Source organism: Nonomuraea typhae (assembly GCF_009760925.1).
GTDB lineage: Bacteria > Actinomycetota > Actinomycetes > Streptosporangiales > Streptosporangiaceae > Nonomuraea > Nonomuraea typhae.
Window position 1 is genome coordinate 224,941 of sequence record NZ_VRLV01000008.1, and the last position, 113,172, is coordinate 338,112.

General features: G+C 70.1%; 110 protein-coding genes, 1 other RNA gene and 1 pseudogene (1 of these 112 only partly in view). 44 read left to right on the forward strand and 68 right to left on the reverse strand.

Going from position 1 to position 113,172, the window contains the following annotated elements; all coding sequences use genetic code 11:
• Positions 1-17 precede the first annotated feature (17 nt).
• On the forward strand, positions 18-689 hold the full coding sequence (locus FVE25_RS29750) for a TetR/AcrR family transcriptional regulator (RefSeq protein WP_425489513.1): 672 nt from the start codon (positions 18-20) through the stop codon (positions 687-689).
• A gap of 5 nt (positions 690-694) precedes the next feature.
• Here FVE25_RS29750 and FVE25_RS29755 read toward each other — a convergent pair whose 3' ends face one another.
• Both FVE25_RS29755 and FVE25_RS29760 read right to left on the reverse strand, forming a co-directional pair.
• Positions 695-1,264: a hypothetical protein gene (locus tag FVE25_RS29755; RefSeq protein WP_157250402.1), complete on the reverse strand. Its 570-nt coding sequence runs from the start codon at positions 1,262-1,264 to the stop codon at positions 695-697.
• Between the two features lie 101 nt (positions 1,265-1,365).
• Positions 1,366-2,220: a hypothetical protein gene (locus FVE25_RS29760; protein ID WP_157250403.1), complete on the reverse strand. Its 855-nt coding sequence runs from the start codon at positions 2,218-2,220 to the stop codon at positions 1,366-1,368.
• Between the two features lie 477 nt (positions 2,221-2,697).
• On the opposite strand from FVE25_RS29760, the pseudogene FVE25_RS57100 reads away from it, so the two are divergent.
• Positions 2,698-2,838 (forward strand): annotated as a pseudogene (locus FVE25_RS57100) (DUF6879 family protein); the annotation flags it as partial.
• Positions 2,839-3,278: 440 nt separating this feature from the next.
• Here FVE25_RS57100 and FVE25_RS29765 read toward each other — a convergent pair.
• The 4 genes from FVE25_RS29765 to FVE25_RS29780 form a co-directional block, all read right to left on the reverse strand.
• Positions 3,279-3,524, reverse strand: coding sequence for a hypothetical protein (locus tag FVE25_RS29765; protein WP_157250404.1), 246 nt, complete (start codon positions 3,522-3,524; stop codon positions 3,279-3,281).
• A 98-nt stretch (positions 3,525-3,622) separates the two neighbouring features.
• Positions 3,623-4,657 carry a hypothetical protein gene (locus FVE25_RS29770; protein ID WP_157250405.1) on the reverse strand — a complete coding sequence of 345 codons (1,035 nt, stop codon included), beginning with the start codon at positions 4,655-4,657 and terminating at the stop codon, positions 3,623-3,625.
• 28 nt (positions 4,658-4,685) lie between these two features.
• Positions 4,686-5,009 carry a hypothetical protein gene (locus tag FVE25_RS29775; protein WP_157250406.1) on the reverse strand — a complete coding sequence of 108 codons (324 nt, stop codon included), beginning with the start codon at positions 5,007-5,009 and terminating at the stop codon, positions 4,686-4,688.
• Positions 5,006-5,515, reverse strand: a complete 510-nt coding sequence (locus FVE25_RS29780; RefSeq protein WP_157250407.1) for a hypothetical protein — start codon at positions 5,513-5,515, stop codon at positions 5,006-5,008. The genes FVE25_RS29775 and FVE25_RS29780 overlap by 4 nt, the downstream gene beginning before the upstream one ends.
• 218 nt (positions 5,516-5,733) lie before the next feature.
• Between FVE25_RS29780 and FVE25_RS29785 the strand changes: the two genes are divergently transcribed.
• Positions 5,734-6,087: a hypothetical protein gene (locus tag FVE25_RS29785; RefSeq protein ID WP_157250408.1), complete on the forward strand. Its 354-nt coding sequence runs from the start codon at positions 5,734-5,736 to the stop codon at positions 6,085-6,087.
• Between the two features lie 413 nt (positions 6,088-6,500).
• On the opposite strand, the gene FVE25_RS29790 is transcribed toward FVE25_RS29785, so the two are convergent.
• The 8 genes from FVE25_RS29790 to ftsE all read right to left on the reverse strand — a co-directional run bounded on the left by FVE25_RS29790 (position 6,501) and on the right by ftsE (position 12,917).
• Entirely contained in the window at positions 6,501-6,812 is a 312-nt protein-coding gene (locus tag FVE25_RS29790; protein ID WP_219825703.1) for a PIN domain-containing protein, read from the reverse strand.
• 243 nt (positions 6,813-7,055) lie between these two features.
• On the reverse strand, positions 7,056-7,496 hold the full coding sequence (locus tag FVE25_RS29795) for a PIN domain-containing protein (RefSeq protein ID WP_157250409.1): 441 nt from the start codon (positions 7,494-7,496) through the stop codon (positions 7,056-7,058).
• Complete coding sequence (locus FVE25_RS29800) at positions 7,493-7,732, reverse strand: ribbon-helix-helix protein, CopG family (RefSeq protein ID WP_246267634.1); 240 nt, start codon at positions 7,730-7,732, stop codon at positions 7,493-7,495. Before FVE25_RS29800 ends, FVE25_RS29795 begins: the two co-directional genes overlap by 4 nt.
• 542 nt (positions 7,733-8,274) lie before the next feature.
• Positions 8,275-8,659, reverse strand: a transfer-messenger RNA (tmRNA) gene (gene ssrA, locus FVE25_RS29805).
• Positions 8,660-8,954: 295 nt separating this feature from the next.
• Positions 8,955-10,781 (reverse strand): penicillin-binding transpeptidase domain-containing protein, encoded by a 1,827-nt coding sequence (locus FVE25_RS29810; protein ID WP_246267636.1) that lies wholly within the window; start codon positions 10,779-10,781, stop codon positions 8,955-8,957.
• 29 nt (positions 10,782-10,810) lie between these two features.
• A complete protein-coding gene (smpB, locus tag FVE25_RS29815) occupies positions 10,811-11,278 on the reverse strand; it encodes an SsrA-binding protein SmpB (protein WP_157250411.1) in 468 nt (155 codons plus the stop codon).
• 23 nt (positions 11,279-11,301) lie between these two features.
• The gene (gene ftsX, locus FVE25_RS29820) at positions 11,302-12,207 is read right to left on the reverse strand and encodes a permease-like cell division protein FtsX (RefSeq protein WP_157250412.1); all 906 of its coding nucleotides are present in this window, start codon (positions 12,205-12,207) and stop codon (positions 11,302-11,304) included.
• Positions 12,208-12,227: 20 nt separating this feature from the next.
• Positions 12,228-12,917, reverse strand: coding sequence for a cell division ATP-binding protein FtsE (gene ftsE, locus FVE25_RS29825; RefSeq protein ID WP_020541427.1), 690 nt, complete (start codon positions 12,915-12,917; stop codon positions 12,228-12,230).
• A 202-nt stretch (positions 12,918-13,119) separates the two neighbouring features.
• Here ftsE and FVE25_RS29830 point away from each other — a divergent pair, with 202 nt between their 5' ends.
• A complete protein-coding gene (locus FVE25_RS29830) occupies positions 13,120-13,311 on the forward strand; it encodes a hypothetical protein (RefSeq protein ID WP_157250413.1) in 192 nt (63 codons plus the stop codon).
• On the opposite strand, the gene prfB is transcribed toward FVE25_RS29830, so the two are convergent.
• Positions 13,297-14,412 (reverse strand): peptide chain release factor 2, encoded by a 1,116-nt coding sequence (prfB, locus tag FVE25_RS29835; protein ID WP_157250414.1) that lies wholly within the window; start codon positions 14,410-14,412, stop codon positions 13,297-13,299. The genes FVE25_RS29830 and prfB overlap by 15 nt on opposite strands.
• 47 nt (positions 14,413-14,459) lie before the next feature.
• Between prfB and FVE25_RS29840 the strand changes: the two genes are divergently transcribed.
• Positions 14,460-15,509, forward strand: a complete 1,050-nt coding sequence (locus FVE25_RS29840) for a DUF8094 domain-containing protein (protein WP_157250415.1) — start codon at positions 14,460-14,462, stop codon at positions 15,507-15,509.
• Between the two features lie 57 nt (positions 15,510-15,566).
• On the opposite strand, the gene FVE25_RS29845 is transcribed toward FVE25_RS29840, so the two are convergent.
• From FVE25_RS29845 to FVE25_RS29860, 4 genes are read right to left on the reverse strand one after another with little or no spacing between them, the layout of a single operon-like run.
• Positions 15,567-20,438 (reverse strand): NAD-glutamate dehydrogenase, encoded by a 4,872-nt coding sequence (locus FVE25_RS29845; protein WP_157250416.1) that lies wholly within the window; start codon positions 20,436-20,438, stop codon positions 15,567-15,569.
• A 47-nt stretch (positions 20,439-20,485) separates the two neighbouring features.
• A complete protein-coding gene (locus tag FVE25_RS29850) occupies positions 20,486-21,280 on the reverse strand; it encodes a tryptophan 2,3-dioxygenase (RefSeq protein ID WP_157250417.1) in 795 nt (264 codons plus the stop codon).
• Positions 21,281-21,333: 53 nt separating this feature from the next.
• On the reverse strand, positions 21,334-21,513 hold the full coding sequence (locus FVE25_RS29855; protein ID WP_157250418.1) for a zf-HC2 domain-containing protein: 180 nt from the start codon (positions 21,511-21,513) through the stop codon (positions 21,334-21,336).
• Positions 21,513-22,055, reverse strand: a complete 543-nt coding sequence (locus FVE25_RS29860; RefSeq protein WP_157250419.1) for a sigma-70 family RNA polymerase sigma factor — start codon at positions 22,053-22,055, stop codon at positions 21,513-21,515. The genes FVE25_RS29855 and FVE25_RS29860 overlap by 1 nt, the downstream gene beginning before the upstream one ends.
• A 151-nt stretch (positions 22,056-22,206) precedes the next feature.
• Here FVE25_RS29860 and FVE25_RS29865 point away from each other — a divergent pair, with 151 nt between their 5' ends.
• The 5 genes from FVE25_RS29865 (at position 22,207) to FVE25_RS29885 (ending at position 27,107) form a co-directional block, all read left to right on the forward strand.
• Positions 22,207-22,776, forward strand: a complete 570-nt coding sequence (locus tag FVE25_RS29865; protein WP_246267638.1) for a DUF4142 domain-containing protein — start codon at positions 22,207-22,209, stop codon at positions 22,774-22,776.
• A gap of 19 nt (positions 22,777-22,795) precedes the next feature.
• On the forward strand, positions 22,796-24,205 hold the full coding sequence (locus FVE25_RS29870) for a DUF1996 domain-containing protein (protein WP_157250421.1): 1,410 nt from the start codon (positions 22,796-22,798) through the stop codon (positions 24,203-24,205).
• Between the two features lie 60 nt (positions 24,206-24,265).
• Positions 24,266-24,985: a ferric reductase-like transmembrane domain-containing protein gene (locus FVE25_RS29875; protein ID WP_157250422.1), complete on the forward strand. Its 720-nt coding sequence runs from the start codon at positions 24,266-24,268 to the stop codon at positions 24,983-24,985.
• 16 nt (positions 24,986-25,001) lie between these two features.
• Positions 25,002-26,474 carry an NADH-quinone oxidoreductase subunit NuoF family protein gene (locus FVE25_RS29880; protein ID WP_157250423.1) on the forward strand — a complete coding sequence of 491 codons (1,473 nt, stop codon included), beginning with the start codon at positions 25,002-25,004 and terminating at the stop codon, positions 26,472-26,474.
• 153 nt (positions 26,475-26,627) lie between these two features.
• Positions 26,628-27,107, forward strand: coding sequence for a hypothetical protein (locus tag FVE25_RS29885; protein WP_157250424.1), 480 nt, complete (start codon positions 26,628-26,630; stop codon positions 27,105-27,107).
• Here the strand turns inward: FVE25_RS29885 and FVE25_RS29890 are convergent.
• The 5 genes from FVE25_RS29890 to FVE25_RS29910 are packed head-to-tail and all read right to left on the reverse strand — an operon-like array spanning position 27,091 to position 31,973.
• On the reverse strand, positions 27,091-28,098 hold the full coding sequence (locus FVE25_RS29890) for an ABC transporter permease (protein WP_157250425.1): 1,008 nt from the start codon (positions 28,096-28,098) through the stop codon (positions 27,091-27,093). The genes FVE25_RS29885 and FVE25_RS29890 overlap by 17 nt on opposite strands.
• A complete protein-coding gene (locus FVE25_RS29895) occupies positions 28,095-29,582 on the reverse strand; it encodes a sugar ABC transporter ATP-binding protein (protein WP_157250426.1) in 1,488 nt (495 codons plus the stop codon). Before FVE25_RS29895 ends, FVE25_RS29890 begins: the two co-directional genes overlap by 4 nt.
• The gene (locus tag FVE25_RS29900; protein WP_157250427.1) at positions 29,579-30,547 is read right to left on the reverse strand and encodes a sugar ABC transporter substrate-binding protein; all 969 of its coding nucleotides are present in this window, start codon (positions 30,545-30,547) and stop codon (positions 29,579-29,581) included. Before FVE25_RS29900 ends, FVE25_RS29895 begins: the two co-directional genes overlap by 4 nt.
• Positions 30,548-30,559: 12 nt before the next feature.
• Positions 30,560-30,931, reverse strand: coding sequence for a D-ribose pyranase (gene rbsD / locus FVE25_RS29905; protein WP_157250428.1), 372 nt, complete (start codon positions 30,929-30,931; stop codon positions 30,560-30,562).
• Complete coding sequence (locus tag FVE25_RS29910) at positions 30,921-31,973, reverse strand: LacI family DNA-binding transcriptional regulator (RefSeq protein WP_219825704.1); 1,053 nt, start codon at positions 31,971-31,973, stop codon at positions 30,921-30,923. The genes rbsD and FVE25_RS29910 overlap by 11 nt, the downstream gene beginning before the upstream one ends.
• 259 nt (positions 31,974-32,232) lie before the next feature.
• Here FVE25_RS29910 and FVE25_RS29915 point away from each other — a divergent pair, with 259 nt between their 5' ends.
• Both FVE25_RS29915 and FVE25_RS29920 read left to right on the forward strand, forming a co-directional pair.
• Positions 32,233-33,555, forward strand: coding sequence for an FAD-binding oxidoreductase (locus FVE25_RS29915; protein WP_181019752.1), 1,323 nt, complete (start codon positions 32,233-32,235; stop codon positions 33,553-33,555).
• A gap of 18 nt (positions 33,556-33,573) precedes the next feature.
• Positions 33,574-34,206, forward strand: a complete 633-nt coding sequence (locus tag FVE25_RS29920) for a GNAT family N-acetyltransferase (protein ID WP_157250431.1) — start codon at positions 33,574-33,576, stop codon at positions 34,204-34,206.
• Here FVE25_RS29920 and FVE25_RS29925 read toward each other — a convergent pair.
• Positions 34,163-35,140, reverse strand: a complete 978-nt coding sequence (locus FVE25_RS29925; protein WP_157250432.1) for an AraC family transcriptional regulator — start codon at positions 35,138-35,140, stop codon at positions 34,163-34,165. The genes FVE25_RS29920 and FVE25_RS29925 overlap by 44 nt on opposite strands.
• 77 nt (positions 35,141-35,217) lie before the next feature.
• Between FVE25_RS29925 and FVE25_RS29930 the strand changes: the two genes are divergently transcribed.
• The gene (locus FVE25_RS29930; protein WP_157250433.1) at positions 35,218-35,775 is read left to right on the forward strand and encodes an NADPH-dependent FMN reductase; all 558 of its coding nucleotides are present in this window, start codon (positions 35,218-35,220) and stop codon (positions 35,773-35,775) included.
• Here the strand turns inward: FVE25_RS29930 and FVE25_RS29935 are convergent.
• The 3 genes from FVE25_RS29935 to FVE25_RS29945 are packed head-to-tail and all read right to left on the reverse strand — an operon-like array spanning position 35,765 to position 39,540.
• On the reverse strand, positions 35,765-37,711 hold the full coding sequence (locus FVE25_RS29935) for an acetoacetate--CoA ligase (protein WP_157250434.1): 1,947 nt from the start codon (positions 37,709-37,711) through the stop codon (positions 35,765-35,767). The genes FVE25_RS29930 and FVE25_RS29935 overlap by 11 nt on opposite strands.
• 57 nt (positions 37,712-37,768) lie before the next feature.
• Entirely contained in the window at positions 37,769-38,626 is an 858-nt protein-coding gene (locus FVE25_RS29940) for a serine hydrolase (protein WP_157250435.1), read from the reverse strand.
• Positions 38,623-39,540, reverse strand: coding sequence for a LysR family transcriptional regulator (locus FVE25_RS29945; protein ID WP_157250436.1), 918 nt, complete (start codon positions 39,538-39,540; stop codon positions 38,623-38,625). The genes FVE25_RS29940 and FVE25_RS29945 overlap by 4 nt, the downstream gene beginning before the upstream one ends.
• A gap of 87 nt (positions 39,541-39,627) precedes the next feature.
• On the opposite strand from FVE25_RS29945, the gene FVE25_RS29950 reads away from it, so the two are divergent.
• A complete protein-coding gene (locus FVE25_RS29950) occupies positions 39,628-41,253 on the forward strand; it encodes a penicillin-binding transpeptidase domain-containing protein (RefSeq protein ID WP_246267640.1) in 1,626 nt (541 codons plus the stop codon).
• Here the strand turns inward: FVE25_RS29950 and FVE25_RS29955 are convergent.
• The 8 genes from FVE25_RS29955 to FVE25_RS29990 form a co-directional block, all read right to left on the reverse strand.
• Positions 41,250-41,957: an HAD family hydrolase gene (locus FVE25_RS29955; protein ID WP_157250437.1), complete on the reverse strand. Its 708-nt coding sequence runs from the start codon at positions 41,955-41,957 to the stop codon at positions 41,250-41,252. The genes FVE25_RS29950 and FVE25_RS29955 overlap by 4 nt on opposite strands.
• A 99-nt stretch (positions 41,958-42,056) precedes the next feature.
• A complete protein-coding gene (locus FVE25_RS29960) occupies positions 42,057-43,007 on the reverse strand; it encodes a DNA polymerase domain-containing protein (protein WP_157250438.1) in 951 nt (316 codons plus the stop codon).
• Positions 43,008-43,029: 22 nt separating this feature from the next.
• A complete protein-coding gene (locus tag FVE25_RS29965) occupies positions 43,030-43,656 on the reverse strand; it encodes an HAD family hydrolase (protein WP_157250439.1) in 627 nt (208 codons plus the stop codon).
• 31 nt (positions 43,657-43,687) lie between these two features.
• A complete protein-coding gene (locus tag FVE25_RS29970) occupies positions 43,688-44,137 on the reverse strand; it encodes a DUF2690 domain-containing protein (RefSeq protein ID WP_157250440.1) in 450 nt (149 codons plus the stop codon).
• Positions 44,138-44,236: 99 nt separating this feature from the next.
• Positions 44,237-44,743: a DUF6912 family protein gene (locus FVE25_RS29975; RefSeq protein ID WP_157250441.1), complete on the reverse strand. Its 507-nt coding sequence runs from the start codon at positions 44,741-44,743 to the stop codon at positions 44,237-44,239.
• A gap of 31 nt (positions 44,744-44,774) precedes the next feature.
• On the reverse strand, positions 44,775-45,419 hold the full coding sequence (locus FVE25_RS29980) for an HAD family hydrolase (RefSeq protein ID WP_157250442.1): 645 nt from the start codon (positions 45,417-45,419) through the stop codon (positions 44,775-44,777).
• Between the two features lie 28 nt (positions 45,420-45,447).
• Complete coding sequence (locus FVE25_RS29985; protein ID WP_157250443.1) at positions 45,448-49,563, reverse strand: WD40 repeat domain-containing protein; 4,116 nt, start codon at positions 49,561-49,563, stop codon at positions 45,448-45,450.
• 4 nt (positions 49,564-49,567) lie between these two features.
• Entirely contained in the window at positions 49,568-50,401 is an 834-nt protein-coding gene (locus FVE25_RS29990; RefSeq protein WP_181019753.1) for a hypothetical protein, read from the reverse strand.
• 34 nt (positions 50,402-50,435) lie between these two features.
• Here FVE25_RS29990 and FVE25_RS29995 point away from each other — a divergent pair, with 34 nt between their 5' ends.
• Positions 50,436-51,287 carry a hypothetical protein gene (locus FVE25_RS29995; protein WP_157250444.1) on the forward strand — a complete coding sequence of 284 codons (852 nt, stop codon included), beginning with the start codon at positions 50,436-50,438 and terminating at the stop codon, positions 51,285-51,287.
• Between the two features lie 7 nt (positions 51,288-51,294).
• Here FVE25_RS29995 and nagZ read toward each other — a convergent pair whose 3' ends face one another.
• From nagZ to FVE25_RS30030, 7 genes are read right to left on the reverse strand one after another with little or no spacing between them, the layout of a single operon-like run.
• The gene (gene nagZ / locus FVE25_RS30000) at positions 51,295-52,581 is read right to left on the reverse strand and encodes a beta-N-acetylhexosaminidase (RefSeq protein ID WP_157250445.1); all 1,287 of its coding nucleotides are present in this window, start codon (positions 52,579-52,581) and stop codon (positions 51,295-51,297) included.
• A gap of 36 nt (positions 52,582-52,617) precedes the next feature.
• Positions 52,618-54,291 (reverse strand): phosphoenolpyruvate--protein phosphotransferase, encoded by a 1,674-nt coding sequence (gene ptsP / locus FVE25_RS30005; protein WP_157250446.1) that lies wholly within the window; start codon positions 54,289-54,291, stop codon positions 52,618-52,620.
• Complete coding sequence (locus tag FVE25_RS30010) at positions 54,288-54,545, reverse strand: HPr family phosphocarrier protein (protein WP_157250447.1); 258 nt, start codon at positions 54,543-54,545, stop codon at positions 54,288-54,290. Before FVE25_RS30010 ends, ptsP begins: the two co-directional genes overlap by 4 nt.
• 45 nt (positions 54,546-54,590) lie before the next feature.
• Positions 54,591-55,283: an HAD family hydrolase gene (locus tag FVE25_RS30015; RefSeq protein WP_246267641.1), complete on the reverse strand. Its 693-nt coding sequence runs from the start codon at positions 55,281-55,283 to the stop codon at positions 54,591-54,593.
• Positions 55,274-55,720 carry a PTS sugar transporter subunit IIA gene (locus FVE25_RS30020; RefSeq protein WP_157250448.1) on the reverse strand — a complete coding sequence of 149 codons (447 nt, stop codon included), beginning with the start codon at positions 55,718-55,720 and terminating at the stop codon, positions 55,274-55,276. The genes FVE25_RS30015 and FVE25_RS30020 overlap by 10 nt, the downstream gene beginning before the upstream one ends.
• 12 nt (positions 55,721-55,732) lie before the next feature.
• The gene (locus FVE25_RS30025) at positions 55,733-55,969 is read right to left on the reverse strand and encodes a PTS sugar transporter subunit IIB (RefSeq protein ID WP_157250449.1); all 237 of its coding nucleotides are present in this window, start codon (positions 55,967-55,969) and stop codon (positions 55,733-55,735) included.
• Between the two features lie 51 nt (positions 55,970-56,020).
• Entirely contained in the window at positions 56,021-57,055 is a 1,035-nt protein-coding gene (locus tag FVE25_RS30030) for an SIS domain-containing protein (protein ID WP_157250450.1), read from the reverse strand.
• Positions 57,056-57,159: 104 nt separating this feature from the next.
• On the opposite strand from FVE25_RS30030, the gene FVE25_RS30035 reads away from it, so the two are divergent.
• The 4 genes from FVE25_RS30035 (at position 57,160) to FVE25_RS30050 (ending at position 61,238) form a co-directional block, all read left to right on the forward strand.
• Complete coding sequence (locus FVE25_RS30035) at positions 57,160-57,897, forward strand: GntR family transcriptional regulator (protein WP_157250451.1); 738 nt, start codon at positions 57,160-57,162, stop codon at positions 57,895-57,897.
• 11 nt (positions 57,898-57,908) lie between these two features.
• On the forward strand, positions 57,909-59,243 hold the full coding sequence (locus FVE25_RS30040; RefSeq protein ID WP_157250452.1) for a PTS transporter subunit EIIC: 1,335 nt from the start codon (positions 57,909-57,911) through the stop codon (positions 59,241-59,243).
• A 67-nt stretch (positions 59,244-59,310) separates the two neighbouring features.
• Complete coding sequence (locus FVE25_RS30045) at positions 59,311-60,576, forward strand: PTS transporter subunit EIIC (protein WP_157250453.1); 1,266 nt, start codon at positions 59,311-59,313, stop codon at positions 60,574-60,576.
• Between the two features lie 248 nt (positions 60,577-60,824).
• The gene (locus FVE25_RS30050) at positions 60,825-61,238 is read left to right on the forward strand and encodes an Rv3235 family protein (protein ID WP_157250454.1); all 414 of its coding nucleotides are present in this window, start codon (positions 60,825-60,827) and stop codon (positions 61,236-61,238) included.
• Positions 61,239-61,312: 74 nt separating this feature from the next.
• Here FVE25_RS30050 and secA read toward each other — a convergent pair whose 3' ends face one another.
• Positions 61,313-64,201 (reverse strand): preprotein translocase subunit SecA, encoded by a 2,889-nt coding sequence (gene secA, locus FVE25_RS30055; protein ID WP_157250455.1) that lies wholly within the window; start codon positions 64,199-64,201, stop codon positions 61,313-61,315.
• Between the two features lie 226 nt (positions 64,202-64,427).
• On the opposite strand from secA, the gene FVE25_RS30060 reads away from it, so the two are divergent.
• From FVE25_RS30060 to FVE25_RS30070, 3 genes are all read left to right on the forward strand, one after another.
• The gene (locus tag FVE25_RS30060; RefSeq protein ID WP_157250456.1) at positions 64,428-64,670 is read left to right on the forward strand and encodes an HGxxPAAW family protein; all 243 of its coding nucleotides are present in this window, start codon (positions 64,428-64,430) and stop codon (positions 64,668-64,670) included.
• Between the two features lie 96 nt (positions 64,671-64,766).
• On the forward strand, positions 64,767-65,933 hold the full coding sequence (locus FVE25_RS30065) for a winged helix-turn-helix domain-containing protein (RefSeq protein WP_157250457.1): 1,167 nt from the start codon (positions 64,767-64,769) through the stop codon (positions 65,931-65,933).
• Positions 65,934-65,962: 29 nt separating this feature from the next.
• A complete protein-coding gene (locus FVE25_RS30070; protein WP_157250458.1) occupies positions 65,963-66,571 on the forward strand; it encodes a Uma2 family endonuclease in 609 nt (202 codons plus the stop codon).
• A 631-nt stretch (positions 66,572-67,202) separates the two neighbouring features.
• On the opposite strand, the gene FVE25_RS30075 is transcribed toward FVE25_RS30070, so the two are convergent.
• The 6 genes from FVE25_RS30075 to mtrA form a co-directional block, all read right to left on the reverse strand.
• The gene (locus FVE25_RS30075) at positions 67,203-67,904 is read right to left on the reverse strand and encodes a response regulator (protein ID WP_157250459.1); all 702 of its coding nucleotides are present in this window, start codon (positions 67,902-67,904) and stop codon (positions 67,203-67,205) included.
• A gap of 388 nt (positions 67,905-68,292) precedes the next feature.
• Positions 68,293-68,955, reverse strand: a complete 663-nt coding sequence (hpf, locus tag FVE25_RS30080; RefSeq protein ID WP_157250460.1) for a ribosome hibernation-promoting factor, HPF/YfiA family — start codon at positions 68,953-68,955, stop codon at positions 68,293-68,295.
• Between the two features lie 629 nt (positions 68,956-69,584).
• Positions 69,585-70,382, reverse strand: coding sequence for a ComF family protein (locus tag FVE25_RS30085; RefSeq protein ID WP_157250461.1), 798 nt, complete (start codon positions 70,380-70,382; stop codon positions 69,585-69,587).
• A gap of 186 nt (positions 70,383-70,568) precedes the next feature.
• Complete coding sequence (locus FVE25_RS30090) at positions 70,569-72,239, reverse strand: LpqB family beta-propeller domain-containing protein (protein ID WP_157250462.1); 1,671 nt, start codon at positions 72,237-72,239, stop codon at positions 70,569-70,571.
• Entirely contained in the window at positions 72,223-73,968 is a 1,746-nt protein-coding gene (gene mtrB / locus FVE25_RS30095; RefSeq protein WP_157250463.1) for an MtrAB system histidine kinase MtrB, read from the reverse strand. Before mtrB ends, FVE25_RS30090 begins: the two co-directional genes overlap by 17 nt.
• Before the next feature lie 22 nt (positions 73,969-73,990).
• Entirely contained in the window at positions 73,991-74,668 is a 678-nt protein-coding gene (gene mtrA / locus FVE25_RS30100) for an MtrAB system response regulator MtrA (protein ID WP_043620615.1), read from the reverse strand.
• Between the two features lie 247 nt (positions 74,669-74,915).
• Between mtrA and FVE25_RS30105 the strand changes: the two genes are divergently transcribed.
• The 8 genes from FVE25_RS30105 to FVE25_RS55495 all read left to right on the forward strand — a co-directional run bounded on the left by FVE25_RS30105 (position 74,916) and on the right by FVE25_RS55495 (position 80,978).
• Positions 74,916-76,184 carry a DUF7847 domain-containing protein gene (locus tag FVE25_RS30105; RefSeq protein WP_246267643.1) on the forward strand — a complete coding sequence of 423 codons (1,269 nt, stop codon included), beginning with the start codon at positions 74,916-74,918 and terminating at the stop codon, positions 76,182-76,184.
• Positions 76,181-76,780, forward strand: coding sequence for a DUF4129 domain-containing protein (locus FVE25_RS30110; RefSeq protein WP_157250464.1), 600 nt, complete (start codon positions 76,181-76,183; stop codon positions 76,778-76,780). The genes FVE25_RS30105 and FVE25_RS30110 overlap by 4 nt, the downstream gene beginning before the upstream one ends.
• A complete protein-coding gene (locus FVE25_RS30115; protein ID WP_157250465.1) occupies positions 76,777-77,910 on the forward strand; it encodes a DUF4350 domain-containing protein in 1,134 nt (377 codons plus the stop codon). The genes FVE25_RS30110 and FVE25_RS30115 overlap by 4 nt, the downstream gene beginning before the upstream one ends.
• Positions 77,900-78,880: an AAA family ATPase gene (locus FVE25_RS30120; RefSeq protein WP_157250466.1), complete on the forward strand. Its 981-nt coding sequence runs from the start codon at positions 77,900-77,902 to the stop codon at positions 78,878-78,880. The genes FVE25_RS30115 and FVE25_RS30120 overlap by 11 nt, the downstream gene beginning before the upstream one ends.
• Positions 78,880-80,262 carry a DUF58 domain-containing protein gene (locus FVE25_RS30125; protein WP_157250467.1) on the forward strand — a complete coding sequence of 461 codons (1,383 nt, stop codon included), beginning with the start codon at positions 78,880-78,882 and terminating at the stop codon, positions 80,260-80,262. The genes FVE25_RS30120 and FVE25_RS30125 overlap by 1 nt, the downstream gene beginning before the upstream one ends.
• The gene (locus tag FVE25_RS30130; protein ID WP_425489514.1) at positions 80,259-80,501 is read left to right on the forward strand and encodes a LysR family transcriptional regulator; all 243 of its coding nucleotides are present in this window, start codon (positions 80,259-80,261) and stop codon (positions 80,499-80,501) included. Before FVE25_RS30125 ends, FVE25_RS30130 begins: the two co-directional genes overlap by 4 nt.
• A gap of 64 nt (positions 80,502-80,565) precedes the next feature.
• Positions 80,566-80,805, forward strand: coding sequence for an NAD(P)-dependent oxidoreductase (locus FVE25_RS55490; protein WP_246267645.1), 240 nt, complete (start codon positions 80,566-80,568; stop codon positions 80,803-80,805).
• On the forward strand, positions 80,802-80,978 hold the full coding sequence (locus FVE25_RS55495) for a hypothetical protein (protein WP_246267647.1): 177 nt from the start codon (positions 80,802-80,804) through the stop codon (positions 80,976-80,978). The genes FVE25_RS55490 and FVE25_RS55495 overlap by 4 nt, the downstream gene beginning before the upstream one ends.
• On the opposite strand, the gene FVE25_RS30140 is transcribed toward FVE25_RS55495, so the two are convergent.
• Genes FVE25_RS30140 through FVE25_RS30160 form a run of 5 tightly spaced genes read right to left on the reverse strand, consistent with a single transcriptional unit; the run spans position 80,970 to position 84,279 of the window.
• The gene (locus FVE25_RS30140; RefSeq protein ID WP_157250468.1) at positions 80,970-81,194 is read right to left on the reverse strand and encodes a hypothetical protein; all 225 of its coding nucleotides are present in this window, start codon (positions 81,192-81,194) and stop codon (positions 80,970-80,972) included. The genes FVE25_RS55495 and FVE25_RS30140 overlap by 9 nt on opposite strands.
• Positions 81,191-82,249 (reverse strand): ABC transporter ATP-binding protein, encoded by a 1,059-nt coding sequence (locus tag FVE25_RS30145; protein WP_181019754.1) that lies wholly within the window; start codon positions 82,247-82,249, stop codon positions 81,191-81,193. Before FVE25_RS30145 ends, FVE25_RS30140 begins: the two co-directional genes overlap by 4 nt.
• On the reverse strand, positions 82,231-83,067 hold the full coding sequence (locus FVE25_RS30150) for an ABC transporter permease (protein ID WP_157250470.1): 837 nt from the start codon (positions 83,065-83,067) through the stop codon (positions 82,231-82,233). Before FVE25_RS30150 ends, FVE25_RS30145 begins: the two co-directional genes overlap by 19 nt.
• 6 nt (positions 83,068-83,073) lie before the next feature.
• Complete coding sequence (gene modA, locus FVE25_RS30155) at positions 83,074-83,856, reverse strand: molybdate ABC transporter substrate-binding protein (RefSeq protein ID WP_157250471.1); 783 nt, start codon at positions 83,854-83,856, stop codon at positions 83,074-83,076.
• 9 nt (positions 83,857-83,865) lie between these two features.
• Positions 83,866-84,279 (reverse strand): TOBE domain-containing protein, encoded by a 414-nt coding sequence (locus tag FVE25_RS30160; protein WP_157250472.1) that lies wholly within the window; start codon positions 84,277-84,279, stop codon positions 83,866-83,868.
• Between the two features lie 281 nt (positions 84,280-84,560).
• Here FVE25_RS30160 and FVE25_RS30165 point away from each other — a divergent pair, with 281 nt between their 5' ends.
• The gene (locus FVE25_RS30165) at positions 84,561-85,352 is read left to right on the forward strand and encodes an ArsR/SmtB family transcription factor (protein ID WP_157250473.1); all 792 of its coding nucleotides are present in this window, start codon (positions 84,561-84,563) and stop codon (positions 85,350-85,352) included.
• A 109-nt stretch (positions 85,353-85,461) separates the two neighbouring features.
• Positions 85,462-85,797, forward strand: a complete 336-nt coding sequence (locus FVE25_RS30170; protein ID WP_157250474.1) for a hypothetical protein — start codon at positions 85,462-85,464, stop codon at positions 85,795-85,797.
• Between the two features lie 114 nt (positions 85,798-85,911).
• On the opposite strand, the gene FVE25_RS30175 is transcribed toward FVE25_RS30170, so the two are convergent.
• On the reverse strand, positions 85,912-86,904 hold the full coding sequence (locus FVE25_RS30175) for a stage II sporulation protein M (protein WP_157250475.1): 993 nt from the start codon (positions 86,902-86,904) through the stop codon (positions 85,912-85,914).
• Between the two features lie 30 nt (positions 86,905-86,934).
• On the opposite strand from FVE25_RS30175, the gene FVE25_RS56460 reads away from it, so the two are divergent.
• Positions 86,935-87,981 (forward strand): RDD family protein, encoded by a 1,047-nt coding sequence (locus tag FVE25_RS56460; RefSeq protein WP_157250476.1) that lies wholly within the window; start codon positions 86,935-86,937, stop codon positions 87,979-87,981.
• An 18-nt stretch (positions 87,982-87,999) separates the two neighbouring features.
• Here FVE25_RS56460 and FVE25_RS30185 read toward each other — a convergent pair whose 3' ends face one another.
• Complete coding sequence (locus FVE25_RS30185) at positions 88,000-89,265, reverse strand: LVIVD repeat-containing protein (protein WP_157250477.1); 1,266 nt, start codon at positions 89,263-89,265, stop codon at positions 88,000-88,002.
• Between the two features lie 99 nt (positions 89,266-89,364).
• On the reverse strand, positions 89,365-90,699 hold the full coding sequence (locus tag FVE25_RS30190; protein ID WP_157250612.1) for an LVIVD repeat-containing protein: 1,335 nt from the start codon (positions 90,697-90,699) through the stop codon (positions 89,365-89,367).
• A gap of 221 nt (positions 90,700-90,920) precedes the next feature.
• Here FVE25_RS30190 and FVE25_RS30195 point away from each other — a divergent pair, with 221 nt between their 5' ends.
• Positions 90,921-91,553 carry a DUF305 domain-containing protein gene (locus FVE25_RS30195; protein WP_157250478.1) on the forward strand — a complete coding sequence of 211 codons (633 nt, stop codon included), beginning with the start codon at positions 90,921-90,923 and terminating at the stop codon, positions 91,551-91,553.
• A gap of 55 nt (positions 91,554-91,608) precedes the next feature.
• On the opposite strand, the gene FVE25_RS30200 is transcribed toward FVE25_RS30195, so the two are convergent.
• The 3 genes from FVE25_RS30200 to ahcY all read right to left on the reverse strand — a co-directional run bounded on the left by FVE25_RS30200 (position 91,609) and on the right by ahcY (position 95,890).
• Positions 91,609-92,985 (reverse strand): LVIVD repeat-containing protein, encoded by a 1,377-nt coding sequence (locus FVE25_RS30200; RefSeq protein WP_343046167.1) that lies wholly within the window; start codon positions 92,983-92,985, stop codon positions 91,609-91,611.
• An 85-nt stretch (positions 92,986-93,070) separates the two neighbouring features.
• Positions 93,071-94,297, reverse strand: a complete 1,227-nt coding sequence (locus FVE25_RS30205; RefSeq protein ID WP_157250480.1) for an adenosylhomocysteinase — start codon at positions 94,295-94,297, stop codon at positions 93,071-93,073.
• Between the two features lie 165 nt (positions 94,298-94,462).
• Positions 94,463-95,890 carry an adenosylhomocysteinase gene (gene ahcY / locus FVE25_RS30210; protein ID WP_157250481.1) on the reverse strand — a complete coding sequence of 476 codons (1,428 nt, stop codon included), beginning with the start codon at positions 95,888-95,890 and terminating at the stop codon, positions 94,463-94,465.
• A 101-nt stretch (positions 95,891-95,991) separates the two neighbouring features.
• Between ahcY and FVE25_RS30215 the strand changes: the two genes are divergently transcribed.
• The 5 genes from FVE25_RS30215 to FVE25_RS30235 are packed head-to-tail and all read left to right on the forward strand — an operon-like array spanning position 95,992 to position 101,894.
• Positions 95,992-96,363 (forward strand): MerR family DNA-binding transcriptional regulator, encoded by a 372-nt coding sequence (locus tag FVE25_RS30215; RefSeq protein ID WP_157250482.1) that lies wholly within the window; start codon positions 95,992-95,994, stop codon positions 96,361-96,363.
• Positions 96,364-96,380: 17 nt separating this feature from the next.
• Positions 96,381-98,072, forward strand: a complete 1,692-nt coding sequence (locus tag FVE25_RS30220) for an asparagine synthase-related protein (RefSeq protein WP_157250483.1) — start codon at positions 96,381-96,383, stop codon at positions 98,070-98,072.
• A gap of 5 nt (positions 98,073-98,077) precedes the next feature.
• Complete coding sequence (locus FVE25_RS30225; protein ID WP_157250484.1) at positions 98,078-98,554, forward strand: GerMN domain-containing protein; 477 nt, start codon at positions 98,078-98,080, stop codon at positions 98,552-98,554.
• A gap of 33 nt (positions 98,555-98,587) precedes the next feature.
• Positions 98,588-100,696: a protein kinase domain-containing protein gene (locus FVE25_RS30230; RefSeq protein WP_181019756.1), complete on the forward strand. Its 2,109-nt coding sequence runs from the start codon at positions 98,588-98,590 to the stop codon at positions 100,694-100,696.
• 58 nt (positions 100,697-100,754) lie between these two features.
• Positions 100,755-101,894 carry a sensor histidine kinase gene (locus FVE25_RS30235; RefSeq protein ID WP_157250486.1) on the forward strand — a complete coding sequence of 380 codons (1,140 nt, stop codon included), beginning with the start codon at positions 100,755-100,757 and terminating at the stop codon, positions 101,892-101,894.
• Positions 101,895-102,031: 137 nt separating this feature from the next.
• Here the strand turns inward: FVE25_RS30235 and FVE25_RS30240 are convergent, their stop codons facing one another.
• From FVE25_RS30240 to FVE25_RS30260, 5 genes are read right to left on the reverse strand one after another with little or no spacing between them, the layout of a single operon-like run.
• The gene (locus FVE25_RS30240; protein WP_157250487.1) at positions 102,032-102,949 is read right to left on the reverse strand and encodes a cation diffusion facilitator family transporter; all 918 of its coding nucleotides are present in this window, start codon (positions 102,947-102,949) and stop codon (positions 102,032-102,034) included.
• A gap of 49 nt (positions 102,950-102,998) precedes the next feature.
• On the reverse strand, positions 102,999-104,123 hold the full coding sequence (locus FVE25_RS30245) for a bifunctional phosphoglucose/phosphomannose isomerase (protein ID WP_181019757.1): 1,125 nt from the start codon (positions 104,121-104,123) through the stop codon (positions 102,999-103,001).
• A 36-nt stretch (positions 104,124-104,159) separates the two neighbouring features.
• A complete protein-coding gene (locus FVE25_RS30250) occupies positions 104,160-104,327 on the reverse strand; it encodes a Trm112 family protein (protein WP_157250488.1) in 168 nt (55 codons plus the stop codon).
• Between the two features lie 3 nt (positions 104,328-104,330).
• On the reverse strand, positions 104,331-105,680 hold the full coding sequence (locus FVE25_RS30255) for a phosphomannomutase/phosphoglucomutase (protein WP_157250489.1): 1,350 nt from the start codon (positions 105,678-105,680) through the stop codon (positions 104,331-104,333).
• 30 nt (positions 105,681-105,710) lie between these two features.
• On the reverse strand, positions 105,711-106,079 hold the full coding sequence (locus tag FVE25_RS30260; RefSeq protein ID WP_157250490.1) for a DUF3499 domain-containing protein: 369 nt from the start codon (positions 106,077-106,079) through the stop codon (positions 105,711-105,713).
• Between the two features lie 149 nt (positions 106,080-106,228).
• Here FVE25_RS30260 and FVE25_RS30265 point away from each other — a divergent pair, with 149 nt between their 5' ends.
• Positions 106,229-106,648: a metallopeptidase family protein gene (locus FVE25_RS30265; protein ID WP_157250491.1), complete on the forward strand. Its 420-nt coding sequence runs from the start codon at positions 106,229-106,231 to the stop codon at positions 106,646-106,648.
• A gap of 75 nt (positions 106,649-106,723) precedes the next feature.
• Here FVE25_RS30265 and FVE25_RS30270 read toward each other — a convergent pair whose 3' ends face one another.
• Together FVE25_RS30270 and FVE25_RS56465 are read right to left on the reverse strand one after the other, a co-directional pair.
• Entirely contained in the window at positions 106,724-106,984 is a 261-nt protein-coding gene (locus FVE25_RS30270) for a WhiB family transcriptional regulator (protein ID WP_049564653.1), read from the reverse strand.
• Positions 106,985-107,301: 317 nt separating this feature from the next.
• Positions 107,302-109,713 (reverse strand): hypothetical protein, encoded by a 2,412-nt coding sequence (locus tag FVE25_RS56465; RefSeq protein ID WP_157250492.1) that lies wholly within the window; start codon positions 109,711-109,713, stop codon positions 107,302-107,304.
• 167 nt (positions 109,714-109,880) lie between these two features.
• Between FVE25_RS56465 and cofD the strand changes: the two genes are divergently transcribed.
• The 4 genes from cofD to FVE25_RS30295 form a co-directional block, all read left to right on the forward strand.
• Positions 109,881-110,819 (forward strand): 2-phospho-L-lactate transferase, encoded by a 939-nt coding sequence (gene cofD / locus FVE25_RS30280; RefSeq protein ID WP_157250493.1) that lies wholly within the window; start codon positions 109,881-109,883, stop codon positions 110,817-110,819.
• Positions 110,816-111,997, forward strand: coding sequence for a coenzyme F420-0:L-glutamate ligase (locus tag FVE25_RS30285; protein ID WP_157250494.1), 1,182 nt, complete (start codon positions 110,816-110,818; stop codon positions 111,995-111,997). The genes cofD and FVE25_RS30285 overlap by 4 nt, the downstream gene beginning before the upstream one ends.
• A 96-nt stretch (positions 111,998-112,093) precedes the next feature.
• Positions 112,094-112,837, forward strand: coding sequence for a lytic polysaccharide monooxygenase (locus FVE25_RS30290; protein WP_157250495.1), 744 nt, complete (start codon positions 112,094-112,096; stop codon positions 112,835-112,837).
• Positions 112,838-112,839: 2 nt separating this feature from the next.
• On the forward strand, positions 112,840-113,172 hold the 5' portion of the coding sequence (locus tag FVE25_RS30295) for a DoxX family protein (RefSeq protein ID WP_157250496.1). The gene runs 90 nt beyond the window's last position; the window shows 333 of its 423 coding nt (coding positions 1-333); the start codon lies at positions 112,840-112,842; the stop codon falls past the right edge of the window.

The window sequence follows — 113,172 nt, forward strand, 5'->3', positions numbered from 1 at the left end:
CCCTACAGGAGGTGATCGTGGAGTCTGTGCTGTCCGGATTCATGGCGCCATCGGACTCGGAGTCGCTGCTGGAGCGCGCCTACGTCGAGGCCGTCGAGCGCGTCGACGACAACGACGAGCTACGGACGCGCATCCTTGACGCGGCGTACGAACAGTTCTGCCGCATGGGCATCAGACGCTCAACCATGGAGGACGTCGCCCGGCTGGCGAAGGTGTCCCGGATCACGGTCTACCGGCGCTTCGACACCAAGGACACGCTGGTCGAACACGTGGTGCGCCGGGAGTTCCGCCGCTACTTCGACCAGTTCCTCATCGACATCGAACAGGCCGGCACCGCCGCCGACAGAGTGGTCCTGGGCTTCGTCAGCTCCCTGCGGGCCATCCGCGGCAACCCGCTGATCGGCGGACTCATCTCCGCGGAGCCAGACCTGCTGGTCCCCTCCATGACGGCCGACGGAGGTCAGACCCTCGCCACGGTCCGCCATTTCGTCGCCGGCCAACTCCGCAGCGAGCAACGCGCGGGCAACGTCTCGAGCAGCCTCGACGTCGACGTGGTGGCCGAGATGATGGTGCGGATCTCCACCTCCTTCCTGACGATCCCCAGCGCCGTCATCGACCTGGACGACGACCGGCAACTGGCCGCGGTGGCCCGCCGCTTCCTCGTCCCCATGCTGAATCCACCGGCCTGACGTGATCACAGGCGGCGGCACTGGTCCTCCTTGTTGCCGCCCACCACGTTGCCGCCGCCCCTCGGCGCCGGGTTGTTCTCCTTGCACTGCAGATCGCCCTTGACCGTGTTGCGCTCCACCAGCGCCCGCCCGCGGTTGCCGACGATCTGGATGCTCCCGCCGACCCGGTTGCCGGCCGCCTGGAGCCGGCCGCGGTTGGCGTCGTACTGGAGGTCACCGGTGACCCGCGACGAACGGACCGTCGCCGCCCCGCCCTGCTTGACCTGCACGCTCCCGCCCACCGTGGAACCCCCGGTGACGGTAACGGTCCGCGCGCCTTCGGCCTGGACGTTGCCCGCCACATGCACTCCGCGCGCCACGAGCACCGCGCCCCGCTCCACCGTGACCGTGCCCTTCACCCGCGTACCGGTGAGCGTGCACGTCGCGCCCCGCGGCACCCGGACGTTGTCGAGCTTGCTGGCCCCGATCGCAGCGCGGCACGTCCGCTCCTCCGCCAGCGCGGGCCCGGCCAGCACCCCGGCCCCCAGCCCCAGCCCGAGCACCGACCCCACCAGCACCAGCTTGACCTTGCCCATGTCCGGCCTCCTCATCTCTTCATCGCCGGCCACCAGCCTGGTGGCGGGCGATGAGAGGTAGCTGACATCCCCATGAGAGACCTCTCATAGGGATGCCAGGCTCAGGGGCCGTAGTGCCAGACCACGCCGCTACCGCCGGATGGTGCTGCGCCAACCGCCCAGACGGACCCGGTCCCCAGCTGAACGGCGAGGTCACGAACGGCCGCATTCCGGTTGGACGCCGCCGGAAACATGCCCTGCTCGACCCCGTCCGTGCCGATGTGCAGGAACCCGCTCCCCCCGCCCTTGGCGTCGTAGACGACCCAGGCCCCGCCTCTGCCGTCGGGTTCGGCCTGGGCCCGCGGCTGGATGCCCGGCTCAGCGCGGACCGCGAACGTCCAGCTGCCCGGATATCCGGACAACAGCAGAGTCTCCCCGCAGAAGGAGCGCATACCGGTTCCGCACGGCCAGGCAACCCAGCCGACGGCCATGATCCGGCCGGTCTCACCGTCGACCGCCACATCCGTCAGCTCCGAGATCTGCCCCGGGCGCGCGAACGGAATCCCCGGAAGGGCAACCGCCCGCCACGCCGTACCACTCCAACGAGCCAGAGCCGCCGCGCCCCGCACCGAGCCCGCCGCCCACTTGCCGTCGAGCCCTTTGACCACGATCGGCGTCCGGACCCTGCGCCACACCGACCCGGCCAGGCGCCGCAGCGTGGAGCGCGCCTGCCACCCCGCCTCACCAGCCCGCGGGAAGGCGTTGGAGTCCTCGATGACCCACAGGTTCTCGCCGATGGAGTACGCCCGATCCACCCGGCCGTGCCGCCATGGCCGGACCTGCCAGCGCCTGCCGTCCCAGCGGGCATACCGCGACCCGCCGAACGCCCAGACCCTGGTGTCGGAGGCCGACGCCAGCCGCTTCACCCGGAAGCCCGGCCCGGCGACCCGCTTGAAGGTGGACCGGCCGCCCTTCAACAGCACAGACCGGCCGCGCGTCGATCCGGCAACCCAGACCGCCCCGCCCGGCGTCACCGTCACCGTGTCGTAAGAGTCGCGACGGTCGTTATGGACGACACTCCACTGACCGACCGGCGCCACGGCATGGGCGGCGGCCGGTCCCGTCGCGACCGCAAAGGCGACGAGTGCGGCAGCGCCGCGAAGCAATAAGCCCACAAGGATGAGACGCGCCCTTCGGCGGATAAGTTGCCACGCCAACACCGAATGACGGCCACCTTGCAGTCCACCCGGTACGGCACACGCGCCGTCCTCAGTGCCTTCGCCGTTTCCTCCCAGCTACCGCACTCGGAAAGCGCCCCCTCCAGCCTCTTTCTCGGCTGCTGAGGGCGTTCGCGTAGGCGGTCTTCAGGTCGTCAGCGGTCACATCGACCGCATCCAGATCAGGATTGATCATCGCGCACCCTCGATCGGGCGCGGTGGGGACCGACATGGCGCCAGTTCGTCAACGGGGAAACTCCCACGTGGGACTTCGACACCCCGTGGAGCCGCACCATCCGCGCCAATTCCGCTGATGGTGTGGCCGTTGGCCGAGTCCGCATCCTCGACGACCCGCCCACGCCAGGCCAGCTCAATCTCCTCGCCCACGCGGAGACGGCGCCCTTGGTGAGGACGTGCGGAACATGTGGCGAGGGTGAACCTCTCAGACGCAGACTTCTGGATCTTCGACTCGCACATCGTCGCGCTGTGCCTGCCTCACCGACCCTAGCCAACTGGCCCGGATCAGCACCCCTGGCCTGTGCCACGGCTGGGCCGGCCTGCTGCGCACCTCCCCGCCGCATCGCCGCCACAGCCAACAACCTGGCGTTGATCCGCCGCGTGAACGCCCTCGCCCACGATGCCAACCCGCTACCGCACGTTCGCGAGCCCGGCTTCCTGAACGGGATGGCCGGACTGGCGCTCACGCTGATCAGCACCGCCACCGAACCGACCGCGACGAGTTGGGATGCCTGCCGCCGAGCAACTCGTCCTCACGCACCTGGCACCCACCCAGCTGCACCTCGACACGGCAGGGCTCATCACGTGCGACGGCCCACGACCTGTTCCACGCCGACAGCCGCAACATCTTCCTCCACCGCTCCCACCTCGACGAAGGCCCTGTCAGGCGGCGAGAGCTGTCGGTTCTTTTCTGCATGGCGATGCTGAGAGGTGCCGAACTCGAGAATCGCGGGCTTCGTGCGATCCTGGCTCACCACGCGATCTTCCACTGGAACCGAATCGGGATACCCGCCCCGGTTCAGGCTCACCTGACGCAGGCGGCGCATAGCGTGGTGTTCGCCGACTGAAGCCCCGTCCCTCCCGCCTAAGGCGCCCGGATCGCACGCAAGCGCGATTTCCGCCGTCCCCGCAATCCGCAGTTGGGTCAAGCATCCATGGGGGAGTCGATGATAGGTATGGTGACTTCGGTCCGGTCCGGCTCCGAACTCAGGATCATCTCGGCGGACCACTCCCTCCCCGGGTATTCGGCTCGGGAGTGTCCGAGAGAGATGAGCGTCAGGGCTGTGCTTCCCTGCGGTGGGCAGGGGTAGATGTTCTGCCGCAGATATTGCCGGTGGCTCCTGCTCAGGATCCCTTCCCGGCGAAACTGAGCGACAGGGCCAAGCTGCGTGTCCCTGTCTGCGCGGCCCATCAGGTATCGGAATCCTTGGTCGTCGAATGCCTCGGCGAACCCTCCCCACTTGATGTCGCCTGTGGGCGTGCGCTGGGGAAGGCGGCAGTGCGCCCGTACCTCGATGCCGACGGAGCCAATGAGCAGGCCGGTCACCGTCACGGGATGTCGTGCCGACCTCGCCGTGAGGTGAAGCCGAAGATCCCTTCGCGGGACGCCGATGCTCTTCCAGCCGGCGGGGATGGCGTTCTCCGCGATCAGGTAAAGGACCTCCCCCACCGCAGTCGTGCGGTGATGCGCGAGCACCCACGTCAAGGGAGAGACGGCCGGTTCATCGCCGGCCAGATACTCACTGAGCATGCACATCGGCATCGGGCTCAGAAAACGTCGCAAGGCGGCATGAAGGTCAGGCTGATCCCAGACGGTCCGTAACTGCGCCACCAGGTCGTCGTCACCCGTTTCGATGAGTTCCGGAGTCCAGCCTGCCTGCTCGCCTGCCCGCACCAGATCTACCGATGCGGTGTCGTCAGGGTGCGGCTCACGCCGGAACCTACGGGCAACCTGCTCCCACTCTCGCCGCAGCAGTGCCGAACAGCACGTTGCGGCATGATTCTCGACGGCCCATTCGTCAAGGTCGGCATCACGCGGTAGCTCGCGGAGTTGACCGGCGATGAGTGCCAGCAGCGGGTCGGGCTGCTCCCCGAACCGCATCCCAGGAGGCAGGTGGCGCAACGCCGCGAGATTTCCGAATGTCACACCCGAGAGGATCGGATCTCTTGAGAAGAGCATCACCCCACCTGCCCTTTACTCTTGACGATCAGTTAATTTGCTCCTGGTCGGTCGGGACCCTGAGGACACACTGCACGGTGTTCCAGAGTGTCACGGTTCCGTTCAGACCGGTGATAACGAAGCCGCTGCCGGTCAGGACTTCCTCATGGTTCTCGTACCTGGTCGAAGCCATGAGGGCAACGTCCCCGAACGCGGCGATGCCGCCCGCCGGGTCGCGCCACTTGAGAAGCCCGCCTTTGGGGTAGAGCAGGCCGCCGCCGGCCGGGTTGGTGGCGGGTGGCGTGGCCGCGTTCGGGATGTAGACGACTCCGGCGCCGCCGCCGTAGTTCTTCGTCGCGGTGAGCAGGCTCAAGTTGGGCGCCGTGGCGCGGTCTTCGAGCAGGAGCCCGTGACGCCCTGGGCGGTGTTGCGGATGTGCAGGTCGTCGGTGGAGTCGTTGCGGAGTCCGACCGCCCATCGCTCGCCGGCCTCGGTGGCGAATCCGAGACTGCCGAACTGGGCCGCCCTCCGTGCTGTTGTCGCCTTGGATCGCCCAGCGGCGGTAGGAGTCCTTGCCGCCGATGTTGGTGCCGTCCGTGGACGACAGGTAGATGTGCCGGGCGCGCCTTCGACGATCATGGGGACGCTTCCGGCGATCAGCTTCGCGATAGCTCGGACGTAGACGTCTTGGGCGGCGATGCCGTATCCGTTCGCGACGTTCCATGGCGCGAAGGGGATCTCGAGCGCGCTTTGGAGGGCGCCGGTCTGGTCGGGCACTTCGATGCTGATGCGGTTGTGCCAGGTGGCGCCGGCGGCGCTGGAGAGGAGGTCCAGGCTGCGGCTGGTGGTGCCGTCGCCCACGGTCGCGTTGCCGAGCACCTTGAGGGAGCCAGAACGTCCGTGAGAGCCATGCAGAGGCCCACGGGCAAACGCTCCCGGCCAACGTGCCCTACCGGCTGCCGAAGCGCATCTACCTCTGAGACGCGCCGTGACACCGACTCCAATTCGGCGCGGTCAGCATCGAGCAGGCGTATGAGGTAAGGGCTGAGGGGCATGCGCTTCATGGTGAAGCCTCTATAGCAGGGCATGATGGCCATATGGCCAGGCCACCCGACTCAACCCGGATCTCGCTGCGCCAGCGCCTGATCGCGCGGGCACGCGAGCGCTGGCCTCAGCTCGCCGGCATCACCGTCCGCCACCACGGCGAGTTCGCCTACATCGCCGGCCACCTCCTCGACGGCACCAACCTGCCGCTCTGCCGGCTCCGGTACACCGGATCGGCCACCAGCTGGGGCTTTGCCATCTACCGCGCAAGCCACGACGACTACGAAAAATCTGTCCTGCCCAGCGGCTACCCAACCGGCACACCGCAAGAAGCCCTCGACTGCGCCTGCGGCCTCTACCTCGGTGACACCACAGCCTGGCTCAACCCTCCACCCCCGACGAATTAACGGGCGCGACCACTAGGAAGGACAGCCCGACCGAAAGGAGGCCCTCCAGGGTCGGGGCAACGCCCCGACTGGAGGAACGCGCGGAGCGCCATGCCTGTAAACCCCAGAAAACAGCCTTGCCCCCCACACCCGATGGGCGCAGAGGGCAAGACCATATCTGTGGACCTAATCACCGCCTACTCGAACACCATGTCTCAGGTGATGAAGCTGCGTCAGGCGATCGTCCGTTGAAGCGGACTGGCCACGCTTGACCAATCGGGCCCGGCGAAAGGTCTCTCGGGAAAGCCGTCGGCCAGCCGCTCGTCATGGTCCCCTCTACAAGGCAGACCTCTTGCGCCAGCCTGTCGCTCCGTGAGGTCGCGTCACAGCGATCACGTCCACCAGCCGTTCCAAGCCGGCGAAGTCCTTGAGGTTCACCCTGAACCACGGCAGTTCGTTGCTGGCGGTTGTCGTCCTCGCGCGTACACCACGGCGCAGAACTGCCCGAACATCCGGGCCGCCTCGGCGTCGTACGACACCGGATCGCCGAACGCCGCCTCAGCATGCGGGCGCACCGCGACTCTCCCGGCGCGTTTGACCGCATCATCGGTGGCGTACGGGCAACGCGACAGTTCACCGAGCGTCACAGCCATGATCGCCGACTCCATAGGTAGTCCAGCGGGATCGAAGAACTTGAAGGCGGCCACGATGTTCGTGTCCAGAACACCCCGCTCATGCCGGCCCACAGGCCGGTCCCTCGAACGGATCACACAGCTCATCGTCGATCGCTGCGTCCGGATCAACCCGCACCTCGTACAAGCGCCTTCCCTCACGCAAGCCGCGCGGGACGCTACCGGAGTCGTTGACGAACTGGCGGACGCTCACCTCGGTCGGACGAGATCTCTGAGCATCCATGGTTTGACCAGGAGAATATGCGGTGGGGACACCCACATCCTCGTCCCTGCTGCTTGAGCTCGCCAAGCGTCCCACTACCGATCGAACGGAAGGATCCGGAAGGCCGGGGACCCGGTCAAGGGCTTGATGACGCGGAAGTCTCGCTGGTCGAGAGTGAGGATCGCATCGGTGCGGTAGTCAGCTGCGAGCACCGCGTTCATACAGTCGGCCAGGTCAAGCCGAAGCTGTCCGTACCGGGACCGGATGCCCAGGGCGGCCTCCAGCTTGTCGGCGTCCAGCTCAGGCATTTGGAAGCGCATACGACGCACCTGAGCGACGATGAAGCCGATCAGGACGTCGCGCTCCTTCAGGCCGAACCTCTGCGAGGCAACATGGTCTACCTCGGCCAGCACCAAAGGAGACACGATTACCGTACTGGCCTCCGACAGGACGCGGCGGCAGGCCTCCCGTTCGGAGGAACCCAGCTTGCGATCCACCGAGGCGATCAGTCCGGAAGTGTCGGCGACGACGATCACTTCACGGCCCCATCGACTACGGCCTGGTGAATGACTTCGGAAGTGAGGGGGCTACCGTCGCTGTCGAACTCGGGGAAGTCGAGCGGCTCGTCCCAGACCCTGGTGGACATGGCGGCCAGCTTGATACCACGCCGAATCAGCTCAGCCTCGGAAACACCAAGCCTTTGGGCGTTCTCCTTAATCTGGGCCAGGTCCTCGGGATCGGCATAGACGTTGGTCCGCTGCATCTTCGACATGTACCAAGCATAGTACACATTCATCTGTGCAGGTCACGATCTCACACCAGCGCGGCATGACTCAGCTACCTCGGAGATCTCAAACCATCGAGGACCGTTACAGCCTGCATCGGCTGCCCAGCAGCCGGACTACCACAGTCCCGTCGGACTACGAGGCCCCACCCTGGCCCCCTGGCCGACACACCGGTGGCGTCCGTCAAAGCGGAACAAGCTCACTGCGCCCATGCCTGCCTGAATCCGGATCGACACCGATACTCAGAACCCACGGACACCTAAGCCGCCATTACAGCCCGGCAAACCAGCCACAAGGTCCAAGCGAAGCGAGGCCCACCGATCAAGGGCGGGCTCCAGCGGCGCAACCACCTAGCCGGGCAACGGGTGGGACCCAAGAAGGCAGCCCGACCGAAGGGAGGCCCGATAGGGGTCGGGGCCGCGCCCCGACTGGAGGAACGCGCGGAGCGAAGCGGAGCACAATGCTTGTAAACCCAAGAAAACAGACTTGCCCCCCACGCCCGAAGGGCGCAGAGGGCAAGACCATGCTTTCGTGGAGGTGCCGGGAATCGAACCCGGGTCCTTCAACCCCAAACCAGGACTTCTCCGGGCGCAGCCTGCTTAACGTGTTCTCAGCCCCGGCGCTCACGCAGGCGCGTCGCCGACAGGCTCAGCCACTGTTTGTTTTCCCGCTCTCCCCCGTGGCCGGGTCGAGCGGTGGAGCCCTCTAGCGATGCCAGGTCCTGAGCCGAGGGCGTGCTCAGGCTGACAGAGGTTTCGCTACTTAGGCAGCGAGAGCCAGGGAACCCTGGCTGACCTCGGAGTGCTTCTTATTGGCACTTATTGTTCGCGGTCACAGGATTAACGAGGTTATGTCCGCCGTCCTCGGCCCGCTTCCCCTGCCTTGCAAGGTCAAAGTCGAAACCAGTCACCCCCATGTTCAGTTGTCAACACGCCTCCGCGAGGGAGACGAGCAACAAGCAAGATACATCGATGAACACCACGGACGCCAACTCATATTCCCCCGGACATGCCGAAGCCCCGGGAACGCGGCACAGCGTCACGCGTCCCCGGGGCCGACCGGCAGGGTCAAGCCGGTCCGGACGGCAGGACTTCCCCCGAGATGAAGTCCTGATCATCGCGGCGACTGAGTCCGCAACCCCCCGAGCGGGCCCAATCACTGAGTAAGACGCATCTCACGCCCTTAATGGTTGCTCAGAGTGATAAAAAACTACTGAGGGTTACGAAGGGCCTGGAAGAACCGCCCTGCGGTGGAGGCGGCGTCGGAGTTCTTGGTCAGTACGGCTATCGCCACATCCCCCTGCCAGCCGACGAACCAGCCGAGCTGCTGACCGGGCACGGCGGCGGCGACGCCGTACACCTGGCCGGCGCCCGCCTGGGCGGCGGGTGAGCTGGTGACGCCGGCGCGCATCATCGGGAACAGCGCGCTGCGCACGGCGGGGTCCACGGGGACGGCGGCGGGCGGTTCTGCGGCGGCCTGTTCTGCGGCGGGGTCGGGGCGGTCGGGGCTGGTCACCAGCGACGGCGGGTGCCAGGTGCCGGATTTCACCGCGGCGGCGATCAGGGCCATGGACAGCGGGCTGACCTCGACGCTCTGGCCGGCGATGGCTTTGGCCTTGTCGGCGTCGGTGACGAGGTCGGGCATCTGGCCGTTGAAGGACTTCAGGGGCAGTTGCCAGGTGACGCCGATGCCGTATGCCTGGGCGCTGCGCTTGAGGTCTTCGGGCTTGACGCGGCGGGCCAGCGAGGCCAGGGCGGTGACGCAGCCGTTGGCGAAGTGTTCCTGGAAGGTGGCCACCGGCTGCGTCCGGGTGGCGGTCTGGACGAACCTGGCGCCGCCGACGGTGCGCTCGGATGGGCAGCGGAGCTTCTGAGTCCGCTTCACGCCGGCCTTGAGCAGGGCGTCGGCGGCCACGATCGAGAAGGCGGTGCCCGCCGGGTATGTGCCGCCCAGCGCGTCCTTGACCTGGCTCATGTCCTTGGTGCCGATGGCCAGGATCTCGCCCGTGGACGCCTTGACGGCGACGAGCGTGCCGGCCTGGGTGGGCAGGACGGCGGCGTCGGCGGCCGTCTGGGTGACGGTGTCGATGGTGGTGTGGACGGGGCCGTTGGGGCGGCCAGGCCACTCCTTGAGGACCGCGGCGTCCTCGCCCGTCTTGAGGTCGAGGGTGATCACCTGCGTCTTCGTGGAGCCCGTCAGGTGGTTCTGGTATGCCTTCTGCAGGCCGTTGCGCCCCACGGAGTCGCCGGCGCGCTGCGGGCCGCCGAGCTTGACCTCGGTCTCCGGGGTGAGGGCGCCGACCTTGCCCACGATGTCGCGCGGCGGGGCGGGGTCGACGGGCTGGTCCTGGGGCTCGACCCGGACCCTCGGGCGGATCGCCGCGATCTTGGCCTGGACGTCCAGGTAGCGGTCCTTGCCGAACGTGGCGAGCTGGACGAAGTCGCCCGGCGGAGAGGAGCGGACCCGGCTCAGCAGGCGGTCCTCGGCGAAGCCGGTGATCGTGGCGAGCTGCTTGACCACGCTGGAGGTCTGGTCGCCGAGCTCGGAGGGGGTCACGCCGACGACGTACAGGCGCCCGGGGCGCTGGAGCGCCTCGCCGGTCCGGTCGAGCACCTTCTGCCGCGGCTGGGAGCTGGGTCGTACGGCGAAGCGCTGGCCGTCCTTGAGCTGGGGATGCAGCACCGACTGCGACCAGCGCACCTTCCACAGGCCGTTGACCAGGTGCAGCGGCAGCGTGCTCTCGTACTCCCACAGCGGGCTGTTCTCGCCCAGGTCCACCTCGGCTTTGAACTTGGCCGTGGTGTTGTCGCCCTCGCGCGCGAGCGAGGTGACGCGAAAGCGGAAGGAGGCGGCGTCGAGGTCGAGCTTGGCCGCCTCGAGCGCCTTGCGTACGACGGCGGGGTCGCCGTCGGCGCGGCCGGCGGCCAGCTCGTAGTCCTCCGACTGCCAGCCGACCAGGAAGTCGCGCACGGCGTCGTGCGCCGACGGCTCCGCGAAGCATCCGGTCAGCGTCAGGCTCGCGGCCGTGAGACTCACGGCCGCGGCGAGGGTACGGCGGGCGCGCTTCATCGGTTGCGGTGCCGCAGCGCCCTGGCCATCTCCCGCTTGGCCTGCTGTTCGGCCAGGGACTGGCGTTTGTCCCAGTCCTTCTTGCCGCGGGCGATCCCGATCTCGATCTTGGCCTTGCCGTCCTTGAAGTAGAGCTGCAGCGGCACGATCGTCAGCCCGCCCTCCTTCGTCTTGGCGGCCAGCTTCTCGATCTCCTTGCGGTGCAGGAGCAGCTTGCGCTTGCGGCGGGCGGTGTGGTTGGTCCACGTCCCCTGCGCGTATTCGGGGATGTGGACGTTCATGAGCCACGCTTCGCCGTCGTCGATGCTGGCGTAGCCGTCGACGAGCGAGGCGCGGCCCTCGCGCAGCGACTTCACCTCGGTGCCCTGCAGCACGAGCCCCGCCTCGAAGGTGTCCTCGACGTGGAAGTCGTGCCGGGCACGCTTGTTCTGGGCGATGACCTTCCGCCCGGTCTCACGTGGCATGGTTCGACTGTACCGGCGTTCTCTTACACCCGGAGGTAACGGCGGAGCGTGACGAAGGATGCGAGCACGCAGATGACCACGCCGATGACCATCGTGAGGGAGATGACCGAGGCCACGGAGTCCCAGCCGAGGGCTGCGGGCGAGCCGACGTACTCGGCGAGCTTCTCGAAGATGAAGACCTTGGTCACGATGAGCATGATGGCCGCGAAGACGCCGCCGACCAGGCCGGCGATGACGCCTTCCATGACGAACGGGAGCTGGATGTAGAGGTTCGAGGCGCCGACCAGGCGCATGATGCCGGTTTCCCGCCGTCTGTTGTAGGCCGACAGCCGCACGGTGTTGCCGATCAGCAGGGCGGCGGCCAGGACCAGGACGACCGCGACGACCAGGGCGAAGAACCGCAGCATGTCGAGCATCTCGAAGAACCTGCTGATGAGGTCCTTGTGGTTGATCACCTGGGAGATGCCGGGCTTGCCGCTGAGCGCCTGGATGACCGGCTGGTAGTTGTCGGGGTCGGCCAGCTTCACGCGGAACGACTCGGGCATGTCCTCGACCCGGACCGCCTGGACCAGGACCGGGTTGCCGTTGAAGGCCGCCTTGAAGTTGGCGTAGGCCGCCGCCTGGTTCTCGAAGGCCACGTCCTGGACGCCCGGGATGCCCTTGATCTCGCCCTGGAGCGTCGTGGTCTGCTCGGGCGTCACCGCCTTGCCCTTGCACGAGGGCATCGGGGTGTTCTCGCCGCACAGGAAGACCGAGATCTCGACCTTGTCGTACCAGAAGTTCTTCATCAGGCCGACCTGGTAGTTGATCATCAGGCCGACGCCCAGCATCGCCATGCCGACGGCGACGGTGATGACCACCGCGATGGTCATGGTCAGGTTGCGGCGAAGGCCGATCCAGACCTCGGAGAAGATGAAGTTCGCCCGCATGGTGTGTCTGTAGCTCCCTGTCAGTACGCCTGGCCGTAGACGCCACGCGACTGGTCGCGGACGATCTTGCCGTCCTCAAGTTCCACGACCCGTTTGCGCATGGAGTCCACGATGGCCGCGTCGTGCGTGGCCATGACGACCGTCGTACCGGTCCGGTTGATGCGGTCGAGCACCTTCATGATGCCGATGCTCGTCGCGGGGTCGATGTTGCCCGTCGGCTCATCGGCCAGCAGGATCATGGGCCGGTTGACGAACGCGCGGGCCATGGCGACGCGCTGCTGCTCGCCGCCGGACAGCTCGTCGGGCATGCGGTGCGCCTTGCCTTCGAGACCGACCAGCTCGATGACTTCCGGGACTACCTTGCGGATGAACCGCCGCGGCTTTCCGATGACCTCGAGCGCGAACGCCACGTTCTCGTAGACGTTCTTGTTCGGAAGCAGCCGGAAGTCCTGGAAGACGCAGCCGATACGGCGGCGCAGGTGCGGCACCTTGAAGTTCGACAGCCGGGCCAGATCCTTGCCTGCGACATGGATCGCACCCGAATTGGGCCGCTCTTCCTTGAGGACCAGGCGGAGAAAGGTGGACTTGCCTGATCCCGAGGGACCGACGAGGAACACGAACTCGCCCTTGTCCACGTCGACGGAGACGTGGTCGAGAGCGGGCCGGTTCTGGTTCGCGTAGACCTTGGTGACATTATCGAAATGGATCACGAGAGCATCACGGCATGCCAGTCTAGGGGTCAGGGCGGAAGCAAGGGTGGCACATGCCCACTTCCCGCCGTGGCCGACCGGGGGCGTCCATCTTTACTGATGATCGACGTTCCGATTGGCCAGAGCACAGTCTAGGGGGAAGACTGGCATGGAACGTCCATAACGGAAACAAAACGATTGTGCGGCTACACTTGGGGCTGACATGAGTTGCGAAGACCTCGTCTGCGCGCAGTGCGCCCATCCGGTCATCGAGGGCCGATGCGCGCTGTGCCGTGCCAACCGTGAGCGGATGCACAATCAGGGCTTCGGCGGCCTTTCACCCGCCGTCGTCGTCTTTGTGCTGCTCCTCCTGCTCTTTTTCGCCCTGGCGGCCCGGCACCTAGTCGGTGCCTGACTCCTGGCGGCGCATCCAGCGGATCTCCGACTCGATGAACTCGTCGAGGTCGCCGTCCAGGACGGCTGTCGGGTTGCCCGCCTCGGTGCCGGTGCGCAGGTCCTTCACGATCTGGTACGGGTGCAGGACGTAGTTGCGGATCTGCGTGCCCCATGACGTGGTGGTGGCGCCGCGCAGCTCCGACATCTTCTCCGCCTCCTCCTGCCGCTTGCGCTCGAGCAGCTTGGCCTGGAGGACGGCCATGGCGGTGGCGCGGTTCTGCAGCTGGGAGCGCTCGTTCTGGCAGGAGACCACGATGCCGGACGGCAGGTGGGTGATGCGGACGGCCGAGTCGGTGGTGTTGACGCCCTGGCCGCCGGGTCCGCTGGAGCGGTAGACGTCGACGCGGATCTCGTCCTCGATGATGTCGATGTGGTCGGTCTGCTCCACGACCGGGACGATGTCCACGCCGGCGAAGGAGGTCTGGCGGCGGCCCTGGTTGTCGAAGGGGCTGATGCGCACCAGGCGATGGGTGCCGTGCTCGCCACGCAGCGTGCCGTACGCGTAGGGGGCCTTGACGGTGAAGGTGGCCGACTTGATCCCGGCCTCTTCCGCGTAGGAGGTCTCGTAGACCTCGGTGGAGTAGTTCTTGCGCTCGGCCCAGCGCAGGTACATGCGCAGCAGCATCTCCGCCCAGTCGGCCGCGTCGACGCCGCCGGCCTGGGAGTTGATCGTGATCAGCGCCTCGCGGGCGTCGTACTCGCCCGACAGCAGGGTGCGGACCTCCATGGCGCCGATGTCGGAGCGCAGCGTGACAAGTTCCTTGTCGGCTTCGGCGCGGGTGTCGTCGTCGCCTTCCTCGGCGGCCAGTTCGTAGAGGACCGTGAGGTCGTCCAGCCGCCTGGCCAGGCCCTCGACCCGGTTGAGTTCGCCCTGCAGATGGGAGAGCTTGCTCGTGACCTTCTGCGCCTTCTCGGGGTCGTCCCAGAGGTCCGGCGCGGCGACCTGCTCCTCGAGCTCCGCGATCTGCTTGCGCATAGCGTCGAGGTCGAGCACGTCCTGGATGTTGCGGAGCGTGTTCGCGAGCTCGCTGATCTCTTCTGCCGGATCCTTGTCTGCCACGTCTCCCAAGGGTACGCGACCCTCGCCCGCCCCAATAACATGGCGAGGTGCGTGCATATGGTCGGCGGAAGGTGCTGGCGCTCGCCGTCGGCCTGCTGGCCGGGGCGGTCGCCTGTTCTGGCACGCCATCCGGGACGCCGACGCCCCAGGCCGCGGGCGTCACCCGCGCGCCGGTCAGCGCCTCGCCCACCCCTTCTCCCTCGCCCACGGCGCCGCCGATCACGCCGGAGGAGGCGCGCGAGGTCTTCACCGCTTTCACCGCCTCCGACAACGTGCTGCGCGCCGCGGCCGCCCGCGGCTACAGCACGCTGAAGCTGGAGGGCGACCTCACCCGCGACGGTCAGAAGGAGCTCACCGCGGCCGCTTTCACCGCCAGCGGCAACCGTCCGCCGCAGCGGGTGTGGGGCGAGCCCGAGCTGCTGGTCCCGCGCTTCCGGCCGGAGGAGAAGGCGCCGTGGTTCAGCGTGCTGGTGCCGCGCGACGGGCGGCCGACGTTCCTGGTCTTCGCCAGGTCCGGTGCGCGGTGGTACCTCGGCTCGGCGGCGGAGGTGCAGCGCGGCGCCGGCCTGCCGGAGGTGGAGGTCGACGCGCAGGGGTATGCGACGCTGGTGCCGTCCGACGACAAGAGCGTGCTGATCGGCCCCAAGCTCATGGCCCCGCTGCACGCGACGGTGGCCGAGGCGGGCAAGAAGGGCGTCGCCGCCGACTTGCTGTCCGACGGGCCGTACACCACGGACATCGCCGCGCGGATCGCCGAGGACCGCAGCGTGTGGAAGCGCGGGGGCTACTTCTACAACCCCATCGTGAGCGCCAGCGAGTATCCCGTGTACGCCCTGCGCACCAAGGACGGCGGCGCCTTCGTCCAGTACACCCTGACCAGGAACATCACCGTGGAGCCGCGGATCGGAAGCGCCGTGAGCGACGGCATCCCCGTGCCCGACACCGCCCGGTGGGCGATCAAGGGAGATCGGCTCAAGAGTTCCCTGAAGATGTCCGAGATCCACCAGTACGCGACGTCCATCCCGCCGGCTTCCTCGAAGAGCCGCGCCATCGTCATCGCCCACGACGGCGGCATGATCCGCGCGTTCGGGAAATAACCCCTCTGGTACGGCGGAGCGTCCCGGCCACCGGTGAGCCGGGACGCCGTACCTCGTCTATTCCGTGTGCGGCAGGCTCGTGGAGGAGACCAGCGTCCGGATGGCGCGCAGGGCGACCGACAGCGTGGCCAGGTCGAAGTTGTCGCTCTCCCAGATCTCCGACAGCGTCTGCTTGGCCCGGCCGACCGCCGCGGAGTTGGCCTCCGACCAGCGGGCCAGGCGTTCCTCGGGTGAGGTGCCCGGCACGGTGTGGGCCAGCACGTCGCGGGTCAGCGCGGCGTGGGCGGCGTAGAGGTCGTCGCGCAGGGCGGAGCGGGCCATCGCGTTCCACCGGTTGTCACGCGGCAGGGCGATGACGCGCTCGCGCAACTGGGCGAGCTGGATGCGGTCGGCGAGGTCGAAGTAGACCTCGGCCACCTCGTTGACCGGCCGGTCGACGAGCGAGCCGACCTCGACGAGGTCGAAGGTGGAGTACGCGGGGACCATGGCGGCCACGCGCTCGGCCAGCTCAATCGGCACGCCGCGGGCCACGAACGCGTCGCGGCGCTCTTCGAAGGCGGCCAGGTCGGGCCCGGTCAGCAGCTTGGGCATGTGCGACAGGAGCCCGTTGACGCCCTTGACGAAGAAGTTCACCGAGCCGGCCAGGTCGAGCGGCGGGCGGCGGTTGTTGAGCAGCCAGCGGGTGCCGCGCTCGGCGAGTTTGCGGGCCTCCAGCAGCATCGCGATCTGCGTGCTGGTGTCAACCTTGTTGTCCAGTTCCTCGACCGCGCGGTAGAAGCTCGACAGGTCGAAGACCTCGCGGGTGACCAGCCAGGCGCGCACGATGTCGGGGGTGGAGGCGCCGGTCTCCTCGCCGAGGCGGAACATGAACGTGGTGCCCGCGGAGTTGACCAGCTCGTTCACCACGCAGGTGGTGATGATCTCGCGGCGCAGCGGGTGGGCGTCCATGTAGCTGCGGAAGCGCTCGCGCAGCGCGGACGGGAAGTACGACACCAGCCACGGGGCCAGCGCCGGGTCGTCCGGCAGGTCGGAGTTCAGCAGTTCGGCGTCCACGACGAGCTTGGTGTAGGCGAGCAGGACGGAGAACTCCGGCGCGGTCAGCCCGAGCCTGGCCTGGCGGCGTTCGGCGAGCTGCTTGTCGGAGGGCAGGAACTCCAGCTCGCGGCTGACCAGCCCTTCCCGTTCCAGTTTGCGCAGGTAACGGGCGTGGATGTGGAGCATCTCCGGCCCTTGCGCGCGGGCGCCGGCCAGGACCACGTTCTGGTTGTAGTTGTCACGCAGGACCAGCTCGGCGACCTCGTCGGTCATCGAGGTGAAGACCTGGTTGCGCTGCTTGTCGGTCAGCTCGCCGTCGCGCACCACCTGGTCGAGCAGGATCTTGATGTTGACCTCGTGGTCGGAGGTGTCCACGCCGGCGGAGTTGTCGATGAAGTCGGTGTTGACCAGGCCGCCGTTGAGTGCGAACTCGATGCGGGCGAGCTGGGTGAAGCCCAGGTTGCCGCCCTCGCCGATGACCTTGCAGCGCAGGTCGGCGGCGTTGATGCGCAGGCCGTCGTTGGCCTTGTCGCCGACGTCGGCGTTGGACTCGGCGCCGGCCTTGACGTAGGTGCCGATGCCGCCGTTCCACAGCAGGTCCACCGGGGCCTTCAGGATGGCGCTGATCAGGTCGTTGGGCGCCATCGAGGTGACGCCTTCGGCGATGCCCAGGGCCTGGCGGACCTGCGGGGTGATCGGGATGGACTTGGCCGTGCGCGGGAACACGCCGCCGCCGGCCGAGATGAGCTCGCTGGAGTAGTCCTCCCAGGAGCTGCGCGGCAGGGTGAACAGGCGCTGCCGTTCGGCGAAGGAACGGGCGGCGTCGGGGGTGGGGTCGACGAAGATGTGCCGGTGGTCGAAGGCGGCCACGAGCCGGATGTGCTGCGAGAGCAGCATGCCGTTGCCGAAGACGTCGCCGGACATGTCGCCGATGCCGGCGACGGTGAAGTCGGTGTGCTGGATGTCCACGCCCATGGTGCGGAAGTGGTACTTCACCGACTCCCACGCGCCGCGTGCGGTGATGCCCATGGCCTTGTGGTCGTAGCCGACGGAGCCGCCGGAGGCGAACGCGTCGCCCAGCCAGAAGCCGTACTCCTTGGCCACGCTGTTGGCGATGTCGGAGAACGTCGCGGTGCCCTTGTCCGCGGCGACGACCAGGTAGGTGTCGTCGCCGTCGTGCCGGACGGTGTCCGGCGGCGGCACGACCTTGCCGTCCACGAGGTTGTCGGTGACGTCGAGCAGGCCGGAGATGAAGGTCCGGTAGCAGGCGATGCCCTCGGCCATCAGCTCCTCGCGGCCTCCGCCGACCGGCGGCCGCTTGACCACGAACCCGCCCTTCGACCCGGTCGGCACGATGACGGTGTTCTTCACCATCTGCGCCTTGACCAGGCCGAGGATCTCGGTCCTGAAGTCCTCCATGCGGTCCGACCAGCGCAGGCCGCCGCGGGCGACCTTGCCGAAGCGCAGGTGCACGCCCTCGACCCGCGGCGAGTAGACGAAGATCTCGTACTTCGGCCGGGGCAGCGGCAGCACGCTGATCGCCAGCGGGTCGAACTTCAGCGCGATGTACGGCTTGCGCTGCCCGTCCGGCCCGGTCTGGAAGTAGTTCGTGCGCAGGGTGGCCTGGATCATCTCCAGGTAGGCGCGCAGGATGCGGTCCTCGTCCAGGGAGGCGACCTCGTCGAGGGCGCCCAGGATCTCCTCGTTGAGCGCCTCGACCAGGTCCTCGCGGACGTCGTCGGCCCGCCGCGGGTCGAGCCTGGCCTCGAACAGGCGCACCAGCAGCCGCGCCAGCCGTACGTTGCCCCCGAGGACGCGTTCCATGTAGCGCTGGCTGAAGGTGGTGCCGGCCTGGCGCAGGTACTTGGCGTAGACGCGCAGGATCTCGACCTGTTCCCAGGTGAGCCCGCCCGACAGCACCAGCGCGTTGAAGTTGTCGGCCTGGACCTCGCCCTTCCACAGGGCCGACAGGGCGTCCTGGAACAGGCGCTTGAAGTCGTTGCGATCGACCTCGGGCGAGGGTTTGTAGTGCAGGCCGAAGTCGTAGATCCAGGCGTTCTTGGTCTCCGGGTCGTTGTCCCGGTCGACCTCGTAGGGGCGCTCGTCCACGACCTCGACGCCGAGGCGCTGGATGAGCGGGAGCACCTTGGACAGCGAGATCGGGGTGCCGAGCTTGTAGATCTTCAGCCGGCGCTCGCCCTCGGTGGCGTCATACGGCTCGTAGAGGTTGATCCCGACCTCGTCGTCGGGCGTGCCGGCGAGTTGTTCCAGGCGGCGCAGGTCGACCACGGCCATCTTGGGCGGGAAGTCGGCTTTGTAGCCCTCGGGGAAGGCGGACTGGTAGCGGCGGATCAGCCCGGGGCCCTCCTCCTCGGTGGTCATCTCGGTGATGGCGGTGGCCAGGTCGTCCTCCCAGGAGCGGGTGATCGCGGCCAGGCGCGCCTCCAGCTCCTCGACGTCCACGGTGGGCGGCGGGAGCTGCTTGCCGCGCTCCCCGCGCACCACCACGTGCAGGCGGGCCAGGGCGGATTCGCCGATCATCGCGCTGTAGTCGAGCGTGCTGCCGCCGAGCGCCTTGAGCAGCAGCTCCTGCATCTTGAGCCGGACCTTCGTGGTGTAGCGGTCGCGCGGCAGGTAGATGAGGCAGGAGATGTAGCGGCCGTAGTCGTCGCGGCGCAGGAAGAGCCTGACCTGCTTGCGCTCGCGCAGGCGCAGCACGCCCAGGGCGATCGGCACGAGCTGCTCGACCGAGGTCTGGAACAGCTCGTCGCGCGGGAAGGTCTCCAGGATCTCGATGAGGTCCTTGCCGTCATGGCTGTCGGCGGCCAGGCCGGCCTTCTCCAGCACTTCGGCGAGCTTACGGCGCAGCACGGGGATGCGGGAGATCGACTCGTTGTAGGCGACGTGGGTGAACAGGCCCAGGAAGCGGCGCTCGCCGATGACCTCGCCCTCGGGCGAGAACAGCTTGACGCCGATGTAGTCCAGGTAGGCGGCCCGGTGCACGGTGGCGCGCGAGTTGGCCTTGGTGATGATGAGCAGCTGCTTCTCGCGGGCCTTGGCGCGCACTTCGGCCGGCAGCGCGGAGAAGCTCTCCGAGCCGACCCTGTCGTCGCGCAGGATGCCGAGCGCGGCCCCGGGCAGGGAGCGCAGCTCGTCGCCGTGCTCGGTGTGCTCCAGGCGGTACTCGCGGTAGCCGAGGAAGGTGAAGTGCCCGTCGGCGAGCCAGCGCAGCAGGTCGAGGCTGTCCTCGACCTCGGCAGGCTCCAGCGGCGGCGGGTTGAGGGTGAGGTCCTCCGCGGTCTGTACGGCCAGCGCGCGCATCTTGGCGAAGTCCTCGACGGCGTGGCGGACGTCGGCCAGCACGCGCTGGAGGTCGGCCTCGATCCCCTTGAGCGCCTCGGGGTCGCCCTGGCGGTCGATCTCGATGTGCATCCAGCTCTCGACCAGCATCTGCCCGGTCACGTCCTCCTGGCCGCGGCCGAGCATCTTGCCCGTCATGTCGCGGCGCACCCGCATCTGGGGGTGGACGACAAGGTGGATGCCGAAATCGTGGCGATCCAGCTCCATCGTCACGGAGTCCACGAGGAACGGCATGTCATCGGTGACCACCTCGACCACCGAGTGGCCGGGGTCCCAGCCGTTGTCCTCCAAGGTGGGCGTGAACGCCCTGACCACCGCCCTGCCCTGGGGTCGCACCTCGGCCAGCTGCTTGTGCGACATCGCCGGGCCGTACACGTCAATGGGGTTGCGGTCGAGCAGATCCTCCGGGGCCACATGGCGGTAATAGACGCGCAGGAACGCCAGCGCGTCCTCGGGGGTCACATGGTCGTTTCCGGCGGCGCATCTCTGGGCGGCTCGCTGGAGCAGCTCGTCCTTGGCCTCGTCGAGCGGCATGTCGCTCTCACTCCTTTGTGAGGGTTTGCCAAATTTCGCCTGTCTTTTCATAGCCAGGCTCTTAATTCCCAAAGCAGGGGAAAGTAGTGCAAACGGGTCCTACCGCGCAGGTAGGGCGCACCGGTCGAACCGCCGGTGCCGGATTTGGTGCCGATCTGGCGCTCGACCATCTGGACGTGACGCGTGCGCCACAGCTGCGCGGTCTCGTCGTGGGTCAGCAGGTCTTCGGCCAGTTGCCACAGGTCATCGTGCGAACTGCGGTCTCTCGCCACGGCCAGCAGCGAGTCCGCGATCTCGGCGTCGGAGACCGGCAGGCCACGCTGGGAGAGGGCGGTGAGATAAGCATCCCACAGAGTGGGCTCGGCCAGGCGTCTGCGCAGCCTGGCGAGTTCTTCGTCGCCGGCATCGCGCAGGCGCTGGAGATAGCGCTCGTCCTTCGCGCCGGACAGGAACTCCAGCTCGCGGAACTGCACCGACTGGAATCCGCTGGCCGGGGCCAGCTTCGCGCGGAACTCCAGGAAGTCCTGGGGCGTCATCGTCTCCAGGACCTCGACCTGCTCGACGAGCACCCGCTCGACCGCGTGCACGCGCTTGAAGAGGTGCCGGGCCTGCCACAGTTCGCCGTTGAACATGGCCGCGCGGGCACCCTCCAGCTCGTGCAGGAGGAGCTTGAACCAGAGCTCGTACACCTGGTGGACGGTGATGAACAGCAGCTCGTCGGGAGCCTGCGACTGGGGCTGCTGCTGTGCGAGCAGCTCGGGTAGACGCAGGTAGCCGCCATAGGACAGCCGCCCGCCCTCTTCGCCGAACTGCCTGTCAGGGGGGTCAGCGTTGAACCCCACCGGGCACCTCCCCCAGATCTCACCACCGATACCACCTGAAAAGCCTCACTACGTCAATGTGAGTCTTCCGAGGCCGTGGGGGAATGTTTGAGTCCGTCCAGCAGCTCGGGAACCTCGTTCAGCTCCACGAGCTGCTCCTGACAGTCGGGGCACGACTCGAGGTGGCGCTCGAATGCCTCATGCTCCTCTTCGTCCAGGACGCCGAGGACGTAAGCGGCCACCTCGTGGTGCATCAGCCAGCTGCCCCCTTCTCCCGCAGAAGTTCACGCAGTGCCCTGATCCCGTAGTACAGCCGGGACTTGACAGTGCCGGGCGGGATCCCCAGAATCTCCGCCGCTTCACTTATCGTACGATCCCGTAGGTAGGTCTGTTCAATGACTTCGCGGTGTTCGTCCGAGAGCTCACGGAGCGCGTCGGCGACCACGATCGCCGACAGCGCCCTGTCAGACGCGTCGGGGACGGCGACGGTGTCCACCTCCGGAGGCTCGACCTCCTGCGGCCGAGCGCTTCTACGGCGACGCCCGTCGATCACGATGCGGCGGGCCACTGTCAGCAGCCACGCCCAGATGAGGCTCGGTTCCCATTGCAGTCGCGCCGAATTCCGCCAGGCACGGACGATCGTCTCCTGGACGACATCCTCCGCCCATTGGAGGTCGTTTCCGGTCGCCTTGCGCACGTGACGCAGAAGCGGGCCGCGAAACTCCTGGTAGAGCACCAAGATGCGATGCTCCTCGTCGGCGTCTGTACCGTCGAAGTGAGCTAGCACGGCCCACATCTTTACACCTTCGTTACCAGATGGGTAGTCACTCCGATAACTCCAGTCAATTTGGACTATCTACCCCCATCCGCTGAACCGGCCCCCCGAAACCCGCGTATCCCCGACCATGCGTAGGTTTCGCCGTCGCCTTGGGACCGGAGAGTTCCTGATGCTCGGCTCGTTCGCCGCCGCGGCGGCCGTGACGGTCGTCCTGGTGCTGCCTCCCGGCAGCACCACGGCCCAGGCGGGCTGGACGATGGCCGACTCGGGCCCGCTCGGACCCGCCGACCGCGACCTGCTGGTCAAGGTACGGCAGGCCGGACTCTGGGAGATCCCGACCAGCCAGCAGGCCCAGCAGCGTGGCCAGAGCGCCCGCTTGAAGGAGGTCGCCGGTCACATCATCGAAGATCATCTCAAGCTCGATGTCGAGACGAGGGCCGTGGCGGCCAAGCTCAACGTCCCGCTGCCCAGCGCCCCGTCGGCCGACCAGCAGACCTGGATGGCGCAGATCTCCGCCGCCTCCCCCGCCAACTACGACAGCGAATACACCAACCTGCTGCGCCAGGCGCACGGCAAGGTCTTCGCGGTCGTGGCGCTGGTCCGGGCGGGGACACGCAACGACGAGGTCAGGAAGTTCGCCGCCAAGGCGAACGCCGCCGTGCTCCGGCACATGACGCTGCTGGAGTCCATCGGCCTGGTCAATTACTCCGAGCTGCCAGAACCCCCGGCACCGCGCTGACCCTCTAAGGAGTGACGCGATGAGCAGATCCAAACCGGTGGCTGCGGCCGTGTCCGCGCTGGCCCTGGTGGCCGGCGGGCTGGTGTCCGCGGCCGTCATCGGCGTGGCGGCACCCGCACGGGCCGACCACTGCGACCCGGCCGAACAGGGCCGCCAGCAGACCCAGCAGGACAACCAGAACCGCAACCAGAACCGCAACCAGAACCGCGACCAGAACCGGCAGAACGCCCAGAACCCCGACCAGAATCAGCAAGACGCCCAGAACCCCGATCCCAACCTCGAGCAGAACCCCGATCAGGACGCCCAGAACCGCAACCAAGACCCCAACCAGAACCCGCAGAACCCAGACCAGAACAACCCGAACAACCCGAACGACCCGAACGACCCGAACGACGAGACCGGCCAGAACGGTCAGGATTCCCAGAACGGTCAGGACAACCAGAACCTCAACCAGAACCGCCAAGACTCCCAAGACCCGCAGAACCCTAACCAGAACGACCCGAACGACCCCAACGACCCCTCTCAGGACCCGTCCGAGCAGCCCTCCCAGCCCGCCGACAACGAGGCGGAGGAGTGCGCCGACCTGGGCCCGTTCCTGGAGGACTTCATCGACATCCGCCGCGTGCCCCCGAACTCCCGCGGCAACCTCCTGCAGACCAGGGGCTCGTTCGTCTCCGCCTGCGGGACCAACGGCAACGGCCACAACAACCCCGACAACTTCATCGTGGCCCCCGGCGTCCGCAACGGCGCCCATCACCTGCACGACTACGTGGGCAACGTCTCCACGGACGCCTTCTCCACCGACCAGAGCCTGGCCGCCGCCGGCACCACCTGCCGGTTCAACGACCGATCCACCTACTTCTGGCCGGTGCTGCGCGACAGGAAGGTCGACGACAACGTCAGCGACCCGGACGGCAACGTCGGCAGGGTGCTCCGCCCCCGATCGGTCACCCTGCAGTTCCGCAACAACACCAGCAGCCGGGTGGTGGCCATGCCGAGGTTCCTCAGGCTGATCACCGGTGACGCCAAGGCGGCCACGAACGGCGGCGCCAACGCGCGGGCCGCATGGACCTGCACCGGCTTCACCAACCGGATCACCACCAAGTACCCGCTCTGCCCGCGTTCCAGCCAGGTGGTGCGCCTCCTGGACTTCCCGAGTTGCTGGGACGGCCAGAACACCGACAGCGCCAACCACCGCACGCACGTGGTCTTCCCCCAGAACGGCCGCTGCCCGCAGGGCACCAGGGCGGTCCCCCAGCTCCGGATGGTCCTGACGTACAGCGTCCCCCAGGGAGCCTCGTACGCCCTGGACGCCTTCCCCGAACAGAAACACAACCCGGTCACCGACCACGCCGACTTCGCCAACGTGATGCCGGACCGGCTGATGGCCTTCGCCGTCAACTGCATCAACCGCGGGCGCCGCTGCTAGCGCCACAGCGCCGCCGCTCTTCCCCGAGTCGCACCCTCAACCGACCCTGGGAGGGAACGAATGCTCCACCGACGAAATCCCCGGCATGCGCCGTCCAAGCTGGACACGCGGCCCGTCCGCGTCGGGCTGACCGCCTCGCTCGCCGCGCTGCTGCTGTCCGGATACGCGCTGGTCAGATCGCCGCGCGGGTTGGAACTGCTGGGCTTCCTCGATTTCTACGCGGGCGTGATCGCCCTGGTGACGCTGACCGCGACCGTGGCGCTCGGCCTGGTCGCCACCGAGCGGGTCTTCCTTTCCGCGCGCCTGCGCGTGTATGCCCAGTACGCCCATCGGGTCGCGGCCATGGTCTCGATGGCGGCGCTGGTCGTCCACGTGGCGTTCAAGGTTCAGCGCCCCCTGGTCCTGGGCGCGATCGCCGCCGGGCTCCTCGTCATCTCCACGACCAGCGGGGTGTTGCGCCGCATGTTCGCCGGTTCACCGCAGCCGTGGATCTGGCGTTCGCTGCACGCCTGCGCCTACCTGGCCTGGCCGATCGCCGTCCTGCACGGCCTGACCGCGGGGCGGCCGCCGGCCGCGTGGGTCTCCTGGTCGTACGTGGCCTGCCTGGCCACCGTGGGCGCCGCCCTGCTGGTGCGGGTGGTGGCCACGATGGTGCGGCCGCCGGCCGTACCCGAAGAGGTGGAGGCGCCGACGGCGGTCGCGGCGAGCGCGGAGCCCGCGCGGCCCGAAGCGCCCGTCAGTCTGGACGCCGCACGCCGGAAGTACCGGGCAGCCGGTTGAGAAGGGAGCACTCCACATGATTCCCCACAGGGTGCCGAACGTGCAGCGGCTCGGCCCCGCGCGGCTCACCGCCGGCCTCGACCACTGCCGGCGCCTGGACCTGCCCGCCCACCGCACCGTCCACGGCACACCCGCCCCGCGCGACCTGGAGAACCTCATCGCCCAGGTCGAAGAGGTCGACCTGCGCGGCAGGGGCGGCGCCGCCTTCCCCTTCGGCCGCAAGCTGCGCGCGGTCTCCGAGGCGGCGGGCGCGCGCGAGAGCGTCGTGCTGGTCAACGCCGTCGAAGGCGAACCGGCCAGCTCGAAGGACGCCATGCTCCTCGTCAGAACCCCGCACCTGGTCCTCGACGGCGCCGTGCTCACCGCCGAGGCCCTGCACGCGCGCGAAGTGGTCATCGCCACCGTCGAAGGCGAGGTGGGGCAGGCGTCCATGGCCGCCGCGGTGGCCGAACGCAAAGCCGCCGCCGTCGCCGGCGCCGAGGAGAGCCACCTGCGCATCCGGGTCGTCGGGCTGCCGGAACGGTTCGTCTCCGGCGAGGGCGGCGCGCTGGTCCGCGGAGTCAACGGCCTCGACGCGATGCCACCGGGCCGCAAACGCCGCGCCAGCTCCTCAGGCGTGAACGGCCTGCCCACCCTCCTGTCCAACGCCGAAACCTTCGCCCAGGTGGCCGTCCTGGCCGAACTCGGCGCCGCGGGATACGCCGACGCCGGCACCTCCCGCGAACCCGGCACCCTCCTGCTGACCGTGAGCGGAGGCGCCGCCACCGAGTCGGTGGTCGAAGTAGCCGCCGGCATGCCCCTGTCCACGGTCCTGGACCTGTGCGAAGCGGAACCCGGCGACGGCGTCCTGGTAGGCGGCTACCACGGCGCCTGGCTGGAACCCTCGGTAGCCGCGGCGGCAACCATCTCCCGCGAAGGCATGAAACTGGCCGGAGGCGAACTGGGAGCCGGCATCGTCGTCCCGGTAGGCACCACCACCTGCCCCCTGGGCGAAGCCGCCCGCGTCGCCTCCTACCTGTCGGCCCAGTCCTCCGGCCAGTGCGGCCCCTGCCGCCTCGGCCTGCCCGACGTGGCCCGCGCCCTCTGCACGCTGGCCGACGGCTCCGGATCCCCCGACACGGTACGGCGGGCCGTACGCGCCATCGAAAGACGCGGCGCCTGCTTCCACCCCGACGGCACGGCCAGATTCATCCTCTCGGCCCTGGACGTGTTCGCCGACGACATCACCGCCCACCGGGACGGCGGCACCTGCGGCCGCCCAGTCCGCGGCATCCTCCCCTTACCGGAGGCCACCCCGGAACCCGAATACCGCCTGGACGTGGACTGGACCCGCTGCCAGGGCCACGGCCTGTGCGCCCACCTGCTACCGGAGTTCGTCGACCTGGACGACTTCGGCTACCCGAGCTTCCGCCCAGTACCGGCCTGGATGGCCAAGGAGGCCAAGCGCACCGTCAGCATGTGCCCCGCCCTCGCCCTCCGCCTGGCATGAAAACCAAGGTCCCCACACCCGAAAGGCAGTGGTTCCCGCCTCCTGCCCACCCCAGCAGGAGGCGGCTCAGCCAGCCGGCCAAGCTCCCGGGACCCGTCCCAGGGTCACGATGCGACAGTGCTGAGGACGTCGCGGAGCAGGCGAGGAGGAGACATGCCAGAAGTACCGACCGGCCGGGTGGCATGGCTGGGCGTGGTGGCCCTGTCCGCAGTGCTCGTAGGGTGCGGATCCACCACCGAAGAAGCGGCCGCCCCCACCACCACGACCCCGGCGGCAACCCCACCCACACCCACAACCCCGTCACCGTCGGCGTCCCTAGCCCCGAAGCCGAAACCCACCCCGCTCCCCCGGGCAAAGGACGGCAGGAGCCTCAGAGCCTGTCACGACGCCAGGTGCGAAGTTCTGGTCACCGACGGCCAGACCATTACCCTGAACGACAAATGGGGCCTGACTCCCATCGAAATCGCCGTCGAGGACAACGCCGTCGACTTCACCTGCTCCACCATCGACGGAATGCAGGTGAACCTCATGCGGCAACGACCCGATCAAGGCGGCCCCAGCAAAATCAACGACCTCACCTTCAGAGTGATAGCAGTCAAGGGAAAGCGCGCAGTGGTCAAGATTTCGCACTGACGCCGGCCGTACCGAATCCCGCCTTGGCGGGCTGGGTGACCGCGAGCTTTCGAGCCAGCCGCAGCCGATAGGCATCGAGCACCACCGCCACCAGGATGACCAGCCCGGTGATGATCTGCCGCTCGAAGTCCGAAACCCCCATGAGCAGCAGTCCATTGGTCAGCACGCCCAGCAGGCAGGCGCCCAGAAAGGTACCGACCATGGACCCGCGCCCGCCCATCAGCGAGGCTCCGCCGATGACGACGGCGGCGATCGCGTTCAGCTCGTACCCCTGCCCCAGAATCGGGCTGGCGATGTTGAGCCGGGCCATGTAGAGAATGGCCGCCACCCCGACGGTGAACCCGGCGATCACGAAGGCGGCGATTTTGATGCGCGAGGTCTTGTGCCCGGAAAGGCGTACGGCTTCTTCGTTGTTGCCGGTGGCGTAGATGAGCCGCCCGAAAACAGTCCGTGAAAGCACGAACCAGCCAAGTCCGGCCAGGACCAGCGCCACCCAGAACACCGCCGGAATGCCCACGAGGGTCAGCGTTCCGAAATCGTTCAGGGCGGCGGGCAGGTTGTAGATGGTCGCCGCGTCGGTGTAGCGCTCGGCGGCGCCCCGGGCGATGTTGAGCATGGCGAGGGTCACGATGAACGACGGCACCCGCCACTGCTCGGATATGAACCCGTTGAGCCAGCCGACCGCGCCACCGACCAGCATGCTCACCAGGATCGCGCCGATCAGGACGCCCGCGGACGACGACCCGGCCATCATCGTGCCCGAGACGACGGCGCACAGCGCCATGGCCGAGCCGACCGACAGGTCGATCCCGCCGACGAGGATGACGAAGGTCATGCCGACCGCCAGCACGGTGTTCAGCGTGATCTGGGTCATGATGTTGCGCAGGTTCTGCTCGGTGGCGAAGTTCGGGGCGGCGAGCACGAAGAAGCCCGCGAGCAGCACCAGGGCGACGCCGATGCCCGCCTCGCCGAGGACGAGCCTTTTGATCATGGTGTGTCACCGTTCTTGAGGTAGCCCGAGTAGGCCAGGGTGAGGATGCGTTCGGCGTCGAAGTCCGCTCTGGCGACCTCTCCGGCGATCTTGCCGCGGGAGAAGACGAGGATGCGGTCGCAGATGCCCATCAGTTCCGGCAGGTCGGAGGAGACCACGAGCAGGGCCTTGCCCTCCTCGGCCAGGCCGAGGAGCAGCTCGTGGATCTCGTACTTGGCGCCGACGTCGATGCCGCGGGTGGGCTCGTCCACGATGAGGACGTCGGATCCGGCGTTGAGCCATTTGGCCAGCACGACCTTCTGCTGGTTGCCGCCCGACAACGTCCTGACCTGCTGGGACACTCCGGCCGAGCGCAGGTGGAGGCGGGCGCCGAGCCCTTCGGCCAGGGCGCGTTCGCGGGTGAACGACAGCAGGACGCCGCGCAGCTTGGCCAGCGTGACGTTGGCGCTGATCGGCAGGTCGAGGACGAGTCCCTGCGACTTGCGGTCCTCGGTGAGCAGGCTGATGCCGTGCTTCACGGCGTCCTTCGGGTGCCGGATGCGCACGCTCTTCCCGCGCAGGGCGATGGTCCCGGCGACGGCGGGGTCCGCGCCGAAGATCGCCCGCATGGTCTCGGTACGGCCGGCGCCGACGAGACCGGCGAATCCCACGACCTCCCCCGCCCGCACCGAGAACGAGATCGGCCCCGCGAACCCGTTCACCCGCAGCCCGGAGACCTTGAGCACCTCGCGGCCCTCCGGGCGGTCGGGCAGCGGCGGGTACTCCTGGGCCAGGTCGCGGCCGACCATGGCCCGCACCAGGTCCGGCGCGGTGACCCCGGCCATGTCGCGGCTCTCCACGCTCCTGCCGTTGCGCAGCACCGTGACCCGGTCGGCCAGTTCCAGCACCTCCTGCAGGTGGTGCGAGATGTAGATGATCGCCACGCCGCGTTCGCGCAGCGACCGCAGGATCCCGAACAGCCGTCCGGCCTCGCGGGAGGTGAGGGTGGCGGTCGGCTCGTCCATGATGAGCAGCCTGCACTCGGTGGAGATGGCCTTCGCGATCTCCACGAGCTGCATCTGCGCGATGCCCAGCCGCTCCACGGGCGTGTCCGGCGCCACGTCCAGGCCGACCTCGTCCAGCAGCCTGGCCGCGCCGGCGCGCAGCCGCCCGCGGTCCACCACCCCGGCCCGGCGCGGCAGCCCGCGCAGGAAGAGGTTCTCGGCCACGGTCAGGTACGGCAGCAGCGCGAGCTCCTGGTGCACGACCGAGATCCCGGCGGCCAGCGCGTCAGCGGCCCCCGACGGCGTGTACGGCCGGCCGTCGAAGGTCATCGTGCCCGCGTCCGGCATGTGGATCCCGGCCAGGGCCTTGACCAGCGTGGACTTGCCCGCGCCGTTCTCCCCGACGAGCGCGTGGATCTCACCGGCCCGAACGTCCAGGTCGACGCCGTCGAGCGCGAGCACGCCGGGGAAGCGCTTGACCAGGCCGCTGACCCGCATCATCCGGCGTTGTCCTTGGTGATCAGCTTGATCTCGGTCTTCTGCCAGCCGCTGAGGTTCTCGCCGCCGATCATCTTCATCGCGTAGTCGATGCCGTTGGCCGCCTGCTGCGCGCCGTACTGGTCGAGGGTGGCGACGACGGCGCCGCTCTTCACGTACGGCCCGATGGCCGGGATGTTGTCGAACGCGGCCACCTTGATCTGGTCCTTCTTGCCCTGCTCCTCGATGGCCTTGAGGGCGCCGAGCGCCATGTTGTCGTTGGCGGCCAGGACGCCCTTGATGTTCGGGTGGGCGGTGAGCATGTTGCCGAAGACGGTGTGGGCCTCGTTGGTCTCCCAGTGGGCGGTCTTGGAGTCGGCCAGTTTGAGGCCGCCCTCCTTGATCGCGTCCTCGAACCCGGCCTTGCGCTGGGCGGCGTTGGCCGCGCCCGGGTTGCCCTCGAGGATCACCACCTCGGCGCCCTTTCCGACCGCCTTGACCAGCTCCATCCCCGACTGCTTGGCGCCTTCGCGGTTGTCCGGCCCGACGAACGGCACCTTGTCCGCGATCCCGGCGGCCCGCATCGCGCCCTCTTCGAGCTGAACGTCGATGTTGACCACCTTCACCCCTGAGTCCACGGCCCGCTTGATCGGCGCCACCAGCGCCCGCGAGTCGGCCGGCGCGATCACGACCGCCTTGGCCTGCTGCGTCACGCACTTCTCGATCGCGGCGACCTGGTTGTCGATGTCGGTCTCGTTCTGGATGCCGACCACGCTGAGCGTGAGGTCACCGCGCTTGGCCGCGTGCTCCTCCGCGCCCTTCTGCATCTGCTGGAAGAACTCGTTGGCCAGCGACTTCATCACCAGGCACACGCCCGGCTTCTCCCCCGGCTGCGGCGCCGCGGCGCTCTGGCCGCCGGTGCCGCCTTCCCTGCCGCACGCGGCGAGCGCGAGGGCCAGACCGGCCACTGCGACGATCTTCTTGTTCATGTGGTGCCTCCTTCAGAAGGGAACGCCCGCTTGGAGCACGACGTTGCTGTACGGCGTGGCCTCACCGGTCCGCACGACCGCGCGGGCCCTGGCGGTGAGTTCCTTGAGCTGGGTGTGGGGGATGCGTTCTGGCCGGGTCAGGACGCCGTCGAGGAACCCCGCCGGCGCCTCCTCGGCGATGTAGGCGCACTCGACGACGAGCTCGCCGAGCACCGCCCGGAGGACGGGGAGAAAGGCCGGCTCGCCCCTGAGCCAGACGAGGTCCACGACCTCGACCGCGGGCGGCACGGGCAGTCCGGGATCGGCCACCACGATCAGGTCGGTGTGCCCGGCCGCGGACAGGATCTGCAGCAGTCGCGGATGCCAGAGGCCGTCAGGACGCATGACCGAGCGACCCCTCCCCCCGATCCCGCGCGGACACGAGGTCCACCCCGCCGACCGGGTCGGGGCACCCGCAGGATCCGCGCTTGATCAGGGTGGCCGTCAGCACGACGCGCCGGCCGCCGGAGTCCGGGTCGCCGATCTTGGCGGCGAGGAGTTCGACGGCGCGGCGGCCGAGGTCCTCGATGGGCTGGCGCATGGTGGTCAGGGCGGGGACGGTGTAGGAGGAGGCGGCGATGCCGTCGAAGGAGCACAGGGCCACGTCCCCGGGGACGGTGAGGCCCAGTTCGGCGGCGGCGCGCATGACGCCGATGGCCTGCTCGTCGCTGGTGACGAACAACGCGGTCGGGCGGTCTTCCGCGGCCAGGAGGGCGCGGCCGCTGAGGTAGCCCTGGCGGCGGCCGAAGGGCCCGTGGGCCAGCGGCATCGCGGATGGGTCCAGCCCGGCCTCGGTCAGCGCGCGGGACCAGCCGGCGACGCGGTCGACGGTGGGGTGGATGTCCTCGGGCCCGGCCACGCAGCCGATGCGCCGCCTGCCGTGGGAGAGCAGGTGGCGGGTGGCCTCGTGGGCGCCGCCTTCGTTGTCGAGCAGCAGGTGGCTGGCGGGGGTGTCGTCGAGCGCGCGGTCGAGGACGATGCAGGGCACGCCGGAGGCGGCGAGCTGGGAGCGCCAGGTGCGCGGGCCGTGGGCGGGAATCAGGATCAGCCCGTCCACCTGGCGGTCGATCAGGGTGCGCACGTAGGCGGCTTCGCGCTCGTCGTCGTCCATGGCGTTGCCGAGCAGCAGGGTGAGGCCGTGGGCGAAGGCGACGTCCTCGATCTCGCGGGCGAGTTCGGCGAAGAAGGGGTTGGCGTTGTCGGGGACGACGAGGCCGATCGTGTGCGTGCGGCTGGTGCGCAGCGAGCGGGCCACGACGTTGGGCCGGTAGCCCAGTTCGTCGATCGCGCGCAGCACCCGTTCGCGGGTGTGCGGGGCGACGTTGCGCGGCCCGTTGTTGAGCACGTAGCTGACGACGGCCTCTGAGGTGCCGGCCAGTCGTGCCACATCACGGCGTGTGACCACTGCGGATTGTCCTTCGGATCGAATCAACTCGTGTTGATGGGCAGTTTGCGACTCCGTCCCGCAGGATTGCAACACGTGTAGATAGGCCGTTACCCAGGCGTTATGCCATCAACCCAATGAAGGTGATGCAGTCGTAACCAACCGGTCGGCCGCCGGAGCCGTCACACGACATGTGAACCGTCGCGACTTTCTGGGCGCCGCCGCGCTCATCCCCCTGGCCCCGGCAATGAGCGCACCGGCTATGAGGGCACCGGCTAGGAGCGCACCCGACTGGCAGGGGTTGCGCCGATCGCTCAAGGGCACGCTGGTGCGCCCGGGAGAGGCGGCCTACGACCGCTCGCGACGGCTGTTCAACCCCGCCTTCGACCGCGTACGGCCGAACGGCCTGGCCTACTGTGAGACCGCGCAGGACGTGGCCGCCTGCCTGGCCTTCGCCCGCAGGTCCGGCCTGCCGGTCACCGCGCGATCGGGCGGTCACTCCTACGCGGGCTGGTCCACCGGCACCGGCCTGGTGATCGACCTGTCGCGGATGAACGGCGTGGCCTATCGGTCCGGCACGGCCACCATCGGCTCGGGCGCCCGGCTCATGGACGTCTACACGAAGCTGGCCGGGTACGGCGTGAGCATCCCGGCCGGGTCGTGCCCCACCGTCGGCGTGGGCGGGCTGGCGCTGGGCGGCGGCATCGGGGCGGTGTCGAGGAAGTACGGGCTGACCTGCGACCGGCTGGTGTCGGTGCAGGTGGTGACCGCCGACGGGCGGGTGCTGGACTGCGACGCGACCCGGCACCCGGCGCTGTTCTGGGCCTGCAGGGGCGGTGGCGGCGGCAACTTCGGGGTGGCCACCTCCTTCACCTTCCGCACCCATCGGGCCCACGAGCTCGCCCACTTCTACCTGCGCTGGCCGTGGGCCAAGGCGGCAGCGGCGGTGGCCGCGTGGCAGGACTGGGCGCCCGGCGCGCCGGACGAGCTGTGGTCCTCGCTGCACCTGCTCCGCGACCGGTCGGGGCTGTCGGTGCAGCTCGCGGGGACGTACCTGGGCGACCTGGCGGGGCTCAACCGGCTCCTGGGAAAGCTCACGAAGAGGGTACGGCCGGCCTCGCGCGTCGCCCGGGTGGTGCCGTATCTGACCGCGATGCAGATCATGGCGGGCGGCCCCGGGCTGCGCACCACGTTCTCGGCCAAGTCGCACATGGCCTATCGCAAGCTCCCGGCCGCCGGGATCGCCGCGCTGGTCGCGGGCGTGGCCAGGCCGGGACGGCACGCCGTACTGCTGGACGCGCTCGGCGGGGCGGTCGGGCGGGTCGGCGCCCGCGACACCGCCTTCCCGCACCGGGCGGCGCTCTACAGCGTCCAGTACTACGCCGACGGCACCTCGCGCACCTGGCTGCGGGGCGTCCACGGTGAGCTGCGCGCCTTCTTCGGCGACCACGCCTACGTCAACTACATCGATCCCGACCTGCGCGAGTGGCGCTCGGCCTACTACGGGCAGAACGCCGCCCGGCTGGCCGAGGTGAAGGCCGCCTATGACCCGGGGCGGGTATTTCGGTTGCCTCAGGGCGTCTAGCTGCCGTAAACCTGCTGCATGCGTCACTGGCCCCTGTTCAGGTTGTCCGTCACCACCCCGCGGCTCCAGCTGCGCCTGCCTACGCTCCCGGAGCTGGACGAGCTCGGCGACCGGGCCGCCGAGGGAGTGCACGAGGAGGGATTCATGCCGTTCATGGTCCCGTGGACGGCCACCTCCCCCGAGCAGCGCGCCAGGAACACCGTGGCCTACCACTTCAAGTGCTGGGGCGAGTCGACCGCGGAGAACTGGACGGCCAGCTTCGTGGTCGTCTACAACGGCATGGTCATCGGCACGCAGGAGCTGGCCGCCCGTGACTTCGCGGTCCGCCGGGAGGTGGTGACCGGCTCCTGGCTGGGCCGCCGCTTCCAGGGCAAGGGGTTCGGCACGGAGATGCGCCGGGCTGTGCTGCACCTGGCCTTCGAAGGGCTGGGCGCGCACTGGGCCGTCACGAGCGCCTTCGAGGACAACCGGTCGTCGCTCGGCGTCACCAGGAAGCTCGGCTACCGGGAGGACGGCAGGGATCTCAGCAACCGCGAGGGCAAGCCGGTCTTCACCCTGCGCTTCCGGATGAGCCGGGAGAACTTCAAGCCGGAGGACGGCTACGCGATCAGCGGGCTGGAGCCGTGCCTGCCGCATCTGGGAGCGCGCTGAGGGTCGGCAGCCGGCACGTCTCGCGGCGGAACTTGCCGGGGGCCAGGCCGTACTCCCGCTTGAAGGCGTTGGCGAAGGCGAACTCCGAGCTGTAGCCGACGCGGGCGGCGATCTCGCCCAGCGGCGCGTCGGATTCGCGCAGCAGGTGGGCGGCGCTGCCCAGCCGCCACCACGTGAGGTAGCCCAGCGGCGGCTGGCCGACGAGCTGGGTGAAGCGGCGGGAGAAGGCGGCGCGCGACAGGCCGGCCACGCGGCCGAGCGACTCGACGGTCCAGGGGCGGGCGGGGTCGCGGTGGATGGCGTCCAGCGCGGCGCTGATCGACGGGTCGGCCAGGGCCTTGGCCCAGTTGTCGACCTTGCAGTGCTCGTCGGAGCCGTCGAACCAGGTGCGCAGGATCATCAGCAGCAGCATGTCGAGCAGGGACGAGACCAGCAGGTCGGACCCGGCGCGGGGACGCTCGATCTCGGCGCCGAGCAGCTCGACGGCGGCGCGCAGCTCGGAGTTGTGGCCCATGCGGGCGGGCAGGTGGACCACCTCGGGCAGCGAGCGCAGGACCGGGTGCAGCCGGGAGGCGTCGATGCGGTAGCCGCCGCAGACCATCACCGTGCTCGGGCCGTCGCCGCCCCTGACCGCGGTCTCGAACATCACGCGTTCCTCGTCGGCGTCGCACACGACGGGGCTCTCGGCGCTCTCCGCGGAGTCGGCCAGCACGTAACCGTGGCCGCGCGGGAAGAACACCACGTCCCCGACGCTCAGCGCGATGGGCTCGCCCTCCGGCGGGAACAACCAGCACGAGCCCTTCAGCACCACCTGGAAGCCCGCCGAACCAGGCGCGTCCGGGAAGCCCTGGCCCCACGGGGCACGCCATTCGACGCGGGCCGAGTTGGCCCGCCCGATGCGCATGGACGCGACGACATCGCTCAGCAAATCCACACTGGAAGACTATCGCGTATAAAAGCCAGATCCTAGAGCATTGTCTGTCTCCCCCCTGGCTTTCTACCGTAGGGCGCATGACGAAGATTGGCATCATCATCGGCAGCACCCGTCCCGGCCGCAACGGCGAGGCCGTCGGCCGCTGGGTGCACGACCTGGCCGTCAAGCGCGGCGACGCCGACTACGACCTGGTGGACCTCAAGGACCAGGACCTGCCGCACCTGGACGAGCCCCTGGCGGCGGCCAGCGGCGTCTACAACCACCCGCACACCAAGAGCTGGTCGGAGACGATCGCCGGATACGACGGCTTCGTCTTCGTCACGCCCGAGTACAACCGGGGCATGCCGGGCGTGCTGAAGACCGCCATCGACTTCCTGTACGCCGAGTGGAACGACAAGGCCGCCGGCGTGGTCGGCTACGGCGTCAGCGGCGGCGTGCGCGCGGCCGAGCAACTGCAGCAGGTGCTCGGCCAGCTCAAGGTCGCCACCGTGCAGGCCCATGTGGAGCTGTCGCTGCACACGGACTTCGAGAACTTCACCGTCTTCAAGCCGCTGACCCATCAGGAGGACCAGGTCAACGCGATGCTCGACCAGGTGCTCTCCTGGAGCCGGGCGCTGTCGGCCGTCAGGGTGTGAAGTGGCGCAGCACCTCGGGGTTGGCCATGGCGTCGGGGTTGGCGGCCTGGTCGACGGGCGTGCCGAGCAGGATCTTGCGCACCGGCACCTCCAGCTTCTTGCCCGACAGGGTCCGCGGGATGCCCGGCACCTCGCGGATCTCGTTGGGCACGTGCCGGGGTGACAGTTCCTCGCGCAGCGCGCTCTTGAGCGCCGTCTCCAGCTCCTCGGTGAGCGCGGCCCCTTCGGCCAGCGAGACGTAGAGCAGCAGGCGGCCCTCCTGGCCGAGCTGCCCGGTGTCGATCACCAGGCTGTCGGCGATCTCGTCGAAGCGCTCGACCACCCGGTAGAACTCACTGGTCCCCATGCGCACGCCGCCGCGGTTCAGCGTCGAGTCGGAGCGGCCGTAGATCACGCAGGAGCCGTCCTCGTTGATCTTGATCCAGTCGCCGTGCCGCCACACGCCCGGATAGACGTCGAAGTAGCTGTCGCGGTAGCGCGAGCCGTCGGGGTCGTTCCAGAACATCACCGGCATCGACGGCATCGGCGAGGTCAGCACCAGTTCGCCCACCTCACCGGTCACCGGCTTGCCCGCCGGGTCGAAGGAGACGACGGCCGCGCCCAGCGAACGGCACGGGATGATCCCCGCGCGGATCTCGTGCAGCGGCGTGGCCCCGACGAAGCCGGTGCACACGTCCGTGCCGCCGGAGAACGAGCCCAGCGGCACCCCGGGGACCGTCTCGGCCACCCAGGCGAAGCCCTCGGGCGGCAGGGGCGAGCCGGTCGAGCCGATCCCCCTCAGCCGGTCGAGGCCGGCCGGCCGTACGCCGGACTTCATGGAGGCGATGATGTACGGCGCGCCGACCCCGAAGTAGGTGACCCCCTCGGCGGCGGCGAGCTGCCACAGGTCGTCGGGTGCGCCGTCGTAGAGCACCGGGACCGCGCCCACGAGGAGGGCGCCGATGAGGTAGTTCCACATCATCCAGCCGGTGGTGGTGTACCAGAAGAACACATCCCCTTCCCCGAGGTCCTGGTGGAAGGAGAGCGACTTCAGGTGCTCCAGCACGATGCCGCCGTGCCCGTGCACGATCGGCTTGGGCAGCCCGGTGGTGCCGCTGGAGTACAGGATCCACAGGGGGTGGCCGAAGGGCACGCGCTCGAACTCCAGCGGCCCCTCCTCGGCGCGCAGCCCCTCCCAGCCGATCACCTCGCCCGCCGGGACCGCCTGGGCGTGCCCGGGGGCGGGCTCGGCCTGCTGGGGCGGGCGGCCTTCCTCGGCCGCGGTCAGGTAGGGGATCCACACGGTCGCGCGCAGCGAGGGCAGCGCGCCGGAGATCTCGGCGACCGCGGCGGAGCGGTCGAAGCTCTTGCCGTTGTAGGCGTAGCCGTCCACGGCGATGAGCACCTTGGGCTCGATCTGCCGGAAGCGGTCGACGATGCTGGGCACGCCGAAGTCGGGCGATCCGGCCGACCAGATCGCGCCCAGGGAGGCGGTGGCCAGGAAGGCGATGAGCGCCTGCGGGATGTTGGGCAGGTATCCGGCGACCCGGTCGCCGCGGCCCACGCCCAGCCGGGCCAGGCCCGCGCGCACGCGCGCGACCTCCGAGCGCAGCTCGTCGTAGGTCAGCTCCTGGCGGGCGCCGTCCTCGGAGACGAAGACGACCGCGGTGCCGTCGCCCCGCTTGAGGGCGTTTTCCGCATAGTTCAGCGTCGCGCCGGTGAACCATTCGGCGCCGGGCATCGTCCCATCGAGGACGGGCCCGTCACCACGCTCACCGACCACGCCGAAGTAGTCCCAGATCGACTCCCAGAACTCCGCCGGACTGTCGACGGACCACTGCCACACGTCCTCGTACCGTGCGCCGATGCGCCCCTGCGCGCGCAGGTAGGCGGTCAGCTTGGCCCGCCCGATCACCTCGGCGGTCGGCTCCCAGACAAGTGCACCTTCGTCAACCATGCGCCCATCCTGTCGTTCACCTGGTGGAAAGTCACACGCGACCGCCCACATATCCCGCTACCGTCTCAGGTGGTCCACCGCCATATGCGCCGCCGTGCCGATGACCGCGTCGGCCCTGGGCTGGTTGACCGCGGGGCTGAACGATCGGGTGAAGACAGCCACGGCGTAGCGACCGCCGTCGGGGTACTCCACTACCCCGGCTTCGTTGCGAATAGTCGGCAATGTTCCGGTCTTTCCGCTGACATCCACGTCGTCGTACGGGAAGCCCGCCGCCAGCCGGTGCGGCCACACCTGGAGCCCGAACACCTCGCGCATCCACGCGCACAGCTCCGGCGAGGCCGCCTCGTCCCGCCAGATCATCGCGAACAACCGGGTCAGCTCCCGCGGCGTGCCGCTGTTGGTGTGCTCGGGGTCGAGCGCCCGCATCCTGGCCAGCTCGTCGAGGTCCTGGAACGGCCAGGGATGCCCGGCGTCCTCGTCCAGGCTGTCCAGCATCTGCGCGCCGCTCATCGGCACCCGCGTGCCCGTCAGCCCGAACCCAGCCAGCATGGCGTTGACCGTGTCGAGCCCCACCCGCTCGACCAGCACGTCCGCCGAGGCGTTGTCGCTGACCGCGATCATCAGGTACGCCAGGTCGCGCAGCGAGATCGTCACCTCGTCGCGCATGGCCGAGAGCCCGGTGGGCCCCGACGTCCGCCCGGCGACCGGCACCCGCACCAGCTCACCGAGATCGAGGCTCCCTTGGTCGGCCTGCCGGCACAGCGCCACGAGCAGCGGCACCTTGAACACCGAGGCGATCGGCCTGGCCGCGTCCGGCTGGTAGCCGCACTCGCGCCCGCTGTCGATGTCGACCGCGTGCAGCCATCCCTCGACGCCGGCGGCGGCGAAGACCTCGCCCAGCTCGATCGTGCTCATGCCAGCGCCCCCGGCCTGCGGCTGACCCGCCGCGCCGGGGCCGAGCTGCGTTCCGCCATCCCGGCGCTCTCCTTCAGTGTTCGTACGGCTGCCGCCGAGAAGCCGGCCACGATCTCCGAGCCCACCCGCCAGGCGGTCGAGATCCGGCAGGCCAGCGGCGCCCCGATGAGCGGCCGCCAGACGAGTCCCGGCGCCGCCAGCCGGGGCCCGAACGCGACCGCCGCACCGGCCATGACCAGTCCGAGCCCGGACCCTTCGTGCACCACCGCGGGAACGTACCCCCGCTGACGGCATTCCGCCAACATCTCGGCGTGCATCCCGGGCTCGCCCTCCTTGGGTGGCATCAGCAGCTCTCGCCCGGCCAGGTCGGCCAGGTGCACCTCGGCTCGGGCGGCCAGGTCGTCACCGTCGGCCAGCAGGACGCCCTGCTCCTGGATGAGCATCTGGCCGAAGGTGAGTCCGGGCGCGGTGACCGGGTGGCGCACTATACCGACGTCGATCGTGCCGCCGGCCAGCGCGGTCACCTGATCGGCGGTCCAGATCTCGGCGGGCGCCAGCCGTACCTCGGGGTGGCTGTCGCGGAAGCCGGCGACGAGGGCGGCGATGACCGCGGGGGCCAGGTCGGGCGGGACGCCCACCTTGAGCGCGGTCCCTTCGCCGTGCCTGGCCAGCTCGCGCAGCCGCTCGACGCGGGCGACGATCTCGCGGGCCTCGCCGAGCAGGAGGCGACCGGCCTCGGTGAGGCGGACCTGGCGGGCGGAGCGGTCGAACAGGCGCACGCCGAGCTCTTCCTCCAGGCGCTTGATGCGCTGGCTGAGCGGCGGCTGGGCCATGCCGAGGCGGATGGCGGCGTTGCCGAAGTGAAGTTCCTCCGCGACCACGGTGAAGTAGTGGAGATGCCGGACAAGGTCCATGGCCAGCCATGATATCCAGATTTATATCCTGACGAGGCTTATATCCGTATTGGACATGGTCTGGTGGCGTCTGGTGTTCTCTGCGACATGGCTACAACAGGGGGACAGATGCTGGGCGGGCTGCGGCCGGAGACGCCGGCCCCGCGCCGGCGGCGGCGTCGCTGGCCGTGGGTGGTCGCCGGACTGCTCGTGCCCGCCGTCGCGGCCGGCGGCGTGGTCTGGGCGATGCGCACCGAGGGCAGCGCCGGCCAGACCGCGGACGCCTACCTGGCGGCGTGGCAGACATGGGACTACCCCGCCATGAAGGCGCTGGTCGACAACCCGCCCGAGGACTTCGTCGAATGGCACGAGAAGCTGCGCCGCGACCTCAAGCTGGAACGCCAGTCGTTCCGCGCGGTCAGGAGCGGCGGGGTCTTCGCCGCCACCGCCGAGGACCTCGGCTTCGAGAACTTCGCCGCCGGCCTCATCGGGCGGGGGCCCGACCTGGAGTACGAGGGCAAGCTCAAGCTGGTCGAGAAGGACCGCCGCTGGAAGGTCGCCTGGTCGCCCGCCACCCTCCACCCCGAGCTCAAGCCGGGCCGGTCGTTGCGGCTGGACATGGGCGAGGACGAGACCGTCCCGGTCCTGGCCGCCGACGGCAGCCCCATCGACGGCGCCGGCGTGCCCGGATCGGTGCGGCAGATCGTGGGCGGGCTCAAGGAGAAGTACAAGGACCTGCTGACGGTGCCCAACGCCGCGAAGATCAACCTCTATGAGGACGGCGACAAGCTGGTCAAGACCGTGGAGGAGGTCGGCGCCAAGAAGCGCGCGCCGCTCAAGACCACCCTGGACCTGCGCGTGCACGAGGCCGGCGCGAACGCCCTCAAGCTCACCAAGAAGCCCGCCGCCCTGGTCGCCCTGCGCCCCTCCAGCGGCGAGATCCTGGCCGTCGTCAACAACCGCGGCGGCTTCGACCGGGCGCTCATGGGCAAGTACCCGCCCGGCTCCACGTTCAAGGTCGTCACCGCCTCCGCACTGGTCGCCGACGGCCTGTCACCCGCGCAGACGGTCAAGTGCCCCGCCGAGCAGAACATCGGCGGCTTCCCCTTCCACAACGCCGGCTACCGCGACTTCGGCACCCTGCCCTTCCGCGACGCCTTCGCCCACTCGTGCAACACGACCTTCGGCGCCATGACCGTGGACTCGCTCGGCTCCAACCGGCTGGCCAAGGTGGCCGGCGACTTCGGCTTCGGCGTGCCCATCGACCCGGGCGTGCCGGCGGTGCGCGCCGACTTCCCCGCCGCCAAGGACGCCACCGACCTCGCCTCGGCCTCCATCGGCCAGGGCCGGGTGCTGGCCAGCCCGCTCAACATGGCCGCCGTGGCCGCCGCCATCGCCTCCGGCGTCTGGCAGCCGCCGCGCCTCGTGCCCGCCGCCTTGGTCCCGAAGGACGGCGAGGCCCGCCGCCCGCTGGAGGACGGGGTGGTGAAGGCGCTGCGCACGCTCATGCCCGCCGTCGTCTCCGAGGGCACCGCCCACAACGTGCCCTTCCCCGCGGGTACGGCCGGCAAGACCGGAACCGCGGAGTACGGCTCGGGCAAGGAGCCCCCGGCCCACTCCTGGTTCATCGGCTACAAGGGCGACCTGGCCTTCTCCGTGATCGTGGAAGGCGGCGGCGCGGGCTCGGCGGTGGCCGCCCCGATCGCCGCCACGTTCCTGAAGGCGCTGCCCTAACCGGCCTTGCGGTCCAGCGGCGCGGTGAGCCCGGCGACCGCCGCGACCACCTCGGAGGCGTTGGTCAGGTCGGGCAGCACCAGGTCGGCCCCGGCCTCGCGCAGCTCGCTGGCCATGGAGCGCCCGGAGGCGACGCCGATCACCGCCGCCCCGCCGATCTTGGCGGCCTGAACGTCCCGGGTGGAGTCGCCGATCACCACCGTGTTGGCGGCGGTGAACGGCGTGCCGGTGCGCTGTTTGGCCCGCCCCTGCGCCACCTGCAGCAGCGTGGCCTTGGGGTAGACCTCCTCGCCGTAGCCGCCGAGGTCGAAGTCGACGTACTTGTCCAGGCCGAACGCCTTCAGCTTGTGCACGGCGTTGCTCTTGATGGTCCCGGTCAGCACGGTCTGCACCACTCCGTCGAGCCGGGCGACCGCCTTGAGCGCGTCTCTGGCCCCGGGCATCATCCGCCCCTCCGCGGCCAGCCGCTTGCGCCGGTCGGCGAAGGCCATGGCCAGCGCCGACAGGAACCTCGGCAGGTGGGCGTCCTCGGCCACGACCCCGTTGACGGCCAGCGTCTCGAAGACGATCTCGGAGTCCGGCCGGCCCAGCGCCGGGGCCAGCTTGACCAGGGGACGCCCGGTCACGACACGGAACGCCTCGGCATAGGCGTCCCTGGTCACGATCGCGACGTCGACCAGCGTGAGGTCGACGTTCCAGAGCACAAGGCGGTTGATGGCAGCCTCCTGAGGGGGTCCATGTCAGGGTACGGCTCCCGCCCCCGCGAGGCCTCCCGGCGAGGGCATTTAAGCATGATTGCCGGATCAGCCGCCCTTGCGGGCCCGGGCCGCTCTGCGCTTGCCCTCGTGCATGGCCTGCACGCGGGCGATCGGGATCGTGTGCCCCTCGGCGATCAGGTCCTCGGGCAGGGCCTGCGGCTCCGGCATGCCCTCGGCCCACGGGTCGGCGCCCGCCAGCAGCCCGGGGGCGGTCCGGATGGTGAAGTCGGCCGGGGTGACCCGGTCGAGGTCGGCCCACTGCACCGGGAAGGAGACCGGGACGCCGGGCCGTACCCGGGGGCTGTAGGCGGCCACGACGGTGGCGCCGCCCGCGCGGGTGGAGTCGAGGAAGACCTTGCCGCCGCGGTCCTCGCGGATGAACGCGGTGGTGGCCAGGGCGGGGTCGAGCCGCTCGGCGCGGGCGGCGACGGCACGGGTGGCCGCCGCGAGGTCCTCGACGCCGGTGCCCGGCGCGACGGGGACGAACACGTGCACGCCCTTGGCGCCGCTGGTCTTCACCGCGCCCTCCAGCCCGTCGTTCCGCAGCGCCTCACGCACGAGCAGGGCCGCCTGTACGGCCAGCCCGAAGGCGCCGTCCTCGGCCGGCGGGTCGAGGTCGAGGATGAGGTGGGTCGGCCGGTCCCCCTGGAACAGGGACGGGTGGTATTCGACGGCCCGCTGGTTGGCGAACCACAGGAGGGTCTTCCTGTCGTCGCAGACGGCGTAGGTCACCTCGCGGTGCGAGCTCTCGGCCCAGTGGGTGACGCTCCTGATCCAGGCGGGGGCGTATTTGGGCAGGTTCTTCTGCATGAAGGGCGGCTGGCCGGGCCGTACCCGGATGACCGACAGCGCGCGGCCGGTCAGCGCGGGCACGAGCCGGTCGCCGACGGCGTCGAGGTAGTCGACGAGTTCCCGCTTGGTGGCCTCGGCGCCGTCGAACAGCGGCTGGTCGAGGTTGGTCAGCTCGACGCCGTCACGCGTCTCTTCTTTGCCCACCGGTCCCACGATGCCAAAGGACTCACGCGTAGGCCAGGGCCGCGGCCAGGGTGTCGACGACCGGGTGGCCGGTGGCCGCGAGGTCGGCCCTGCTGGTCATGCCGCCGGTGTAGAGCACGGCCTTGGCGCCGACGTGGCGGGCGGCCAGCCCGTCGTCCACGCTGTCGCCGATCACCAGGACGTCGGCCGGGTCGACGCCGATGGCGGCGATGTGCGCGGTCATGTGCGCCGCCTTCTCACCGCCGAGGGTGCCGAGCAGGCCGTCGATCCTGGTGAAGTGGCGGTCGATCGCGAACGACTCGACCAGCGGGACGAGGTGCGCGTGCGGCGCCATCGAGCAGAGCGACTGGGTGCCGCCCCAGCTCTCCAGCGTGGCGGCCGCGTCCGCGGCCAGGTTGCAGGCCGCGACCAGGCGGAAGTAGTTCTCGTGGAAGCCGTCGTCGAGTCGCTGCCACTCCCCGTCTTCGAGCGCGCGGCCGAGCATGCGCTCGTAGGCGAGCCAGATGGGGCGGGTGTAGACGGCGCGGAAGCCGTCCGCGTCGAGCAGGGGCAGGCCGTAGGGCTTGAACACCTCGTTGGTGGCGCCGACGACCGCGTCGACGTCGTGGAAAAGAGTGCCGTTCCAGTCCCAGATGATGTGTTTTGTCATGTCCCTACCAGCCTAACGGTCCTGAGCCCGATCAGCCGCAGGCCGTCGCGGTCTTGCCGTTGGCGAAGGACTTGGTGTGCCTGGCGGTGGCGTACCCCCAGGCGCAGATCTTGGCTCCCTCGATCATGTCGCCCCAGTGGTGGCTGCGGCCCTTGCCGTAGGTGAACTGGACCATCCGGGTGCCGTTGCGGTTGGGCTTCTCGAGGATGACCCGGATGATGCCGGAGTCGAGCGGGGAGACCCAGATCTCCGTCCAGTTGGTCTTGCACGCGCGCGACCACATGAGCTTGATCGTGCCGTAGGTGCCCTTCTTGCCCGCCTGCACGAGCGTGCTCTGCTTGGAGACGATCGCCGAGGACGCGCAGCCCGTCTTGTAGGGGTCCTTGCGGTCGTAGTTCGTGGCGGCGTGCGCGGCGGGGGACATCGTGGCGAGAAGCGCCCCGGTCGCGGCGACTCCGGCTACCACTGCGCGGATACTCACTGAGCGTGACTCCTTCGTGTCATCCGACAGGTCAACCTTCGGCACCCTACAAGCGGACACCACGAAAGAGTCAAGAAATATCCACAAAATAGGTCGGCCTTAATGGAGGAGATCAGGGATCTCCTGGGTCGCGTACCACATCAGCTCGTGGGCCTCCGCCCCGTCCACGGTGAAGCGGGCGTCGTCGTCGCCCTCGTCGGAGGCGGGCAGCGCGGCGATGGCCGCCTCGATGTCGGGCACGGCATAGAGGTCGTCCACGTGCACCGCGGCCACCTTGGCCAAGGGGACCGAGTCGGCCAGCCGTACCCTGGCCCGCTCCTCGAGGTCGGCGCCCGCGATCGCCGCGCCGTCGGTGACCTCCGCGGCGATCACCACGCGCCGGGACGCCGCGTCCACGCCGTCGGCGCGGTCGGCGGCCAGCATGCGCAGCGAGGCGCGGGCGGCCTCGGTCAGCGCGACGTACTCGAGCTCTTCCGTGTCGCCTGAGGCGTACCACTCGGTGAGCGAGGGGGTCACCGCGTAGCCGATCAGCGGGGCCGGGCCGATCTCGCCCGCTGCGACCGCCTTGGCCAGCGCGGGGAGCGTGCACGGCAGATAGACGCGCATGATGTGCCTTTCCGAGAAATCAAGAGCTCTATCATGCCCGCCGCAGCGGCACGCGGAGGAGCGTCTCGAGTTCGGCGATGGTCGTGTCCGGGCCGAGGTGGTGGATTCCGGTGATTCCGAGGCCCTGCGCGGCCACGATGTTCGCCTCGATGTCGTCGACGAACACGCAGCTCCCGCCGGGCAGGCCGACCTTCTCCAGCGCGTGCATGAAGATCCGCGGCTCCGGCTTGCGCATCCCCACCTCGCCGGAGATCACCACGGCGTCGAACACCTCGTCCCAGTCGTCCCGCGGGTAGGTGTTGGACCAGGAGTTCGACAGCAGGCAGGTCTTGACCCCGGCGCCCCGGGCGAGTCGCAACATGTCGTACATGGCGTCCACCCGGTCGAACGCGGCGAACATCCGATCCAGCAGCCCCTCCGCCACCGGCGGTAGCCCGTCCACGGTCAGCAGCCGCGCCGCCAGGTCCCGCTCGAACGCCGCTCCGGACATCTCCCCGCGCTCCAGCGCGTGCACGACGTTCTCGCCGTCGCCGTTGTACGCGTGGTCGATGAGCTCGCGCATCACCTGGCGGTAGTGGCCGCCGTCGATGCGATCCGCCTCGATCCACTTCGCGATCGAGTCGGACAGGCTGGTCGTGAGCACGCCGCCCCAGTCGATCAACACGCCTGCGATCACGGAGACCTCCCGCCGGTGAAATGTCGTTCTAGGGTAATTCCACCTCGAACGCGGCCAGCCCCCGGTCCGTCGCCACCCACAGAAGCCCCGGCTCGGCGAGCACGAGATCGTGCACCTCCGCCTCCAGCTCGATCCTCAGGTACGGCTCCGCCGCCCCCAGCCGCCACAGCCCCACGACACCACTGGTCTCGGCCACGGCCGCCACCTCGCCGAGCACGGCGAACGCGACGGCCCGCGCGACGAGGTCCCGGGCGCGCCGGTAACGCCCGCCGGGGCGGGCGCCGGTGTACACCTGGACCGCGGCGCCCGGCTCGGCCAGCAGAAGCACGACGGAGCCCGCCGCGGTCGCGGCGTGGGCGAGGTGGTGCACCGAACGGGGCGGCGTCAGGAGCCTGCGCCACCACGGCAGCATCCGGATCCAGCTCCGGCGCCGCCGGTCGAGGTCCCACACGCCGATCCGGCCGTCGGCCCCCGCGGTCACGGCGACCCGCCCGCCTTCGGCCAGCCGCCCCAGGGCGACCGCGAGGACGGGCCGCGTGTGTCCTCTGAGCACCCGGGCGGCCTTTCCCACGGCGAGGTCCCAGAGCACCGCGTTGTTGGTGTGCCCGCCGGTCAGCGCGAACCCGCCGGAGGCGGCGGCGCAGGTCGGGAAGCGCAGCGGGTCGGCGGGGAACGTCCTGGCGGCCGCCCCGGACCCGGGCTCGACGATCACGCACGACTGGTCCCAGGTGAAGGCCACCAGGGCACCGGCCGCCAGCGTGAAGACCGCCCACTCGCCGGCGTCGATCGTCACGAGGTCCGCGCCGGTGCGCAGGTCGTAGATCGCCAGCTCCTCCCCCATCCCGAGAGCCGCGCCCAGCGCCCGCCCGCCGTCCACCGTCGCCCACAGGCGGAAGGCGATGTCCACGATGTCCGCGGTGCCCGCCTCGACGAAGGAGGAGTCCAGTTCCCACACCCTGACCGTCGCGTCCTCACCGCTGGTGACCTCGGCACGCACCCCGCTCGGCAACGTCACCGCCACGTGCCCGGTGATCTCGCCCCGGTGCCCGGTCAGCCGCACCGCCATGCCCTGCACCTGCGCCACGACCTCGCCGACCGGCTCCCGGGTGACCGCGACCGGCTTTACGGCCGCGAAAGGCCGGCCGTCCAGGAACGGTTCGTCGTCGATGGCGACCAGCCGCCGGCCGTCCGGCATGGGGATCTCGCCGACGGTCTCCGTGAAGCCCTTCCAGAACCACCGTCCGGTGCGCACATCCCACAGGGCGATCCTGTCCCCCAGCTCCCTTCCGGCCAGGATCGCCGTATTGTCGACGCCGCCGAAGTTGACGTCGCGGTTCCATCGCCGCCAGCCGAGGCGCGGAACCCACCGGCGGGCCTCCAGATCCCATGCCTGGCGCTTTTCCTTGCCGAAGACGAGCGTGTGCCCCTCCTCGGTACGCGCCTGGGTCAGCGACTCAGCGGTCGTCGAGACCAGCCGCTCGCCCGTGACGAGGTCCCACGCGGTGGTCCTGAGGGCTAGGCCGGTCGTCACGACCACCGGCCGGCCGCCGAGTTCGCCGAGGTCGTGCGCGATGTACCCGCCGAGCCGCCGGTTGATCACCAGACGCCACCACCGGTCGATCCGCCGCCGCCAGCGCGGCTCGCCCGAGCGCAGGTCCCACACCGACACCCCGGCCCACTGGTCGAGGATCGCCGCAGCCCCGTCGCCGGCGTCGAGCAGCAGCCTGGCCGGGCTCGCCTCGCCCAGCCGCCGCACCTCGAGCTGCTCGCCCGTCCGCACGTCCCACGTCCGCAACGTCCGGTCCGCGCCCGCCGACATCACCCGGACGCTCTCCCCCCGCCCCTCCACCGCAGCCAGGTCGGTCACCGGCCCCTCGTGCCCGGTCAGCACCCGGTGCGGCGCCTCGTAGGGCCACTGCGCCCACAACGGGACCCACGGCCGCCGCCCCTCCAGCCCGGCGATCCGCTCGGCCAGCTCCCCCGCCTCCGCCCGCCGCGCCCCCAGCTCCAGATAGCTCAGCCCCTCGGCCCGCGAGACGTGCCGCAGAAGGTGCAGCACCCGCCGGTAAACGGCCCCGGCCGCCCGCGCCGCCGCCCCCTCCGCGTACGGCAGCGCCGCCAGCAACGGCGCGGGCACCACGGCCAGCAGGTAGTCGGGATCGGTCACCAGCTCGTCCAGCCGGTGCGCCAGCGCGGCGTGGGTGGCCAGATGGCTGCGCACGTAGGGCGGCGCCTTGCCCCACGCCGGACCGGCCCGGCCGCGCAGGAACGCCACGATCCCCCGCTCCACGTGCCCGGCGTCCCACGGCCCGCGCAGGTACTCGGCCAGCGCCGAATGGTAGAGCCGGTACACCGACAGCCCCGACTCCAGCGCCTCCACCACGTACGCCCCGGCGGCCCGGCGCAGCCAGACCAGGTCCTCGTCGCGGTAGTCCCGGCCACTGAGGTGGGCGGCCAGCGGTGCCCACATGCCCGCCCAGGGCAGCCCGGCCCCTTGGGCGAAGGCGAGCGGGGTGAGCAGGTCACGGGCGCGACCTGCTTCGGGGCCGAGGCGCGTCTCCAGGTCCTGGTGCATGGCCTGCGCCGCCGTACCGGGGAGGGAGCTGCGCCAGGCCGTACCGCGGTCGGCCGGGACGGTGGCGACGGAGGCGAGCGTGCGGGCGGCGATGAGCGCGACGAGGAAGGAGCGCCCCGCCGCCTCGGCCACCGCGTCGGCCACGTCGGACAGGACTCCGGCGGGCGCCGAAGCGTACGGCGAGCCGGGCTCGCCCTCCACGAGCACCCGCTCGGTGTAGCGGCGCAGGCTGCCCGGATCGGCATAACGTTCGGAGTCCAGGTCGAGCACCACGGTGCCGGTCCCGAGGCGGTCCACGAGGTGCCAGCGCGTGCCGAGCAGCAGGCGCAGGCCCCGGGCGTCCTCGATGAGCGGGCGCAGGATCTCATCGACGATCTTGTCGGGGTCCACGGCCTCGTCGACGGCGTCGATGGCCACGACGAGCGATCGGCCGCCGAGCGCCTGGGCCAGCGCGCCGGCGGTCTTGGCCGGCACCCCGACGGCGGCGCCGAGCGCGGCCAGCACGTCGATGCTGGTCAGGCCGCGGGCGTGGACGGCCGCCCGGATCGCGCCCGGCGGCGGGACCACCCCGGCGGGCAGGTCGTCCCGGGGTACGGCGGCCCGCCAGTCGGGGTCGCTGAGCACGGCCAGGCGCCCGATGACGGCGGATTTGCCGGAACCGGGGTCGCCGGTGACGACGCGGGCACGGGTGTCGGCGGGCGTGCGCAGCCAGGTGACCAGGTCGCCCAGTACCGCCTCCCGGCCGACGAAGCGCCAGGAGGTCTCGTGCGGCAGTTGCACGCCGCGCGCCCGGGGCAGGAAGTGGCCCGCCATGTCCTGGCGGCGGGCCTCGTCCTGGGTGATGCGGAGCTGGGTGAGCAGGTCGCGGCCGTGCAGGAGCGTGTCGTAGCGCGGGTTGGGCAGGAACGGCTCCAGCTCGCTCTGGCGGAACAACACGCTCTCGGCCACGCTCTGGCTGCCCGCGCGGGCCGGGTCGGCCATGATGCGCTCGACGATGGCGGCGGTGGACAGGTAGCGGGGCTCGTGCCCGGCGGTGGCCGGGTGGTGGACCGCGCTGCCGAACAGCTTGGCGAACTCCCCCGCCCTGATCTGCTCCTTGGGGTGGGCGGCGGTGACGACGACGAGCGTCTTGTCGTCGCGGTCCATGGCGACCATGCCGGACAGCAGCGCCTCGGCGCCGCCCTCGCCCGCGTGGCAGGAGTCGATGATGATCATCGCGCGGCTGAGCGGGGTGTCGTCGAGCATGAGCTCGGCCAGCTCGTAGGTGGCCAGCGCGCCCGAGACCGGGTTGCGGGTGTCGCCCATCCACAGCTTGTGCCGGCGGGTGACGATGCCCGCGTGGCCGGTGTGGTAGAGCACGACGAGGTCGTCGGGGTCCCGCTCCTCGCAGAAGGCGCGCAGCTCGTCGCGGAACTCCTGAATGCCCGGATCCAGGCCCAGCCCGGTGGCGCGCGTGTAGCCGAACGTGCCGGTGAACAGGCGCACCATCGTCTCCACCGACTCCTCGATCAGCGGCCCGCTGGTGACCAGCTCGGTCGTGACGCCGGTGGCGACCAGGTAACGCCGCATCCCGCTAGGCCAGGCCCGCCAGGATCGCCGCGCCGGTGAGCCGCTCGGAGAGGTAGGGGCGCAGGTCGTGGGCGTGAGCGCCGTTGTGCACGCTGATCTGCGTGATCCGCTCGCCGAACAGCGGGCGCAGGTCGGGCACGGTGGCGACCACGTCGGCCGGGTCGGCGACGTTGGTCCAGTTCGCGATCGAACCGGGCCAGCGGCCGGGCTCCGGCCGGAGCCGCTCGAAGATCAAGTTGGGGATGCCGAGCGGCGAACCGAGCGTGACCAGCGTGCGCACCGGCCACTCCGGGTGCGCGCACAGCGCCTCGTAGGCGACGACCGAGCCCAGCGAGTGCGCGACCACGACCCGCGTGTCATCGGTGATCTTGGCGGCCAGCGCGGCCTGGGCGTAGGCGCGCACCTCGGGCTCGCGCAGGTAGGCGCTGGTCTGCTTGAGCGCGCCCACGAACATGCTCTCGGTCACCCTGGCCAGGAACGCCGACCGGCTGAGCGCGGCCAGCGCGCGCACCACCCAGACCGGGGGGCGGGCCAGCACCTCGTCGTCGGGCGAGACGACCTTCGGGTCCACCTCGGCGGCCCGGCGCCACCACAGCAGCAGGAGCTCCTGCTCGTCCTTCTCGGTCAGGTCCCGGGCGTCGTGCCGCACCTCCGGGGCCAGCACCTCGGCCGGCGGCCGGAACAGCTCGCCGTACGCGGCGAACGCGACGTCCTCGGGGGCCACGTCACCACCCGCGAGCCCGGCTCCGTCACGAAGCGCGGCGAGCAACCGATCTCTCAGTGTGTACTCGCCTCTCAATTGCTGGCCGATGCCGTGGATCACCGTGATGGCCGCCATGTCACCCCTTCTTCTGTCAAAGGACTCGTGAGCGATGGCGATCGCGTTACAGCGCGGGCGGTTGCGGGCGCGGCTGACGCCGCGGCTGGTGTTGCTGGCGGCCGCCTTCTGCTTCATCACGGGCGCCTATGGAGCCGGGGTGCTCCTCGTGCCGGACCCGCCGCCGCTGGTGCTGGACGGGCGGATCCTGGTGGCGGGCGTGTACGCCGCGGTGGTGGCGCTGGTGCCGTACGGCCAGCGTGCGCTGCTGGTCTGGTGCGGGGCCGGGGCGCTGGCGCTCGGGTACGAGTCGGCGCGCTGGCCGCCGGTCCCGTGGGGGACGCCGGTGGCCGGCGACTGGGCGGCGTGGGTGGCCGGGCAGCCGGCGGCGGTCCTGGTGATGCTGGGCGTGGTCGTGCTGGGGCTGACGTGGGTCAGCATCGTCCGCATCCAGGCGGCCCGGGTGGCACGGCCGCGGCGGTCGGCGGGGCTGTTCCACCCGATTCCTCCGGTACGGCGGGCCGCGGCGGGCGTGGCGGCGCTGGGGGTGTTCCTGATGGCGTTGCAGGCGGCGGCGGTGGTCCGGATGACCGCGCTCCAGGTTGCCGGCGCGCCGGTCGAGGCGGCTCAGCTGCGCATGGCCTACCTGCCGCATCTGCTGGTCGCGGCGTTCCTGGTGGCCGGGTCGGCGACCGGCGGCAACCGGCCGTTGTTCCATCTCGTGGTGGCGGCCGCGGTCGCGCGGGGGCTGTGGCCGTACCCGCTGCCAGGGGAGCCGGAGCTGCCCGGGCTCCTGCCCGCCGCCTTCTGGACGGTCCTCGTGGTGCATGTGCCGGTCGCCGTCGCCGGGACCTACCTGGTGCAGCGGTTGCTCCGCTGGCCGTACCCCCGGACGGATCGGACGTGACCGGGCACTACCCCGCGGCCCGCGCCGCCAGCTTCCGGTGCTGGGCCGAGCGCAGCACCTTCGCCGCCTGCGCCGCCGAGGCCACCGGCGCCTCGCTCAGGAAGCCGCGGTTCTTCCGCAACGTCAGCAACCGGGTCACCGAGGCGTCCAGCCGCGCCTCGGAGATCCGGCCCGACTTCACCGCCCCCAGCACCGCGGCGTACGCCTTGGGGAAGTCGTTGGGCATGAGCAGCAGGTCGGCCCCGGCCAGCACCGCGCGGACGGCCACCTCGCCGTCGCCGTACTTCTTGCGCACGCCCTCCATGTTGAGGGCGTCGGTCGAGATCACGCCGTCGAACCCGAGCTTGCCGCGCAGCAGCCCGGTCAGGATGGGCTTGGACAACGTGGCCGGGTCGCCCGACGGGTCCAGCTTCGGCATCACGATGTGCGCGCTCATCACCGCGTCCACCCCGGCCGCGATCGCCGCCTCGAACGGCGGGGCGTCCAGCTTCTCCCACTGCGCCCGGCTGTGCTTGATCACCGGCAGGCCGGTGTGGCTGTCGGTCGAGGTGTCGCCGTGGCCGGGGAAGTGCTTGGCCGTGCTGGCCACGCCCGCGTCCCCGAATCCCCGTACGGCGGCGCCCACCATCTTGGCCACCTTGCCCGGATCGCTGCCGAATGCCCGGCGGCCGATCACCGGGTTGCGCGGGTTCAGGTTCACATCGGCGACCGGGGCGAAGTCCAGGTTCACGCCCAGGACCTTCAGCTCGTCGCCGGTCGCCTTGGCCACCGCCCGCGAGTAGGCGGTGTCACCGGTGGCGCCCACGCGGTCGGCGCTGGGCAGGTCGGTCATCAGCGCCGCCATCCGCGAGACCAGGCCGTTCTCCTGGTCGGTGCCGATCAGCAGCGGGACCTTCTTCGCGGCCGCCTGCATCCCGTTGGTGAGCTTGACCACCTGGCCGGCGCTCTTGACGTTGGCCGGGAACAGGATCACGCCGCCGAGGTGGTATTTGGCGATCACCTTCGCGGGCGTCTGGGCGCCGAAGCGGGCCTGGTTCTCGCCCGAGACGCTGTCGGCGGCGGTGCCGTACAGCACGGGCATGAACAACTGGCCGACCTTCTCCTCCCGGGTCAGCCCGGCCAGCACCTTCTGCACGTCACCGGTCTTCGGCGTCGGCGCGACGCTGGCCCGCGCGGGCGCCGGGGTGGGCCGGGCGGCGCCTCCCGCCGCGCTCGGCGCCGTCGTGCCGCCGGCGCCGCCACACGCGGCCAGAGCGAAGACGAGCATGCCTGCGGTGCCGAGTCGTCCAACCATGCCCACCAAACTATCCGGACGTAGGCATGCAAGCGCCTAAAGTCCGAGTTCGGAGAGTCCGGGAAGATTCGAGCGCGCCGCCGCCTTCGCGTGCAACGCCGTCTGCTGTCCCCGCGCCGCCTGCGCGGCCAGCTCGCACTCTCCCAGCGTGTGCGCCGCCAGTGCGGCCCGTACGGCCGGCAGCGCCGTGGCCCCCATCGACAGGGACGTCACCCCCAGCCCGGCCAGCACGCAGGCCATCAGCGGATCGGCCGCCGCCTCCCCGCACACCCCGCAGGGCCGCCCGTTGTCCGAGGCGGCGCCGGCCGTGGCGGCGATGAGGTCGAGCAGCGCCGGCTGCCACGGATCCTGAAGGCCGGCCAGCGCGCCCACCTGCCGGTCGGCGGCGAAGGTGTACTGGGCCAGATCGTTGGTCCCGATCGAGAAGAAGTCGGCCACCTGGGCCAGGCTGTCGGCCCGCAGCGCCGCCGCCGGCACCTCGATCATCACTCCGGCGCTCGCCAGCCCCGCGGTCCGGCAGGCGGCGGCGAACCACCTGGCTTCCTCGGCCGTGGCCACCATCGGCGCCATGACGTGCAGCTCCGCCTCGCTCCCCTGCGCGGCGGCGGCCAGCGCGGCCAGTTGCACCGCCATCACCTCGGGGTGCAGCTTGAACATCCGCAGCCCCCGCTCTCCCAGCGCCGGGTTCGGCTCGGGCGCGGACGCCTTCAGGAAGGCCAGCGGCTTGTCGGCCCCCGCGTCCAGCGTGCGCACCACGACCTTGCCGCCGGGGAACGCGTCGAGCACCGCCCGGTAGGCGTCCTCCTGCTCCTCCAGCGCGGGCGCCTGCGCGCGGTCCAGGAAGAGGAACTCGGTCCGGTACAGCCCCACGCCCTCGGCGCCGTTGACCAGCGCGCGGTCGAGGTCCTCCGGGCCGCCGACGTTGGCCAGCAGCGGCACCGGGTGCCCGTCCTTGGTACGGCCCGGGCCCCGGACCGCGGCGATGGCCGCCTGCCTGGCCGCCTGGGCGCCCACGAGCCCGCTCACCTCGTCGTCGGACGGCTCCAGCCGTACCTCGCCGGAAAGCCCGTCGACCAGCACCAGAGCGCCGGGCGGGATCGTGGTCGCGCCCGGACAGGCCACGACGGCGGGCACGCCCATGGACCTGGCCAGGATCGCGGTGTGGCTGGTCGGCCCGCCCTCCTCGGTGACGAACGCGGCCACGACGTCCTTCGACAGCAGCGCGGTGTCGGCCGGCGCGAGGTCACGGGCGATCAGCACGTACGGCTCGGCCGCCGCGGCCGGCACGCCCGGCAGGGGCTGCCCGGTCAGGTGGGCGATGACCCGGTCGCGGATGTCGTCGAGGTCGGCCACCCGCTCGCCGAGGTAGCCGCCGACGCCGGCGAGCATCTCCCGGTACTTGCCGAACGCCTCGTACACGGCCCGGGGGGCGGCCAGGCCGCCGTCGATGAGCGACTTGACGCCCACGATGAGGCCGGGGTCCTCGGCCATGAGCGCCTGCGCCTGCAGGATCTCCTTGGCCTCGCCGCCGGCCAGGTCACCGCGGGCTTCCAGGGCCCCGGCGACCTGCTTGAGCGCGGCCAGCGCGCGCTCCTTCTCCTCCTGCGCCTCGCCCGGGTAGGTCTGGCCCGCGGGGGGTTCGGGCACCGAGGCCGTCAGGATGTAGGCGGGACCGTGACCGATCCCCTGGCTGACCCCCGTGCCCTTCACGGCGCCTCGGCGATCTTGACCAGCTCGTCCAGCAACTCCTCGGCGCCCTCGCCGTCGGCGACGATGACGATGGTCTCGCCCTGGCGCACGTCCAGCGCCATCACCGACAGGATGCTCTTGGCGTTGACCTGGGGGCCGTTGGCCTTGCCCACGGTCACGTCGATGGCGGCCTTGGCGGCCGTCTGCACGAACGTCGCCGCGGGGCGGGCGTGCAGGCCCACCTCCGCCGCGATGGTGGCCTTGCGCTCTGCCATGAGAAATTTCCTCCTTGAAGATGGCGGTCCAGACCAGTTTGAACCTTAGGCGAAGGGCGGCCAGTCCACCCCTGTGAGGTCGGCCACCACGAGGTCCGCGCCGGACAGGTCGGCGTGGGCGTGGGTGGTGGCGACGCCCACGACGCGCATCCCGGCCGCCTTGGCCGCGGCGATGCCGGGCAGCGAGTCCTCGAAGACCACACAGTCGGCCGGGCCCGCGCCCAGCATCCGGGCGGCCAGCAGGAAGCCCGCCGGGTCCGGCTTGCCCACGGCCACGTCCTCGGCCGCGACCACCACCCTGATCAGCTCGCGGACCCCCACCTGGACCAGCCGTTCCTCGGCCCAGTCACGCCCGGCCGAGGTGACCAGGCCGATGGGCGAGCCGTACGCGGCCACCTTGCGGACCAGCTCGGCGGCGCCCGGAACCGGGACGATCTCCGGCAGCTCGGGATGGTCGTCGTAGCCGTAGACCTCGCGGATCAGCTCCTCGACGTCGTGGCCGGGGAACACCTCGGGGACCACGTCACGGCCCCTGCGGCCCATGAAGACCCGCACGTCCTGCCGGATGTCGTGCTTGTCGAGCAGCATCTGCCACATGGCCATGCTCCGCGCCTCGGTGTTGATCAGCGTCCCGTCCAAGTCGAACAGCGCGCACTTATGGTCGCGCCCGCTCCGGCCCTCGTCGGCTCGTTCCTCGCTCTCTCCGTCCGAGCTCCTGCGCTCCGGGTCTATTCCCACCGGAACAGCTCATCCCCGACATGCACATCTCCCACCGCGACGCCGGTCACCGCCTCGGCCGGCGCGTCCAGCGCGACCACCGGGCAGACCGGCGAGCGGCCGCCGGCCTCGATGGCCGCCGGGTCCCAGGCGACGACCGGCTGACCGGCGCTGACGCGGTCCCCTTCGGCGGCCAGGAGCTGGAACCCCTCCCCCTTGAGCTGAACGGTGTCGATGCCCAGGTGCACCAGCACGCCTCTGCCGTCGTCCCCCACGATGACGTAGGCATGCGGATGCAATTTCATGATTTTTCCGGGTATCGGGGCAACTGCCTTGCCCGGTCCCCGCAAGGGGTCGATGGCCGTGCCCGGCCCCACCATGCCCGCGGAGAAAACCGGATCGGGCACGGCCGCCAACCCCACTGCTGCCCCCTCGACCGGGGCGAGAACAGTAGTCATGATCTCGCCCTCTTAGCCGATGATGTCCTCGATGTCGCTGGCGATGGTGTCCGCCTCCGGCCCCACGACGACCTGGAACACGGTCCCGGCGGCCATCACCCCATGGGCTCCGGCCGCCTTGAGCGCGTTCTGATCGACCTTGGCGGGATCCTTCACCTCGGTGCGCAATCGGGTGATACAGGGCTCGATCTCGATGATGTTGTCGGCACCGCCGAGCCCAGCGATGATCGCGTTGACGTCCGCCGCCATCCGGTCCTCCTCCTGAATAACTCTCCGACCAGGCTAAACGACGCTCCGTGATCAGTTCGTCTGGGTCACCTTGTTCAGCCCGCGCGGCGCGTCGGGGTCGATGCCGAGCCGCCGGGCCAGCGCCTCGGTCAGCAGCTGGCCGGGGACGATCAGGCCCATCGGCGCCACCCACTCGGGCAGATCGGGGCCGTTCAGGGCGGCGGTGCCCGCACCGGCGAGAGCCGTACCACCGCCGACCGTGAAGGCGGCGGCGCCCGCGGCCACGACGCGCTCGGCCAGCGCGACGGTACCGGACAGGGTCGGACTGTTCTCGGCGGCGACCAGCAGGGCCGGGGTGTCGGCGTCCACGACGGCGATCGGGCCGTGCAGCAGGTCGGCGTAGGACAGGCCCATGGCGTGCAGGTAGCATGCCTCCTTGAGCTTGAGCGCGGTCTCCAGCGCGGTCGAGAACGCCATGCCGCGGCCGGAGACGACCACGCCCGGCTTGTCGGCCAGGCCCTCGACGACGGCGTCCAGGTCACCGGGCTCGGCGATCAGCTTCTCCACCGCGTCCGGGACCTTCTGCAGGTCGTCGGCGTTCACGTCGGCGCCCAGGCCCAGCGCGAGCACGGCCAGCGCGGCCAGCTGCGTGGTGTAGGTCTTGGTGGCGGGCACCGCCTTCTCCTCGCCCGCGAGCGTGACCAGCGCCAGGTCGGCGGCCTGGGCGAGCGGGCTGTCGGGGCCGCCGTTGGTGACGCCCACGGTCCTGGCGCCGCAGTCCTTGGCCCACGCCAGGGTCTCGACGATCTCCTCGGTGCGGCCCGACTGGGAGATGGCCACGGCGAGCACGCCGTCGAGGTCGAGCTTGCGCTTGTAGGTGGTGGCGATCGAGGGCGCGGCCAGCGCCGACAGGCGGCCCGCGTGCGACTCGATCAGGTAGCGCCCGTAGACTGCGGCGTTGTCGGAAGTGCCGCGTGCGATGAACAACAACTGACGGGTCTGCTCGCCCAGCGCCCGCACCTCATCGACTCTGGGGAGCAATGAGTCCAGGGTGGCCCGCAGCGCCGCTGGCTGCTCGGCGATCTCGCTGCGCATCTTCGTGGTCATCTTGTCCTCATCAGCTTGACTGATAATTCCGGCATGTGGTCTAGTCCGGACTAGACCAGTACGAACCATAGCTCATCACCTAGGGCAGATCGAGGGGAGGATCCGTGGCGCACATCGATCCGGACAGCCCGGTGCCGAAGTACTTCCAGCTGCGCGAGATCCTGCTGGACCTCATCGACAGCAACGAGCTCAGCATCGGCGCGGCGATCCCGTCCGAGCGCGAGCTCTGCCAGCGTTTCGGCCTATCGAGGATGACGGTACGGCAGGCCGTCGACCACCTGGTGTCCGAGGGACGGCTCCACCGCGTGCCGGGAAAGGGCACCTTCGTCGCCCGGCCGAAGATCGAGCTGGCACTCCAGCTCACCTCGTTCACCGACGACATGCGCGCCCGCGGGCTGATCCCCGGCTCGCGCGACCTCGACCGCCGCATCGTGCGCGCCAGCGCCCACCTGGCCAAGGAACTGGGCATCCAGCCCGGCGAAGAGGTGCACTTCATCGAACGGCTGCGCACCGCCGACGGCGAACCCCTGTCCATCGAACGCGCCCACATCCCGGTGAAGCTCGCCCCCGACCTGGCCGAGCACGACCTGTCCGACCGATCCCTGTATGAGCTGCTGGAGAGCCGCTACAACCTCGTCATGGACGCCGGCGAGCTCACCATCGACGGCGGCATCGCCGACCCCAGCGACGCCGACCTGCTGAAGCTGCCCCGCGGCGGAGCCGTACTCCTGCTCCAACGCCGGTCCTTCTCCGGCGGCGTCTGCGCCGAGCTGGGCGTGTCCACCTACCGGGCCGACCGCTACCAGCTGCGCACCATTCTGGAAATGCCCGCTCGACGCTGAGGATCACCGCAGTGAACGAGACCTCCGCGGCGGCGCCGTCGCCGCTCTCCCGCGTCGTCAGTGTGCTGCAGCGGTTAGGCCGCTCCCTCATGCTGCCCATCGCCGCCCTGCCCGCCGCCGCCGTCCTGATGCGCTTCGGCCAGCCGGACATGCTGGGCGCCAACGGCGCCGACCCGGGCGGCCTGGCCGACGTGGCCGGCTTCGCCTGGATGAGCCAGGTCGCCGCCGTCATCGACGCCGCCGGCTCGGCCCTGTTCGAGAACCTCCCGCTGCTCTTCGCGGTCGGCGTCGCCATCGGCTTCGCCCGCAAGTCCGACGGCTCCACCGCCCTCGCCGCCGTCGTCGGCTACCTCGTCTTCGACCGCGTCACCAAGACCATGTTCTTCGGCTCGGCCATCCGCGACACCGTCCTGCTCAAGGAGGCCAAGGCCGAAGGCGTCAAAGAGATCATCAACTACGGCATCCAGAACCCCACCAAGGTGCTCGGCGGCATCATGATCGGGCTGGTCACGGCCCTGCTCTGGCAACGATTCCACCGCATCAAGCTGCCCTCCTGGCTCGCCTTCTTCGGCGGGCGGCGGTTCGTCCCGATCATCACCTCCATCGTCGCCCTGCTCCTCGGCGTCGTCATCGGCTGGGCCTGGCCCCTGCTCGGCGAATGGATCGGCCACGCCGGCGAAGGGCTGGCCGGGCTCGGCCCCCTCGGCGCCGGCCTGTACGGCCTCATCAACCGGCTGCTCATCCCCCTCGGGCTGCACCACTTCGTCAACTCGATCGTCTGGTTCGCCGTACCCCAGTGCGAGGTCGGCGGACGCGCCTTCAGCGGCGACTGGAACTGCTACTTCGCCGGCGACCCCAACGCCGGCGAGTTCATGGCCGGATTCTTCCCCATCATGATGTTCGCCCTGCCCGCCGCGTGCCTGGCCATGTGGCGGGCCGCCCCCAAACACCGGCGTGCCACCGTCGGCGGCATCATGCTCTCGGCCGGGCTCGCCTCGTTCGTCACCGGCGTCACCGAGCCGGTCGAGTTCGCCTTCATCTTCGTCGCGCCCGTCCTGCTCGTCGTGCACGCCATCCTCACCGGCGCCGCCATGGCCCTGACCGCGCTCATCGGCGGCCAGCTCGGCTTCGGCTTCTCCGCCGGGCTGCTCGACATGCTGCTCAACCTCGGCAAGTCCAACACCCAGAACGTCCCCGGAATCCTCGCGCTCGGCCTCGCCTACGGGCTGATCTACTACGTCGTCTTCAGCTTCCTCATCAAACGCCTCAACATCATGACGCCGGGCCGCGAGCCGGAACCCGACCTCGACTCAGGCGAGACCACCACCCCCGCACGCGCCCCCTGACGGTTTTGCCGCGCGTGCGCGTGGTAGGAATCCACCATCCCCCGGCCTGAACTTCCGGGGGGAACGCATGAGCACCACGAGCGCCGAGGCTTCGATGTGGTCGTCGGCCTTCGCCGTCCTGCAGCGCATCGGCCGCTCGCTCATGCTGCCCATCGCCGTGCTGCCCGCCGCCGGACTGCTGCTCCGGTTCGGGCAGGACGACCTGCTGGGCCGTACCGACAACGCCTTCCTGGACCGGGTCGCGGGGATCTTCGCGGCGGCCGGCGGCGCGCTCTTCGACAACCTGCCGCTGCTGTTCGCGGTCGGCGTGGCCATCGGGTTCGCCAGGAAGTCCGACGGCTCCACCGCGCTGGCCGCCCTCGTCGGCTACCTCGTCTTCGACCAGGTGACCCGGCGCATGTTCTTCGAGTCCAGCGCGCCGGCCGTACACGACAAGGTCACGCAGACCCTCGCCGACGGCAGCAGGGTCATCAACCAGGCCGCCTCCGCCCAGCCCACCGGCGTGCTCGGCGGCATCCTCATCGGCCTGCTGGCCGCCGTGCTCTGGCAGCGGTACTACCGCATCAAGCTGCCCTCCTGGCTCGCCTTCTTCGGCGGGCGGCGGTTCGTCCCCATCGTCACCGCGCTGGCCGCCCTGGCCATCGGCGTCGTCATCGGCCTCATCTGGCCGCCCATCGGACAGGCCCTCACCAGCTTCGGCGACTGGCTGGCCACCCACTCCGCCCTCGGAGCCGGTCTGTACGGCGTGGCCAACCGGCTGCTGATCCCCCTGGGACTGCATCACTTCATCAACTCGATCGTCTGGACCGTGATCCCCGAGTGCACGGTCAACGGCGTGCACGCGGCCGGTGACCTCAAGTGCTACGCCATTGGCCAGCAGGGCGCCGGGATCTTCATGACCGGGTTCTTCCCGGTGCTGATGTTCGGGATCCCCGGCGCGGCCCTGGCCATCTGGCGGGCGGCGCCCAAGCACCGGCGGGCGGCCGTGGGCAGCATCATGGTGGGCGGCGCCCTGACCGCCTTCGTCACCGGGATCACCGAGCCGGTCGAGTTCGCCTTCATCTTCGTGGCGCCCGTCCTGTTCGTCGCGCACGCGCTGCTCAACGGGGCGTCCATGGCGCTGATGGCCGCTCTGGACACGCGGCTGGGGTTCAACTTCTCGGCCGGGCTGATCGACATGCTGCTGAACGCCAGCAAGTCGAACACGTGGGGGCTCGGGCTGATCCTGCTGATGGGGCTGGTGTACTTCGCGTTGTACTACGTGCTGTTCTCCTTCCTCATCCGGCGGCTCAACATCATGACGCCCGGGCGCGAACCGGAGGAGACGCCCTAGGCGTGCTTTCCGGCATCGCCGCTTTCCCGGCATCCGGCTGAGCCAGAAGGGTTTCGCGCGCCGCATCGGTCTTCGTTCTCGGCCCTAAACACGATCATGTGTCGGGGCGGGGGCGGTGATCTTTCCCGCCGTTCTCCCGCAAACCGGCTCGCCCTTCGAGAAAGTCCCCTCCCCGCGTATTCGGCGGCCGGGCCGAAAACTCCTTAATACGACCGCGTTTCAACCCCCCGAGGTCGAAGGAGGCCGCCATGTCCCCCGACATCCACGTGCTGCCAGAACCGCCCTACGACGGCGACGCCCACCGCACCGACGGCGCCCTGGCGCTCAAACCGGTCATCTGGGGGCCGCCCGGCGCCCTGCCCGACGAACGCCGCCTGCGCCACCTGGGGCAGGCGCTCGCCGAAGTCCTGGCCGGACGGCGACCGGCCGAGAGCCTGGCCGACCGGCTCACCGACCGGGCCTACCACGAACTCCTGCACGCCGGCCGCATGATCGAGACCGACCGGCCGCCGTTCGTCGGCGTACCGCATGTCAAGGAGCCCAAGGACGGGGCGATCGAGATGTGCCTCCTGGTCCACGGCGGCGAACGCAGCCACGTGCTGGCCGTCCGCCTGGAACGCCGCGGGGTGCAGTGGCTGTGCACCGACTTCGAAACCGCCTGACGGCGGCCCCTTCAGGTGAACACGCGGAAAGGCCCCCGACTCCCTCGGCGGGAGCGGGGGCCCTTCACGCACGCTCAGGCGGAGGCGTGCCGCGGGTCGCCGTGGCAGCGCTTGAACTTCTTGCCCGAACCGCACGGGCAGGGCGCGTTGCGCTCCACGTTGCCGTAGGCGGCGCGCTCGGCCGCGGTCGTGCGGACGCGGGTGTGCTCCACCTCGCCCTGCTCACCGGGCGCGGAGTACTCCAGCTCGGCCGGACGCTCGGGGCCGCGCAGGCCACGGGCGATGATGGAGCGGGTCTCCGCCACCATCGCGTCCTCCTGCTCCTCGACGATCGGGTTCTCCTGAACCTCGACCTCGATGTTGAACAGGAAGCCGACCGAGTCCTCCTTGATGCCCTCGAGCATCCCGGAGAACATCTCGAAGCCTTCGCGCTGGTACTCGATCTGCGGGTCCTTCTGCGCGTAGGCCCGCATGCCGATGCCCTCGCGCAGGTAGTCCATCTCGTAGAGGTGCTCGCGCCACTTGCGGTCGAGCACCGACAGGATGACCCGGCGCTCGAACTCGCGGGTGTTCTCCGGGCCGAGCTCCTCCTCGCGGCGGTCGTACGCCTTCAGGGCGTCTTCCCTGACCCGCCGGGAGATCAGCTCGGCCGTCAGCTCCTCGCGGCTGCCGGCCTCCTCGACGAGGTCCTCCAGCTTGACCGAGACCGGGTAGAGCTCGCCGAACGCCTTCCACAGCTTGTCGAGGTCCCACTCCTCGGCGAAGCCCTCGGCGGTGGCGCCGGCCACGTAGCCGTCGACGACGTTCTCGATGAAGCCGCGCACCTGGTCGTGCAGGTCGGCGCCCTCCAGGACGCGGTGACGCTCGGCGTAGATGACCTTGCGCTGGCGGTTCATGACCTCGTCGTACTTCAGAACTTCCTTGCGGATCTCGAAGTTCTGCTGCTCGACCTGGTGCTGGGCGGAGGCGATCGCCTTGGAGACGATGCCCGACTCGATCGGCTGGTCCTCGGGGATGTTGAGCCTGGTCATGATCATCTCGACGCGGGCCGAGTTGAACAGGCGCATCAGGTCGTCGCCGAGCGACAGGTAGAAGCGGGACTCGCCGGGGTCGCCCTGGCGGCCGGCGCGACCGCGGAGCTGGTTGTCGATGCGGCGCGACTCATGGCGCTCGGTGCCCAGCACGTACAGGCCGCCGAGCTCGGTGACCTCGTCGTGCTCGGCCTGCACCGCGCTCTTGGTCTTCTCCACCGCCTCCGGCCAGGCTTTCTCGTACTCCTCCGGCGTCTCGACCGGGTCGAGGCCCTTGGCGCGCAGGTCGAGGTCGGCGCGGAACTCGACGTTGCCGCCGAGCATGATGTCGGTGCCTCGACCGGCCATGTTGGTGGCGACCGTGACGGCGCCCTTGCGGCCCGCCTCGGCCACGATCGCGGCCTCACGCGCGTGGTTCTTCGCGTTGAGCACCTCGTGCTTGACGCCGCGGCGCTTGAGCGCCTTCGACAGCCGCTCGGACTTCTCCACCGAGGTGGTGCCGATGAGCACCGGCTGACCGGCGTTGTGGCGCTCGACGATGTCCTCGACCACGGCGGCGAACTTGGCGTCCTCGGTCTTGTAGACCACGTCCGCCTGGTCCTTGCGGATCATCGGGCGGTTCGTCGGGATCGGGACCACGCCGAGCTTGTAGGTCTGGTGGAACTCGTTGGCCTCGGTGACCGCGGTGCCGGTCATGCCGGACAGCTTGTCGTAGAGGCGGAAGTAGTTCTGGAGGGTGACGGTGGCGAGCGTCTGGTTCTCGTCCTTGACCTTCACGCCCTCCTTGGCCTCGATGGCCTGGTGCATGCCCTCGTTGTAGCGGCGGCCGTGCAGGATGCGGCCGGTGAACTCGTCGACGATGAGCACCTCGCCGTCGGCGACGATGTAGTCCTTGTCCTTCTTGAACAGTTCCTTCGCCTTCAGGGCGTTGTTCAGGAAGCCGACCAGGTGGGTGTGCTCGGGCTTGTACAGGTTGTCGATGCCCAGCCAGTCCTCGACCTTGGCGACGCCGTCCTCGAGGACGCCGACCGTGCGCTTCTTCTCGTCGACGATGTAGTCGCCGGTGCTCTCCTCGCCCGGGTTCTTCGCCTCGACACCGCGCCGCAGCCGGGGCACGATCTTGGCGAACTCGGCGTACCACTTGCCGGACTGCTCGCCGGGGCCGGAGATGATCAGCGGCGTGCGGGCCTCGTCGATGAGGATGGAGTCGACCTCGTCCACGATCGCGAAGCTGTGGCCGCGCTGCACGCACTCGTCCAGCGACCAGGCCATGTTGTCACGCAGGTAATCGAAGCCGAACTCGTTGTTCGTGCCGTAGGTGATGTCCGCCTGGTACTGCTTGCGCCGCTCGTCGGGTTGCTGCCCGGCCAGGATCATGCCGACTTCCAGGCCCAGGAAGCGGTAGATGCGGCCCATGTTCTCGGCGCCGACCTGCACCAGATAGTCGTTGACCGTGATGACGTGCACGCCCTTGCCCGCGAGCGCGTTGAGATACGCCGGCAGCGTACACGTGAGGGTCTTGCCCTCACCCGTCTTCATCTCCGCGATGTTGCCCTGGTGCAGCGCGGCGCCGCCCATGATCTGCACGTCGAAGTGCCGCTGGCCGAGCACGCGGTGCGCCGCCTCACGGACCGTCGCGAACGCCTCGGGGAGGATCTCGTCGAGGATCTCCCGGTCGATGGCGAGTTCGGCTTTGCGCCGCTTCTCGCGCTCGATGTCATCGGCGGGCTCGCCCTCGAACTTGCCCTCCCAGCGCTTGGCCTTCTCCTCGGCGAAACGCTGCTTGAGCTCGTCGGTCATGGCGCGCAAGTCTTCGTCTGCCATGCGCGTGAAGTCGTCCTCGATGGAGTTGACCTGGCGCACGATTTCCTTGAGCTTGCGGAGGGTCTTGCCTTCGCCGGCACGTAGGATCTTGTCGAGAATGGCTACCACTTTATGTAAGGCTCCTCGCAGGTCTACCCCGGCGGCGCCGCCAGGAGGAGAGGCCGAGACAAACTCCCCGTTGCCATCGTAGGCGGTCCCGCAACCAGACACAGCCAATGCGACGGGCCACCCGCCTCCCCCTTCTGGGAGAATGAGGTTTCGGCAGAGCGTATGCCGAAGTAGACCGATCTCGCACCATGACTGGCTGGCGGGAGAAACAGGGAAGGACAAGGCCATGTCTGGCGGAGAAAACCTGGGCAACCACGCCGGCCGCCCGTCGTCGTGGCTCGCGGTGGCGGTGGCTTTCGCGGGCTTCGTCGTAGCCGGGTTCGGCATGCCCCTCGAGAGCTGGCTGATGATCTGGATCGGGATCGGCCTTGTTGTCGTGGGCGCCGTGCTGGCGCTCGTGTTCGACATCATGTCCGACGTCGTCATCGATGCTCCCCGCGTGGGCATGCGCGCGGAGAAGCACCGCTAGAAGATCTCGCCCGGCGGGCACTTCGGGCGATTCCATCGGTTTATCGACGGCGGGCACCCGACGATTCTGTCGGTGCCCGCCGTTACCATTCCCGGCATGCACCTGACCGCCGACGACGCCAGAAGGCTCATCCTGCGCGCCCAGGGCCTGCTCGGCGCCGACGCCCGCAAGGGCGGCACCCACGCCATGCTCCGCCGTCTGGGCGCCGTCCAGCTCGACACGGTCTCCGTGCTGGCCCGCTCTCACGAACTGGTCGCCTACGCCCGCCTGGGCGCGGTGGGCAGGCAGAAGATCGAGCGCGCCTACTGGCACAACCCGGCCCGGAGCTTCGAGTACTGGTGCCACGCCGCCTGCATCCTCCCCATCGAGCACTGGCCCCTCTACGCCTTCCGCCGCCGCGCCTACCGCGAGCGCGGCCTGCGCTGGCACCAGGTCCCCGACAGCGTGGACAAACTCCTCGACCAGGTCCGCGAGCACGGCCCCATCACCACCTCAGACGTGGGCGGCGCCAAAAACGGCGGCCCCTGGTGGGACTGGTCCGAATCCAAGATCGGCCTGGAATGGCTCCTCGACATCGGCGAGCTCGTCTGCACCCGCCGCGTGGGCTGGCGCCGCGTCTACGACCTGGCCGAACGCGCCGTCCCCGCTGACCTGCTGGGCGACGACCTGTCAGACGAGGAGTGCATCGTACGGCTGGCCGCCGTGGCCGGCCGATCCCTCGGCGTGGCCACCACGGCCGACCTGGTCGACTACCTGAGAGTCAGAAACCACCACCGCTCCCTCCTGGAAGAGGCGCTAGCCGGCGGCGCCGCCGGCCTGATCCCGGTGGAGGTCTCCGGCTGGTCCCCTAAGGGCGGCACGACAAGGGCCTGGGCCGACCCCGTCGCCCTGGCGACGCCCCCCAAGGGCCGCCACCGCAGCACGCTGGTCTCCCCGTTCGACTCCCTGATCTGGCACCGCGGCCGCACGTCCCGCGTGTTCGGCTTCGACTACACGCTGGAGCTCTACGTCCCCAAGCACAAGCGGGTCCACGGCTACTTCACGATGCCCATCCTGGCGGGCGGCAAGCTGATCGGCCGAGTCGACCCGGCCCGCGAGGGCACCACCTTCGTGGCCCGCCAGATCGGCCTCGAACCCGGGATCTCGGTGTCCAGGTGGGGCTCCGCCGTACACGACGCCCTGCACGAAGCCGCCTCCTGGGTCGGCTGCGACACCGTCCGCATCGAACGCGCCGACCCCGCCCTCCTGACCCACGTAACCTGATCGGGTAGAGCTGCTTCCCGGAGGCGCGGATGTCTGAGATCTTCAGCTGGGTGGAGAACGCCGGGCTCCAACCCGAGCCCATCACGCTGGAGATCTGGCGTGAGCTGCCGGAAGAGTTCTGCCGTCAGGTGGAGGTGGTCGACGGGCAAGCAGTCCGATGTGAACCTCCGAGCAGGCTGCATCAGACGATGGCACGCAGGCTCATGAACACCTTGGAGACGGCTGCCCGGCAGCATGTCGCGCGAACCGCCGAGTGCGTCGAGGCCAACATGGACTTCGACGTCGTCCTCTGGGAGGTCCCACGGGCGCAGATCCGCCGCCCGGACGCCGCCCTCTACCGCTGCGCCCCCGATGATGAGCGCCCGCTGCCCGCACATCTGGTCCTCTTGGTGGTGGAGGTGCTGTCGGGCGCGGGCAAGGTCGATCTCATCGACAAACGGGCCGAGTACGCCGCTGCGGGCATCCCCTGGTACTGGATCGTCACGCTGGACGACATCGGCGTGGCCGCTGTCGAGGTGCTCGCCCTGGATCACGGGATCGGCGGCTACCGATCGGTGGCTGTGCTCGAACCGGGATCTCAAGACCGGGTGCCGGGTCCGATCCGGATCAAACTCGACTGGGAGCACCTTCACGCCTGACCAGGCCACCACAGCAGCACCAGCCGCCAGGCAAGGCAGACCGCGTGACCCGGCCGCGGTGGCAGTGACGGGTCAGGCTTCCGCACAGCACGGCCGCGGTGGCGGTGGCGGTGGCGGTGGCGGTGGCGTCAGGCTTCCGCACAGCATGGCCGCCTGGCGGGGGCCGCTGCTGCGCGGGGCACGGCTGCCCGGTGGGCGGGTTCCGCGGGTCCCGGTCGCGGGGCTTTCGCGCAAGCTCAGCCGCTGGGGGGCGGCTACTGCCGCGCGAGCGTGGCTCCTGGGCAGGCACGTTTCTGCCTGGACATGGCCACTCTGCCTGGACATGGCCACCCGTCTACCTGGACATGGCCAGCCGCCAGATATCCGCACGAGCTCGGCCGCTGGGCAGGGCCTGCTGCTGCGTGAGCGTGGCTTCTGGGTAGGCATGTTTCTGCCTGAATACGGTCACCGGGCAGATTTCCGCACGGGCCCGGCCGATAAGCGGGGCCGGCTTATGCGGGGTATGGGCGGGCTTCGCACGAGCTTGGTCGTGGGGCAGGGCCGCTGCTGTGGGGATGGGCCCACAGCAGGGCGGCTCCGGACGCGGGGCGCCACGGCAGGGCCTTCCGAGGGAGGCCGGTGGCGCCGCGGGTCAGGTGATTTCCAGCATGCGCTCGCGGACGGCGTAGACCACGGCCTCCATCCGGGAGTGGAGCTGGAGCTTGTCCAGGATGTTGCGGACGTGGTTCTTCACCGTGTTCTCGGAGATGAACAACTGCTTGGCGATCTCGCGGTTGTTCATGCCCTTGGCCACGAGGCGCAGCACCTCCATCTCGCGCTCGGTCAGCCGCGGGACGGGGAGCTGGGGCGGGCGTTCGGCCTCCTTGCGGCTCATGTTGGCGAACTCGGTGATGAGCTTGGCGGCCATGGCGGGGTTGATGAGGGACTGGCCTTCGTACACCCCGCGGACGGCGTCGGGGACGTCGTTGATCTGGACGTCCTTCAGGAGGTAGCCGGTGGCGCCGGCCTTGATGGCCTCGAAGAGGTCCTCTTCCTCGTCGCTCACGGTGAGCATGATGATGCGCGTGCTCGGGACGGACGCCTTGATGCCCTTCGTGGCCTCGATGCCGTCCTGGCGGGGCATGCGCACGTCCATGAGCGCCACGTCGGGCATGAGGCGGTCGGCCATCTCGACCGCCTCCTGCCCGTCGCTTGCTTCTCCGACCACCTCGATGTCGGGCTCCGCGGCCAGGGCCAGTGCGAGACTGCGCCTGATCAGCTCGTGATCGTCCACGATCAGTACGCGGATCGGCTCGTCACGCCCCGGCGTGGGGGTCTCGCCGCTGACAGTCACCCAAGCCTCCTCAGCCGGCCTTCGGCCGAGGTCTGGCTCCGTCGCCTGCCCCGCATGGTCACAGAGCTCCCTTCGGCTCCGTGACCGCCTCCGGCGGCCTGCCCGTGACTGTCTGCCCGTGCCGCGCGCCGCGCGGGATGTCACGCGCGGCGCAGCACTCGTTGGTCCGCTCGATCACGCGGCCTCCCTGTTCGGCCGCGCGACGGCGTGGTCGTCGCTTCGCGTGGGCTCGCGGGTGGAACTCCTCGCCGGAGGGCTTGGAGTTCGCAGGCCGCGAACGCTTCGCTCGCTCACGTCTCCTCCTCGTGGGGGCCAGAGCCGTTGGACCGCCCATGATGGCATGGGTACCGCGGTCCTAGGGTGGTCGAGAAGATCTTTAATTCGGCGTTCAGGGCTCGATGAGCCTCAGCAGGCCGTAGTTGTAGCCGCGCCGGTTGTACACGACGCTCGGCTGACCGCTCTCCTTGTCACGGAACAGATAGAAGTCGTGGCCGACCAGTTCCATCTCGAGGAGAGCCTGGTCGATGGTCATGGGTTCCGCTTTGTGGTGCTTCTCCCTGACGATGAGCGGCCCGTCGCCGTCCATCTCGATGGGGACGATGTCGTCGTATTTCTTGTCGTCGGGCAGGTTGTCGTTCTCGGACTCGGCCTGCTTGGTAACCACCGTGGACTTCTGTGGCGCCACGTCGGCGGGGCCGCCGAGGGTCGCGGTCAGCTCGGCCACGGATGGGATGGCGTGGTTGCCGTGGTGAACCTTGCGGCGGTCGGCGAGCCTCCTGAGGCGGCCTTCCAGTTTGTCGAGGGCGATGTCGAGGGCGGCGAATCGGTCGTCGGCCGACGCCTCGGCGCGGATGGCCGGGCCCCGGGAGTGAATGGTCAGCTCGACGCGCTCACGCTGATCGGCGATGCGCGGATTGCGCTCCTTCGACACCTCCACATCGACTCGAATGAGCTTGTTGTCCAGACGCTCGATCCTGGCCAGCTTGGTCGTCACCAAGTCGCGGAACCGGTCGCTCACTCCTGTGTGCCGGCCCTTGACGATGATGTCCATGCAACAGCCCCCCTTCGTCTAACGACTGAGAAAGAGCACCCGACCACGTGCCTGTCGGGCGGGGTCTTCTGTCTGCCTTTCTCTCACCGTTACCCTCTTCCGACGTCTCGTTACCGGGAACTCGGTGTGTGGCACCCGTCCGGCCGACCTGGTCTTCGACCCCACATCCGCCTGCTGAGGGTTTCGCAGCTCTGATGCCACTACTGCCCTTCTCTCCTGACGAGGGACATCTGGCCCCTCGGGAAGGCAGGACTTACCCCTAAGCCGCACCGTGATCAGTCGACAAAGAGTCGCCTTACGTGGACCGTTTTGCCTGCGGCTGGCATCGGCTAGCAGAGCCGGGAGCCCCGGCCCTGCGCAACCACGGACCCGAACGGGTGCCATGTCAGAACGCTATCCGCATCGGAGGGGAATGTCAGCCGGAGGATCGGTCAAAGGATCACTTTCTGTGATTTTCTCTCGCCTTATCTGGGGTGTGAGATGCCCCTTTTGGTGGGGCCGTATCCCTTATGAACGCGCCAGTATGGTCCGATGAGCTGCCACAGGGCTTCGACCAGGCAAGACAGATGTGGCCCTGAGGTGAGAAGGAGAGTTTGATCACCCTTTACCGAGCGTGATGGCAAAGGATGTCAAGATCTTCGGCGTGTCGCCGCGACCGTGGCGGCGGCCGCTACCCGCAAGCCTGCCGTACGCAACGCTCGCGCCGCTTCCGCCAGCGTGGCACCGGTCGTCACGATGTCGTCCACAAGGACCACAGCGGCCCCAGGAGCGCCGCGCAAGCGGCCGGTGACCCTGAGAGAGGACCCGAGATTGGCGGCCCTCTCCGTAGCGCTCAGGCCCGCCTGATCGGCCACCCGCCGCGCCTGGGCGAGCGCCGGCGCCACCTCGGCCCGCACGCCGAGCGCCCGCAGCCGTCGTACGGCGAGCGCCGCCAGCCGCCCGACCGGATCATGCCCCCGAGCCCGCACGGCTCGCCGCGCACTGGGCACCGGAACCACCACCACGCCCCGGCGATCATCACGGCCGGGACCGTCACGACCACCACCACGACCATCATCACCACCACCACGGCCGGAACCGCCGCCAACACCACGGCCCGGGCCGGAACCGCCGCCGGCGCCACGGCCCGGGCCGGGATCGCCGCCGCCCAGCGCCGCCAGCACCACCGCGGCCAGCACCTCCGCCAAGGGCGGCCCCAGTCCGGTCCGCCCGCGTTCCTTGTAGGCCAGGATCGCCTCGCGCAGCGACCCCGCGTAGTCCCCGGCCGACCAGCACACCGGCAACCCGGGCGGCGCCGGGGCTGGCGGCCGGGGCGCCACCCCCGCCAGCCACCCCGCCAGGCAGGGCGGGCACAGCCGTCCGGAGCCGGAGGCACGGCAACCCAGGCAGAGCTGCGGCAGCAGAAGGTCGAGCAGTGCGGTGAACATGACACTGAGTTTGCACGTCGTCACCGACAGTTTCGCCGGCCGGACCTTCAGGCGCAGCGCAGCGGGAAGAGCGACGGACACCTCAAACCCGGACACCTCAAACCCGGAGGAACCTGAGGTGCGAACAGAAGACGACAGCCTAGGGAGGGTGCCCGGCCGAAAGGCCCAGGACCCGGGACCGAGGGCTCAGCCCAGGGGGAACAGCGGCGCCTGCACGTTCCCCTTCACCTTGGACGTCCACCCCTGTTCCTTGAACTCCAGGACCTCCGCCTCGTCCTCCGTCCCCGCCATGATCTTCTTCCCCAGCGCCGCAATCGTCTTGAGCCGCTTGTCCGAGGTCAACGTCACGGTCTCCCCGTCACCCACGTCGATCTCCTTGAGCGTCTGCCCCGCCTTCCCCTTCACCAGCACCAGCAGGTGCTCACCGTCCCGCCAGGCGATGTCCTGAACGGTCTCGTCCTCGTCGACACTCAGCAGCGACTGGAAGTTCCCCAGCGTGAGCTCGGCACCCCCACCGGTGATGGCCCCGACCCGCACCTCCTGCCCGCCGACCCCGACGGCCACGCGTACCCCGTCCCGGGACACCCGCAGCTGGGTCACGTCGGTCCCGTCCAGGTCGGGCGCGGCCACGGGGGCGGGCGGGGCGCCGCTGAGGTCGCTGCGCATCACGTGCCCGGAACGCGTCTCGTAGGCCCACAGCGACCCGTCCCGATGCCAGGAGGGCGCGGTGAACGTCCCCTGCATGACGCGGTTCCACTGGCCTTCGGCCGTCACGTCCACGGCGTAGATGCCGTCGCCCCCGACCGCGGCGACGCGCTCGCCGAACTTCGAGATGGCCGCCCCGGTGTAGCCGTTGGCCTGCCCGGCGGGGCCGAGGATCGGGTTCCCCGCGCCGTCCTGTCCGGTGCCGGTGTAGTACACGGCGCCACCGCTGGTGTAGTAGGCGGGGCTCTCGGTGGACGGGTACAGGTTCTCGGTGACGTCGTCCCTGAACGCGGAGATGAAGGGCTCGCCGTTGAGCACGACCTCGATCTCGCGCCCGGCGGCCACGTCTTTCAGGCTGGCCCACAGCTGCGCCTTCAAGCCGCCGCTGTCGTGCAGTTCGAGCTCGCCGCCGAGGTTGATCACGACCTTGGCGGTGGTGGCGGTGATGGACTCCACGCCGACGTTGCCGCCCACGGCGGTGCGCACCGCGCCGCGCAGGGCGTTGCTGGGGCCGTGGACGAGGCGCCCGACGATGGTCTCCGCGATGTTCTCGCCGGGCTTGAACCGCAGGTGGACGGCGTCGGAGACGAGGGCGTCCGCCCGGGGCTCGCCCGTGAGGTAGTACAGCAGCGTGGGCCGGTAGGCGCGGGCGACGTCGGCGGCCCGCATCACCAGGCCGTTGTCCAGGTGGTCGACGCGCCAGCCGCCGGCTTCCTTCTTCATCCGGAACTGGCGGCCGGGCTTGCCGGGGATGGGCACGTAGCGGTCGTCGTCCTCGATCTGGGCGATCGTCTTGCCGGTGAGCTGGACGTTGCCCTCCGCCGACGCCTTGGCGGCCCCGTCCTCCACGACGGTGATGGGCCCGGCGGGCTTCCACTCGTTGCGCGCCCGCTGGGTCAGGTACTCCGGCAGCGTCTTGGGGTCGTCCGGGTAGGCGGCCATGGCGGCGAGCAGGCCGTCGACGACGTCCTCCGGCGTCCAGTCGGGCTGGGGCGGGAAGGCCAGCATGCGCACGAACGGCTTGGTCATCGGGTCGCCCAGCGACTCCTCGACGGCTGCCGGGTTGCCCACGGGGATGACCGCGCACCCGCACGAGAGCGCGGCCACCAGTGCGAGCGCGGCCCCGAGCGCCCTGCTAGACGACGTCTTCATGGAGTTCCCCCGTGGCGGGCGACAGCACCGGCGTCATGTGGCCGCGCCAGGTGCGGCGCATCTCCACCTCGGGCGGCACCAGCGACAGCGGCGAGCCCTTGAGGTCGGCCCCCGCCGTCCTCGGCAGCGTGAGGCGGAACTGCGAGCCGTCCCCCGGCTGTCCCCACGCCTGCAGCCAGCCGCCGTGCAGCGTGGCGTCCTCGCGGGAGATGGCCAGGCCGAGGCCGGTGCCGCCGATGGTCCTGGCCCGGGAGGGGTCGGCCCGCCAGAAGCGGTCGAAGACCATGTTGTCCTCGCCCGCCTTGAGCCCCACCCCATGGTCGCGTACGGCTACCGCCACCGCGTCCCGGTCGGCGCCGACGGAGACCACGATGTCCTTGCCCTCGCCGTGCTCGATGGCGTTGAACAGCAGGTTGCGCAGGATCCGCTCGACCCGGCGGCTGTCGATCTCGGCCATGCACGGCTCGTTGGGCAGGCGCAGCTCGAAGCGGGTGGAGTGGCGCTCGGCCAGCGCCTCGGAGTCGGCGATGGCGCGCAGGACCACGTCGCGCACGTCGGTGGAGTCGAGGTCGAGCGTGGCGGCGCCGGCGTCGTAGCGGCTGATCTCCAGCAGGTCGGCCAGCATCGACTCGAACCGTTCGAGCTGGGCCTGCATGAGCTCGGCCGAGCGGGCGGCCATCGGGTCGAAGTCCTCGCGGGCGTCGTAGAGGAGGTCGGCGGCCATGCGCACGGTGGTGAGCGGGGTGCGCAGCTCGTGGGAGACGTCGGAGACGAACTGCCGCTGGACTTGGGAGAGCTCTTCGAGCTGGTGGATCTTCAGCGCGAGGTTGGCGGCCATCTCGTTGAAGGAGGTGGCCAGGCGGGCCAGGTCGTCCTCGCCGCGCACCTTGAGGCGTTCGTCGAGTTTGCCGGCTGCCAGGCGCTCGGCGGCCTGGCGGGCCAGCCGTACCGGAGTGACGACCTGACGGGCGACCAGGTAGGCGATGGCGGCCAGGAGCAGCACGAGGCCGACGCCCACGACGATGAGCACCTGGCGCACCGAGGAGAGCATCTCGCCCTCCTGCGTGAGCGGGAAGAAGTGGTAGAGCTCGTAGGAGCGGTAGGTGGTGTTCTCCGGGACGGTCACGATGGTGCCGGTGGCCAGGGTGGGCCTGGGCTCGCCGTTGACCGTGACGGAGGTCAGCCAGGAGCGTGTCGTGTCGTACTTGTGCGCCTCGACGGCATTGGTCAGGTACTCGCGCAGGGGCACCGGGATGTCGGCGGGCTCGACGTTGCCGACGGCGCGGGACCTGCCGGGCTGCGCCGGGTTGAGGACGAGCAGCTCGTAACGCATGCGCGGGGCGTTCTCGCTGACGCCGGCGATGGAGTTGAGCACCTGGTCGAGCGGGTCCTGCGTCCTTTTCTTACCGTTGTCGGCGGCCTTGGCGTCCTCGGGCTGCTTCTGGGTGAGGGCGGCCGCGATCTGGGTGCGGTCGTTGAGCGCCTCGTACAGGGCGGCGCTGGTGCGGCCGTTGATGACGTTGTCGTTGATCTCCTGGAACAGGAAGACGCCCAGGACCGCGACGACGGTCACGGAGATCACCAGCGTGCTGGTGACCACCTGGAGCTGGAGTGAGCGGCGCCAGACGCGCCTGACCCTGCCCGCCGCGCGCCTGGCCCGCCGCCGGACGCCGCCGATGATCTGGCGGAGTGTCCGGCGGCGCCGGGTCTTCTTCTTCGTCGGGGGCATGGGATTCCGGGTGGCCCGGTCGTCAGGCCGGTCCGGCCTTGTAGCCGACGCCGCGGACCGTCACCACGATCTCGGGGTGCTCAGGGTCCTTCTCGATCTTGGCGCGCAGGCGCTGGACGTGGACGTTGACCAGGCGGGTGTCGGCCGCGTGGCGGTAGCCCCAGACCTGCTCCAGGAGGACTTCACGGGTGAAGACCTGGCGCGGCTTGCGGGCGAGGGCGACGAGCAGGTCGAACTCCAGCGGGGTGAGGTTGATGGTCTCCTCGCCGCGCTTGACGGAGTGTCCCGCCACGTCGATGGTGATGTCGCCGATCTGCAGGATCTCGGGGGTCGGCTCGTCGGTACGGCGCAGCCGCGCCCGCACCCGCGCCACGAGCTCCTTCGGCTTGAACGGCTTGACGATGTAGTCGTCGGCGCCGGATTCGAGTCCGAGCACGACGTCGATCGTGTCGCTCTTGGCGGTGAGCATCACGATCGGGACCCCCGACTCCGCCCTGATCCTGCGCGCGACGTCGATGCCATCCGCCCCCGGCAGCATCAGGTCGAGCAGGACCAGGTCCGGGCGTGTATCCCGGAACGCGTCGAGGGCCTTGTCGCCGTCGGAGACAAAGGATGGTTCGAAGCCTTCTCCGCGCAACACGATGCCAAGCATCTCGGCGAGAGCAGCGTCGTCGTCGACGACCAGCACGCGACCTTTCATGGCCCCTCATTCGTTCTACGCATTGTGGGACATACCCGCATGATTGCTGTAGGTTACCCTTGCCCAGCTCATGGGTGTGACCCCAGCACATCAAAAGCCGAATTTTAGACTTGATGCGGCGTCCACCTTCTCAGTCTGCGGTAAGCGGCGGACTTTCGGCCATCCCTCAACCGTAATGCCCAGGGACTTCAGCGCACGAAACAGCCGCGCGACCGCAATGAGTCGTCCACCATGCCAGGATTGGGATATGTCAGACGGTCCTACGCCCGAAAGGCCACCGGGATGGTCGGCCGAGCAGCCTCCACCCTACGGCGCGCCGCCGGCCTCCCCATGGACCGCGCCCGGATCCGGCCCGGAGCAGGTCTCGTACGGCCAGCCGTACGGCGACCAGCCCCCGCCCCCGCCGTACGGCGCGCAACAGCAACCCCCGCCGCCGTACCACGCTCAGCAACCCCCGCCGCCACCGCCGCCCGGCTACGGCTACATGCCGCCGCCGCAGGCGTTGCGGCCCGGCATCATCCCCCTGCGCCCGCTGGGACTGGGTGACATCCTCGACGGCGCCATCAAGTTCATCCGCTCCAACCCCAAGGCGGTCCTCGGCCTGTCGGGCGTGGCCGCCGCGATCGCCTCGGTGCCGCTCGCCATCGCGCTCGCGGTGCTGAACGGCCAGATGCTCTCGCTGAGCAACGACCCGGAGAGCATCAGAAGCGGCGACTACCTCTCCAGCCTGCTCGCCGGCTACAGCGGCGTCATCGTCTCGACCCTGGTCGGCTTCGTCGTGACCACGGTGCTCACCGGCATGCTGACCCGCATCCTGGGCCGCTCGGTGTTCGGCGGGAAGGTCACGCCCGGCGAGGCGTGGAACCTGGTCAAGGGCAGGATGCCGGCGTTGTTCGGCGTGGTGATCCTGGTCGGCCTGGTCATGCTCGCGCCGTTGCTGGTGCTGGTGCCGCTCCTCGTCGTCCTCGTCGCGAACACCGGCTCCGCCGAAGGCGTGGCCGGGCTGCTCGGGCTCACGCTCCTGCTGATCCTGGCCTACGTCGTGTACACGCTGTTCTTCTACACCAAGTTCGCCTTCGCGGCGCCGATCGTGGTGCTGGAGGGCCGCGGGCCCGTGGACGCCATGCGGCGCTCGTGGCGGCTGGTGAAGGGCGACTTCTGGCGCGTGCTCGGCATCCTGCTCCTCACCGGCCTCCTGGCCTACCTCGCCAGCAGCCTGCTGAGCATGCCGTTCAGCGTCGCCGCGCAGTTGCTGACGATGGCCGGCGCCGGGGGTGGCGGCGCCGGCGTGATCGCGATCAGCGCCGTCCTCATCGCGATCGGATCCACGCTCGCCTCGATGATCGTCTATCCGCTCCAGGCCGCGATCGCCGGCCTCCTCTACGCCGACCGCCGGATGCGCAGCGAGGCGTTCGACCTCGTCCTTCAGACCGCGGCGCTCGAGCAGCAGCGGCAGGGCTGGGTGCACTCCTCGGCCGACGAGCTCTGGCACCCGTCGAACGCCGCCGGATCGTGACCCCGATAGGCCGGGACGAGGCGCAGGGCCGGGCCGTCGAGGAACTGCTCAAGCCCGAGTACCAAAAGGAAGACTGGCTCGCCTACGTCCTCAGAATCGGCCGGCAGTTCCTCGGCGACCTGCTCGACGGCACGGGGAGCAGCGCGGGCGGCATCGTCGCGGCGATCGTCGTCGGGCTGGTCATCCTGGCCCTGGCGGGGCTCGTCTTCTGGGCGCTGCGCAAGGCGCCGCTGCGCCGGGCCCCCGCGACCGGCGCCATCTTCGGCACCAAGACCATGACCGCCGCCGAGCACCGCGCCCTGGCCGAGCGCATGTCCGCCGAGCAGCGCTGGGGCGAGGCCGTGCAGGAGCGCCTGCGCGCCATCGCCCGCGACCTCGAAGAGCGCGCGCTGGTGACCGACATGCCGGGCCGTACCGCCGACGAGCTCGCCGCGGAGGCCGGTACGGCGCTGCCCGCCTTCGCCGGCGAACTGGCCGCGGCCGCCCGCTCCTTCGACGACGTCACCTACGGCGGCATGCTCGGCACCCCCACCGCCTACACCACCATGACCTCTCTGGACCAGCGGCTCCAGGCGGCCAGACCGGTGCCCGCATGAGCGTGAGCACCTCGCACACCGCGAGCTCCCTGTGGGGGAAGTGGCGGTTCTGGGTCGGCCTCGGCGCGCTCCTGGCCGTCGTCGCGATCATCGTCGTGATCCTGACGCCCACCGGCCAGTCCCGCCGCCTCGACCCCGACGACACCTCGCTGAACGGCGCCAAGTCGCTCGCCCAGCTGCTGCGCCAGCGCGGCGTCACCGTGGACAGGGTCGACACCGTCGAAGCCGCGCTGGCCAAGGGCGGCAACCGGCTCCTGCTGATCACCACCACCGCCTACATCCGGAAGGACCAGGCCGAACTCCTCGCCGGACTGCCCGGTGACCGCGTGCTCATCGGCGCCGGCGCCGCCCTGGAGACCCTGGCCCCCGGCGTCACCACCGAGCCGGGCATGGCCCGCGCGCGCTCCAGAGAGCCCAAGTGCACGCTCCAGGCCGCCACCTCCGCCGGCAGCGTGCACATCGGCGGCGACCAGTTCCAGGGCGGCATGGGCTGCTACCCGGGCCGCGAAGGCAGCACGCTGGCGCAGGTCCTGGCCTCCGGCAACAAGGTCACCGTCCTCGGCAACGGCGACTTCATGACCAACCTGCGCCTGGACGAGGACGGCAACGCCGCGCTCGCGCTCAACCTGCTCGGCGGCAAGTCCGCCGTCACCTGGCTGGTGCCCACGCCGCCGGCGGCCGGCGGCCTGCAGGGCGAGGAGGGCAAGCCGCTGAGCGCCCTGATCCCCGCGAGCATCCCGTGGGGCGTGGCCATGGCCTGCCTCGCCGTCCTCGTCACCGCCTTCTGGCGCGGGCGCAGGCTCGGGCCCGTGGTCGTGGAGAAGCTGCCCGTCGTGGTGCGCGCCACCGAGACCGTCGAGGGCAGGGGCCGCCTCTACCGGGCCAGGCGGGCACGGGAGCGGGCCGCCGCCGTCCTCAGAGCGGGCACGATCGACCGGCTGACGCCCCGGCTCGGCCTCGCCGCGGGCGCCGGGCAGCACGAGGTCGTCGCCGCGCTCGCCGTACGCACCGGGCAGGACGCGCAGCACGTCGGCGCCGCCCTGTACGGCCCGCCGCCCGCAGACGACGCCGGGCTCGTCACCCTGGCCCGATACTTGGAACACATCGAAAGGATCGTCCGTGAACACTGAGGAGACCACGCGCGTCGCGGGCAGGGGCGACTCGGCCAGAGAGGCGCTCGGCGCGCTGCGGGCCGAGGTGGCCAAGGCCGTCGTGGGCCAGGACTCGGTGGTGACGGGGCTGGTCATCGCGCTGCTGTGCCGGGGGCACGTGCTGCTCGAAGGCGTGCCCGGCGTCGCCAAGACGCTCATGGTGCGCACGTTGTCGTCGGCGCTGGCCCTGGACTTCAAGCGGGTGCAGTTCACGCCCGACCTGATGCCGGGCGACGTCACCGGCTCGCTCATCTACGACGCGAAGACGGCCGAGTTCGAGTTCCGCGAGGGGCCCGTCTTCACCAACCTCATGCTCGCCGACGAGATCAACCGCACGCCGCCGAAGACGCAGGCCGCGCTGCTGGAGGCCATGGAGGAACGCCAGGTCAGCGTCGAGGGCGCGGCGCGCAGGCTGCCCGACCCGTTCATCGTGTGCGCCACCCAGAACCCCGTCGAGTACGAAGGCACCTACCAGCTGCCCGAGGCCCAGCTCGACCGGTTCCTGCTCAAGCTGACCGTGCCGCTGCCGCCGCGTGACCAGGAGATCGCCGTGCTGGAGCGGCACGCGCGCGGCTTCGACCCCCGTGACCTGTCGGACGTCAAGCCCGTCGCCACCGCCGAGGACCTCGCCGCCGGTCGCGAGGCCGCCGCGGGCGTGCACGTGGCGCCCGAGGTGCTCGGCTACATCGTCGACGTCTGCCGGGCCACCAGAAACTCGCCGTCGCTGCAGCTCGGCGTCTCGCCGCGTGGCGCCACGGCGTTGCTGGCCGCCTCCCGGGCGTGGGCGTGGCTGTCCGGCCGGCCGTACGTCACCCCCGACGACGTCAAGGCGCTGGCCCGTCCGGCGCTCCGCCACCGCGTGCAGCTCAGGCCGGAGGCCGAGCTGGAGGGCGCGACCGCGGACGGCGTGCTCGACGGCATCCTGGCCTCGGTCCCGGTCCCGCGCTGATGGCGCTCACGGGGCGGGCCGCGCTGGTCGCGGCGGTGGGGATCGTGGTGGTGCTGCTGGCGCCCGACCCCGGGTTCGCGCTGCTCGGCTGGCTGCTGGTGCTGATCGCCGCGATCATCGTGGACCTGGTGTTCGCGGGCGCGGTCCGGCCGCTGCGTTTCCGCCGCTCTGGCCACACTCTGGTACGGCTCGGCCAAAGCGGCACCGTCGAGCTGATCGTGGAGAATCCCGGCAGCCGCCGGGTCAAGGGCGTGCTCAGGGACGCCTGGGCGCCGTCGGCCGGGGCCACTCCGCGTGCGTTGCCCCTGGACGTCCCCGCCGGGGAGCGGCGGCGCCTCACCGTCACGCTCACGCCGACGCGACGCGGTGACCGCTCGTCCGAGTCCGTGACGGTGCGCGCCGTCGGCCCGCTCGGCCTGGCCGCCCGGCAGGGCAGCCACAGCGTGCCGTGGTCGGTGCGGGTGCTGCCGCCGTTCCTGTCGCGCAAGCACCTCCCCTCGCGCCTGGCCAAGCTGCGTGAGCTCGAAGGCCAGCACCCGGCGCTCGTGCGCGGCCAGGGCACCGAGTTCGACTCGCTGCGCGAGTACGTGGTCGGCGACGACGTGCGCTCCATCGACTGGCGGGCCAGCGCCCGGCGCCACGACGTGGTCGTGCGCACCTGGCGGCCCGAGCGCGACCGGCGTGTCCTCATCGTGCTGGACACCGGCCGCACCTCCGCCGGCCGGGTCGGCGCCGCCCCGATCCCGCTGGCCGGCGACATGGGCAGGCTGCCCGTCGAGCAGCTCGGCTCCCGTGCCGCGGCCGGCCGGCCGGCGCCCGGCTGGCCGCGCCTGGACTGGTCGATGGACGCCGCCCTCCTCCTGGCCGCGCTGGCCGCCCGGGCCGGGGACCGGGTGGACTTCCTGGCCTACGACCGGGCCGTGCGCTCGTGGGTCTCGGGCGCCTCGCGCACCGAGCTGCTGACCTCGCTGGTCAACGCCATGGCCCCGATCGAGGCGGAGCTCGTCGAGGCCGACTCGCCCGGGATGGTGGCCAACATCCTGTCGCGGGCCAAGCGGCGCTGCCTGGTCGTCCTGCTCACCGACCTGAACGCCGCCGCCCTGGACGAGGGGCTGATGCCGGTCCTTCCGCAGCTGTCCTCCCGGCACCTCGTGCTCGTGGCCGCCGTCTCCGACCCCCAGGTCGCCGGGATGGCCGGGCGCAGGGACACGGCCGAGGAGGTGTACGAGGCGGCGGCGGCCGAGTACACCCGCATCGAACGCCGCCGGATCACCGCGCGGCTGCGGCGGCACGGGGTGGAGGTCGTGGACGCCGCCCCCGAGGACATCGCCCCCGCGCTGGCCGACGCCTACCTCGCGTTGAAGGCCGCCGGGCGCCTCTGACTGGACGCCGCGCGCGGCATTTCGCGCGGGCCGCGGCGGCCTGTCACGTCTCGCAGCCGTCGCTGTCGGCCGCCATCAGGAAGCTGGAACGCGAGCTGGACGTGCCCCTGGTCCGGCGCGGGCAGCGCTTCGCCGGGCTGACCCCGGAGGGCGAGCGGGTGCTGCTGTCCTCGACGACGAGGAGGACCTCGGCGAGGTGCGCACCAGCCCGCTGTACGAGGAGCGCTACCTGCTGCTGAGCCCGTCCGGCGGTGAACTGGCCGGATCGGGCTGGCGGTCCTGCGCCGGCTCAAGGCGTTCGACGTGCACCTGTACTACACCGACCGGCGCCGTCTGCCCACCGAGGTCGAGGAGGAGCTCGGCCTCACCTTCCACCCCGACGCCGCCTCGATGGCCCCGCACTGCGACGTGGTGACGGTCAACGCCCCGCTGCACCCGGAGACCGAGGGCCTGTTCGGCGACGAGCTCATCGCCACGATGAAGCGCGGCGCGTACCCGCGCCCGCCGACCACCCCTGGCGCAGCATGCCGCACCACGGCATGACCCCGCACATCTCCGGCTCCTCCCTGTCGGCCCAGGCCCGCTACGCCGCCGGCACCCGCGAGATCCTCGAGTCCTGGCTGGACGGGACGCCGATCCGCGAGGAGTACCTCATCGTCGAGGGCGGCGCCCCGGCCGGGGCGGGCGCGCACTCCTACTCCACCCGGTCACGTTGACGCGCAGGCGCAGGCGCCGGTCCAGTGCAGGGCGATGTACGGCTCGGCCCGGCCCCAGTAGCGGACCCGTTCGCGGGTGATGCGGTACGGGGCGCGGTCCTCGCCCGGGGCCGGGCAGGGTATGGGGATGTCCAGGATGCCGATGTCCTGGTCGATGTGGGTCAGCAGGCCGTGGCAGGGGCCGCCGAGGCAGATGGCGTTGCAGTCGGCGTTCATGCCGGGTACGCGTGGGTCTCGGCGGCCTTGACCGAGGCCCAGATCTGCTGGCCCGGCGTCAGGTCGAGGTCGGCGACGGCGGCCGGGGTGATGTCGGCGAACGCGGTGACCGGGCCGTCGAGGTGCACGCGGACGTTGTCGCCGTGCCGTTCGATGCCGTCGATGGTGGCCTGCCACAGGTTGCGCGGGCTGCCGTCCGGCCGGGAGCGGTACAACGCCACCGCCGCCGGAGGGAACGCGACGAAGGCCGGCCCGTCGAGGTGCTCCGAGGTGTGCACCAGCAACTTCCCGACCTTGACCCCGCCCGCGCCGTCCGCCACGCCCCGATACAGGTTGAGCCCGACCAGCCGGGCCACGTAGTCGGTGCGCGGGCGGCGGGCGACGTCGGCCGGGGCGCCCTGCTGGACGACGGCGCCGTTCTCGATGACGATCAGCCGGTCCGCCAGCACCATGGCGTCGAGCGGGTCATGGGTCACCAGAACCGTGGCCCCGTCGAAGGCGGCCAGGTGGCGGCGCAGCTGGGAGCGGATCTCCAGCCGGGTGTGGGCGTCGAGGGCGGCCAGCGGCTCGTCCAGCAGCAGCAGCTCGGGCCGCACCGCGAGCGCCCGCGCCAGGGCCACCCGCTGCGCCTGCCCGCCGGACAACTGCCGCGGCTTGGCCGACGCCCTTTCCGTCAGCCCGACCCGTTCGAGAAGCTCGGCAGCGGTACGGCGGGCCTCGGTCTTGGCCACGCCCTGGCAGCGCGGGCCGAAGGCGACGTTGTCCAGCGCGCTCAGGTGCGGGAAGAGCAGATAGTCCTGGAAGACCATGCCGATCGGGCGCTGCTCGGCGGCCAGCGTGTGCAGGGGGCGGCCGGCCAGGACGATCTCCCCGTTCTGCGCCAGGGCGGTCAGCCCGGCCAGGGCGCGCAGGGCGGTGGTCTTGCCCGCGCCGTTGGGCCCGAGCAACGCCACCACCTCGCCGGAGGCGACCTCCAGGGTGATGTCCAGGGTGAAGGCGGGCCGGTTGACGACCAGCCGGGCGTGCAGGCTCGGATTCACGGTGTGCTCACCCACCGATCGCGCAGGCTGGCCAGGATGATCACCGAGACGGCGAGCAGCACGAGGCTCAGCACGATGGCCGCCTCCGGCTCGGTCTCCAAGGCCAGGTATACGGCCAGGGGCATGGTCCGGGTGGTGCCGGGGAAGTTGCCGGCGAACGTGATGGTCGCCCCGAATTCCCCCAGCGCCCGGGCCCAGCACAACACCGCCCCCGCCACCACGCCGGGCAGCACCATGGGCAGCGTCACCCGCCGGAACACGGTCCACCGCGAGGCGCCGAGCGTCGCGGCCGCCTCCTCGAAGCGCTGGTCGGCCCCGCGCAGCGCGCCCTCGACGCTGATGACCAGGAACGGCATGGCCACGAACGCCTCGGCCACGATCACCCCCGCCGTGGTGAACGGCAGGGTGATCCCGAACGTGGCCTCCAGCCATTGCCCGGCCAGCCCCCGCCGCCCCAGGACCAGCAGCAACGCCACGCCGCCGACCACCGGCGGCAACACCAGCGGCACGGTCACCAGCGCCCGCACCACCCGCCGCCCGGGAAAGGAGACCCGGGCCAGCAGCCAGGCCAGCGGCACCCCGAGCAGCAGGCACACGGCTGTGGCCACGGTCGCCGTCACCAGGGACAACCGCAGCGCCTCCAGCACCTGCGGCTCGGCCAGCCGTACGAGAAGGGTGGACCACGGCGCGCGGACCAGCAGGCCCGCCAGCGGCAGGACCAGGAACGCCAGCCCCACCAGCGCGGGCACGACCAGCATCCAGGGCAGCCGCGCCTTCCGGCGCGCGGGCGGAGGCCCGGCGGGCCGGCGATCGAGCGGACTCGGCGTGCTCATCCCGGATCAGGGGGCTTCGAAGCCGGCCTTGGTCAGCACGTCCTTGCCCTGCTGCGACAGCACCAGATCCACGAACTGCTTCGCCAGGTCTCCGGCCTTCGACAGAGTGGCGATCGGATAGTCGTTGATCGCCTGGTTCGCCTCGGGGAAGGCGATGCCGGTCACCTTGCCCTTGGCGGCGAGCACGTCGGTCTTGTAGACCAGCGCCGCGTCCACCTCACCCAACTCCACCTTGGTCAGCGTGGCCTTGACGTCCTGCTCCAGCGTCACCGGCGTGACCTTGAGCCCGGCCGCGCCCAGCGCCTTGACCGCGGCGGCCCCGCACGGCACCTGCTCCGCGCACAACGCCACCTTCACCTTGGCGTCGGCCAGGTCCTTGAGCTCGTCCACCTTGGCCGGATTGTCCGGCGGCACGGCGATCTCCAGCTTGTTGCGCACGAACCTGGCCGGCGCGGCGGCCAGCGACGCGTCGGTCACCGTCTTCATCGTGGCCGGGCTGGCCGCGGCGAACACGTCGGCCGGGGCGCCCTGGACGATCTGCTGGGCCAGCGTCGCGCTGGAGCCGAAGTTGAACCTCACCGTCGTGCCCGGATGCGCGGCCTCGAAGCTCTTGCCGAGCTCGGTGAACGTCCCGGTCAGCGATGCCGCCGCGAACACCGTCAGCTCCCGGGCCTTCGCCGACGGGGCCTGGGACGGCGCCGCCGTACTCGCCCCACACCCGGACACACCCACCAGCGCGAGCGCGACGGGCAGGGCGATCGCCCATCGGGAAAGACGCCTGAACACCACAGGGGCTCCTCACGAATGACTGGCCACACGTTCGTGGCCCGGAATCTCCACGACGACGTTGGTGGACTTGATCACGGCGACCGCCACGACGCCCGCCTCCAGCCCCAGCTCGTCGGCCGCCAGCCGGCTCATCAGCGACACCACCCGGTACGGCCCGGCGGCGATCTCCACCTGCGCCATCACCGCATCGCGCACCACGTCGGTCACGATCCCGCGAAAGCGGTTGCGCGCCGACGAGCGACCCCCGTCATCGCTCGCCTCGATCTGCGACCTCGCGAACGCGGCCAGATCAGCGCCGTTGACCCGCCGATGGCCGTGCTCGTCCCGCTCGGCGCCCAGCCGGCCCGCGTCCACCCAGCGGCGGACCGTGTCCGCGCTGACCCCGAGCAGAGCCGCGGCCTCGCTGATCCGAAACGTCGTCACAAGCCCTCACCATACCTTCCGCACATTCCACCCTGAAGACCGGTCTTCCGCCGCAGGAGCGACACAATCTACGATTCTGCCCTCGCATCCACGGGTCACGGCGCGTCGAGTCCTCAACCTCCCGCGGCCCCGAGAAGCACACGTTGACCGGCCCGCTGCCGAAGAGACCGGCGAGGTCTCACCGAGCCGCATGCCTTGACAGGCAGCCATTCGGCTGCCTAAATTAAAGGCAGCCAGAAGGCTGCATATCGATGGGCGGCAACCCGATGACGAGGACGCGCATGGACGAGGTGTTCAAGGCACTGGCCGATCCGAGCCGGCGCGCGCTGCTCGACTCGCTCAACGCCCGCAACGGGCAGACGCTGCGCGAGCTGTGCGCAGGACTCGACATGGCCAGGCAGTCCGTCAGCAAGCACCTCGCGGTGCTGGAGACGGCCGGGCTCGTCACCACCGTACGGCGGGGCCGGGAGAAGCTGCACTACCTCAACGCCGCACCCGTGCACGAGATCGCCCACCGATGGATCAGCCGCTACGACCAGGCCAGGGTCCAAGCCCTGGCGGACCTGAAACTCGCACTGGAGGAGACCCCGATGGACGCGCCGACCTTCGTCTACACCACCTACATCCGCACCACCCCGCAGAAGCTCTGGCAGGCGCTGACCGAGCCCGCCTTCACCCGCCGCTACTGGGCCACGGAGTTCACCACGGACTGGTCCGCCGGCTCGCCCATGACCTGGGACAACCACGGCGTGGTGCTCACCGACCCGGAGCAGGTCGTGCTGGAGGCCGATCCCTACACGCGGCTCTCCTACACCTGGCACGCCATCACCCCGGAGCTCGCCAAGCGCTTCGGCTGGGACGACGAACTCCTCACCCGGCTGGCCGGCGAACCCCGCTCGAAGGTCACCTTCACGCTCGAGGAGAACGCACCGGTCGTGAAGCTCACCGTCGTACACGACGGCTTCGAACCCGGATCGGCCCTGGCCGAGATGGTCAGCCACGGCTGGCCGAACGTGGTGGCGAGCCTGAAGACGCTGCTGGAGACCGGCGAACCGCTGCCGGACGATGCGTGACCTCCCCGATCGGGGCTGAACGACATCACGACCATCCACCCCAAGCCGCCACCCCCAGCCTGGCCCGAGCCCCCGGCTCGGTGCCAGGCTGGAATCGCTTCTCACCATCATGGGACCGGACGACCCCCTCGGCGAAACCGTCACGGTGTCCTACCTCCCGGACGGCGACGACTACATCGTCCTGGCGTCACATGCCGAGACCACCTTGACGGCCGCCCTGCACACCGCCAGTGCCGCGACGCTCACCGATCAGCAGATAGCGGTCGACATCACCATGCTCACCGGCCCCGCCCAGCAGGGCATCCTGCTCAGGAGGCTCCTCAAGCACGCCTCCGTCTACGAGCGACACGAGGTGACGCGGCACCGCCAGGTTCCCATCGCCCGCCTGACGCCGCGCCGCGGGCCCGTGCCCGGGTGCTCGATCGCGTCTCCTGGGCTTCCCTGAAGGCCAAGCGGGCAGTCCAGGACTCTTGCCGGCAGGAAGTCCTCTATGACTGCGTGGGGTGTTAACCAGTAGGCCGAACGCGCGGAGCGTAGCGGAGCACCTTGCCTTTGTCGTTCAGGCTGTGGGGGCCAGGTCGGGGGCCAGGTCCTGGTCGCCGGTTTCCTGGGCCTGGGCGGCCCTGCGGCCGAAGACGTACACGTACGCCAGGAAGGCGATCAGGGCCACTGCGCCGATCGTGATGCGGGCCCAGGTGGGCAGGCCCGAGGGGGTTACGAAGGCTTCGATCAGGCCTGAGACGAACAGGACCACCACCAAGCCCAGGGCCACGCTCATGACCGCTCTGCCCTGTTCCGCTATCGCGTCGGAGCGTTTGCGTGGGCCGGGGTCGATCACCGTCCAGCCCAGTCGCATGCCCACCGCGGCGGCCAGGAAGACTGCCGTCAGTTCCAGCAGGCCGTGCGGGGTGATCAGGCCGAAGAAGATGTCCAGTTTGCCGCGGGAGGCCATCAGGCCGCCGGAGACTGCCACGTTGGCGGCGTTCTGGAAGAGCAGGTACGGGATCGGGAGGCCCATGAAGATGGCGCCGATCAGCATCACCGCCGCCACCCACGCGTTGTTGATCCAGACGCGGCTGGCGAAGGAGGCGGCCGGGTTCTCCGAGTAGTAGTCGGCGAAGTCGTGTTCGACCAGTTGGGTGACCTCGTCGGGGCTGGCGATGGCCTGCTGGACCTCGGGGTTGGCGGCCACCCAGGCGCCGATGATCCAGGAGGCCAGGACGAAGGCGACCGTTGTCGCCAGCCACCACCAGCGGGCCCGATAGGCGACGACCGGGAAGGAGACCGTGAAGAAGCGGATGAACTCCTTCCAGGCGGGCACATGCGCTCCGGTCACTGCCGAGCGGGCCCTGGCCACCAGGGCCGAAAGGCGGCCGGTCAGCATCGCGTCGGTCGATGCGGAGCGGACAATGGAGAGGTGGGTGGACACGCGCTGGTACAACTCGACGAGTTCGTCGACTTCCGCGCCGGTCAACCGGCCGCGTTGCTTGACCAGATGATCCAGCCGATCCCAGGTGGGGCGGTGCGCGGTGATGAAGGCGTCGATATCCACCTGACCATTCTCACCGACTAGGCTCCCGGTATGTCCGAGGTTGTGACGGGAGACGCCGTCGTCGTCGAGGTACGCGTGGCGCAGATGCTCTCGCGGGCGGCCGCGCTGCTGATCGACATGATCGTGCAGATCGTGTTGATGGTCGGCACCTACTTCCTGTTGCTCGGATTCTCGGTGATCAGCGATCCGGCGTTGTTCGCGGCGGTCAACATCATCATGGTCGTGACGGTGATGGTCGGCTATCCGGTGATCTTCGAGACGCTCACCCGGGGGCGCAGCCTCGGCAAGCTGGCCATGGGGTTGCGGGTGGTCGGCGACGACGGCGGGCCGGAGCGGTTCCGGCAGGCGCTGATGCGGGGGCTGGCCGGGGTGCTGGAGTTCTGGTTGCTCTACGGCGCACCGGCGTTGATCACGTCGCTGATCTCGCAGAAGGGCAAGCGCCTCGGGGACCTGTTCGCGGGGACGATCGTGATCTCGGAGCGGGTGCCGCGGGACAACACCCAGATGATCGTGATGCCGCCGCCGCTGGCCGCGTGGGCGGCGACGCTGGAGCTGTCGCAGTTGCCCGATGGCGTGGCCACGGCCGCCCGGCAGTACCTGGCCCGCTGGCATGACCTCGCGCCCGCCGTACAGCACGAGATGGGGGTGCGGATCGCCACCCAGATGGCCTCCTACGTCACGCCCGCCGCCCCCAACGGCGTGCCGCCGCACGCCTACCTGAGCGCCGTCCTGGCCGAGCGCCGCCGCAGGGAGGAGGTACGGCTGGCCCGCCGTACCCAGCAGCCCGCGGCCCCCATGCAGCCGACGCACAGCCCGGCCCCTCAGCCCCCCATGCAACCGACGCACGGCGCGGCCCCTCAGCCCCCCATGCAGCCGTACGGCCCGGCCGCCCGGCCCCCGGCGCCGTGGCCCGGCCAGCCGGCGCCCCAGGGGTACGGCGCGGCCCCGCCGCCCACGGGCCGTCCCGTCCACCCGGGCCCCCCGATGCCGCCGCAGCCGGGGCCGTCCATGCCGCCGCCGCGTCCGACGCCGGAGCCCCCGGCGACGACCCCCGGCGGCTTCGCCCCGCCCGCCTGAGACCGGCGCGTACCCGGGTCAGTACCCGTACTGCGTCTGCGTGTTGAGGACCTTCAAGATCACCTTCTTGGCCGGATCGGTACGCGGGTCGTCGATCCGCAGCACATCCAGCCCCATCTGGATGTCACTGCTGTAGATGTGCCCGTTGTAGTAGTAGGCCGACCAGGACCCGGCGATGTCCCGCCCCTTGTACGGCTCGCGCGCGTAGTGCCCGATTTCCTGGGGAGCGGCCGAGTCGGTGAAGTCGAAGACCGAGACCCCGCCCTGGTACCACGCCTGGACCATGATGTCGCGCCCCTTGACCGGCAGCAGGGACCCGTTGTGCGCCACGCAGTTGTACCGCCCGCTCAGGTGCCGGGGGATCTTGAAGTACGCCTGCTTGACCAGCTCGCCATCGTGAATGTCGTAGATGGCGTCGGCCCCGCGCGAGGGCCCGGTGGCGGCGTCGCAGACTCCGGCCGCGCCACCGCCCAGTTCGTCGGTGAAGACGACCTTGGTGCCCGCGTTGTTGAAGGTGGCCGAGTGCCAGAAGGCGAAGTTCGGGTCGCTGACCCGGGTGGTGACCTTGGGGTGTTCGCGGTCGGAGATGTCCAGCAGGACGCCGTCGCCCATGCAGGCCCCGGCGGCGAGGTTCTTGGCGGGGTAGACGGTGATGTCGTGGCAGCCGCTGGTGGTGGAGCCGCCGCTCTGGCCGGGGAAGAGCACCGGGGTGGCGACGACCTTGGCGGCGGTGGGCTGGTCGAGGGGCACCTTGACGATGGAGATCTTGTCGTGGGGCGGTTTGCAGCCGGCCAGGATGCTGCCCGGCCCATACGACGAAACATACAAATAGACCGACTTGCCAGACTTGTCCGGCACGAGGGTGTGGGTGTGCGAGCCGCAGTCCGTCTTCACGGCCTTGATGTACTTGGGCCGGGCCTTGTCGCTGATGTCGAAGATCCGGATGCCTTCCCAGGATCCCTTGTCGGTCGGCGAGCCGTACTTGCTGGAGCAGGAGTCGCCCGAGCGCGATTCGTCCACGGACAGGAAGAGGAGTTTCCCGGTCACCGACACGTCGTTCTGCGCCCCCGGGCAGGCGACGCGGCTGACGACGCGGGGCTTGGCCGGGTCCTTGATGTCGTAGACGGTGAACCCGTTGTAGTTGCCCTGGTAGGCGTACCGGCCCTGGAAGGCCAGGTCGGTGTTGTACGCCGCTTCACCGGCGAAGGGCTTGGGGACGTTGGCCACGAGGGTGATGCGGGAGGAGGCGGGGGCCAGCCCGGCGAGGGCCAAGGTTGCCGCCATCACGATTCTGCCGACTAGGGACACCACATGTCCCACTATGTCAGCACGCGAGCGCGCCGCCGCCACCGCGTGCGGTGACGGCGGCGGCACCCTGGCGTGCTACCTCCACTCGGGGTAGGACTCCTGGGTCTGCGGGTTCAGGTGGTCGAGCCGGACGTGCTTGGCCCGGTTCGTGAGCCGGTCGTTGATCTGGAGGACGTCCAGACCGAGGTTGAAGTCGGAGCCGTAGATGTAGCCGTTGTAGTAGTAGGCGGACCAGATGCCGCCGGACAGCGCGGGCGCGGTGTTGTCCGGGCCGCGCTCGTACCAGGCGATCTCCCGCGGCTGGGCCGAGTCGGTGAAGTCCACGACGGAGATGCCGCCCTGGTACCACGCCTGGACCATGATGTCCCTGCCCTTGACCGGGATCAGCGAGCCGTTGTGGGCCACGCAGTTCTCGGTGTCGGCCTGGACGCGCGGGATCTTGAAGTAGCTGCGGAACTCCAGCTGGCCGCCGACGATGTCGTAGTAGGCGTTGGCGCCACGCGTCGGGGAGATGGTGGTGTTGCAGGTGGCCCGGCCGCCGCCGCCGAGCTCGTCGGTGAAGACGACCTTGGTGCCGGCGTTGTTGAAGGTGGCCGAGTGCCAGAACGCGAAGTTGACGTCATCGCGCACGGTCGCGGTGACTCTCGGGTTGAGCCGGTCGGAGATGTCCATCAGGACGCCCTCGCCCATGCAGGCGCCGGCGGCGACGTCCTTCTCGGCGTAGACGGTGATGTCGTGGCAGCCGCTGGTGGCCGACTTGCCGTCCGGGTAGGGCAGCGGGAGGCCGGGGTTGCCGCCGTCGGGGAAGAGCACCGGGGTGGCGACCACGTGGGCGTCGGTCGGCTTGCGCAGCGGGACCTTGATGATGGAGATCTTGTCGTGCGGGACGTTGCAGTCGGGGAAGGTGGCCGACGGGCTGTACGACGAGACGTACACGTAGAGGTTCCGCCACGCGTCGCGGCCCTTGCCGGGCACGAGGCTCAGCGTGTGGGAGCCGCAGTTCGTCTCGACCGACTTGATGTACTGGGGCTGCGCCTTGTTGCTGATGTCGAAGATCCGGATTCCTTCCCAGGATTCCTTGATCGAGGCGCTCTGACCCGTGCTGCTGCAGGAGTCGTTGTTGCGGGAGGAGTCGACGGCGGCGAACAGCAGGTTGCCGTGCACCGAGACGTCCATCTGGCCACCCGGACAGACCACGCTGCTGACCAGCCGGGTCCGCTTCGGGTTGGCGATGTCGTAGATCGAGAAGCCGTAGTAGTTACCGACGTAGGCATATCTGCCCTGGAAAGCGATGTCGGTGTTGATGTCGGTGAGCGCAGCGGGCTTGGGGACGTTCGTCACCTGCCGCATGTTGTCGCTCATGACCACTTCACCAGGGGCGGGGATGTCCGCCGCCGATGCGGGGAGCATGCCTCCGGCCAGGACGGTGGCGGTGCCGATCACGATGAGGGCCCTGCGGAATAACACTCAGTCCTCCTATAAAGGGGGCATAAATGAAGAAATCATTCTACGAATCATGAACGAAGGCCAGCTCGCAAGCTGTCAAACTTTGTGGCGCTTTGCCGTCTTTCATCCGGTGCCTCCGTCGTCTAGAGTGACCGTTTACGGCATGGGGCAGTCAGGGAGGCCAGTTGCGCGTCGCGCTCATCGTCGTCATGGGCGTGGGAGTGGCCCTCGCCGGTTGCACCAGCGCGAAGGAGCCGCCGCCGCGCGCCGACTCGACGGCTCCCGTCATAGCGCCCGGCAGACCCGGTGAGACCGCCAGGACGCTGTCACCCGCCGAGGCGGCGACAGCCGTACCCTCGCCCACGGCCAACGCCGCGGACATCAAGTTCATGCAGGACATGGTCATCCACCACCGCCAGGCGCTGGACATGTCGGTGCTCGCCCCGACCAGAGCGGCCTCGGAGAAGGTCAAGGGCCTCGCCTCGCGCATCAAGGACGCCCAGGGACCCGAGATCCAGTACATGAGCACGTGGCTGCAGCAGCAGGGCCAGAAGGTGCCCGAGCACCACGCGCAGCACCAGGGCATGCCGGGCATGGCCACGCCGCTGCAGCTGGAACAGCTCAAGGCGGCGACGGGGAAGGCGTTCGACAAGCTCTACCTGGAGCTGATGATCAACCATCACCAGGGCGCCATCAAGATGACCGGGCAGGTGCTGACCGGCGGCACGCACATCCGGGTCGAGGAACTGGCCAACGACATCGGCGTCGGCCAGACGGCCGAGATCCGCCGCATGCGCGAGATCCTCGCCGCGCTCTGAGCGACGTCAAAGGTACGGCCCGCCCGGGCAGTGCGGGCCGTACCCGGAGAAGGGCCTACCAGCCCCAGCCGCGCTCGGGGTAGCGGGACTGGGTCTGCACGTTCAGCAGCGGCACCCGGACGCGGTTGGCCGGGTTCGTCCGCCGGTCGTCGACCTTGAGCACGTCGAAGCCGCGGGCGATCTCACTGCCGTAGATGTAGCCGTTGTAGTAGTAGGTGGACCAGTAGCCGCCCAGCACGATCTGCGAGGGGTTGATCGGGCCGCGGTCGAAGAAGGCGATCTCCCTCGGCCGGGAGGAGTCGGTGAACTCCCAGACGGACAGCCCGCCCTGGTACCACGCCTGGACCATGATGTCGCGGCCCTTGACCGGCAGCAGGGACCCGTTGTGGGCCACGCAGTTCTCCTGCTCGGTCTGCGGCCGGGAGATCTTGTAGTAGCTCTTGAAGACCAGCCGGTGCCCGCGGATCTCGTAGATCGCGTCGGCGCCGCGGTTCGGGCCCTGCGCGGCGGTGCACATGGCCTCGACGCCGCCGCCGAGCTCGTCGGTGAAGACGACCTTGTCGCCGTCGTTGTTGAAGGTGGCCGAGTGCCAGAACGCGAAGTTCGGGTCGGTGGTCCTGGCCTTGATCCGCGGGTTCTCGCGGTCGCGGATGTCGAAGATCACGCCATCGCCCATGCAGGCGCCGGCGGCGATGTCCTTCTCGGCGTAGACGGTGATGTCGTGGCAGCCCTGGGTGGGCAGGAGGAGCCCGGGCTGGGTCTCGTTGCCGCCGTCGGGGAAGACGACCGGCGTGTTGACCACGGCCGCCGCCTGCGGGTTGGCGATCGGAACCTTCACGACCGAGACGAGGTCGTGCGGCGGCTGGCAGTCGGGGAAGTCGGCGGCCGGCAGGTAGGAGGAGACGTAGACGTAGAAGAACCGCTTGGCGTCACGGCCCTTGGCCGGCGCGATCGTGTGGGTGTGGGAGCCGCACTTCGTCTCGACGGACTTCACGTAGCGGGGATTGGCCGGGTCGCCCACGTCGAAGATGCGCAGGCCCTCCCACGAGTCCTTGAGCGTCGCGCTCTGCGGCGTGCTCTGGCAGGAGTCGTTGTTGCGCGAGCTGTCAACGGAGGTGACGAGCAGGTTGCCGAGGATCGTCACGTCCATCTGGCCGCCCGGGCAGCTCACCGTGCTGACGAGCTGGGGCGATTTCGGATTTTTGATGTTGTAGATCGAGAAGCCGTTGAAGTTGCCAACGTAGGCGTAGTTGCCCTGGAACGCGATGTCGCTGCTAATGGCGGCGCCCGCCGGCAGGTCGAGGTGTGCTTCCAGGCGGATGTTGTCGCTTTTGACGACGTCGTCCGCCGCGTGCGCGGGGAGTCCTGCCCACGAGGTCACCAGCGCCAGTGCTGCTATGGCGACCAGGCGGGGTAATGCAGTGATCTTCACCAAGAGCCTCCTACAGAGAGAAGTGCCCAGGATTATCCACCTATTTAATGATCGATCCCGTATTTGTCCTGTTTCTGTCACAGACTCAGGAGCCATACCGCCAGGAATGCAGGTATTCCTCTTGGTCGGCGGTCAGCGTATCGATCTCCATCCCATTCGCCGCCAGCTTGAGCCGCGCCACCTCGACGTCGATCTCTCCCGGTACGTCGTGGACGCCCGGAACCAGCGTGCCCCGCTCCCGCGCCAGCCAGGCGACGGCCAGCGCCTGGGCGGAGAACGACAGGTCCATCACCGCTGCCGGATGGCCTTCGGCCGCGGTCAGGTTCACCAGCCGCCCCTCGGCCAGCAGCAGCAACCGCCGCCCGTCGGCCAGCACGTACTCGTCGGTGCTCGGCCGTACCCCGCGATGCACCTCGACGCCCAGATCGTCCAGCGCCCGCACGTCGATCTCCACGTCGAAATGCCCGGCGTTGGCGAGGATGGCGCCGTCCTTCATGACGGCCAGGTGCTCCCCGCGGATGACGTCCCGGTTGCCGGTCACGGTGATGAACACGTCCCCGATCTCGGCCGCCGGCCCCATCCCCATGACCGCGTACCCCTGCAGCGCCGCGTCCAGCGCCTTGACCGGGTCGATCTCGGTCACCACCACGCGCGCCCCGAGCCCCTTGGCCCGCTCGGCCACCCCGCGCCCGCAGTACCCGAACCCGGCCACGACCACGGTCTTCCCGGCCAGCATGGTGTTGGTGGCCCGCATGATCCCGTCCAGCGTGGACTGACCGGTGCCGTAGCGGTTGTCGAACATCCGCTTGGTCCGCGTGTCGTTGACCGCGACGACCGGGAACCTCAGCGCGCCCTCCGAGGTCATCTGCCGCAGCCGGATGACGCCGGTGGTGGTCGCCTCGGTCCCAGCGCTCACCTGGCTCAGCAGGTCGGTCCGCTCGGTGTGCAGAATGTTGACGAGATCACAACCATCGTCAAGCACGATATCCGGCGAAATATCCAGCGCCTCATGGATATGCCGGTAATAGGTCCCCCGATCCACTCCGGCTCGGGCAAAGACCGAAATATCATAAGCACCCAGCGCCTCAGCCACGTCATCCTGCGTGGACAGGGGATTGGACGCGGCAAGAGCGATCTCAGCGCCTCCGGCCCGCAACGCCCCCATGAGCACAGCCGTCTCAGCGGTGACATGAAGACACGCGGCGATCCGCAGGCCCTCCAGCGGCTTGTCCTCGTCGAACCGCACCCCGATGGCGGTCAACACGGGCATGGCACGCGCCGCCCAGCTGATCCGCCGCTCCCCCAGGTCCATCGTTCTCTCCCATGTACGGCGGCGCCCCCAAGACCACCCAGGTGGTCAAGGGGGCGCCGTGACGGCGAGTCATATGTCCGACGTGAGAAGCGACCCCCACGATCGGCGCCGACGCACGTCGGCGGGTGGTGTGGGGGCGGCCGGCCGTAAATCTAAAGGAAGCGATCAGTACCGGTAGTGGTCGGGCTTGTAGGGGCCCTCCACGTCGACGCCGATGTACTCGGCCTGCTCCTTGGTGAGCGTGGTGAGCTTGACGCCCAGCGCGGCCAGGTGCAGGCGGGCGACCTTCTCGTCCAGGTGCTTGGGCAGCACGTAGACGCCGATCGGGTACTCCTCGGTCTTGGCGAACAGCTCGATCTGCGCGATCACCTGGTTGGTGAAGGAGTTCGACATGACGAAGCTCGGGTGGCCGGTGGCGCAGCCGAGGTTCATCAGGCGGCCCTCGGCCAGCACGATGATGCTGTGGCCGTCAGGGAAGACCCACTCGTCGACCTGCGGTTTGATGTTGTTCTTGACGATGCCCTCGGTCTTGGCGAGGCCGGCCATGTCGATCTCGTTGTCGAAGTGGCCGATGTTCGAGACGATCGCCTGGTGCTTCATCCGCGCCATGTGGTCGGCGCGGATGATGTTGAAGTTGCCGGTGGTCGTCACGAAGATGTCGGCGATGCCGACGACCTCCTCCAGCGTGGTGACCTGGAAGCCGTCCATGGCGGCCTGCAGGGCGCAGATCGGGTCGATCTCGGTGACGATGACGCGGGCGCCCTGGCCCTTCAGCGCCTCGGCGCAGCCCTTGCCGACGTCGCCGTAGCCGCAGATGACCGCGACCTTGCCGCCGATCAGCACGTCGGTGGCGCGGTTGAGGCCGTCGATGACGGAGTGGCGGCAGCCGTACTTGTTGTCGAACTTCGACTTGGTGACCGAGTCGTTGACGTTGATGGCCGGGAACAGCAGCGTGCCGTTCTTGAACATCTCGTACAGGCGGTGGACGCCGGTGGTCGTCTCCTCGGTGACGCCCTTGATGCGCTCGGCCGTCTTGGTCCAGCGCTTCTCGCCGGTGACCGTGCGCTTGAGCAGGTCGATGATGACGTGCCACTCCTCCGGGTCGTTCTCGGTGGCGGAGGGTACGGCGCCGGCCTTCTCGTACTCGGCGCCCTTGTGGACCAGCAGCGTGGCGTCGCCGCCGTCGTCCAGGATCATGTTGGGGCCGTCACCGCCCGGCCAGCTGAGGGCCTGGTCGGTGCACCACCAGTACTCCTCCAGCGTCTCGCCCTTCCAGGCGAAGACGGGCACGCCCTGCGGGTTGTCGACGGTGCCGTTGGGGCCGACGACGACCGCGGCGGCGGCGTGGTCCTGGGTGGAGAAGATGTTACAGCTCACCCAGCGGACCTCGGCGCCCAGCGCCACCAGCGTCTCGATGAGGACGGCCGTCTGGATGGTCATGTGCAGCGAGCCCATGATCTTCGCGCCGCGCAGGGGCTGGGAGGCCGCGTACTCCTTGCGGACCGCCATCAGCCCGGGCATCTCGTGCTCGGCGAGTCTGATCTCCTTGCGGCCGAACTCGGCCAGCGAAAGGTCGGCGACCTTGAAGTCCATCTGGGTTCCCCTCGTGTCACGAAGTTGTCGCCGTCGAGTGTAGGCACCTCGTGCGGCCGGTTGCGACTCGTGGACCCCGAATCTGACGTAAGAATGTAAGGATGCGGATTACGGAGGCGGCGAAGCGGCTGGGAATGTCGCCCAGAATGCTCAGATACCGCGAGTCACTCGGCCTGCTGCCCCCGGTACGCGAGCAGGGCGCCCACCGCCGCTTCGGCGACGACGAACTGGCCGCCGTGGCCCAGGGGGTGGAGCTGGAGCGGCGCTTCGACGTCTCCCCCGCCGAACTGGCCTTCGCGCTGCGCGTGCTGAGCGAGCCCGCGGTCGCGCAGGCCGTGCGTGAGCTGGGCATCCGCATCGGCAGGCTGCAGGCGCCGCGCCGCGCCCTGGACTTCGAGAAGGAGAAGGCGCTGCGCCTCCTGCGAACCTCCGGGCCGACTTCTGCATCCAACCCCCCGAAAGGTGATCGCTAGCGCGTCGGGGGGCGTCGATGAGGGTTTTCCTGGCTGTTTCCGCACGACCACACCGCCAGGAGGCCCTGATCGGGGCCGTCCGGCGGGCCGAGGAGGCGGCCGGGGCCGCCTTCCCGGCCAGCCCGGCGCGGGTACGGGGCTTCTCGTGGGCGCGGGCCGGCGTCCACGTGCTCGCGTGGAGCAACGAGCCCGGCTGGGAGCCCCGGATCGGCCCCGGCGGCATCACCGTCACCTCCGGCCACCACCCGGGCGAGCCCGGTCCCGGTCCCGCCTACACGCAGCCCGGCTGCTTCGCCCTGCTGCGCGCCGACGAGCACGGCCTCACCGCCTCGACCTCGATCGCGCCCGCCGACCCCGTCTACGTCGCCGAGACGCCCGACCTGGTCGTCGTGGGAAACCGCGCCCTTCTGGTACGGCTGGCCGCGCACGGCGCAGTCCGTTACGACGTGGCCGCCCTGCAGTCGATCGCCCGGCAGGGCTACTTCCTTTCGGAGGAGACCCCGTTCGAGGGCGTGCGCGCTCTGCCGCCCGCCTCCTTCCTGGAAGCCGGTGACCGGCTGCGCGTCACCACCGAACCGCTGACCGCGGGGCGTGGCCGTACCGGCTTCGCGAAGGTGGCCGAGCGGATGCTGAGCGCGGTGAGTCCGCTGCGCGGGCAGGAGCCGGTGCGGGTCACGCTCACCGGCGGGCGCGACAGCCGCCTGATCGCGGCGCTGCTGCACGGCGCCGGAATCCCGTTCCGCGCCTCCACCTCGGGCTTCGACGACCATCCCGACGTGGTCGTGGCCCGGCGGGTGGCCGCCGCGCTCGGCGTCGAGCACGAGGTGACGCGGCCGGTCACGCAGGCGGGCGACCTGTCGGTCCTGCACCCGGCCGACCGGGTCCAGCACGTGCTGCGCGTCTGCGAGGGCATGCTGTCGGCCTACGAGAACATCACCGCCGACGCCCCTTACAGCGACGTGCCGCGGCTGGGCGGGCACAACGGCGAGATCCTGCGCGGCGGCTACCTGTCGGCCATGGAGGAGACGACGCCCGAGGCGGTGCGCAAGCGCACGCAGACGCTCTTCCTGGCCAACCGCGCCCTGTTCACCGAGGCGGCCAACGCCCACGCCGAGGACCTGGCGTGGACCTCGACCGGCATCCACGTGCCCGACCACCTCTACGTGCGCTTCCGCGTCGGCCGCTGGCACGCCGCCGCGCGGGCCGCGATGCTGCGCCAGGGCACGCCGGTGCAGCCGTTCCTGGACAACCGGGTGGTCGCCGCCGCCCTGAGCCTGGACCCGGGCGTGCGCCGGTCGGAGCGGCTGGTTCACCGGCTCATCAAGACGTTCGCGCCGCCGCTGGCCGGCGTGCCTCTGGAGGGCGGCGACTGGCGGTTCCGCACCGAGGGCGTGCTGGCACGCTGGCGCCGCAGGGCCGAGCGCCGCCTCAGCGGCAAGGCGGCCAAGCCGTTCAACTGGCGGGCCGAGCCCGGGCCCGAGCTGGCGGAAGAGCTCGCCCGGACGATCACCTCGTGCGACCGGCTGGGCGAGATCGTCAGGATGGAGAAGGTGCCGGCGCTGTTCGACGGCGGCCGGTTGGTCAAGCCCGCGTTCGTCTGGCAGCTCTACACCGTGGCGACGCTGCTGGGCACGGATCTGACCGTCCCGGCGGCGGCTGCGCGCGGGCGCGTCACGGTGCCAACCAAGCGCCCGATAATGACGTCATAGAGAGTATGAAAGAGCTGCTGGTGGCCATGCTGCTCGCCACCACACCCCTGCAGGCGAACAGCGCCCCAACCGTCAAGGTGTACTTCTCCAAAGGCTTCGGCATCCCCGGCGCGACCGTGGCCGTCACCCGCGCCGCCCCGGACCGTGGCCTCGCCCGCTTCGCGATCGAACAACTCATCAAGGGCCCGACCGCGGCCGAGAAGCGCCGCGGCCTGCACTCCGAACTCGGCGCGCAGATCCGCGGGCGCTCCGACTGCGGGGCCGACTTCCGGCTGAAGATTGCTTCAGGCAAGGCCACGCTGCGCTTCTGCCGGACCGTGTACGGCACCGGCGTGGGCGGCGACGCACGCATCCTGAACACGATCGGCAAGACATTGCGCCAGTTCAGCACGGTGACGAAGGTCATCACCCTAGACAAGGGCGGGCGCTGCCTGTTCGATCAGTCAGACTCCGGGACATCCTGCCTAACCGGCCACGAATAGCCTGGTTCCTCTAATATCCCGTTAATGCAGCCCTTGACGTCTGATGACCCGCAGACGATCGCCGGGTACCACTTACGCGGCCGACTGGGCAACGGCGGCCAAGGCGTCGTCTACCTCGCCGAAGCCGCCGGCGGCCGGACACTCGCCCTGAAGGTCCTCCACCGCCCTGCCGACCCCCAACTGCGCGACCGCTTCGCCAAAGAGGTGGCCGCCGCCCGGCGCGTCAGCCCCGCCTGGATCGCCCGCATCGTCGACGTCTGCCTGGACGGACCCCAGCCGTACATCGCCAGCGAATACATCGAAGGCCCCACCCTGGCCCACGCCGTCGCCACCACCGGCCCCTTCGCGCCCGAACCCCTCACCCGCCTCGCCTCCGGCCTGGTGATGGCCCTGGCCGCCATCCACCGGGCCGGAATCGTCCACCGCGACCTCAAGCCCGCCAACGTGCTGCTCAGCTCCGACGGCCCGCGGCTGATCGACTTCGGCCTCGCCCGGGCCGGCGACATGACCGCCACCACGTCGGGCAACGTCGTCGGCACGCCCCTCTACCTGGCGCCCGAGTCCTTCCACGGCCACCGCGCGGAACCGGCCGCGGACGTCTTCGCCTGGGCCGCCGTGGTGTACTACGCCGCCACCGGCCGGCACGCCTTCGCCGCCGAAGGGATCCCCGCGGTCATGCACCGCATCCTGCACGACTCCCCCGACCTGGCCGCCCTCCCCGAACCTCTGCGCACCCCGCTCGCAGCCGCCCTCACCAAGGACCCGGCCCACCGCCCCACCGCCGCCGACCTCCTCCTCGACCTGACCGGCGTAGGCCACCGCACCCCGCCACCCGCACCCGCGCCATCCCCCGAACCCGCCCCCGAACCGGCCCCCGCCCCACCACCGGCCCCCAAACCCGCACGGAGCCGTGGCCGCGGGAAGCGGGTGGCGGGCGCGCTGGCCGGCGTCGGCGTGACCGTGGCGGGCGTGGTGGCGATCCTGGCCTTCGACTCCGGTACGGCAGGCGGCCCGAAGGCCGTGGCCCCGGTCACCGGCGCCGTCCGGCCCTCCACCCACCCGGCCGGCCAGCCCACCGCAAACCCTGCTGGCCAGCCGACCGGAAACCCGGCTGACCTGCCCACCGAGCACCTGGCCGGGCAGCCCACCGAGGCCGCTGCCGGCCAACCGCCAGACGATCCCGCCGGCCGGCCGACCGAAGACCCGGCGGGATGGTCCCAGGAGGGCTCCGTCGGCCAGCCCACCGAGCCCCCTCCCGCCCAGTCCTCGGAAAACCCGGCCGGCCGGCCCATCGAAGACCCGCCCATCCATCCCACCGAAGACCCCGCCGGCCTGCCCTCGGTGCGGCCCACCGACCCGGACACCACCCGGCCTCCGCATGCTCAGCCCGCCGGGCCGTACCCCGCAGAGGTGGACACCGGAAACATCCGGACTTACTACAACCTGTCCAGGGCCGAGCACGCCGCCAGGGCCGCCCAGCTGACCGCTGCCGGATTCCGGCCGATCTCCCTGAGCCTGGTCACCGGCGAGCGGTACACGGTCGTGTGGGCGAAGCGTCCGGGTCCGAAGCTGCGCATGTTCCACGGGCTGAGCCAGGAGGCCACCCAACGCCTCCTGGCCCGCGCGTCGGCCATGGGCTACCGGGTCGAGCTGATCGCGGGCCTGGGCGCGGGCAGGCGGGTGACGTACGCGGGCGCACTGGTCAAACAGCGCGGCAACCACGCGTTCTGGGGGCTGACCGAGGTCCGGTTCCGTGCCAAGATCCGCCACTACCAGACCCGCATGACCCTGCGCTGGGTCTCCGCGTACGGCCCGCCCGGCGACCGGCGCTACGCCGCCGTCTGGTCCCCCGGCAAGACCGCCTGGCGCACCACCCTGAACCTCGACTGGGCCACGCAGGAGCGCACCCACCGGCGGCTGCGCGCCCAGGGATACCGCCCGGCGACGCTGGCCGCCACCCCCGACCGCAGGTACAGCACGGTGTGGCGCAAGGACAGCCGCCCCTATCTCCACTACGGCGACCTCACCCCCGCCGCCTACCGCGACCGCCTCAGGGCCGCGAAGGACTACCACCCGGCCGTGATCCAGGTGTCGGGTACGGCACGGCGGCCCGTCTTCACCGCGATCTGGGCACCGGGATAGGCCGGATCACTCTTTCGAGTGACGCCGCCAGTCCGGCGATACCTGCACAATTCCTGGCATGCAACAGGCCGAGACCATCTCCATCGACCTCAAGACGGTCCGCCGGCGGTTGTCCTCGCCCTACGTGGACGTGGCCATCGCGGTGGGACTCACGGTCCTGGCCGTGGGCAACCTCCAGCTGCACACCTTCCCGGGCGTGATCGCGGTGCTCCTCGCCACCGCGCCGCAGGCCGTGCGGAGCCGGCTGCCCTGGGTCACGATCGTGCTCACCGCGCTCGGCGGCGGCGCCACCGTGCTGATGTGGGCATACGTGGGACCGATCCCCGTCATGATGGTCACCCTCTCAGGAATGCTGACGCTCTTCACCCTCCTGCGGATGCTGGAGCGAAAGCTTGCCTGGATCACCACCGGGATCAGCGCGATGCTCGGTCTCGTCATCGGATACGCCTTCAGCGGCGACGCCCTGGCCGGGATCCTCCTGGCCGCGTTCGCGGTCGGCACCGGGGTGACCGCCGACGCGGTCCGCAGCCGGGCCGAGGTGGCCGAGGTCAAGCAGGACAGCGTCGACCAGGTCATCACCGCCCAGCGCGAGCAGGCGGCCATGGCCGAGCGGGCGCGCATCGCCAGGGAGATGCACGACGTGGTGGCCCACTCCATCTCCATGGTGGCGGTGCAGGCCGAGGCCGCGCCGTACACGCTGGAGGGGCTGAGCGAGGAGGCGAAGGCCGAGTTCGCGGAGATCGCCGCGGCGGCGCGGGGATCCCTGGCCGAGATGCGCAGGCTGCTCGGGGTGCTCAGGGCGGACATCACCGCCGTCCCGGAAACCGCGCCACAACCGGGGCTGGCGCGGCTGGACGAGCTCATCGGGCAGCACGAGGGCGAGGTGGACCTGGACGTCGTGGGCGAGCGGGCCGACCTCCCCCAGGCCGTGGACGTCTCGGCCTACCGCATTCTCCAGGAGTGCCTGGCCAACGCCGCCAGGCACGCGCCCGGCTCGCGCGTCTCGATCGAACTGGTCTACCGGCCGAACCTCCTGGCCATCCGGGTCGCCAACGACGGCGGACCGGCGGAGATCGGCACGGGCGGGCACGGGCTCATCGGGATGCGCGAGCGGGCCCTGGGCCTGGGCGGCTGGTTCGCCGCCGAGCCGGCCGACGGCGGCGGCTTCCTGGTGAAGGCAGGACTACCCCTCACCTAACGCAGGAAAGGCCGCAGCCGGCTGACGAAGGGCCGTGACGGCGGGTCGTGTGTCCGACGTGAGAAGCGACCCCCACGATCGGCGCCGACGCACGTCGGCGGGTGGCGTGGGGGCGGCTTCGCCGTAACAGAAGGAAATCACACCGCCGCGCGGTCGAGATCCGGCTCGAGGTAGATGACGCGGGCGATGGGAACGGCGGCGCGGATGCGTTGTTCCGCCTCGTCGATGCCGCGCGCCACCTCCGCCGCCGTGTCGTCGTGCGCGACCGCGATCTTGGCGGCCACCAGCAGCTCCTCCGGTCCCAGGTGCAACGTCCGCATGTGGATCACGCGGGTGACCTCGGGGGCGTTCTCCAGGGCGGCCCGGATCTGCTCCTCGACCTCCGGCGCGGCGCCCTCGCCCAGCAGCAGCGACTTCGTCTCGATCGCCAGCACGATGGCGATGATGCCCAGCAGCACACCGATCATCAGTGTGCCGATGGCGTCCCAGACGGGGTTGCCGGTGATGGCCGCCATCGACACGCCGAACAGCGCGAAGATGAGGCCCAGCAGCGCGCCGAGGTCCTCCAGCACGATGACCGGCAGCTCCGGTGACTTCGAGCGGCGGATGAACGCCACCCAGCCCTGGTTGCCGCGCACCGCGTTCGACTCCTTGATCGCGGTGCGGAAGGAGAAGCTCTCGGCGATGATCGCGAAGACCAGCACGCCGACGGCCCAGCCGAGGTTGTTCAGCGGCTCGTGCGAGCTCAGCTTGTGGATGCCCTCGTAGATCGAGAAGGCCGAGCCGATCGTGAACAGCACGACCGCGACCACGAAGGCGTAGAAGTAGCGCTCGCGGCCGTAGCCGAACGGGTGCTCCTTCGTCCGCTCGCGCTGCGCCCGCTTGCCACCGATCAGCAGCAGGGCCTGGTTGCCCGAGTCCGCGACCGAGTGGATGGACTCGGCCAGCATCGAGGACGAGGCCGTGAACAGGAAGGCCACGAACTTGGCCACGGCGATGGCCAGGTTCGCGGCCAGAGCCGCGATGATCGCTTTGGTACCGCCACTCGCGCTCACTGCGAATCTCCACTCTTGGTTTGACCAAACACAATCCCGGAGGGGGATCTTATGGGGAAATTCTCGCCTTGAGTTCTGTGATCGCCGTCACCGGGGTCGGATCGAGACCGTAGCCGAGCGCCAGATAGACGCTGGCGAAGTCGCCGAGCTCGATCAGCGAGGCGATGCGCTCCAGCGGATGGGTGCCCTCGGCCGACAATTCGGTGACCCGAACGTTACGGTCGTGCGCCATCCGGACCGACGCCTCGCGGCGCCGGGTCACCTGCGGATGCTCGTCGGCGTCGCGCATCATCACCAGCCGCAGCGTCCGCCCGCCGTCGTCGGCGAACACGTCACGCTCGGCCAGCGGCCCGTCGAAGGCGACGACCTGGTTGTGGTTGGCCTCGGGCAGCTCGCCGGAGACCGCGGGGTACTTGGCGTTCTCGTTGAGCTGGCACGCCAGCCGGTAGGCGGCCACCGACGTCACCTGCGAGGCGCCCCAGAGCATGGGAATGCTCTCGGCCAGTTCGAGCGCGAGCTGCTTGCCCGGATTGATGAACGACTCGCTGGAGGGCCGGCAGCGGTGCGCGATGTCCTCCAGCGACTTGGCCACGCCTTCGAACAGGTCCTCGTCGGCGCTGGTCAGCCCCAGCGCGCTCGCCGCCACCAGCAAAGGTACGGCCAGCAGCCAGACGTTCGCCCTCGGCTGCCCGGTGACGGGGACCGGGACGAAGATCCCGGAGCCCTGCCGGGCGACCGACTCCAGCGGCGAGCCGGCGCTGCCGACGGCCACGATCGAGCACCCGCGCCGGACCGCCTCGGTGGCCACCGACATCGTCTCCTCGGTACGGCCCGAGGCGGACACGGCGATCACCAGGTCGGCGGCGCCCACCCAGCCGGGCAGCTGGTAGGAGCGCACGGTGAGGATCGGCAGCGGGGCGCCGTTGCCGACGACCGCCGCCAGGATGTCCCCGACGATGGCCGAGCCGCCCATGCCCGTCACCACGATGGCGCGCGGACGCCCTCGCAGGCCGGGCAGGCCCGCCTCGACGGCCGCGCGGTACCCGGTGCGCACCTGCGCGGCGGAGGCGGCCACGGCGAGCAGCATGCCTCCGGGATCGGCGTCGGCCAGGAAGGTCTGATCGTCGAGCCTGTCAGGCGCGAACCTCAAGGTCGAGCCCGCCTCACCGTGCATCCTGACGTCCTCCGGGTTCGGCCACCTCTCCCGGGCTCACGGAGTCCTTGCCTCGTCGACCAGCAGAACGGGAATGTCATCGCGTACCGGGTAGAGACGTCCGCACCCGGTGCAGGCCAGCTCTTCGGCCTCCGCCTCCGCGCGCAACGGCGACTTGCACGCCGGGCAGGCCAGGATTTCGAGCAGCCAATCGTCGATCTTCACTTCTCAACTCCTTACGACGGCGAGGACCTCGTCCCTGATCGCCGCCATCTTGCCTTCGTCGGCCGCTTCGGCGTTGAGCCTGAGCAGCGGCTCGGTGTTGGACGCACGCAGATTGAACCACCAGCCGGACCCGGTCACCGTCAGCCCGTCGAGCTCGTCGAAGGAGCCCCGGCCGGCGAACGCCGCGCGGACCATCGCCAGGGCGGACGCCTGGTCGGCGACGGTGCTGTTGATCTCGCCGGAGGCGTGGTAGCGGGAGAACGCCGCGACGACCTCCGACAGCGGGCGCGCCTGCTCCCCGAGGGCGGCCAGCACGTGCAGGGCGGCCAGCATCCCCGAGTCGGCGAACCAGAAGTCGCGGAAGTAGTAGTGGGCCGAGTGCTCCCCGCCGAAGACGGCGCCGGTGCGGGCCATCTCGGCCTTGATGAAGGAGTGGCCGACGCGCGTGCGCACCGGCTCGCCGCCGTGCTCGCGGACGATCTCCGGCACACCGTGGGAGGTGATCAGGTTATGGATGATCATGGCGCCGGGGTGCTTGGCCAGTTCGCGGGCGGCGACCAGCGCGGTGATCGCCGACGGCGAGACCGACCGGCCGCGCTCGTCGATCACCCAGCAGCGGTCGGCGTCGCCGTCGAAGGCCAGGCCGAGGTCGGCGCCGGTCTCGAGGACCGTGCGCTGCAGGTCGAGGAGGTTGTCCGGCTCCAGCGGGTTGGCCTCGTGGTTGGGGAAGGTGCCGTCGAGCTCGAAATAGAGCGGCGTCACCTCGATCGGCAGGCCGTCGAAGACGGCGGGCACGGTGTGGCCGCCCATCGCGTTGCCGGCGTCCACGACGACCTTCAGGGGCCGGATCGCGGTGAGGTCAACCAGCCCGCGCAGATGCGCGGCATAGCCGTACAGGAGGTCCTTCTCGGTGACCGAGCCGGAGACCGGGCCGGGACGCACGCCCGCGGCGAGGAGTTCGGCGGCGCGGTCGCGGATGGCGGTGAGCCCGGTGTCGGAGCCGACGGGGACGGCGCCCGCGTGGCACATCTTCAGGCCGTTGTAGCGGGCCGGGTTGTGGCTGGCGGTGAACATCGCGCCGGGCAACCCGAGGCTGCCGCTGGCGTAGTAGAGCAGGTCGGTGGAGCCGAGCCCGGCGTCGATCACGTCGGCCCCCCGCCCGGTGGCGCCGCGGACGAAGGCGGCGCTCAGGGCGAGGCCGGAGGTGCGCATGTCGCGTGCCACGACCAGCGACGTGGCGCCGGTCACCTCGACGAAGGCCGCGCCCACGGCTTCGGCGATCGGCTCGTCCAGCTCGTCAGGCACCACGCCGCGCACGTCGTAGGCCTTGAAGATCTTGGCGAGATCGCCCACTCCTGCTCCTAGGTCGTCGTTGAGACGAGCCTACCGGTCCCCGCGCTGCTGCTGGGCGGAGCGGAGCACACGCAGGTGGCCCCTGCGGCTGACCTCCACGCCCTGGCCGACCGGCTCGGTGCCGGACGAGCTGGGCCTGGCGGCCTCCCTCACGGCGTTGGCCAGCGCCTCGAGGTCGTCGGTACTGGGTGAGGCGCCGTCCGTGGGCAGCCGCACCACCTCCCAGCCGCGGGGGGCGGTGAGCCGCTCGGCGTGCTCGGCGCACAGGTCATAGCAGTGCGGCTCGGCGTACGTCGCCAGAGGGCCGAGAACAGCGGTCGAGTCGGCGTATACGTACGTGAGCGTGAAGACGGCAGGCTGGCTGCAAGCGGTGCGGGAACAGCGGCGGACGGGGCTCACGGAGGGACCGTATCTGGTAAGAGTCCGAGGCGCCACTATCTGAGCGCTCTTAACGAGCGTGTCGCCACAATTCGGACACCTGTCGCAGGCTTTACACCCACCTGTACCGATGCGGCGGTACGGCGGGCCGCAAATCGTAGACTGGCCCGATGAGTCCCCGCCGGCGCGACCGCCACGGTCGCGGTCTTCGCGGCCCGCTGGCCCCCTCGCACGTTCCGATCGCGAAGTCCAGGGGCGAGCGCTTCGACGACTTCGTCCTCGACGCGGTCGAGCGCCTCAAACCGCGCTGGGGCACGCAACTGGCCGCGGTGGAGTTCGCCGTCGAGGAGGTGCCGCCGCTGAGCGAGCTGGGCGACGGCCCGGGGCGTGCCGACCCGATCCCGTTCGGCCGCGCCGAACCGGCGCGCGGCAGCCGCCCGGCCTCCGTGGTCGTCTACCGCCGCCCGCTGGAGGCGCGCTCCCGCGACCGCGAGACCCTGGGTGCACTGGTACACGACACCGTCGTGGAACAAGTGGCCGCCCTCCTCGGCCGCTCCCCCGACGAGGTGGACCCGGGCTACGACGGCTGACTCCGCACCCGCCGGCCCGGGACGCACGAAGGGGCCACACGGCAGCCCGTGTGACCCCTGGAACCAGACAACTCGCTAGACGGCCTGACGCTTGATGCGCCGACGCTCCCGCTCGGACAACCCTCCCCAGATGCCGAACCGCTCGTCGTGCTCTAGCGCGTATTCCAGGCACTCGGCCCTGACCTCACACGATCGGCAGACCTTCTTGGCCTCACGTGTGGAGCCGCCCTTCTCCGGGAAGAACGCCTCCGGGTCCGTCTGAGCGCACAGCGCGCGCTCCTGCCAGCCGAGTTCTTCTGCATCAAGCTGGTCCTGTGCGATGACCAGATCGGTCACTGCACACCTCCCTGCCGCCCGCCCGCAATGGAGCCCCCCATGAACGCCTTCCTTATTACCCACCCAAAGGAAGGCGTAACAACATGGTTGTAATTACACGCGCGTGCCGTACGTGACGTCAAGCGGCATGCCGGTATCCGGGGAAAGACCAGAACTCGCCCCGGTGTGCTTGGCATGTGGTGTTCGCGCCCGGCCTTTTCCATGATCCATGACGTTGACCTGGCGTGTTCAACGCTTTCAGCGGTCGGAACCGTACCAGGGCGGGATCGACCCCCGCGCGTGGCCCACCTTCTCTCTAGCCGTGCTTTGCCGGTCGATTACCTGCGTGGCTCGTTGGGGGTGTAGATGGCCGTGGGGTCGATCGGGTCATCCCCGCGGCGCGGCGGGTCGTTGAGGGCGTCGCCGCCCCGGAAGGCCGACGCGTCCAGCCGCACCGTGGCCTCCGCGCCGGGGTGCTGGTACTGCGGAATCGGCTGCTGCGGCTCGGCGAACGGGTCGAACGTCGCCGGCTGCCCCGAGTAGTCCGGCACCCGCAGGTCGGGCGCGGTGCCCGCGGTGGAGTGCTGGTAGTTCTCGGCCTGCTGGTAGGCGTCGAGCAGCTGCTGGGAACGCGGGTCCACGGGCGGGTCCGGCTCCTGGTACTGCTGCTGGGCGAACTCGTGGCCCGACAGACCGGTGAACGGCTGCCCCTGCTGCTCGAACGCCGGCGGGCGCTCGTAGTAGGGCCGGTCATTCTGTCCGTACGGCCCGGCCGCCCCGCCGTTCTGCGGCGGCGCGGCGTAGGGGTTCTGCTCAGCCGGAGGCGCGTACGGATTGCCGTCCTGCGGGGCCGCGTACTGCTGGTTGTCGGCCGGAGGCGCGTACTGCTGGTTGTCCGCCGGAGGCGCGTACTGGTTGTCGGCCGGCGGCGCATACGGGTTCGGGGTGTCGGCCGGAGCGTAGGGGTTCGGGGTGGCGTAGGCGTCCTGGGTGAACCCGTTGCCCTGCGGCGGCGCGTACGGGTTGTCGGCCGGAGCCGGGTATCCGCCCTGCTGCGGCTGGCTGTCGGCCGGGACGTAGGGGGCGGGGGTGTAGCCGGAGCTGGGCAGCGTCTCCGACGGGGTGTATCCACCCGAGGGGGGCAGGGTTTCCGAGGGCGTGTACCCACCCGAGGCCGGAGGCGTGTCCAGGGTGGAGTACCCACCCGAGGCGGGCGGGGTGTCCACCGTGGAGTACCCGCCGGAGGCCGGAGGCGCGTCCAGCGTCGCGTAGCCGGAGCCGGGCGGCGCGGTGTCCACGGAGCTGTAGCCGCCTGTCGGCGGGGCGGGGGTGTCCACGGAGCTGTAGGCCCCGAGCACCGGCGGCGTGTCCTGCGGAACGTAGGCATCCTGGGCCGGGGTGGCATAGGCCCCGCTCTGGGCGGGCTGCCCGAAAGCCTGCTGGGGCTCGGCCTGGCCGAAGGTCTGCTGGGGCTCGCCGGGTTGGAAAGCCTGCTGCGGCTCAGCCGGGGTGAAGGGCTGCTGCGCCCCGCTCTGGCCGTAGGAGTGCGCGGGTTCACCCGGCGCGAACGCCTGCTGCGGCTCAGCCTGGCCGAAAGTCTGCCGGGGCTCGGCCTGCCCGAACGCCTGCTGCGCATCAGCATGGCCATAAGCCTGCTGAGGTTCAGCGTGCCCGAAGCCCTGCTGCGACTCGATCTGGCCGAACTGCGGCTCCGCCTGGCCGAAGCCCTGCTGCGGTTCGGCCTGGCCGAAGTGCTGCTCTCCGGGCTGGAAAGCCTGCTGCGGCTCACCCGGCGCGAAAGCCTGCTGCGGCTCGGCGTGGCCGAAGGACTGAGGGGGTTCGGGGGCGGCGGGCAACGCGGCGGGCAGGGCGGCCCTCGGCTGTGGGGTGGGCTGCTCGGGCTGGGCCGTGCCCGGGTGGGCGCCGTGCTGGTCGGCGGGCCCGAAGGCCGGGTCGCCGGGCTGGGCGTGGTGGGCGAAGCCGGGCTGGGCGGGGTTGGCCGTTCCCGGTTCCGGCTGGGGGAAGCCGGGCTGGGCGTACGCGGGCTGCTGGCCGGAGGGGGGCTGCTGGCCGAAGCCCTGCTGAGCGGCGAAGCCGGGCTGAGGGGCGCCGACTCCGGAGGGCGCACCGCCGAAACCGGGCTGGGCGCCGGCCCCTGGCTGGCCGAAGTCGGCCGGGGCCTGGCCGAAGCTCTGCTGGCCGTACGACTGCTCGCCGTATGACTGCTCGCCGTACGGCTGCTGGCCGAAAGACTGCTCGCCGTACGGCTGCTGGCCGAAGCCCGGCTGCGGCGAGAGCGTGGTCACCGGACGCCGGGCGGGCAGGACCTGGGGCATGAGGTAGAGGGCGGCCAGAGCGGTGAGCGCCAGCAGGGGCAGCCCGGTCAGCACCGTCTCGAGCGCGCCACGGAACCCACCGCTGAAAAGCCCGGCGAGGAAGGCGAACACGCCGAACAACGTCCTGATCGCCAGCGTGATCGCGGCGATCATGGTGACGATCTGCGCGGACCTGGCCGGTGTGCCGACCTTGGTCAGCAGCAGTGCCGCGCCCACCAGCAGTGCGGCGGTGATCGGGCTCACGAGGGCGGGGAGGGAGTCGGCGCCGCGTTCGGTGAGTGCGAGGCCGTCCCCGTAGGCCCCGGTCACGCCGAACAGGAACTGGGCGATCACCACCAGCGTGGTGCCGGCCCCGGCGGCCAGCATGGTCCAGGCGGCCGGCTCTCTCAGCCGGCCGACGTCAAGTTTGCTCACAACTACCCCCATCGAGCCCTTTGGCCCCCACGGAGTTTGCCACATGACCGACTTACGTGGCGGGGATCCCAGGAGGCTCGTTCCTCTCATGTCCATCAATGCGAGGATTTTTCCTGCCATAGGGAGGGGTAAGACTGGCTTCCTGGACAGGTGAAAGACTGGGTGACATGCACATCGTCTCCCTCGCGGGCGGCATCGGCGGCGCCCGCTTCCTGCGTGGCCTGCGCGCCACCGCCCCTGACGCCCAGATCACCGTCATCGGCAACACCGGCGACGACATCACCCTCTTCGGCCTGCGGGTCTGTCCCGACCTCGACACCGTGATGTACACCCTGGGCGGCGGCATCAACGAGGAGCAGGGCTGGGGCCGGGAGAAGGAGACGCACACCGTCAAGGAGGAACTGGCCGCCTACGGCGTCGAGCCGCAGTGGTTCGGGCTGGGCGACCGCGACTTCGCCACCCACATCGTGCGCTCGCAAATGCTGGAGGCCGGCTACCCGCTCTCGCAGATCACCGAGGCGCTGTGCGCGCGCTGGCAGCCCGGGGTGCGGCTGCTGCCGATGAGCGACGACCGCTGCGAGACCCACGTCGTCATCACCGACGAGCAGGGACGGCGGGCGATCCACTTCCAGGAGTGGTGGGTCAAGCTGCGCGCCTCGATCCCGGCCGAGTCGATCGCCCTGATCGGCGCCGACACCGCGCGGCCCGCGCCCGGCGTCCTGGAGGCGATCGCGGAGGCGGACGTGGTGATCCTGCCGCCGTCCAACCCGGTGGTCAGCATCGGGACCATCCTCCAGATCCCCGGCATCAAGGACGCGCTGCTGGCCAAGACCGTGGTCGGCGTCTCCCCCATCATCGGCGGCGCGCCGGTGCGCGGCATGGCCGACGCCTGCCTGACCGCGATCGGGGTGGAGACCAGCGCCCAGGCGGTGCTGGAGCTGTACGGCGCGGATCTGGTCGACGGCTGGCTGGTCGCCCCGGAGGACGAGGGCGTCGCCCTGGACGGGGTACGCGTGCAGGCCCGCCCCCTGATCATGCACGACGCCGGCACGGCCGCGGAGATCGCCCGCGCCGCCCTCGACCTCGCCCTGGACCTGCGCCGATGACCATTCCCGAGGCCGCCGCCCCTGAAGCCGCCGCCCCCGAGGCCGCCGCTCCCGGGGGCGCGGTGGACTCTCCCGTGGTCGAGGTGCTGCCGGTTCCGGGCCTTCCCGAGGTACGGCCGGGCGACGACCTGGCCGCCCTCCTCGGCGGCGCCGGTCTCCGGGACGGCGACATCGTGGTCATCACCTCGAAGATCGTCAGCAAGGCGGAGAACCGCCTGCGGCACGCCCCCGACCGCAGCGCCGCCATCGCCGAGGAGACCGAGCGCGTCGTGGCCAGGCGAGGCGACATGGTGATCGCGCAGACCCGGCACGGCTTCGTGATGGCCGCCGCCGGGGTGGACAACTCCAACGTCGCCCCGGGCACGGTCCTGCTGCTGCCGGAGGACAGCGACGCCTCGGCCCGCCGGATCCGCGCCGGCCTGACCCCGCGGGTCGGCGTGATCGTCTCCGACACCTTCGGCCGCCCGTGGCGGCACGGCCTGACCGACGTGGCCATCGGCGCCGCGGGCGTGCTCCCTCTCGAGGACTTCAGGGGCGGCGAGGACGCCTACGGCAACCCGCTGAACGCCACCGTGACCGCGCTGGCCGACGAGATCGCGGCGGCGGCCGAGCTGGTGAAGGGCAAGCTGGCGGGCGTGCCGGTCGCGATCGTGCGCGGCCTCGCGCACCTGGTGACCGAGGAGGACGGTCCCGGCGTGCGCCCGCTGATCCGCCCCGCCGACGAGGACCTGTTCCGGTACGGCTCACGCGACGTCGTCTTCGCCCGCCGTACCGTCCGCGAGTTCACCGCCGAGCCGGTGGACCCGGCAGTGGTACGGCAGGCGGTCGCGGCCGCCTTCGCCGCTCCGGACGAGGGGTGGACCCGGTTCGTCCTGGTGGAGTCGCCGGACGTGCGGGAGAAGGTGCTGGGCAGGGCGGTGCCGTACCTGCTGGTGCCGTGTGTGACCGAGCCCGGGGAGGCGGCGGCGGCGCGGGCGGGGGCGGCGGTGCAGAATCTGCTGGTCCAGCTCGCGATGGAGGGCCTGGGGTCGGCGTGGTCGCCGCCGAGCGGCCGGGAGGCGGTTCTGGACCTTCCGGCGGGGTGGCGGCCGGTCGGCCTGGTGGCCGTGGGTCACCCGGCGGTGACGCCGCCGGACCGGGAGCCCCAAGATCTTGTGTCCCGCGTTGTCCTGCGCTGACCTGACATGTCCTGCCATTAGGGGTAAAGGAGCCATTTACCCTTAGGAAACTTTCCTTTACATTCGAGGTATCCCCCCATGTAAAGGAGCATTTCCATGAGACGGGTGCTCACGTTACTCAGCGCGTTGGTCGTGGTGGTGTCAGCCACGATCTTCGCCGCCTCCCCGGCGATGGCCCACGGCTACGTCAACTCCCCGCCCAGCAGGCAGTACAACTGCAAGCTGGGCAAGGTCCAGAACTGCGGGCCGATCGTCTGGGAGCCGCAGAGCGTCGAAGGCGCCAAGGGCCAGCGCAACTGCCACGCCGGAGACTCGCGCTGGGCTCCGCTCAGCGACGAGAGCAAGCCCTGGCCGGTGACCAACGTCGGCACGTCCACCACCTTCAGCTGGACGTTCACCGCCAGGCACGCGACGCTCTCCTACGAGTACTACATCGGCGGCACCCGCGTCGGCTTCGTCGCGGGCAACGGCCAGCAACCACCGGCCACGGTCTCGCACAATGTGAACCTGTCCGGCTTCAGCGGCCGCCAGAAGGTCCTCGCCATCTGGAACATCGCCGACACGGCCATGGCGTTCTACGCCTGCATCGACGTCAACATCGGTGGCGGCCCCGGCCAGCCCACCCCGACCCCCACGCCCACTCCTACCCCCACGCCCACGCCCACCCCGACCCCGACGCCCACGCCGACCAACCCCGGCGGCACCTGGGCAGCCGGCACGTCCTACACCGCGGGCAGCACCGTCACCTATGGCGGATCGTCCTACCGCTGCCTTCAGCCGCACACCGCCATCGCGGGCTGGGAACCCCCCAACGTCCCATCGCTCTGGCAGCGGATCTGACCATGGAACAAGTCCGTGACGCGGGAGTGTCGCTCTTCCGCATCGTGATCGGGCTGCTCTTCGCCTGTCACGGGGCCGTCAAGCTCTTCGGATTCCTTGGCGGCCCTCGTGGCGGCACCCCGGCCGTCTTCGAATGGCCGGGCTGGTGGGCGGGGCTCATCGAACTCACCGCGGGCAGCCTGGTCCTCTTGGGCCTGGCCACCCGCGCCGCGGCGTTCCTCGCCGCGGGTGAGATGGCCTACGCCTACTTCATGGTGCACCAGCCCAAGGGACTGTTCCCCATCATCAACGGAGGTGAGCTCGCCGCCCTGTTCTGCTGGTCGTTCCTGATTCTC

Coding starts and splice junctions, on each gene's coding strand:
- FVE25_RS29755 (WP_157250402.1), bottom strand. CDS start 1,264: ATGGGCAAGGTCAAGCTGGTGCTGGTGGGGTCGGTGCTCGGGCTGGGG.
- FVE25_RS29765 (WP_157250404.1), bottom strand. CDS start 3,524: ATGCGCCGCCTGCGTCAGGTGAGCCTGAACCGGGGCGGGTATCCCGAT.
- FVE25_RS29770 (WP_157250405.1), bottom strand. CDS start 4,657: ATGCTCTTCTCAAGAGATCCGATCCTCTCGGGTGTGACATTCGGAAAT.
- FVE25_RS29785 (WP_157250408.1), top strand. CDS start 5,734: ATGGCCAGGCCACCCGACTCAACCCGGATCTCGCTGCGCCAGCGCCTG.
- FVE25_RS29800 (WP_246267634.1), bottom strand. CDS start 7,732: ATGTCGAAGATGCAGCGGACCAACGTCTATGCCGATCCCGAGGACCTG.
- smpB (WP_157250411.1), bottom strand. CDS start 11,278: ATGCCACGTGAGACCGGGCGGAAGGTCATCGCCCAGAACAAGCGTGCC.
- ftsX (WP_157250412.1), bottom strand. CDS start 12,207: ATGCGGGCGAACTTCATCTTCTCCGAGGTCTGGATCGGCCTTCGCCGC.
- FVE25_RS29830 (WP_157250413.1), top strand. CDS start 13,120: ATGAGTTGCGAAGACCTCGTCTGCGCGCAGTGCGCCCATCCGGTCATC.
- FVE25_RS29845 (WP_157250416.1), bottom strand. CDS start 20,438: ATGCCGCTCGACGAGGCCAAGGACGAGCTGCTCCAGCGAGCCGCCCAG.
- FVE25_RS29855 (WP_157250418.1), bottom strand. CDS start 21,513: ATGCACCACGAGGTGGCCGCTTACGTCCTCGGCGTCCTGGACGAAGAG.
- FVE25_RS29860 (WP_157250419.1), bottom strand. CDS start 22,055: ATGTGGGCCGTGCTAGCTCACTTCGACGGTACAGACGCCGACGAGGAG.
- FVE25_RS29865 (WP_246267638.1), top strand. CDS start 22,207: ATGCTCGGCTCGTTCGCCGCCGCGGCGGCCGTGACGGTCGTCCTGGTG.
- FVE25_RS29870 (WP_157250421.1), top strand. CDS start 22,796: ATGAGCAGATCCAAACCGGTGGCTGCGGCCGTGTCCGCGCTGGCCCTG.
- FVE25_RS29875 (WP_157250422.1), top strand. CDS start 24,266: ATGCTCCACCGACGAAATCCCCGGCATGCGCCGTCCAAGCTGGACACG.
- FVE25_RS29880 (WP_157250423.1), top strand. CDS start 25,002: ATGATTCCCCACAGGGTGCCGAACGTGCAGCGGCTCGGCCCCGCGCGG.
- FVE25_RS29885 (WP_157250424.1), top strand. CDS start 26,628: ATGCCAGAAGTACCGACCGGCCGGGTGGCATGGCTGGGCGTGGTGGCC.
- FVE25_RS29890 (WP_157250425.1), bottom strand. CDS start 28,098: ATGATCAAAAGGCTCGTCCTCGGCGAGGCGGGCATCGGCGTCGCCCTG.
- FVE25_RS29895 (WP_157250426.1), bottom strand. CDS start 29,582: ATGATGCGGGTCAGCGGCCTGGTCAAGCGCTTCCCCGGCGTGCTCGCG.
- FVE25_RS29900 (WP_157250427.1), bottom strand. CDS start 30,547: ATGAACAAGAAGATCGTCGCAGTGGCCGGTCTGGCCCTCGCGCTCGCC.
- rbsD (WP_157250428.1), bottom strand. CDS start 30,931: ATGCGTCCTGACGGCCTCTGGCATCCGCGACTGCTGCAGATCCTGTCC.
- FVE25_RS29915 (WP_181019752.1), top strand. CDS start 32,233: ATGAGGGCACCGGCTAGGAGCGCACCCGACTGGCAGGGGTTGCGCCGA.
- FVE25_RS29920 (WP_157250431.1), top strand. CDS start 33,574: ATGCGTCACTGGCCCCTGTTCAGGTTGTCCGTCACCACCCCGCGGCTC.
- FVE25_RS29930 (WP_157250433.1), top strand. CDS start 35,218: ATGACGAAGATTGGCATCATCATCGGCAGCACCCGTCCCGGCCGCAAC.
- FVE25_RS29935 (WP_157250434.1), bottom strand. CDS start 37,711: ATGGTTGACGAAGGTGCACTTGTCTGGGAGCCGACCGCCGAGGTGATC.
- FVE25_RS29940 (WP_157250435.1), bottom strand. CDS start 38,626: ATGAGCACGATCGAGCTGGGCGAGGTCTTCGCCGCCGCCGGCGTCGAG.
- FVE25_RS29945 (WP_157250436.1), bottom strand. CDS start 39,540: ATGGACCTTGTCCGGCATCTCCACTACTTCACCGTGGTCGCGGAGGAA.
- FVE25_RS29950 (WP_246267640.1), top strand. CDS start 39,628: ATGGCTACAACAGGGGGACAGATGCTGGGCGGGCTGCGGCCGGAGACG.
- FVE25_RS29965 (WP_157250439.1), bottom strand. CDS start 43,656: ATGACAAAACACATCATCTGGGACTGGAACGGCACTCTTTTCCACGAC.
- FVE25_RS29975 (WP_157250441.1), bottom strand. CDS start 44,743: ATGCGCGTCTATCTGCCGTGCACGCTCCCCGCGCTGGCCAAGGCGGTC.
- FVE25_RS29985 (WP_157250443.1), bottom strand. CDS start 49,563: ATGCGGCGTTACCTGGTCGCCACCGGCGTCACGACCGAGCTGGTCACC.
- FVE25_RS29990 (WP_181019753.1), bottom strand. CDS start 50,401: ATGGCGGCCATCACGGTGATCCACGGCATCGGCCAGCAATTGAGAGGC.
- FVE25_RS29995 (WP_157250444.1), top strand. CDS start 50,436: ATGGCGATCGCGTTACAGCGCGGGCGGTTGCGGGCGCGGCTGACGCCG.
- nagZ (WP_157250445.1), bottom strand. CDS start 52,581: ATGGTTGGACGACTCGGCACCGCAGGCATGCTCGTCTTCGCTCTGGCC.
- FVE25_RS30010 (WP_157250447.1), bottom strand. CDS start 54,545: ATGGCAGAGCGCAAGGCCACCATCGCGGCGGAGGTGGGCCTGCACGCC.
- FVE25_RS30020 (WP_157250448.1), bottom strand. CDS start 55,720: ATGACTACTGTTCTCGCCCCGGTCGAGGGGGCAGCAGTGGGGTTGGCG.
- FVE25_RS30025 (WP_157250449.1), bottom strand. CDS start 55,969: ATGGCGGCGGACGTCAACGCGATCATCGCTGGGCTCGGCGGTGCCGAC.
- FVE25_RS30030 (WP_157250450.1), bottom strand. CDS start 57,055: ATGACCACGAAGATGCGCAGCGAGATCGCCGAGCAGCCAGCGGCGCTG.
- FVE25_RS30045 (WP_157250453.1), top strand. CDS start 59,311: ATGAGCACCACGAGCGCCGAGGCTTCGATGTGGTCGTCGGCCTTCGCC.
- FVE25_RS30050 (WP_157250454.1), top strand. CDS start 60,825: ATGTCCCCCGACATCCACGTGCTGCCAGAACCGCCCTACGACGGCGAC.
- FVE25_RS30060 (WP_157250456.1), top strand. CDS start 64,428: ATGTCTGGCGGAGAAAACCTGGGCAACCACGCCGGCCGCCCGTCGTCG.
- FVE25_RS30065 (WP_157250457.1), top strand. CDS start 64,767: ATGCACCTGACCGCCGACGACGCCAGAAGGCTCATCCTGCGCGCCCAG.
- FVE25_RS30070 (WP_157250458.1), top strand. CDS start 65,963: ATGTCTGAGATCTTCAGCTGGGTGGAGAACGCCGGGCTCCAACCCGAG.
- hpf (WP_157250460.1), bottom strand. CDS start 68,955: ATGGACATCATCGTCAAGGGCCGGCACACAGGAGTGAGCGACCGGTTC.
- FVE25_RS30085 (WP_157250461.1), bottom strand. CDS start 70,382: ATGTTCACCGCACTGCTCGACCTTCTGCTGCCGCAGCTCTGCCTGGGT.
- FVE25_RS30090 (WP_157250462.1), bottom strand. CDS start 72,239: ATGAAGACGTCGTCTAGCAGGGCGCTCGGGGCCGCGCTCGCACTGGTG.
- mtrB (WP_157250463.1), bottom strand. CDS start 73,968: ATGCCCCCGACGAAGAAGAAGACCCGGCGCCGCCGGACACTCCGCCAG.
- mtrA (WP_043620615.1), bottom strand. CDS start 74,668: ATGAAAGGTCGCGTGCTGGTCGTCGACGACGACGCTGCTCTCGCCGAG.
- FVE25_RS30105 (WP_246267643.1), top strand. CDS start 74,916: ATGTCAGACGGTCCTACGCCCGAAAGGCCACCGGGATGGTCGGCCGAG.
- FVE25_RS30115 (WP_157250465.1), top strand. CDS start 76,777: ATGAGCGTGAGCACCTCGCACACCGCGAGCTCCCTGTGGGGGAAGTGG.
- FVE25_RS30125 (WP_157250467.1), top strand. CDS start 78,880: ATGGCGCTCACGGGGCGGGCCGCGCTGGTCGCGGCGGTGGGGATCGTG.
- FVE25_RS55495 (WP_246267647.1), top strand. CDS start 80,802: ATGACCCCGCACATCTCCGGCTCCTCCCTGTCGGCCCAGGCCCGCTAC.
- FVE25_RS30140 (WP_157250468.1), bottom strand. CDS start 81,194: ATGAACGCCGACTGCAACGCCATCTGCCTCGGCGGCCCCTGCCACGGC.
- FVE25_RS30150 (WP_157250470.1), bottom strand. CDS start 83,067: ATGAGCACGCCGAGTCCGCTCGATCGCCGGCCCGCCGGGCCTCCGCCC.
- FVE25_RS30165 (WP_157250473.1), top strand. CDS start 84,561: ATGGACGAGGTGTTCAAGGCACTGGCCGATCCGAGCCGGCGCGCGCTG.
- FVE25_RS30170 (WP_157250474.1), top strand. CDS start 85,462: ATGGGACCGGACGACCCCCTCGGCGAAACCGTCACGGTGTCCTACCTC.
- FVE25_RS56460 (WP_157250476.1), top strand. CDS start 86,935: ATGTCCGAGGTTGTGACGGGAGACGCCGTCGTCGTCGAGGTACGCGTG.
- FVE25_RS30185 (WP_157250477.1), bottom strand. CDS start 89,265: ATGGCGGCAACCTTGGCCCTCGCCGGGCTGGCCCCCGCCTCCTCCCGC.
- FVE25_RS30190 (WP_157250612.1), bottom strand. CDS start 90,699: ATGCTCCCCGCATCGGCGGCGGACATCCCCGCCCCTGGTGAAGTGGTC.
- FVE25_RS30205 (WP_157250480.1), bottom strand. CDS start 94,297: ATGGACCTGGGGGAGCGGCGGATCAGCTGGGCGGCGCGTGCCATGCCC.
- ahcY (WP_157250481.1), bottom strand. CDS start 95,890: ATGGACTTCAAGGTCGCCGACCTTTCGCTGGCCGAGTTCGGCCGCAAG.
- FVE25_RS30215 (WP_157250482.1), top strand. CDS start 95,992: ATGCGGATTACGGAGGCGGCGAAGCGGCTGGGAATGTCGCCCAGAATG.
- FVE25_RS30220 (WP_157250483.1), top strand. CDS start 96,381: ATGAGGGTTTTCCTGGCTGTTTCCGCACGACCACACCGCCAGGAGGCC.
- FVE25_RS30225 (WP_157250484.1), top strand. CDS start 98,078: ATGAAAGAGCTGCTGGTGGCCATGCTGCTCGCCACCACACCCCTGCAG.
- FVE25_RS30235 (WP_157250486.1), top strand. CDS start 100,755: ATGCAACAGGCCGAGACCATCTCCATCGACCTCAAGACGGTCCGCCGG.
- FVE25_RS30245 (WP_181019757.1), bottom strand. CDS start 104,123: ATGCACGGTGAGGCGGGCTCGACCTTGAGGTTCGCGCCTGACAGGCTC.
- FVE25_RS30265 (WP_157250491.1), top strand. CDS start 106,229: ATGAGTCCCCGCCGGCGCGACCGCCACGGTCGCGGTCTTCGCGGCCCG.
- cofD (WP_157250493.1), top strand. CDS start 109,881: ATGCACATCGTCTCCCTCGCGGGCGGCATCGGCGGCGCCCGCTTCCTG.
- FVE25_RS30285 (WP_157250494.1), top strand. CDS start 110,816: ATGACCATTCCCGAGGCCGCCGCCCCTGAAGCCGCCGCCCCCGAGGCC.
- FVE25_RS30290 (WP_157250495.1), top strand. CDS start 112,094: ATGAGACGGGTGCTCACGTTACTCAGCGCGTTGGTCGTGGTGGTGTCA.